The following is an 83148-nucleotide window of genomic DNA, read 5'->3' as shown; positions in this document are numbered from 1 at the left end:
CAGAAAGCCGGGATCGCGTCTTTCTGCCCCTACAACATTGGTCCCGGAAAATGTTTCCCGTCTACGTTCTATAAGCGCATCAATGCTGGCGACCGTAAAGGGGCCTGTGATGCTATTCGCTGGTGGATTAAAGACGGCGGGCGCGATTGTCGCCTGACCAAAGGCCAGAAAAATGGCTGCTATGGGCAGGTAGAGCGACGGGACCAGGAAAGTGCGCTGGCATGCTGGGGGATAGACCAGTGAACCTGCGCTATCAGTTTATTGCCATTTCGCTGCTGGTGGCCGTTGCATTCATCGCGGGTAGTGTATGGAGCAGCCGCGGTTGGGAAAAGAAGTGGGCTGACCGTAATAGCATGGAATCTTCACAGGAAGCGAACGCGCAGACTGCCGCACGCTGGATTGAACAAGGGCGCATAATTGCCCGTGATGAGGCTGTAAAAGATGCACAAGCACAAGCCGCTAAATCTGCTGCCACTGCTGCTGGCTTGTCTGCCACTGTTAGCCAGCTGCGCACCGAAGCAACAAAACTCGCTACCCGCCTGGACGCCGCAAAGCACACCGCAGATCTTGCCGCTGCCGTCAGAAGCAAAACAGCCGGAGCCGACGCCGCAGTGCTCGCCGACATGCTCGGACGCCTTGCAGAAGAAGCTCGATATTATGCTGGACGAGCTGACGAAAGCTACCGCGCTGGAATGACGTGTGAGCGGATTCATGACTCGGTGAGAGAGTCAAATAGCCAACAATGAGCTTCGCAATCAGCAGTCGCCAGATGAAAGAGAATAAGCATGTACTGGCTGTTGAGCATGAGTACATTATGCATCCACATTTGCTAGTTGGATGACAGAAATTGGTTAATAATTGAACGGAATGCGGTATGATAAACCACATTCATTAAAAGGTCAGCCATCATGTCATTCTTCGATTACGCAATGCAGCGTGTTGGGCTTGTAGCCAATATGACTGTCACGTGTCCGATATGTGGACATAAATCTACTCAGTCGACCACGAAAGTACGTCAGCAACAGGTATTACTTTGCCCAAAGTGTAAATCGCTTTTTATCATTCACAGGTAGTCGGTCGCGATACAAATAACCCTAGGCCTCGCAATAGCGGGGCTTTTTAACAACTGAGGTATGCGCATGACAGTAGTTCTTACAGCTACGCAGATTGAAGACCTGGCAGCATTCGCGAAAGAAGATGGCCAGCCACAATACACTATCACTACCGGGACAATCCCTGAGTTCGAAGCTGATGATGGTGAGGTTATCCCCGAATATAAAGGACTACTCGCTTACTCAGATTCACTGGATCACGGTGTATTGCAGCTTGACGACTAACGGCATTACAGCAGGCATTCCATGAGTGTCTGCGATAATGACAAACAGGCAGGTGATCAGATATGGCAAAACCGGACTGGGGAGCACTGCAACACCAGTTCCTCGCCGAGCATGCTAAATCCGGTATTTCCCCCAAAGACTGGTGTGAAGCGCAGGGACTGAATTACACATCTGCGCGGCGCTATATCAAAAAGCCAACTGCGCAAAAAACTGCGCAGAAGAAAGTGCGCAATGCGCAGACTGAACAAGCCCCTACCACTGCGCAGTATGAGCAATCCTCAACTGATGCGCAGACCGATATACAGGAAAGTGCGCAACCCTTCAACCTGCGCAATTACGGCCTTAACGATATGCAGATCAGGTTTGTCGAAGAGTATCTTCTCGATCTGAACAGGACCGCTGCATACAAGCGGGCTGGCTACAAAGGCGAAGGCAATACGGCTTACGTTAACGCCTCTCGATTGCTAAGAAATGCTAAGGTCAGCCAGGCAATCCGCGACGCGCTGGATGAACGTTCGCGAAGAGTGAAGGTAACGCAGGACGAAGTGTTGAAATGGTGGTGGGACATTGCGACGGCAGACGCTACGCAACTGACTGAACATCACCGCGGCTGTTGCCGTTACTGCTGGGGGCTCGGTTTTAACTACCAGTGGCGCGATGCAGTTGAGTTTGAGGAAGCGGAAGAAAAGGTTAAGGGGAAGGAAGGTGCCATACAGCCTAAGGATACGGGCGGCTACGGCTACGACGGCACACTGGACCCGAACCCGGATTGCCCCCGCTGCAATGGCGTTGGTCTGAGCCGTTCTGTTTTCCACGATACGCGAGATTTGAAGGGTGCAGAACGCCGACTTTTTGCCGGGATTAAAGAGGGCAAATTTGGTCTTGAAATGATCACCCGCAATCAGGATGAGGCTATGAAGATGGTCGCGCAGCACCTCGGCATGCTGAAAACCAAAACTGAGTTAAGTGGCCCGAATGGTGAGCCCATACAGCATAATCACACAGTAAGCGCGGAGGATCTGACTGATGAGCAGCTCGCCGCAATTATCGCTAGTAAGTAAGCAGGAAGCAGCGGCAGAGTTACTCAAACGACGTAATGCCCGGGCCAGCCTTCACGACTTTATTCAGTACATCAACCCCGAATATATAACCAGCAAGTTCTCGCAAACGGTTTGCGACGCTCTGGATCAGTTCCTGCTGGATATGATGAATGGAGTGCGCCCGATACTGATTCTCGGTGCGCCGCCGCAGCATGGTAAATCGGATATCGTTTCGCGTTACCTGCCAGCGTATTTCTTCGGAAAATATCCTGAAATGCGCGTAGGTGCGCTGTCGTATTCTGCTGACCTGGCTGGAGACATGAACGCTGATGTTCAGCGGATTATGTCTACACCTGAATACCGCAACATATTCCCTGGAGCATGGCTGGGCAATAAGCCCGCTGATGGCGTGGCGGTGAAGCGCAACACCGACGAATTCGGAATTGCCAACCATAAAGGGACGTATGTCTGTGCGGGCGTCGGTGGCCCGTTAACGGGTAAGAAAATCGATCTCGGTATCATCGATGACCCGATAAAAAACGCCAAAGAAGCACTTAGCCCGACAACTAAGAAATCTATCTGGAACTGGTACGTTTCCACGTTTAAAACGCGTCTGTCGAAAAACAGCGGCGAAATCATCATGGCGACCCGCTGGGCGACAGATGACTTATCCGGGCGTGTAGTGGAAATCACGCCGCGCGCTAAGGTGCTGGCGTTCCCTGCAATCAACGAGCAGGGCGAAGCGCTGGTGCCGGAGTTGCACCCGAAAGAGAAGTTGCTCGAAACCAAAGTCATTCTCGGGGATTACTTCTGGTCGGCGATGTATCAGCAGTCGCCAAAACAGGCTGGTGGCTCAATCTTCAAAGATGAGTGGATCAAGTATTACCTCCCGAAAGACTTGCCGACCAACTTCGATATTGTCGTCCATAGCTGGGATATGACCTTCAAAGACAGCGAGGGCACCGACTACGTTGTCGGGCAGGTATGGGGTAAAAAAGGCGCCAATGCTTATCTGCTTCACCAGGTGCGCGCGCGCATGAGCTTTACCGCAACGCTGAAAGCCGTTAAACGCATGGCCGACGAATACCCCAAAGGCCTGCGGAAGCTGGTGGAGGACAAAGCCAACGGACCGGCGGTTATTGATTCGCTGAAAAGCACCGTTGCGGGGCTTGTTCCTGTTGAACCGGACGGCAGCAAAGTTGCCCGTGCGCATGCGATCACCGCTGTATGGGAAGCGGGTAACGTTTTCCTTCCCCATAAAGACATCGCACCGTGGATCACCGAGACGGTCGAGGAAATTACCACGTTCCCTGTCGGCGCGAACGATGACGTTGTCGATGCAATGACGCAGGGGCTACGCGATTTGTATCAGAGAAAAACACTCAGCCCACTGGACATCATGTAATGACGAAAAAAAATATCGTTGGTCGTCTGAATGATGGCCTGGTTAGCTTAATGACTTCACTCGGCGAGAAGATCGGCGCGGTGCGGTATAGCAGCAGTAAGCCCGATGTGCCGGATAAAGAACTGCTCGCGATGTATAAAAAATCGTGGGTGGTGAAAAAGTACATCAACAAAACCGCCGACGACATGCTGAAGTTGCCCCGTAAATTTTCTGGCGATGTCGATAGCTCCATAACCAAGCGCATCGCAGACGCTGAAAAAGAACTGAAATTAAACGCAGTCTTTCACTGCGCGCTGGGATGGGCCTCTCTGTTGGGCGACTCGCTAATCGTGGCTATCACTGATTGTGCCGATGACCAGATCGCCTTGCCGCTCAATTTGCAGAGCGAAGATATCGTTAAATTTCTGGTGTTCCGTAAAGGTGAGTACACGCCGGACAGCAATGTCATTACCGACATACGTTCGGACTGTTTCGGTGAGCCGCTGACGTATCAACTTGATGTCGGGACAAAGCAACTCAGGTTTCACCACTCCCGCTGCTGCCGGACAAAACTGGGTAATCACAGCATTAAGGATCGGGCGAAGTTTGGCACGTCAGACCTTCAGGCGCCCTACGAGCATATCAAAACGTTCGATACCGCAATCCTCAGCACCGGTGACACCATCCAGGAGGCAAACGTCGATGTGCTGTTTATCCCCGGCATGAATAACCAGATCGCAGCGGGTCAGGAAGGGCAGGTGCGCGAATACGCCAGGGTGATGAAGGAAACTAAATCCTCGACCGGGCTGCTGCTAATTGACGCTGGTGATACAACAGCTCAAGGGCGTTACGAGCAGAAGAACGCGCAATTCACCGGACTGTCTGACGTGATCAGCAAAATGGCGATTGTACTGGCCGGGGCGCTGGACAGGCCCATAACGGTTCTGTTTGGTGAGTCTGCCAGCGGGTTCAGCAGCGGCGAGGAAGACAATAAATCCTATTACGAGACGATTAACGGTCTGCAGGAGTCCCGGCTTCGCCCTATGCAGGATTTCGCCGACCAGTTCACGCTGGATAAACTCGCCATTACGGAAAGCCTTACTTACGAATACCCGACAATCGACAGCATTAACGAGGCTGACGAAGCTAACCGGTTTAGCCAGTATGCCACCGGATTTAATACGCTGGTAACGGGTTCAATCCTGACGGAAGAGGTCGCCATCAGGGAGATGGTAAACCGGGGCGTACTGAAGACAGTCACCGAAGCAGAAATTAAGGCGATTGTCGCAGGGAGTGGCACATGGACCTGAAACAGCTGCTGGAGCGCAAACAGGGGCATCTTAAACCACGACGCCGACGGATGCGGCCACCAACCGCCAGCAAGCGCGCAGAGGTCTGGTATCGAGACAGGCTGATTGAGTTTGTCGATAGCATGCTTCAGACACTCCTGGATGAGCTGGACAAGCCCACACTCACCGATGCACCCGATACTACTCCTTTGTCGATTACAGCGCGCCTTGCGGCAGTCATGCAGCGATTAGCGAGCATTTCAATTCAGGAGGTCGCCGCCCGACTCTCTGCCGGGTTCGTTGCGCGGGCAAACCTGCAGAACAAAGAGCAGACGCAGCGCACTTTCTCTCAGGCTTTTGGGATTGACCTGACCGGGATGCTCGGCGATGGCGCGATAAAGCCAGAAATGGAAAAGGCACTAAGTGACAACGTTGACCTGATCACCTCCATCCATACCGACTTTATCCACGATATCGGCGCGGCGGTTTTCGAGAACATGAAAGACGGTGGTCGCCATGAAAACCTCATTGACCTGATTAAGGAGCGTGGGGAGGTCACCCGCAATCGTGCAAGGTTCATCGCTCGCGACCAGACCTCAAAACTGAACGCAGACCTGACTGAAGCGCGCAATGTGGCTCTTGGCCTTGACCTGTATGAGTGGGGCGGCACTGGCGACGAACGGGAGCGCGACAGTCATTCCGCGTTAAACGGCATGCTCTGTAAATACTCCGATCCGACGGTCTACTCAGACGACGGCGGAAAAACGTGGAAGAAACGCTCAACCATCGGGGCATTCATCGGTAAACCCGGCGAGGATTACCAATGCCGATGCCTGGCCCTCCCTTACGTCTCATGGGATTAATCAATGAAGTGGAAACGAACACCGCAGGGGTATGTGATTACCACTGCGACGATCACCCGCGCAGGGCCGATTGAATATTACGGTCACGAACTGGGATTAACTGGCAGCGATGCCAACAAAAAAATCACCGTTGTCCGCACCCTCGACGAATTATCAAAACCTGAAACACTCGCTTCATTCAATGGCCTCCCGTTCACCATAACGCACCCCGACGACGGGGAAGTCACCGCAGCAGACCACAAAGACAAAGCATCCGGTCATATCGCCAATACCCGTATCGAGGGTGGTGAGGTGGTCTGCGACGTTTTTCTGACGGATGCCGTTGCAATTAAGACGCTGGAAGAAACGGGGATTCGTGAAGTATCCGTTGGATATGAGCCTGCTGAACTCGAGGAAAGGGGCGGTAAGTATTACCACATCAACATTCGCGGCAATCATGTCGCGGGCGTGGCAGAGGGGCGCTACGGGCCTCAGTGTAAGTTAAACGACAAAAAAGGTAAGCCGATGTTCAAAACATTAACTGACGCCCTGAGTTTCCTGAAGGGCAAAAAACTGAAGGATGCGGACGGTGCAGCGCTAACTCCTGACGAACTGGTCGGCATGATCGCCGCGCTGGAAAAAGCACTGGCAGAACTCCAGGGGCAAGGGACTGACGAGGCGACGGCAAAGGCTCAGGAAGTGCTGGCGCAACTCGCTGACCTTAAAACTCAACTGGAAGGCATGACGGGGGCACCATCGCCGAACGATGAAGATCCTGCCGCTGGTGGTGACGACAAGGACGCGAAAATCACTGCGCTGGAAACCGAAAACGCCGATCTGAAAGCGAAGGTTAAAGCGCTGGAAGAAGAACTGGAGCAGCTGAAATCCGGCAACGAAACCAGCACCACACTGGCAGACGCGAAAGCCCGCTTCCCTAAAGTCAGCTTCAATGATGCCAAATCAGCGCGTGACGTGCGTGCCGCCGTACTGGTGAGCACTAAAGCATTTAACGATGCTGAGGTCAAAGCAATGACTGACAGCGAAGTCCGCGCGGCATATGCGGCTATTCAAGCCACCTCGAAGCCACGCAGTGAAATCGGTGCTCATCTGTTTAACGACTCCGCGAACAAAAGCACTAAAACCGCAACTCAACGCCTTGGGGGTAAATAACTATGGCTTTCGGATTTACTGACTGGGATGGTGCCGACGGCACTATTAAACCAGGTTCAATCAAACGCGCCTCCAGCTCTAACGATAAAGTCTGGGGGGAAGAGAACCTGACCGAAACGAAATTGCCCTACGGCACGTTCGTAGCTGTCAACCCGGACGGCGGCGTGATGCCTCTCGCAGCTGGCAAACGCATTCACGGGATTGTGGTGCGCGACATTTACGGTGATGGTGCACCGCACAATAAGCAGGTCAACGTAGGGCATTTTTCCCACGGCGATTGTGTTGGCGCGCTGACAGTCGATGACGCTGATTTTACTCGTGGCGCGGCGGCTTACATCGTGGCGACGGGTGCCGATGCCGGAAAGGTGACGACAGAAGCAGCCGGAAATATTGATTTGGGTTACTGGGTGGAAGATGTGAGCGCGGGTAATAACTGCGTGGCTATCACCCTGGGCTACGTACAACAGGCAGTTCAGCAGACGGAAGGAGCATAACCAATGCCTATGGAATCAGCAGATTTCGAAGAAGTGCTGCAGGAAGCGCTAACTGAGCGTGATATGCAGTTGCAAGAAAAAGAACTTCCAGAGATCAACATCGGTGAAGCCCTCCCGGTTAAAGACGGCCTGGATTTTTCTCTGGAATATGTGGATTTCGGCGTGTCAGAAGTGGTCGGGTCGGTTAAAGACGGCATCATTGGTAACAAAACCAACAGCCTGAAAACCATTGATAGTGAAATCGAATGGCTGAAAGCGCCTGTTGGCCAGTGGGCTAAAGCTGCAACCTGGACTCAGCAGGAACTGGAGAAGATCGCACGTCTGAACATCAACCTGCAGACCAAAAAGCAGGATGATCTGTATGCCAACGCCCTCGCTACCATTCAGTATGCCGGTTACGTCGGCCATCGCGGCGTTAAAGGTCAGGAAGGGTTGCTGACAGGGACGAAAGTACAGCTTATCACCGACACGTCAGGCAAAACCATTGCCGAAATGACCTCTGATGGGTTCGTGAAACTGGTGCTGGATGCTTATAACGCGGCATGGCGCAAATCCGGCTATCGTATCCAGCCAACGCATATCGCCATGGACGCCAGCGACTTTATGCTCGCCATGCAGAAATTCGACCCGAATCCGATTGTTGTGGGTACTGACCTGCTCCCGATTGCGGCGATGGATCGCATTATGGCGGCGCTGCGTAAGGCTTCTGGTAATGAGTCTTTCAACATTACTTTCGTGAAAGTCCCGAGCAATTACGCGGTAGGTATCAAATCGGGTAAAACCCGCCTGGCAATCTACACCTACGAAGCCGATTACATCGAAATGGAAGTGCATATGCCAGAACTGCTGGCAGCACGACAGCGTGATCTGCTGACCTATGAGTGTGGTTATCGCTCTGCCTTCGGTGGCGCGATGTGGAAACAGCCGCAGTCCGGGGTGTATGTGGATTACAAATCCTCTCCGGCAGAGTAATCACAGGGGGTAGCATGGAATTCACCGTTCGTTACCCCGAGTTCGCCAGTGTTGCCCCTGCACGCATAGAGGGGGCGCTACAGGATGCAGCTAACCAGATGAGCCGCAAGGTGTGGAACAAGCTCTACGAGCAAGGGCTTCATGCTTTAGCGGCGCATCTGCTGTATGCGGCTGGCGCGCTCACTCCCTCCGGAAGTAGTAACGGGAAACCCCTACAGACAATCACCAGCCGATCCGTTGCAGGTGTGTCTCTGGGCTACTCTGCGCCCGATGCCGGGTTTGGGGCCAGCCATGATGGATACGGCTCAAGCTCATTCGGTCAGGAGTACCTGAGGCTTCGTAAGCTGGTAGGTGTGCATGTACTGGCAATACGGTAGTTATCAGGGAGTGGTTTTTTATGACTCCGGAAGAAACGCTAAAGCTTACCACCGAATACCTGAAGAACCTGCAGGCGATGAAAACGCATTACGTTGCAGTAGGTTTGCCAGCGGGCAAGGTGGGAAATAAAACCCACGATGACGGAACATCGATAATTGAGATCGGGGCGGTTCACGAGTTCGGTGCTGAAATCGATCACCCTGGCGGGACGGGGTATATGGCAACCGGTGGAAAAGCTACGTTTACCCGCAATACCTTCATGGGTCCGGTTAGCGGATTTACAGCGGCTCACAAGATAACGATTCCTGAACGATCCTTTCTTCGCGCTCCTTTCACCCTCAAAAAGTCGGAAATTAACCGGGCAATCGAAAAGGCCTGTGAAGCCGTAGGCTCCGGGCGTATGGATGCTGACACCGCATTAAATTTGATAGGCGCGACGGCGCGAAATATCAGCGTGAAGGCCTTTGAGACTGCTGGGTATGGCACGTGGCCAGATATCACTGCTGCAACTAAAAAGGCTAAAGGATCGTCTGCGCCGTTAATTGATACAGGCGCCCTGCGTGGTGCCATAACGTGGGAGGTTCGTAAGTGAGCGACTTATCAGACCTTGATATGAGCGACGCGTTAATCGGCTGGGAACAGCCTGTAAAACTCAAAACCCGTACTGAAACCACCATCGATTTTGAACCGTCCGTGACTGTTAGCAGCCAGGACATTCTGGCGGTGGTGCAAAGTGCGAACAAAGAGAATCTGACGCTGGATAGCCTGGACTGGTCGAAAGAATATCTGCTGATTCATGCACGGCTGAAAATTGAAACCGGTCAGTTTATTGAGAAGGGAGGCAAGGATTACAAAGTCGTGTCCCAGGCCGATTTTATTGATTACGGATTCTGCGCTGTCATCGCCGAGGAAACCCGGCTCCCGCTACTGGTGCCAACGCCATGACACAACCCCACCTGAAAGCGGTCGCGCGTTTCGTGCGTGACCTTCTGGGCTACGACGAGCAGCTGATCAAGTTCGACCGTCGGAACGTACAGGCGTCCGACTTTTCCACAAGTTATGTCGTGGTAAATGGCTCACTACCGCAATCAGTGCTGGCCCGGGGCCAGGGCTTTAATGGTGACGCTGAAGTGATGACTTTTAGCGCCTCAGTGAGCCATGCGATTGTCCTGGAGTTTTACGGGGATAAGGCTTACGTCAACGCTGAAAGCTTCCTGATGCTGAGTGAAAGCCAGCACGCGAACGAACTGCGCCGCACGCATTCACTTACCATCATGGCCGTCTCAAACATCATCGATGTGGGGCAACTTCTGGGACAGTCCCACGGCAACCGTGTTCACCTGAGTTTCAATGTTCAGTATGCCCCTGCGCGGGACGTGCAGACACTGCGCATCGATACGCCGCAGTTTCAATTTTTAGAGGACAAGTAAATGTCGGCATCAATTAATAACGTCATTAATGTGACGCTTCTCGAAGAGGGACGGGCGGCGGCGCGAGATAACATCAACGTTTGCGCAATTCTGACCAGCCAGACGGGGGTATTGAGCACTGCTGAACGCTGGCGTTCATACAAAAGCGCATCTGCTGTCGAACAGGACTGGGGGGCTTCTTCAGTCACCGCAGCTTTTGCGAATGTGTTTTTCGGGACCAGTCCTAACCCGGTATCCGCGGGCGGCACGCTGATCGTCGGTTACTGGAACGCTGCCGGGGAAACGCTGCCTGCGACCAGCGGTGTACTGCGTGGCGGTGAGATTTCTCAGGCAGTCGTACTGCCAGCGTTACGCGAGAAGTCTGACTGGTCATTCAGTATTGAGATTGACGGCACTAAGCACGATGTGACTGAAATTAATGGCATGACGGCGACGACACTGGCAGATGTCATCGCCCAAATCCAGGCGAAAATTACGCCAGATGTTGCATCGGTTGTTTTTGATGGCAGCCGTATAGCGATTACCAGCAAATCGACAGGGACTAACTCTGTTGTTGGTTATCCGACAGTGCTGGATGGTGGCTCTTTTATTGGCGATCTGCTGGCGGTTGCGGAGGGTTCCGGCGCTTCGCTGGTAAACGGTAGCGCATCAACTGAGATTTCACCGGAAACACAACTGGAATCTCTCAGCAAACTCAAAGCGCAGGTCAACGTAAAAGGCGCGGCCTTCATCAACAAAATTCTCGATGCGCAGGTGCCGTTGATCGCTTCATGGGCTAAAGCGAACGCGGTAATCGTGTATGAGACATTTACCGGTTCGGCAGCTCTGGAAGTTGATCCGACTAACCCGGCATGGGCAGTAACACTCGCCAGCCAGAGTAATTTCCGCATGCTCTACAGCAAAGCAGGCAACCGGAAATTTGGTGTTAGCTATATGGCGCGCACGCATACCGTTAATTTCAACGGAGAACGCACTGCAATCACTTTGCACCTCAAAACGATGAACGTGCCGGCCGAAAGTTATGAGCAGACGGAGATCGACAAAGCGAAGCGTGTAGGTCTCGACATCTACACCACGATTAAAGACGTTCCCTGCGTGCTGTCGAGCGGTGCTAATGATTTTGTCGACAACGTCTATAACCTGATGGCCTACGTTGACGCAGTGCAGACGGATTCCTTCAACCTCCTTAAAACCACGCCGACTAAAGTCCCACAAACCTATTATGGCGTTGATCAGTTAGAGGACTGTGTAGAGAAAACCACGCATGGGTTTGTGAAGGCTGGGGTGTTCAATCCGGGTACCTGGACGCTGCCTGACTTCTTCGGGGATCGGGATATGTTTCTGCGAAATATCGAGCAAAACGGGTATTACGTGCTGGCCGGTGACCTGAAAGAGCAGTCAACCGCAGACAGGCAGGAACGCAAATCCCCGGTTGTTCAGGTAGCAGTGAAGAATGCTGGTGCTGTTCACAGTGCCGATATCATCATCAATTTCAATAAATAAGGAGCGGTAAATGTCTCAGATTGTTATCAGTGCAGATACCGCGACCATCGTTCTGAATGGGCGAATCATCACGGATATCGCTGCGGGGGACTACGTCACGCTGACGCCATCTAATCCGCTTACAAGCCGCGCCAATAGTGCGAATAACGGCGTCACAATCTCCGGGCGTGTTGATGCCGGGGTGCATGTGATGGTGATACGTGTCCAGAAATTTTCTAACGATGATATCTGGCTTAACCAGCAGCGTAACGCCGCGATCCCCGTTGTCTTTAACGGCTCAGTTAAAGAGTCGTTCGTGCGCGACGGCGCGGCACTGAAGGAAACCTACGATCTACAGGCCGGTTCTATCACTACACAACCGACGCAAACCAAAAACAACCAGGACGTTAACGCACTAATGGAATACACCATTGAGTACCGCAATGTCGTGCGTAACGTATAAGGCCAGATATGTCTAAAGAACAGCAGAAAAAAGCACTCGAGATGATCAAGGCGGTCTACGATGACGGTTTTGCTGAGATTAACGGCAACCGCTACGACTTTGCAGCGATGACGCACAAAAAACGCCGCAAGGTTTTTGCCTTCTTCACAGGCATTGCCTCTGAGTTATCGCGGCAGTCTCTTGAGTTTCTGGACTCAGAGCGATTCGAGGAAATTGAACGCCTGATGTTCGATTACGTTCTGTTTGACGGTGTGCAACTGTCCAAACAGCCGGAACACTTCGGATCCTACCCTGGTGATTACGTCATGCTAATCACAACAGCGCTTCAGGTTATCAGCCTGCCTTTTATGGGCGGGAGCAATATGAACTCACGTTCAGAAGCTCCAGACGTTCAGAAATTTACGTTAAATCCTCGAACATAAGCGACGACATGAGCATGTATCTGGCGCTATCAAAGGCCGGATACGGCCCCTATCACGAACTTGTTAAATTAGACACACCAGAGCTGTTTGACATGCTTGAGTTCGAGAATATCAGCGCAGACATTCAACACTACGAGATGGAGAAGGCGCGGAATGGCGATAGTTAACGAGCTTATTACCAAATTCGGTTTTATCGGTAATCTGGCGCCGCAGGAAACCTTCAATGCGAATCTGAAAGCGTCTATTGGTTTGCTTGCCGGGCTTGGGACCGCGATTCAGGGATCTGCTGGGACGATGGCTGCATGGTTTACTTCTATCATTGACGGCCTCGATCCCCTTGTCCAGTTCCACCGCGAGACCGGGCTTTCTGTGGAAGGGCTGCAAGAGCTTGGACGCGTGGCAGAGCTTAACGGCTCCAGCATGGAGGCAGTGACCGATTCCATCGGCGAAATGACCATGAGGATTGGCGAGTTTGTTTCAACTGGCGAAGGTGAAATGGCTGATATTAGCAAGCGGCTGGGTCTTCAGTTCAAGGATGCCAAAGGCAATGTTAAAGACGCCACGCAAACATTCACCGAGTTATCAGACAAAATGCGCGGCATGAGCCAGGCGGAGAAGTTTTCCGTACTGGATAAAATGGGCATCGACCGTTCGATGGTGCAGATGCTGTCACTTAGCCGCGAGGAACTGGATAAATCACTTCAACAGGCGCATGACTGGGGTGTTGTAACAACAGAACAGGCCGATGCCGCCGCCGAGTTTAATAAATCCCTTAAAGATCTTCGGATGGGCTACAGCTCTGTATCGACGCAGGTAGCCCTAAGTTTTCTTCCCATGCTGAAAGATATTATTGACGGTATGAGGGAGTGGCTTCACGCAAACGCCGACCTTATTAAAAATGGCCTGCATCATTTAGGTGAAATCATTTTTTCAGTAGCGGGCATGATACGGCGCTTATTGCCTCTCATTGGATTGGCAACAGCCGGGTTTGTGATATGGAAAATCGCGGCTATCGGGCTGCGAACGGTGCTCTCCACTATTTTCTCTCCCGTGCTCCTTATCACTGCAGCAATCGTTGGAGTCTTGCTGGTTATCGACGACCTGGTGGTGGCAATGCAGGGAGGCCAGAGCGTTATCGCAGACTTCTTCAGGGATAACTGGGGGATCGACATTGTTCCAGCGTTAAAGGCTGCAAAAGATGCGCTGATGGGGTTCATTAGTTACGCAATAGATATTTTTAAGCCGCTGGCGAATGCAATCGTCTCCATGTTTAAGTTCGTATGGCATCTCATCACAGGTGCGTTTACGGGTGATTTTCAGGATGCGATGACCGATGCGCAGAATTTCTTCGATTCTCTCATAGCGTTTATCACTGGTGCATTTGGTGTCGTTGGTGATGCGATTAAATACGTGTTTGGCGATGCCGGCGCGTTTGTCGTTGATGTGTTCACTACTGCAATCGAAAACACGAAGCTGATGTTCTCAGCACTATGGAAGTTAGTCACGGGCGATTTTGAAGGTGCATGGGGGGATGTGGTTAAAATCTTCGATAATGGCGTTGAACTGATGAAAAAACCGTTCACGGCCTTTATTGACTGGGCGAAAAACATCTTTGCTGGGCTGGGGGAATACATCAGCAATATTATCAGCAACGCTGCTTCAAATGCCTGGAATGCGACAAAGTCATTCTTCGGGTTCGGTGAGGATGAACCGCAGCAGGGTGTAACTGGCGGCGGTAGCGGCGGCATGAGTCCTGGTGGTATTCCTTACGGCATGAATGCTGCGGTGGGGATCGCTGGTGGTGGCGTGACAAGCAATTCAAGCGTCAGCCAGCAGAACACGATTCACATCAACACATCCGATCCGGTTGTCGCCGGGAATACTGCGGCAGATAGCCTGCAACAAAACATGAAGGATGCCAACCGGTTGAGTGGCAGAGGAGGTCGGTAATGGGGATTCTAGACGGCCTCATGCAGGCGCAATCTTCTGGCAAAGATACTGTTAAAAAGGTAGGGATCGGCGGGTTCTCAATGTTTGCCCGAGTGAGCGATGCTACTGAATACCCGTCTCAGGTTCCTGTAGACGTGCTGGAGGATGGCAGTAACGCGTCTGACGATATCATCAACGGCCCTCTGACGATAAAAATCAGCGGTGTTGTTGCCGATATCTATGTCGATGCGAAACCAAACTCTTCTTTTAGCCTGATGCCAGATTATTCGAAGTATGGCGAGGTGCTGGAGTACATCCCCACAAAGACGCAGCAGCAGTTGCAGAAAATGAATGAGATTGCCGATCGCGCAGAGCAGGCCATCTTAAAGGCAAAACGCCTGGCTGATAAAGGAGCCGACCTGTTTGGGCTGGTGGGCAACCCGTCTACTGGTGGCGCTAAAGGTATACGTGAGCAATTTCTCGACTTCATTGAGGGGGTGTACTACGGCAAGCAGCTTATTTCCGTGGAGGTGGATTATCGCACTCATGAAAATATGGCATTAAGCGGCCTTATCATCAGTACCGACAATCAAACGATGGAAACTAAGTTTGAAGCCAGTTTTACAAAAATCACCTTCACGCAACTGACTACCACCGCGATTGAGCAGCATTTCAAATCCCCCTCGGCAGCTGCTAAATCAAAAACGGCAGGCGTTGCTAATAAGGGGGCGCAGACGCCCGCTGATAATTCTAAAAAAAGTAACGGGACCAGCCAGTCAAAATCAGTCATGACCTCGTTAAAAGGGGCGGCGAAATCTTTATTCTAATGAGATCAACGTATGGATCCGATAACTAACATCACTGACGAACCTATCCAGCGGCATGTTCTGATTTTTGACCGTGGTGAGGCTGTGGTCACTATTCGATATCTGCCCACAGTAGAAATGTGGAAAATGCGCGTGGAGTACAACGGTGATTACATCGACGGCGTGAAACTGTCGTTGGCAACGCTGCATTTTCGTCACAAAAACTGGCCTTTCGATATTATGACCAAGGCGACGGACGGCAGCGGCATTGACCCGTATCGGGCTGATGACTTCGCCAGTGGGCGCATCGAATTGTATCTGGTCACGCCGGAAGAGATGATTGATATTCGCGGGGGAGACGTGCCGTGATGGATACTTTTTACCGTGACTATCGGCTGACGGTGGGGATCGGCAATCAAGCAGTGGTTATCGAGCCACCGATCACCGTGTCATTCAAGGCGCTGGAAACCGTGGACAAGAAGTCACTCGGCAAGCTGAGTGTGTCCATCAACGGGCTAAAGCCCTCCACGCGTCTGCAATTGCTCAAGTCCGAAGATGAAGAGAAGTATATCCCCGTTCGCCTCGAGGTTGGTTACGACGGCAAGCTGCGCCAGGTGTTTCAGGGTTCGGTTAAAAGCGGAGCAGTAAAGCGAGAGGGCGCTACCCATATAGTCAGCCTTGAATGCGAAGATGGCGGTCACGACTATATCAACGCCTTCACATCGCGCACGGTACGCGGGAAAGATCAGGTCGTCGATTCTGTCTTGCAGGATATGCCAAACACGAAAAAAGGCTCTGTGACGAAGCAACAAGCACTCATCAGGCCGAAGGTTCTGGTAGGTAGTTCCAGTAAAATTCTTACCGATACCCTTGCACCTGACGAGTCATTTTTCATCAAAGATGAGCGCGTCCACATCCTCAAGGCTAATGAGGTTACATCGGGTAACATTCCGGTCGTGAATGCGCGAAGCGGTCTGCTAAATACGCCTCAGTCAACCAAAATCAGCGCACAGGATGACGGCGGGAAGAAGGGGGAAACGCCAACCAATGAACCTGATACCGATCCGGCAGGCAAAAAAGACACCGACTCGAGCACCTTACCCAAATCATCGAAAGGGCAAATAGTATTCGACACGAAACTGAATCCTACACTGGTGATCGGTGGGCTTTGCGCTGTTGAAAGCGTGACGAACCCTGCGTTAAACGGGGTTTATAAGATATACCAGATTGAAACCAGCGGGCAGAACAACGGGGCAGCCTGGTATCAGAAGGTGGTGTGTCAGCCAGCGGGGAGTTACAAAGTGGTTTCTTGATAGGCGTCAAATATCTTTCTTTTTGTAAGTTAATGTATGTAATGGGTTTCTTTGATAGTGCTAACATCGATCTACTTTTGCAAAGGAGTGGTTAGATGAATAAAAAAATACTAATGGGATTTGTGGCGGCTTCAGTAGCACTGGCGTTGAGTGGTTGCAAAATTGATATGGGAGCATCAATACCCCTGTCAGGATTGCTGGGGAGTGAACTTAAAACAGGATCTGCGGACCTATATGTTGAAGTTCCCGCTTGCAATAGCTACGAGGATTCTCGCCAACCATCTAAAGGATTAGTTGATGCCAAGAATGAAATAGCACAAATTATTCCTGAAAGTGAGTTTAAAGAGTGTTTTCAGAAGAAATTCAATAGTTTTGCATCATTCTCAGTCCCTATTGCTTACGGGCCTGCCAACAAGGTAACTGATACAACAAGCCAAATCAGGGTTTTGCGTGACACTGAGAAAAATTTTGCTTATGTCGCATTTGGTCAAAAATTAAAGCAAAAGCTTGATCAGGCGAGGAAAAAACCAAGCATTGCAGGAGGCTTTTCTCCTTCAGATGTATCTTTATCTCTTAACTTAACGAATGACACCGATAAAACAATTACAGCGAGTTTTGTTGGGGTCTATATAGGGCAAGACCCTGTAATTGTCGCAAACGATATAGAAATTGGCGCGGGGAAAGTGGTTCCTTTGACGCTATCTAATGTCACAACATCAATGCTTTTTTCCGACATTAAAAATCGCTCTGCATGGTTTATGGATGGCATGAAGTAATTATGTACGAAGCCCACTTCGGTGGGCTTTCTGTTACATCTCATCAGCTTCACGAGAAATGTCGAACAGAACATTGATTGCTAGCAGGTAGGCATTATCAACTACGCCATAGGTGTCTCTTGTAATAACGTTCGAGTAACGGCTAAGGGCATTTTCCATGTATGCAATTAGTTCTTTATTACAGTGCTCACTTCGGTGATCTAGCAGGTGGAGGCCAAGGATAAAATGTCCATATTTTTCAAACATAGTGTTGATAAATTTCTCGTCCTCGGAGAGGTCAAAGAATTCATCAATCGAAAGAGGTCGGTTAAGTTGTTCGAGTCGAGTCAGTTCTCTTGATAGCCACTGACATCCATCGCGTAATTGCTCTGCGGTCAATTTCATAGAACGCCCTTATTAGTTAGTCAATAGTCCTTCAGTACATCGTCAATTGCTTTGTCTATAGCGTATCTTAACTTGTCTCCTAGGGGATCGTCTGGCGAATGCTTCCCATATAGAGCATCTTCAAGGATTTGGACTATTTCCGAGTTCATGGATCTGCCATTACGTTTTGCTCGTTCGGCGATGGCGTCACGCATTCCATTGGGCAGTCGAACATTAAATCTATCCATTTCTTGGCTAGGGAATTTACTCACCACGGACTCCTCATGATACAAATTGATATCATCATAGCACCTACTTGACATCATCTTAAATGGTGTTAAATTGGTGGTGGTTCCAATTTGGTGTCATTAAAAAGAGGTCGCAATGCACAACATGATTTACACGGGCCGAAAAAGTGAGAGCTTTCAGTTACGCTTGCCAGAGCAGATGAAGGAAGAAATTCGCCGTATGGCAGAAATGGACGGCATCTCGATCAACTCTGCAATAGTGCAGAGGCTGGCTAAAAGCCTTCGCGAGGAACGTGCCAATGCACGGTAAAAACAGCGAAGCCCGGAAGTGCGCTAACACTAACCGGGCCTCTATCGAAAATAACCGCACAGGAAATATCGACATGACTAATTTAGCAATAAACCCAACAGTTTGCACTATCAACGTACCATTCCACGGATCTGAGTTGTATGTTGTTAACCACAACGGCGAGCCATACACACCAATGCGCCCCATTATCGATGGCATGGGCATGGACTGGGCATCGCAATTCACAAAACTGAAATCACGCTTTGCTAAAGGGGTTGTGGAAATCACAATACCCACAGCTGGAGGCGTGCAAAAGATGATCTGCCTTGCTCTCCGCAAGCTGGCAGCCTGGCTTAACACCATCAGCCCTAACAAAGTTCGCCCGGAGATTCGCGAGCGCGTTATTCGTTACCAAGAGGAGTGCGACGATGTTCTGTACGAATACTGGACGAAGGGGCAGGTGACGAACCCGCGCAGCATGGAACCAGCAATCGACATGATGAATATTGATCTCCATCTCCGTATTCGCGATGGGCAGGTTGAGAGTATCGAGCGCATCGGGTCAGACATGTTTGTCGGTAAAGTTGAGCAGATACTAAGCGGTCTGCGTAAAAGCGGCTGGATAGTTATTAAGCGAGACCTTCTGGCAGAGAAATTGGCTACATGGTGATGTAGGTCGTTCACCAGTTACAGATAACCAACCCAGCTTCGGCTGGGTTTTTTTATGGGCGCTATTCATGATCGAAGAACTTCACGACACTATCGGCCTGGGTGTTGAATTTGCTCTGGCCGATGTTCACACCATTGTTGTCGCAAAAATAACGTCTGTAAATGACAAAACAATCAGTTGCGTCCCCGTTATCAATCGGGTTGTGAAAGGGAGCAGCAAGCAACTCCCAGAGTTCATTGAAGTCCCCCCGGTAATTTTGCAAGGCGGTGATAGTTATATCGCCGAACCAATTGCGGCTGGTGACTATTGCCTCGTCCTTATCTCTGAGCGTTGTTATGACGCCTGGTATGCGGGTAGCGACTTTGTTTCACCACTTGAAATGCGCATGCACGATTATTCAGATGGCTTTGCTCTGTGTGGGGTTAATCCACAGGCCACCGCTATCGCTATTCCTAAGAAGAACCGGATGATGAAGGGGGATACTGACCATGATGGAGATTTAAACCTCACAGGGAATATTACCCAGGAAGAGGGCAAGACGACTCTGGAAGAATGCGATGTTCTGAATGTACTTCAATATACCCAGGTAAAGACAGGCGGCAAATCAGGTGTGTCTGGTTCATTTCGAAGCGATGACGGGAAAACAATCACAGTTACCAACGGTATCGTCACGGAGATCTCATGATTGTTTCAGCACTTGATAAAAATGACGACTGGGGATTTGGGCGTGGGAAGGCAAACTATCTAACCGGCGGTGCTGCTATCGCGCAGAAAGCCAAATGCCGGATCCGCTCGTTCAAAAACGATAATCCTCTCAACATGGATGACAACATCGACTGGCTTTACCTGTTATCAGAGAAAAACACCGAGCAGGAGATTCTGCGGGAGATAGAGCGCGTGACGCTGGCGACGGATGGGGTTATGCGCATTACCGCTCTGGCGATGGAGGTCAATAAGGCCACCCGGTCACAAAAAATCGAACTCAGCATTGAGACCGTCTATGACCAGCAGACGATCACCTTCCCGGTCAACGGAGCGTTGAAGAATGGCACTACAGTTTAGCGACAACGGCCTTGAGACAAACACTCTCCGGGAGTTATTTCAGGAACTGAGCGACGGATATAAGGGAATTTATGGTCAGGATATCGATTTAGAGCAGGAATCTCCCGACGGTCAACGCGTGGCAATCGAAGCTCAGGCTCGGGCAGATATTGAAGCCGCGCTGCAATGGCTTTATTCTCAAATGGACCCCGATTTTAATACTGGTGATATGCAGCAGATTATCGCCAAACTTCACGGGCTTTTCCTTCGTCCTGGATCCCGTTCTCAGCGCGACCTTAAAGTCACAACAGACAGGCCGGTGCTTCTCTATAGCGGGTACAAGATACGGGACCAGGCAAATCAGGTCTGGGCTATCCGACAGGACGTGACTGTTCCGGCGGGCGTCACAACAGCTACCTTTTTTGCTCAAAACTTTGGGAAAGTTACTGGGCTTGTGAACGATACCTTCACTCAACTCACACCAGAACCAGGGATTGTGAGCATTATCTCTGATTCCGCGGTTGTGGTCGGTCGGGATGAGGAAACGCCTGAAGAATTCAGGCAACGCCGGAACCGGTCACTTGAGAACCCTGCAACAGGTAGCACTGGTGCGGTTTTCGCTAAAGTTGCCCAACTGCCAGGCGTAATTGATCTAAATATCGGTGAGAACGACACGAAAATTGATAATCCGACGACGGGGATCCCGGCCAATTCAATATGGCTGGTCGTTGAAGGTGGTGCGATCTCAGAAATAGTGGAGGTCATGGTCAAACAAAAAGGCGGTGGTACGGGAACGAAAGGCAGCATAACCGGGCGCTACACCGAAACCCTGATTCGGCCTGACGGTACTTCATTTCTTATAGCCCATGAACTTCAGCTTGATCGGCCTATCTACAAGCCGCTTCATATCAGACTAACTGCCCGCCGGAAAATACAAAACGAACCTATAGATATCGATACTCTCAAAAAATCGCTTGTATCACGCACGATGCATATCGGTGAGTCTGTGGATGCCAACGAATTTTATGAGAATGGCTATGGTGTCGGACGGGTGAATTTCGTGCTGACTAATTTGCAAATTAGCAGCAATGGAGTCGATTACACCGATGCTGAATTATCACCTGGCTTTCAGGGCAAGTTCACATTGAGTGTGGAAAATATAGACGTTAATGAGGTGCTCCAGTGAATGACGACATCATTAACCGCTATACGCTAATGCTGATTAAGCAGTACTGGGAAAAGAAAAAGGCAAGGTCAGAGATACAGGCCATGCTCCGGCACTGGCAAATCATCGCCGATTTTATTCGTAACCCAGATAACTTTGATCTCGACCGGGTTACCGGATACAGGCTCGATGTGATTGGCCGGATAGTTGGGCTTCCCCGTAGCGTGCCTGCTGTTATTGCCCGTGTATTTTTCGGGTTTGACGGACATCTGGATACCGCAGGCTTCGATAGTAAATCTAATGCGGCGTATGTCGGCGCACCTTTCTACAGCAAGTTTTCGCCGGCATATGGCGACTATCAACTGGCTGACAATGAGTATCGCAGGTTCCTCCGGGTCAAAATTGCGCGAAACGCCGCAGGTGCAACGATAGCGTCAGACGATCGGGTCAGCCTGCAGGATGTTATACAGACGGCATTCAACGGCGAAGCTTACGTGACCGACAGAAAAGACATGACGCTTGCGCTGAACGTTTCGCCGCGGGTATCAGTTGAAGAGTTACGCCTGATTGTGAAGCTTGGTCTGCTGCCGAAACCTGCGGGCGTTCGATACGATTATTTTTATCAGGTGACTCCTGGTCTGACATTCGGTTTCTCGCGAAACCCTTCGGCCAGAGGATTCGCCAGCAAGTTTAATACTGCCTACCAGGGCGGTTTTTTTTCGAGGAAAATCCATGTCTAAGATTGCACGATATCAGGGAAATGTTCGGGCTTTTGCCTCTGATGCACAGGGAATGGAAAGAACCGTTTTTGGTGGAACAAATCAGGCAGATGACCTGACCTCGCAGATCACGGCATCTTTCCTTCGCGGATGGGGAATTGTTGGCGCTTCCGAACACCCCTCGCTTGAGGACTTCAATGCGGCAATGTATGCAATGAGTCAGTTCATTGCGTATCAGCACCAAATGGGGGTTCCAGAGTGGCATGCAGAACAGGAATATCATATCGGTTCGATCTGCACACATAACGGTGAATCTTATCAGTCCTTACAAAATGCAAATATTGGTAGCCAGCCGCCATCAGCAAAATGGACTCCTGTATTAACATCAAAAAACGGTCTCGCAAACCTTGGTATTGATGACGTGATTCACGGTGACTGGGCCAATATTGCTGGGTTTTTATCAGGAGATAAAACCAAACCGTATTTCCGCCACGCCGGGATTAAATCAGATATACCGCTGCAATTGCAGAATTCTGTGCTGGATGAGCTTTCTGGAAAAACTCAGGCGCAACTACGAACGTACCTTGAGTTGCAGTCAGCAGCCCAACGCAGTGTTGGTACAGGCGCTGATCAGATCCCCGATATGAGTTCTTTTACAAAAACATTGAATAACACGGGATATCAGAAGCTACCCGGAGGACTAATCATACAATGGGGACGAGAGACCATCCCCGCCGGTGGGATATTTGTGAATTTTCCCATTTCTTTTCCAAACGCTGTTTTTTCTGTTGCTCTGGGTGCTGCTGGTGACACCAGCGCTATCATCACTGCGAATGATTATCAGAATAATGGGTTTAGTTTTTCCTCAAACAAACCAACTGTCGTCCCACAGACATACATTGCGGTAGGTTACTGATATGAACAAATATAAATATGATGGAAAAACAAATTCATTTTATCCCTACAGCCTGAAATCAGAATATGAGCTAGCGGGAACATGGCCAGAATCAGGGCAGGATGTCGATGATGCAGTTTTTAAAGAGTTTTCCACATCGCCACCAGGAAAAACCAGAATTGCTGGCGATAACGGCCTTCCGGCATGGGCAGACATCCCCCCCCCAACAAAAGATGAGTTGGTAGCAGAAGCGGCAGTAAAAAAATCCCTGTTGATTGCCGAAGCATCGAATGTCATCGCGCCACTGAAAGACGCCTCTGATGGTGGGTATATTGATGATGCCGACAAGCCAAGGCTGGCTGCGTGGCAAAAATACCGCTATGCGCTGACGAAAGTTGACCCGGCCAACCCGGTATGGCCCGAAAAGCCAGCGGAGTAGGAAAGGAACCTTTGATGGAATGGGGCGCGTGCAGTCATATTGGTTGCATTGGTTCTGCCACCTGATTTTTTCACATTACAGATGGCATGCGTAACAGCGTGCCATAGAAATTTCTGTTCTGGAGTTTTGATCCCGAAAATTTCCCGACGACCTCACGAAATCAATGGCAACTGATTGATCTTGAATGATTGCAATAGTAAGTATCAGAAGGTGTTATTTAGTGGATTTTTGGTGTTAACTTACTGAAGTATATAGATTATTACGGTTTGAGTTGTAAACAGGAATCGTATTCGGTCTCTTTTTATGTGGCGAATGCGATGCCATCCAGGGCGAAACACGGCGTATTGCATGCTGCATTCTCCATAAACCATACCATACTCCTGCCCACGATCGTCCAGGCTTTTTTACCATCATTGCTAAAATTATAATCAGGTACCCTTGTAATCTGGAGGCGACATGGGACGACCTGGCAATATCTATCAACGAATCGACGGTACGCAGTGGCGTCACGTCTGGGTGGTTGGGGATATCCACGGATGCTTCTCGATGCTGATGGCTAAACTGCGCCAGTACCGTTTTGATCCCTGGCAGGATCTGCTGGTTTCTGTGGGGGATGTTATCGACCGTGGACCAGACAGTTTGCGTTGTCTGAAACTACTGCGTAAACGCTGGATTGTCGCGGTCAGGGGGAACCATGAACAGATGGCGCTGGACGCGCTGGCGACGGGGGATCAATTCATGTGGTTTATGAATGGTGGCTCGTGGTTCGAGCAGGCGGAGCAACCGGCAGCGAAATTTGCTCTTGAAGGGTGTTGGCAGTTACCCTGGATTCTGGAGCTGCATTGTCAGAACGGTATACACGTTATTGCTCATGCCGATTACCCGGATGATGATTATCAGTGGCTAAAAGAGATCGATTTACAGCGCGTGCTGTGGGACCGCTCGAGACTGATGAACAGTGGTTGTGCGATTCGCGGCGCGGATCACTTCTGGTTTGGCCACACGCCGTTGCGCCATCGGCTGGATCGCGAGAATCTACACTATATTGATACCGGCGCTGTATTCGGCGGCGAGTTAACGCTGGTACAACTGCAATAATCAAAAATCGCTGTATTCCTGGGCCGGATGCCAGAAACTGTCGATGTAGTCGTCCGCAGGTAAACATCCGCCGTTACGAATACGTTGATCGTCCATCGATATCAGGCACTGCTGCTCAGTTTTGTAGACATCAACCACGATATCTTCACAACCGCCATCCAGATAGCACACAAAAAGAACCAGCGTGAACATTCCATCCTCAAATGGTAAAGCCATACCTGTAGTGTAGAAGATGTTGATAGATGAGGGAAATTAACCAAGAAATAACCCGTCTGGCGACGGGTTCTTTTTGAATCAGGCAAGGCGCATGATCCAGGCATCTGACTTACGATCGTAGTGTTCGCGAAATAGTACTGAATGTTCTCCGTTCAACAGGGCCGGGACGCTGGTGTCGGCATCCCAGGCATCCAGTTGCATACATAAATCTGGATCGGATTTACATGGAATGGTTAACGTTCGGTCCCCCGGCGATTCGCCATGTAACTCGGCGTCGTCGATTTCAAAAGCGCCAATGCGCACACTGGTTTTCATCATCGTGCTCTCCGTTAATTTGCTGGTTGTGGTACGACCAGTTAGGCCGTCCATTTTTCAGCGTAGTCAACGTTAGCAAAAGCGCCAGTAAAAACGTGCGTTATCCCATAAAGAGTTTGCCATCCCGGACAAGATCGCGCGGATAGCTATTCTTCAGTCGCGATCCAATGCGTTTTGCCAGACCGATCGGCTGATGCTGGAACGTAACCAGTACGTCGTCACTCGTCGGTGCGGTTTGCGGGTAAACATCTCTACCGCGATACCACTCTTCCGCTTCGGCAAGGGTCAGCTCGAATGCATGGCTGTGGTTCGGATCGGCGAGGGCGATAACGGCCTCATGCTGCCAGCGATACCCTTTATTGTGGGTTTCAGCCAGTTTGATCCCGAGTCGAGAAAAGCGAACCTTGCCAATCAGAGGTTCAATGTCAGTCGGGAACAGCCAGATCTCTTTATCGCGCTGCCACAGGCGTAAATTATCTTCCCACTGCAGTCCACAAGCGCTCGCGGCTTGCGCGACAAGCGCAGACTCGCGTCCCTTCAGCGGGCTAAACGGGAAGTTGCCGACTTTATATGTCGGCGCTGGTAGTGCAGGGATTGCAGCTGTTTTGCGCAAACGCGCCACGAAGAATCCTTCGCAATCGTAGATCTGCGGGAACACATGCAGGAACCCTTCCGGCGTCTGGGCGCGTTCGGCCTGCGGAAATAAATCGCCCAGAGGTAAAAACTCGACGGCATCCGGGTAAGTTTCAATCAACCACTGCATGATATTTTCATTTTCGTCACGATTAAGCGTACAGGTCGAGTAAACCAGTGTGCCACCGGGACGCAGGGCGTGGAAGGCGCTGTCGAGTAGTTCGCGTTGGGTCGCGGCAATTTCCAGATTACTTTCTACAGACCAGTTTTTTAGCGCATCGGGGTCTTTACGCACCACGCCTTCACCGGAACACGGTGCATCGAGCAATATGGCATCAAATGATTCCGGCAACGCGGCACCAAATACGCGTCCGTCAAAATGGGTCAGGGCGACGTTGGCTATCCCGCAACGGCTGATATTGGCATGCAGGACTTTGACGCGACTGGCAGAAAACTCATTCGCCAGAATGGCACCTCGATTATTCATTTTTGCGGCAATTTGCGTGGTTTTGGAGCCGGGGGCGGCCGCAACATCCATTACGCGTTCCGGGGTATTGCCTGCGGCAAACAGCGCAGCGACTGGCAGCATTGAGCTGGCTTCCTGAATATAAAACAGGCCGCTTAAATGTTCTGCTGTGCTGCCGAGCGGCACTGACTCTTCATCATCGCGTTCGATCCAGAAACCTTCCGTACACCAGGGAATCGGAGTGAGAGACCAGTTGTAAGGTGCTGTCAGCGCGAGGAAATCAGCAACGGAGATTTTCAGCGTATTGACGCGAATGCTGCGGCGCAACGGGCGCTGACAGGCAGCGAGAAATTCATCGAATGAGAGCGTGGAAGGCATTGCTTCACGCATTTGAGTCAGAAAGGCGTCGGGAAAATAAGCCACTTGGTACCACCGGCAAAAAAACAGGTGCGCAGTGTAGCATAACTGCTCCGGCGTACGTACTCGCGCCGGAGCAGTGGATACATTAACGTGGCAGGGCGGTGCCCCATTCACGCCACTCTTTCGGTTCGCTTTCCAGCAACAGGAAGTGTTTACCTGCCTGTGCTTTAGGAGCCAGCGGTGTACCTGGTGGAGTCGCGAAGGCGATGCCGCCGCGAATGAACTGGTTGAAGGTACCAGTCTTCACGACACCGCCGGTCAAACCGAAGTCGAGATTGTAGCCGGATGCCAGCCAGAACACGGAGTTGTTGCGCACCAGATGCTGATAGCGCTGGCTAATGCGCATGGCAACCATCACACGATCGGAAAGCGAGCCCAGCGTCAGCCCGGTGACGGTCCCCACTTCAATGCCTCTGAACAGGACCGGCGTACCGATATTCAGCGAACCTGCTTCTGGTGCTTCCACCACAATACTCAGACCATCGAGGTAACGAGAGTCGGTAATGGTAGCTTCCTGCAGTTCAAAATCACGGCGCGGATTACCGCGTCCGGGTTCAACGTTGATATACGGCTGCAGGATTGTATCCAGATGCTCCACGCCCGCTGCCGAAATTTGCGGGGTGATCACGGAGAAGCGGGTACCGCTTCGCGCAAAGGTCTGCACGTATTCCGGGTACAGAACCGCTTTTGCCTGAACTTCGTTACGGGCGGTGATCAGCTCAAGCGTCTGGATCTGGCCGATATCGATTCCCAGGTAGCGAATTGGCATGCCAGCAGCGAGTTTACCGGCATCGAACGCATGCAGCGTTATCTGGCCGCCGACCGCACGCGCGGCGGTTTCCGAAGCATACAGAATACGCTTGTCGCCTTTACGTTGACTGGCGCTGGCACCGCTTAAATTATCGAAGCTAATCGCCCCTTTAAGCGCGCGTGAAAGGGGAGATGCCTGTACGGTTAATCCGCTGCCGTTAAGCTGAACTTTTGCTCCGCCTTCGGCCCAGAACACGCTGTTGCTGGTCAACAGGTTGCGATATTCCGGTTTGATATGCAGATCGATATCAAACGCATCGGCGCGAGGACGAACGCTAATCACTTCACCGACCTCGAATTTGCGGTAAAGCACCACCGAGCCGGCCTGCACATCAGGCAGCGTTTCGGCGCTCAGGCTGACCGTGGTGGTTGGCAGATCGCTCAGACTGTTTTCAATCGCTTTCTCCAGGTTAGCGTAAAGCGGGTAGCTTTTTTTCATTTCACCTTTAGTACCGGGCAAAATACGAATGCCGCCGCTGAGCCACTCACTGGCGCTGGCACCCAGGAACTCCACGCCATCAAGTCCGACTTTGACATCCACGCGGCTGTTCACCACGAACTTACTGTCACCCTGCACCAGGTCACGATGCTGTGGTTCAACAGCAACGGTAAATGAGACGCCTTTGCTGGAAAGCGTACGCTCAATCACCTGACCGACCTGTACGCCGTGAAGAATTAGCGGCTGGCCAGCATCAATACCGTAACTCTCCGGCGCTGTCAGCGTAAACGTCATGACACCTGGGTCGTGTAACAACGACTTCTCAGCGGGGATAACGACAAACTGGTTACGCGGCTCGCCTTCGCCAGGTACCAGCTCGAAAGTTTTACCTGTCAGCAGCGAACTGAGATTCACATCGCTTAACGATAATTTAGGGCTGTGTAACTCAATTCGTGTGTTGTCACGCAGTAGCGTTACGACGCTGGGATCGACCGTCATTTCGCCGGTGACTTTACCGCCTGGGTTTAAATCCAGTTTTGTGAGCTGACCGACTTCTAATCCTTGATACATCAGCGATGTTGAGCCTGCTTTGAGTCCATCTCCGCTGGTTAAATCAAGCTTGACGATTACTCCGCGTTGGCTGTGCGCAAGATCCTGATAGAGACCAAACGTGTCGTCTGCCGCAGCGGGTTTTGAGTCTTCAGGTGAATCAAAAGCAATGGCACCGTTGACCAGCGCCGCCAGACTCTCCAGTTTGATCTTCGCACCGCTAAGGCTGACATCCGCATCCACACCGGAGACGTTCCAGAAGCGGCTACCTTTTTTCACCAGATTAGTAAAACGACGTTCGATCAGCACGTCGATGGTTACACCCTGGTTATTTGGGTTAATGGTGTAGTCATACACCCTGCCCACCGGAATCTTACGGAAATAAACCAGTGAACCGCTATTAAGCGATCCGAGATCAGGGGCGCGCAGGTGCAGCATTAAATCGCCATTATCCAGACGATACTTGGGCTGAGTGTCGAGGGCGACGAAATGATCCTCGGCCTCGCCAGTACCGGGCATCATGCCGATATAGTTGCCGCCAACCAACGCATCCAGACCAGAAACCCCAGCCAGCGACGCCTTTGGCGTGACCAGCCAGAACTGGGTATCTTTACGCAGCGCATCTTTCATGCTCGATTTGATGCTGACGCGGACTTCAATTTTGCGTAGATCTTCGCTGAGGTTGATATCTTGTACCGTGCCCACTTCAACGCCCTGATAGCGAACGGGAGTACGGCCTGGCACAATGCCGTCCGCAGACATAAAGTCAATGGTCACGGTATTGCCACGATCTTCATAGCTTCCCCAGATAAGCCATCCTGCGATCATCAGCGCGATGAACGGCAGCAGCCAGAACGGGGAGATACGGCGTTTTGTTTTAATCTGCGCTTCAGTCTGCGAAGCGGGCGTTTCCTGACTCATGTGCATCCCAAAGTAAGCGGCTGTCCAGCCATTCCACAGCAAGAATAGTCAATATTACCGCTGCGCCGAAATAAAACGCAGCCGGTCCCATAGTAAAAGCAAGTATCTGATCGCGATTTATCAGCGACATGGTTAACGCGATAACAAAGAGATCCAGCATCGACCAGCGGCCAATCCAGGTCACCATACGCAGTAGTTTTATACGGGTGCGCAACCCTTGTTCACAATTAAAGTGGATGCTGAATAGCAACGTAAACATCACAATCACTTTGGTAAATGGCACTAATATACTGGCGATAAACACGATCGCCGCTACGCCGACATTACTGTTTGCCAAAGACATTATGCCTGACAGGATTGTGTCTTCCTGCCGGCCGCCGTTGACATAAATTACCGAGATGGGCAGCAGGTTAGCGGGTAAAAGCAGGACAATCGAGGCCAGCAGAGCCGCCCAACACTTTTGGATACTTTGATTTCTGCGCCAGCGCAACGGAATATGGCAGCGGGGGCAGCGACCGCGGGCGTCCGGATAACCTGTAAAATGGCAGCCAAGGCAGACGCGGAGCTTATCATCGGGCCGACGAGCCGGTCTTTGCGGGTAAAAACGGTCCCAAAGTTGCTCTACGTTAAGATGCGACAGTGTCAAAATACTGAGGATCACCAGCGCAATAAAAGCAAACAACCCCACACCTGGTTGCAAAAAAGCATAGTCCTGAACCTTGATTGATGCGACGCCGATACCTACAAGGTAGATATCGAGCATCACCCACTCTTTGAGCCTTTCCAGCATCAGCAGCACCGGGCGCAGGTTCATCCCGAGAATATTGCCAAACCACAGATAAGCAATTGAGGTCACGAGAATTATCGGCGCGCCGGCGACGCAAAAGAGCACGAAGGAGGCGGTGAGGGGATCGCCTTGTCGGGTCATTTGCCAGATGCCTTGCATCACATTGGCATCGATGCGCACGCCTAATAAATAGATGTGCAGGAGTGGCTCTCCCCAGGCAAAGGGCATCAGCAGCAACATGGTGAAAGCCATTGCCGCCAGTCGCGTTAACGACCAGTCGCGTCCGTCACGAATTTTTGCCTGGCAGCGTGGGCAAAAGGCACTTTGGTGCGAACGCATTTTAGGCAAGCTAAAGATTAGGTCACATTCAGGGCAGCGATGATAATGTGCACGAGGTAGTGCCTCACCGATGGACCTGATGGCTATTTTTTTAGTTGGCGTGATGCGTGGTGTCGTTAAGGCCATGTATCGCGAATCAAATTGTTGAAGTAATGTTATCTTAACTCATGACGGGAATGATCTTGAGCATTAACGCATTTAATGTTTATTTTAGTAGGCTGCAGTTTTAAGTAAGACAACTAAGTGATTATATAATGAACAAAATAGAGCTATACACGGATCTGAACCGTGATTTTCAGGCATTGATGGCAGGTGAAACCAGTTTTCTGGCAACGCTGGCGAATACCAGTGCATTGTTGTACGAGCGTCTTGCAGAAGTGAATTGGGCCGGTTTTTACCTGCTTGAGGACGATACGCTGGTGCTTGGTCCCTTCCAGGGCAAAATTGCCTGCGTGCGGATCCCGGTAGGGCGCGGTGTGTGCGGTACCGCAGTGGCGCAGAACCAGGTTCAGCGTATTGAGGACGTACATGCTTTTGATGGGCACATCGCCTGTGATGCCGCCAGCAATGCTGAAATCGTCCTGCCGATCGCTGTCGACAATCAGATAATAGGCGTGCTGGATATTGATAGCACGGCATTTGGCCGCTTTACTGAAGAAGATGAACAAGGTCTGCGTACGCTTGTGGCACAGCTTGAAACCGTGCTTGCAACGACGGATTACAAAAAATTCTTTGCGCGCGTCGCAGGATAATCAACGGATAACGTAGCAATTACTGATGACGTCATTATAATGTCGCCTGTTCATGCCTGCGCTTGTTGGCTACGTCCGTTGTAATCAGGAAATTTCATGGAAAATCAACCTAAGTTGAATAGCAGTAAAGAAGTCATCGCGTTTCTGGCCGAACGCTTCCCGCAGTGTTTTAGTGCGGAAGGCGAAGCGCGCCCACTGAAAATTGGCATTTTTCAGGATCTGGTAGAGCGTGTTGAGGGTGAAATGAACCTCAGCAAGACTCAGCTCCGTTCTGCCTTACGTCTCTATACTTCAAGCTGGCGCTATCTGTATGGCGTTAAATTGGGCGCAACGCGTGTTGATCTCGACGGCAACCCTTGTGGTGAGCTGGATGAACAACATGTTGAACATGCTCGCAAACAGCTGGAAGAAGCTAAAGCCCGTGTTCAGGCGCAACGCGCAGAGCAACAGGCGAAAAAACGCGAAGCGGCCGCTGCCGCCGGTGAAAAAGAAGACGCACCGCGTCGCGAGCGTAAGCCGCGTCCTGCACCGCGTCGTAAAGAAGGTGCTGAGCGTAAACCTCGCGCTGAAAAACCAGCAGCAAAAGCACCGCGTGCTCCTCGCGAAGAACAGCATACCCCGGTATCTGATATTTCAGTACTGACGGTAGGGCAGTCTCTGAAGGTGAAAGCAGGAAATAATGCGATGGATGCCACCGTATTAGAAATCACCAAAGATGGCGTCCGTGTACAGCTGAATTCGGGTATGTCTTTGATTGTACGCGCAGAACACCTGGTGTTCTGAAACGGAGGCCAGGCCTGGCATGAACACTTTTTTTAGGCTTACTGCGTTAGCTGGTCTGCTTGCATTAGCAGGCCAGGCACTTGCTGTGGAAGACATCACGCGTGCCGATCAAATCCCCGTTTTAAAGGAAGAAACCCAGCATGCGACGGTAAGCGAACGTGTGACGTCGCGTTTTACGCGATCACACTATCGCCAGTTCGATCTGGATCAGGCGTTTTCGGCAAAAATTTTTGACCGCTATTTGAATTTGCTCGACTACAGCCACAACGTGCTGTTGGCGAGCGATATCGAACAGTATGCAAAAAAGAAAACGGTCCTCGGCGATGAACTGCGCACCGGCAAGCTGGATGTCTTTTACGATCTCTATAATCTGGCGCAAAAACGCCGATTTGAACGTTATCAGTACGCATTAAGCGTACTGGCACGTCCAATGGATTTCACCGGTAACGACACCTTTAACCTCGACCGAAGCAAAGCGCCGTGGCCGAAGAGCGAAGCAGAGCTTAATGCGCTGTGGGACGGCAAGGTTAAATTTGACGAACTCAGCCTGAAGCTGACCGGTAAAACCGATGCGGAAATCCGCGAAACGCTGACGCGCCGCTACAAATTTGCGATTCGCCGTCTGGCACAGACCAACAGCGAAGATGTGTTCTCACTGGCGATGACAGCGTTCGCCCGTGAAATCGATCCGCATACTAACTATCTCTCTCCGCGCAATACCGAGCAGTTCAATACTGAAATGAGCTTGTCTTTGGAAGGTATTGGCGCGGTTCTGCAGATGGATGATGACTACACCGTCATTAACTCCATGGTGGCAGGTGGTCCGGCAGCCAAGAGCAAAGCGATCAGCGTTGGCGATCGTATTGTCGGCGTCGGACAGACGGGCAAGGGCATGGTCGATGTGATTGGCTGGCGTCTGGATGATGTCGTGGCACTGATCAAAGGGCCTAAAGGCAGCAAGGTACGCCTTGAAATTCTGCCTGCCGGTAAAGGTACCAAGACGCGCACCGTGACGCTAACGCGTGAACGTATCCGTCTCGAAGACCGCGCCGTTAAAATGTCCGTGAAAACCGTCGGCAAAGAAAAAGTTGGCGTACTGGATATTCCTGGCTTCTATGTAGGCCTGACTGATGATGTCAAAGTCCAGTTGCAGAAACTGGAAAAACAGAACGTCAGCAGTATCATCATAGATCTGCGTACCAACGGCGGTGGAGCGCTGACCGAAGCGGTTTCGCTTTCCGGTCTGTTCATTCCTTCCGGCCCGGTGGTTCAGGTTCGTGACAATAACGGTAAAGTGCGTGAAGACAGTGATACCGACGGCGTTGTGTACTACAAAGGCCCGCTGGTGGTATTGGTCGATCGCTTCAGCGCCTCAGCTTCAGAGATTTTCGCTGCGGCAATGCAGGATTATGGCCGAGCGCTGATCGTTGGTGAACCCACCTTCGGTAAAGGCACCGTTCAGCAGTATCGCTCCCTGAACCGTATTTACGATCAGATGCTGCGTCCGGAATGGCCTGCGCTGGGTTCTGTTCAGTACACGATCCAGAAATTCTACCGCGTAAACGGTGGCAGCACGCAGCGTAAGGGTGTTACGCCGGATATCATCATGCCGACAGGTAATGAAGAAACTGAAACTGGCGAGAAGTTTGAAGATAACGCGCTGCCGTGGGACAGCATTGATGCGGCGACCTACACCAAGTCAGATAATCTGACGCCGTTCGGACCTGAATTGCTGAAAGAGCACAATGCACGTATTGCGAACGATCCTGAGTTCCAGTACATCATGAAGGACATTGCGCGTTTCAATGCGATGAAGGATAAGCGCAACATCGCTTCTCTGAATTACGCTCAGCGTGAAAAAGAGAATAACGAAGATGACGCAATGCGTCTGGCGCGTATTAACGATCGGTTCAAGCGTGAAGGCAAACCGCTGCTGAAGAAACTGGACGATCTACCGAAGGATTACCAGGAGCCGGATCCATACCTGGATGAAACGGTAAAAATCGCGCTCGACCTGGCGCATCTTGAAAAAGAAAAGCCAGCGGAACAGCCCGCAACCAGTCAATAACCTCGAACAGGCACAAGAAATTGTGCCTGTTTTTTTAACAAGTGCATGAAGACGTCAGTCTGATACGATAAAATGTAAAGTTGTGTCTTTCTGGTGACTTAGCACCTATGGATGCTTGAAAATAGTCATAAGACCCATACGATATGGGTAATCGCATAGTGCGTTTTGTTAAATTGAGGTTAAAAGAGAATTATGATGCGAATCGCGCTCTTCCTGCTGACGAACCTGGCTGTGATGGTCGTTTTCGGGCTGGTATTGAGCCTGACAGGGATTCAGTCAAGCAGCGTTCAAGGCTTGTTGATCATGGCACTGCTGTTTGGTTTTGGTGGTTCCTTCATTTCGTTGCTGATGTCCAAATGGATGGCGTTAAAGTCCGTTGGCGGGGAAGTGATCGAACAGCCTCGCAATGAAAGAGAACGCTGGCTGATGAATACAGTTGCGAACCAGGCCCGCCAGGCCGGGATCGCTATGCCGCAGGTTGCAATCTACCATGCGCCAGATATTAACGCGTTTGCTACCGGTGCGCGCCGGGATGCCTCGCTGGTGGCTGTAAGTACTGGCCTGTTGCAAAACATGAGTCCGGATGAAGCCGAAGCGGTTATCGCGCATGAGATCAGCCACATTGCTAATGGCGATATGGTTACCATGACGCTAATTCAGGGTGTGGTGAACACCTTCGTTATCTTTATCTCACGTATTCTGGCGCAGATTGCCGCTGGGTTTATGGGCGGTAACCGCGATGAGGGAGAGGGTAGCAACGGTAACCCGTTAATCTACTTTGCGGTAGCGACGGTACTGGAGCTGGTATTTGGTATTCTGGCGAGCATTATTACGATGTGGTTCTCACGTCATCGTGAATTCCATGCGGATGCAGGCTCAGCGAAACTGGTGGGTCGTGAAAAAATGATCGCCGCGCTACAGCGCCTGAAAACCAGCTATGAGCCGCAGGAAGCGACCAGCATGATGGCGTTCTGCATCAACGGTAAATCCAAATCGTTGAGTGAGCTGTTTATGACTCACCCGCCGTTGGACAAACGTATTGAAGCGCTGCGCAGCGGTGAATACCTGAAATAATTGGCAGCAGACTAAAAATAAAAAGCGCGTCGACAGACGCGCTTTTTTTATGCCTGAACTCGCGGTTGTGTGATACGTAAGCCACTCACGATTGCGGCCAGCGAAGCCAGAATACCCGCTGTTATCAGCGAGACGTGTGTTCCGCTGTCACCAAACTGATTTAGCATCAGCGCAACCAGTGCGGCCCCGGTACTCTGGCCCAGTAAACGCGCCGTTCCGAGCATACCGCTCGCGCCTCCGCTACGATCACGCGGCGCGGAGGTGATGATGGTGTGATTATTCGGTGACTGGAACAAGCCAAAACCCGCACCGCACAAAATCATTGGCCAGATGATATTAAAATCAGAAGGTGATGCGGGCAGCAACACCAGCGAAAACAGCCCACACGCCATTACTGCCATGCCCAGCGCGCCCAGCAGACCCGCATGAACACGTTCAATCAGATATCCCGCCAGTGGGGCCATCACCATGGTTGCCAGCGGCCACGGCGTCAGTAGCAGGCCCGTTTCAACCTCGCTGCGCCCGAGAACCGTTTGCATGAAAAAGGGGAGAGAAACCATTGCCAGCATTTGTGCGCTGAATGAACAGATTGAGGTGCAAATAGAGAGTGAAAACAGCGGAATGCGTAGCAGATCAACCGGCAATAACGGTACTGGCAATGCGAGTTGGCGGCGGATAAAGAAAAACCCTACCACCAGAAGCCCCACCAGTTCAGCACCAATCAATTTTAGCGACTGTCCCTGTGCAAACCCGCTGAGTGCCGTGATTAACAAACCGAATGTTAAGGCGTTCATTACTGCGCTGGGCAGATCAAAGCGCGGTTTATTGCCACGTGAAGAATTGGGGGGCAAAAAACGCATAGCCAGTAGCAGGGCGATGATCCCCAGCGGGACGTTAATCAGAAATAGCCATTTCCACGAGGCAATAGAGAGAATTGCCGCCGCAATAGTCGGACCCGCTGCCGAGGAGACTGCCACAATAAAGGAGTTAATACCCATTCCGCGGCCAAGCTGGCGCTGAGGATAAATGAGTCGGATCAATGCCGTATTAACGCTCATCAACGCCGCGCCCCCAAACCCCTGAGCCACGCGCGCTAACGTCAGCATATGTAGCGAGTCTGACAAGGCACAAAACAGCGACGCCAACAGAAACACGACCAGACCACACTTATAAATGCGTCGGTAGCCAAACATATCACCTAAAAAAGAGAGTGATAACAGCGAAACAACGATCGCAATTTGGTAGGCGTTCACAATCCAGATTGAGCTGGCGGGTGAGGCCTGAAGATCGGTGGCGATAGTGGGGAGGGCAACGTTCGCTATTGCGCCGTCGAGTACTGCCATAGAGATGCCAATAACAATGGTTAAAATTGCGCCATATCGCTGGGGCAATGGCAGACCATCGGTCTGAGTTTTTTCCATAGGAAGTCAATATTGTCGGAATTTATGATGAGAATAATAATTTTAGCATTGATATTCAGGCGTTAGGTCGCAGATTTGTAACTAAGTAAGCAAAGAGCGATTGCGAGGGCTGATACGTGAAATTATAATAAAAACCGGTTCTGATTTTTATAAAACACTCGAAAGGGGTGATAAATGGCAATCGCAGATCTGGATAAACAACCCGATTCTGTATCTTCCGTGCTGAAGGTTTTTGGCATCCTGCAGGCGCTGGGTGAAGAGCGCGAAATTGGTATTACCGAGTTGTCGCAACGCGTCATGATGTCAAAAAGCACCGTTTATCGCTTTTTGCAGACCATGAAAACGCTGGGTTATGTGGCACAAGAAGGGGAATCTGAGAAATACTCACTGACCCTGAAATTATTCGAGCTGGGTGCTCGCGCGTTGCAAAACGTCGATCTTATCCGTAGCGCTGATATTCAGATGCGCGAACTTTCGCGCCTGACCAAAGAGACAGTACACCTTGGCGCACTGGATGAAGACAGCATCGTCTACATTCATAAAATCGACTCCATGTACAATCTGCGCATGTATTCTCGCGTAGGTCGCCGTAATCCACTGTACAGCACGGCTATCGGTAAAGTTCTGCTGGCATGGCGTGACCGCGATGAAGTGAAGCAAATTCTGGACGGTATTGAGTACAAACGCAGCACCGACCGTACTATTACCAATACTGATGAACTGCTGGTACTGCTGGATAAAGTCCGTGAGCAGGGCTACGGTGAAGACAACGAAGAACAGGAAGAAGGTCTGCGCTGCATCGGTGTGCCGGTGTTTGACCGTTTCGGTGTGGTGATTGCAGGCTTGAGTATTTCATTTCCGACGCTGCGTTTCTCTGAGGAACGTTTGCACGAGTATGTGGCGATGCTGCATACGGCTGCGCGTAAAATTTCAGAACAAATGGGTTATAACGACTATCCGTTCTAATCTGGCGTAATAGCGTCAACGTAAAAACCCCAGGTATTTTTGTATCTGGGGTTTTTTATGAACAGTCATAAAGTTAGTTGGTGCAAATAACGTAGCGTATGTATTGTTGCTATATTAACCGTTATCAATAATGACCGTACTTTTTCTTAACAAAGGGCAATCCGACAGGCCAATGATACCGCTGTTTGTGTGGACGTATTGTGCGGTGCTGGTTCCGCGGGCGGTCAGATATTGGCATTGCAAGCCCAGACCCGCTGCATTCTCCTTACTTCCAATCAAAATTCCATAGCCGCTCAGTAATAAACCGATCCAAACCAGAGCTAACAACACAATAGCGCGGATTATCAGACGCATTACAACCTCTTATCTTTTCTCGTTATTATTAGATTAGCCTGTACATGGGATGAAACAAGTGAATCATTCCTAAAAAGATTGAATGCCGATACAGTTAACGCTGGGTTTAGGTAACGCATGATAATTTATAGACATAAGATGTAGATTCGAAGAGTGGAGCTGGAGTGAAAAAAATTCGCTGGGTAGTGCTGATAGTTGTCGTGCTGGTATGCATACTGATGTGGGCGCAAGTGTTCAACATCATGTGCGATCAGGATGTACAATTTTTCAGCGGTATTTGTGCCATTAATAAATTTATTCCCTGGTAAGCGCATTTTTGCCACAGTTGATTACCTTCTTGTGTGGCAGTGGTAAACTACGCTGTCTACATTGAGGTGGTAAAATGAACGAAGTTTTGAATTCTGGCGCGTTGAGTTTGGCGTCTTTGGCTGTATCGGTGGTGATTCTGGTTGTCGGGCTTGTACTGTGGTTTTTCGTCAATCGGGCAAGTTCGCGTACTAATGAGCAGATTGAGCTGCTCGAAGCATTGTTAGATCAGCAAAAAAGACAGAACGCATTGCTCCGTCGCCTTTGCGAAGCGAACGAACCTGAAAAAGCGGCAGAGCCTGCTGCGGTCACAGCGAAGGATGAAGATGATGACATCATCCGCCTGGTAGCTGAGCGGTAAAAACGGTATGACAGGATGAGGATCTGTTGCTTTTGTTCTCAGATGTTTCATCCTGTCGCCAACGTGCCAGATTATTTTCTTCTGTACATGTCGTGTAATTAGCACTCTGATACGCGTGTAAACTCAGTATTTTCAGATGCTCCAACCAATTAATATCTTATCCCCGGTCTGATATAAATATAATTTCCCATACGATAAAAATATGATTATGTCATTTTTGTGATAGCGATCGTTTTATTAACAGCGAAACGTTTCTCTTACTTTTTTTGTGCATTGTCATCATTCTTTCATTATTTTGGTGCAAAAGCAGAAGGCGGATCTCATTTTTACGCTTGTGACATTTTATGCATTACTAAGCATAAAAAATGATATCCGGCACACCCTGTAACAGCTAATCTGGAATAACCGAAGCTATTGAGCTATGGTAGAAATGTCCCGGCAATGGTGCAAGCCAGGCGGGGGATGGGGCGAGCGGCGGGAATATAACACTACTCGGTGTGGCGCATAACTGTGCAGTTGCTGTTTGATGAACGACGGGATTTGTGCGACCGATCGAGACACGTTTAAAAATGGCTTGCCATTATTAACGTTGTATGTGATAACACGTTTTGGGTTAAACGAGGTACAGTTCTGTTTATGTGTGGCATTTTCAGTAAAGAAGTCCTGAGTAAACACGTTGACGTTGAATACCGCTTCTCTGCCGAACCTTATATTAGTGCCTCAAGCAGTAATGTCTCAGTTTTATCTATGTTATGCCTGCGGGCGAAGAAAATACTCTAAGGAATTTTGCAAATGGCAAAGATTAAAGGTCAAGTTAAGTGGTTCAACGAGTCTAAAGGTTTTGGTTTCATTACTCCGGCTGATGGCAGCAAAGACGTGTTCGTACACTTCTCCGCTATCCAGGGTAACGGCTTCAAAACTCTGGCTGAAGGCCAGAACGTTGAGTTCGAAATTCAGGACGGCCAGAAAGGTCCGGCTGCTGTTAACGTAACAGCTATCTGATCGACACCACTGATTTGAAGCGCATATGCGCAACCATCTCAGATATAAAGCCTCGCCTATGCGGGGCTTTTTAATTCAAAATACGTCTAAATATTTCTAAATGCCCTTCCATTAGCGCTTTGTTGCAAAGGCGTGATGTTCGTAGCATAGTTTTCCCCGCTTTCTTACGACATTTCTCGTTAAATCAGACACCTGAAAAACTATCTTGCTGGAGACCGGGTGAAAAAGAAAAACGACGGCGACGCGCGCAATTTTACTCCCGTACGTTTTGCCCTGCTTTGTGTGGCAATATTATTGAGTCTGGGATTGCTGCTGGGTCGGGTTGCGTGGCTGCAAATTGTCACGCCGACGAGTCTGGTGAAACAGGAAGACATGCGTTCGTTACGTGAGGTAACTATTGCCTCGCCGCGCGGGATGATTACCGATAGAGAAGGGCGACCGCTGGCGGTAAGTGTTCCGGTTAACGCCGTATGGGCCGATCCTAAGACCATCATCAGCAAGGGAGGCGTGGGTTACAACGAACGCTGGCAGGCTCTGGCAAGGACTCTGCATTTGTCACTTAGTACGCTGGCGGAACGCGTTAACAGTAATCCTGGCGGACGTTTTATTTATCTGGCACGACAAATTTCCCCTCAGCAGGCTGAGTGGGTCGATGATCTTAATCTCCCGGGCATCAACCTGCGCGAGGAATCCCGCCGGTTCTATCCCGCAGGCCACGTAGCGGCGAATCTCATTGGTTTTACCAACATTGATGGACAAGGCATTGAAGGGCTGGAAAAGAGCTTTAATAACCAGCTGATGGGTAAACCTGGCTCCCGTCTGGTACGTAAAGACAAATTTGGCCATGTCATCGAAAATATCACCGAAGTTACGCCTGTACCTGCACACGAATTACAGCTCAGCATCGACGAGCGTCTGCAGACGGTCACCGAAGATGCGTTGGACAATGCCGTTACGTGGAATAAAGCGGAATCAGGAGCCGCAGTGCTGGTCAACATTGCTACCGGTGAAATACTGTCCATGGCGAGCTTTCCTGACTTCAACCCCAATAATCGTGATGGCGCGGTACTGGATGATTTTCGTAACCGTGCAATTAGCGATACGTTTGAACCCGGTTCAACCGTTAAACCGCTGGTGATCATGACTGCACTCCAGCAGGGGATAGTACAACCCGACAGCGTGATTGATACCCATCCTTTTTACCTTGATGGACATCGCATTCGCGACGTCGGATTTTACCCGGAACTGTCGCTGACCGGGATTTTACAGAAATCGAGCGATACCGGCGTGTCGCACCTTTCATTGGCTATGCCTGTCCAAAAATTGCTGGATACCTATAAAAGCTTTGGTTTTGGCGACCCAACCGGACTGGGATTAACCGGTGAAAGTAGCGGTTTAATGCCTCAACGCCGCTACTGGAGCGATTTGGATCGCGCGACCTTTGCATTTGGTTATGGATTAATGGTAACGCCGCTGCAGTTGGCGCACGTATATGCAACCATTGGTAGTTTTGGTATCTATCGGCCCCTTTCGATTACCCGTATTGACCCGCCGGTAATCGGTACCCGAGTGATGCCGGAGGCGCTGGTTCACCAGGTTGAACATATGATGGAAAGCGTTGCGTTACCCGGTGGTGGGGGAACTAAAGCCGCGGTCAGAGATTATCGCGTGGCGGTTAAAACAGGAACGGCAAAGAAAATTGGTGATGACGGTAAGTATGTCGATAAATACGTGGCCTACACGGCAGGTGTTGCGCCAGCGAGCGACCCGAAATTCGCATTGGTTGTCGTCATCAATAATCCGCAAAACGGTGCTTATTATGGTGGGGCTGTCTCTGCGCCTGTCTTCAGCCAGATAATGGGTGATGTCCTGCGTCTGGAGAACGTTAAACCGGATGGCATGCCTGCTGACTCCGATCATCTGCTGGTGATGCACGGCAGCAACGTATCCTCGCCGTCGCTGTAAGTTATTTTCCCAGGGCGCAATTCGCGTTACACTTGCGCCCTTAAGTCACCTGCCGGAGTTGTCATGTCGTTTTCCTGTCCTCTTTGCCACCAGCCTCTTACTCAAGCGAATAACAGTTTTGTCTGCCCCGGGCGGCACCAGTTTGACGTGGCGAAAGAAGGGTATGTCAACTTACTGCCGGTTCAGCATAAACGATCGCGCGATCCGGGTGACAGCGCTGAGATGATGCAAGCCAGACGGGCATTTCTTGATGCTGGGCACTATCAACCGTTGCGTGATGCGATCGTGAATGTGCTTAAAGAGAAGTCGAATTCAGAAGATGCGGCGATCCTGGATATTGGCTGTGGGGAAGGGTATTACACCCATGCGTTTGCCGACGCGCTGGCGGGCTGTACAACCTTTGGTCTTGACGTCTCCAAAGTGGCAATTAAAGCCGCAGCCAGACGCTATCCGCAGGTGACCTTTTGCGTTGCCTCCAGCCATCGTCTGCCGTTCGCAGACGAGTCAATGGATGCCATCATCAGGATCTACGCGCCCTGTAAAGCGCAAGAGCTGGCTCGCGTGGTTAAACCGGGGGGATGGGTTATCACCGCCACGCCGGGACCGCGTCATTTAATGGAACTGAAAGGGCTAATTTATGATGAGGTGCGTTTGCATGCGCCCCATACTGAGCAACTGGACGGTTTTGTTCTGCAACAGAGTATTGCGCTGGGGTATCAGATGCAGCTTCAGGGCAGCGAGGCCGTTGCCTTACTGCAAATGACGCCGTTCGCCTGGCGGGCAAAGCCGGAAGTGTGGGAAACGTTAGCGGGGAAAACGACGTTTGACTGCCAGACCGACTTTAGTATTCATGTCTGGCAGCGCCTGAATTAACCGTGGAAGTGTGCCCAGAGGATCTGGGCACCGATACCAATCAGCACCACCCCACCCAAAATTTCTGCTCGTTTGCCCAGCATCGGGCCAATGAAACGACCGATCATCATGCCGAGCGTGGACATTATCAATGTGGCGCAGCCGATAGCCAGCGCGGTGGCAATAATGTTGACCTGCAGGAAAGCCAGACCCACCCCGACGGCCATTGCGTCAAGACTGGTCGCAATGGCGGTGGTAACCAGCAGCCAGAAACCGTGACGGCGCTGCGGCTCTTCATCTTCATCACCGTTGTCGCGAAAACCTTCGATTATCATTCGCCCGCCTAAAAAAATCAGCAGAATGAAGGCGATCCAGTGGTTCCACTCCAGCACGAATTTGCTGGCCAACATCCCCATGCCCCAGCCAATCAGCGGCGTAAGCGTTTCAACTGCGCCGAATATCAGACCTGTGCGCAATGCTTCAGAAAATTTGGGTTTATGCAGTGTGGCGCCTTTGCCAATTGATGCAGCGAAAGCATCCATCGACATGCCGAAAGCGAGAAGAACGGTAGCGGTGAGATTCATAACAGCGTCCTGACCGGGGTATCCATAAAACACATCACTGCCCCCAGTAACCATGCATACAGGCCGGAATCACTGTAAATACAGCGCCATTCAGATATGCATTGCAGTTGATGTGCCTATGGTCTCGCCTGACTGAACCTGTAAGTTCAGTCCGTACGCGCCACGTTTTTCAACGAGTATGTTGACACGTACATTTCCGGAGTCTGGAAATCGGCTACTCCCCAACGACGGGCGCAACCTTAACATATTTTGAGAATATAAAACAAGAAACGCAGAAATAATATTTGACTTCTAATTGAAAACGATTTTCATTTAGATTTAATTATAAATAAAACGTTAAAATAAATAACATTGCGGACAGTGAAATATAGCCTTGGCTATGTTTATTTTTATGCTGATATATAAAAAACATAGTTCAGGCTATATTTATAACTTATTGATTTGAAATTAGAAGTTTATATATTCTCTCAAGATCGTCTATATTTCGTACGCGAATCAACAATCTTCGATGTTCTAATTGCATCACCAATACACCGTCTTCAGATAAATTCATCTCTTTAATGCGGTTATATTCAATCCAGACATTGGCGAAGAAAAAACCTTTCTGCTTGAAGATGATTTTTGGCGTACGGATCCAGAACAGATACAACCCCATCAATACCAGTGCACATAATAACCATGTGGTAAATTGCGCGCCGTGGCTGGTGATGTTGTTGTAGATAAGAATAGCTACCAAGCCAAGGAAGATAACACTGTCGACTCTGCTACGGGGAAGCAGGGCGACAGTAAGCAGAGTAGGGCCATTACGGCGGGGCATGATGAACTGATCGTAAATGGCATACGCCAGCAGCGAAAAGATAAATAGAACCAGCACCAGGTCCGTGATAGTCATGAATCCTCAACCCTCTAAATAGAAAAACCGGGGGCAAGCCCCCGGTGGTGTACAACAGTCTTACAGGCCGAGCAGTCCGACAGCGTAGCCCGCGATACCGATGACGAAGAAGCCAACGATGATCCACAGCGGGTTCACTTTCTTACGCAGCAGCCACATACAGGCGAATGTCAGCAGCAGAGGAACCAGACCCGGCATTAGCTGGTCAAGGATAGTCTGCACGGTGGTAACACGAGTCTGACCATCCTGACCGGTGATAGTAGAAACCACCAGTGGGATGTTTACGTGCGTCCACTTGTTAACCAATGCTCCCATGACAAACAGGCCGAGGATTGACGCCCCCTCAGTCAGTTTCTGCAGGAAGCCGCCGCCCATATCTTTAACGATATCGACACCTTTACGGTAGCCATATGCCACACCGTAATAACGGGTTGCCAGACGAACCAGGTTAAACAGGATGAAGAACAGCAGTGGCCCCAACAGGCTGCCGCTCATCGCGATACCTGCGCCGAGTGCGGCGAAGACCGGACGTACGGTACCCCAGAAGATCGGGTCACCGACGCCTGCCAGCGGACCCATCAGACCAACTTTGATACCGTTGATGGCACCATCGTCAATCTCTGCGCCGTTTGCACGCTGTTCTTCCATTGCCAGCGTAACGCCCAGTACTGGAGCCGCTACGTACGGATGGGTGTTAAAGAATTCCAGGTGACGCTTAATCGCTTGCTTACGTGCATCGTTGTTTTCCGGGTACAAGCGGCGGATAGCCGGTACCATGGAGAAACAGAAACCCAGCGCCTGCATACGTTCGAAGTTCCATGAACCCTGAAACAGGTTAGAACGAATGAACACGCCACGAATGTCACTCGGAGTGAGTTTTTTCTCGGTGGTAGTTTTAGTCATATCAACCATTTCGCTCACCTGCTAGTCCAGTTCGTTATCGAGATCGTTATTGCCAGCCGCCGCAGCAGGTGCACCGGCTACGCGGTTATATTTCGGGCTCAGCTGAATGTAGAGGATGGCCATGACTGCGCCAATCACACCCAGAGCAACCAGGTTGAAGTTAGTAAATGCCGCGGTGACGAAGCCGAGGTAGAAGAATGGCATCAGATAGCCTGCGCGCATCATATTGATGACCATCGCATAACCAACCACTACGATCATACCGCCTGCGATGTTCAGACCACCGGTTACGACTTCCGGAATGGCGTTAAGCATGCTCTGAACTTCACTGGTACCAACAGAAATCGCTACGATTACCGCCGGGATAGCGATACGCATAGCCTGCAGGAACAGAGAGGATACGTGCAGCCAGGAGAGCGCCGTCAGGTTACCGTTTTCGGCCGCCTTATCCGCTGCGTGCTGGAATGCTACGGTGATAGTACGAACGATAATGGTCAGTACCTGGCCTGCTGCTGCCAGTGGGATAGCCAGCGCGATACCGGCACCAATGCTTTGGTGACCCGCGATAACCAGAACGGTAGAGATAATTGAGGCCAGCGCGGCATCTGGTGCAACCGCAGCACCGATGTTCATCCAGCCCAGGGCGATCATTTCCAGGGTACCACCGATGATGATACCGGTTTTCATATCCCCGAGAACGGCACCAATCAGCGTACAGGCCACCAACGGACGGTGGAACTGAAATTCATCGAGTACCGACTCCATACCCGCGATACATGCGACGATGAACACCAGCACAATCTGAAGAGTGGTAATCTCCATTGTACTTCTCCTATTGCTATACAGACTTAAGTGTGAAAACTAAGTAAATGCCAGGGAATTATTTCACCTTGGCAATCAAATCCATCATTTTCAGTTTCTGATCGGTAGAAACCTTACGGGCCTCAAGCTCAATACCGCGTTCGTTGAGTTTCTTGAAGGCTTCGATGTCTTTGTCATCGACAGAAATTGCGTTGTTTACCTGCGTTTTACCCTGACGGAAAGCCATACCGCCAATGTTTACGGAGGTAATTTTCACACCACCTTCAACGATACGTTCTACGTCGGTTGGGTTGGTGAACAACAGCATCACACGCTCACCTGCATATTTCGGGTTGTTGTAGACGCGGATCATTTTCGCGACATCAACCACATGCGCCGTCACACCCGGAGGTGCTACCTGAGTCAGCAGCGTTTTACGCACGGTATCGGCGGCAACTTCATCACTGACGACGATAATGCGCGTTACGTTGGTTTCTTTGGTCCAACGGGTCGCAACCTGGCCGTGAATCAGACGGTCATCGATACGCGCCAGACCGATCTGCATATAATCGTTCGGTCCCATCGGTTTCGCGGGGGTTGCTGCTTTCGGTGCCGCGACGGGGGCAGGAGCGGCTTTTTCCACCGGTTTTGCTTTCAGCGCTTTCACACCTTCGCTACCGGTTTCAACGGCCAGTGCCACTAATTCATCAAAGCTTGGGTTGTCATCACGCGCCATGAAGGTCTCAACCAGCATGGGAATGTTCACACCGGCGATTACTTCGTAATGCTCTTTATCGACGACAATGCGGCTCGCAGCGTTAAACGGGCTGCCTCCCCATGTGTCAACGAGAAACAGCACGCCTTTACTGGTATCGAGTTTTGCCAACTGAGCGTTGTACTTTTCGATCAGCGTTTCAGCATTTTCGCCTGGAACGAAATCGATCCAGCCGACGTTTTCCTGCTCGCCTAACAGCATCTCTGCCGTCTTAAGTAACTGCTCTGCAGCCCAACCATGTGTGCCTATTACAATAGCAATGGTCACTTGCTACCTCCTTTATTATCGTTAACACATCAACGTGAAGATGTATTTGAATCGTCGTCCGCAATCGAATCGATTCAGATAAGGGTTACAAAGAAAAACCTATGATTTTCGTGAATTATTTTAGATATCGAAAAAAATATTTTATGTGATGAAGATCCGTAATTTAACTTCCGATAAAAAGAAATTTCGAAGGGTAAAATATCTCCGAAACAACTTATTGCAAAGGAAGGTAAATCTTTGCTAAAAACAGCTTCTCTCTGTTATGTTTAGCATCTGTTTAATTACTCAGGAGTATAGGGCAGTAGCCCACCATATGGATCGTCACCGACGTCATTTCACCTTCAGGCCGTATCAAGCCTGTCAGATTGGCACTTTTTGCCACAAATTTTCTCTGCATATCGCTTTAACGCCTGAGATCCTCAGCGCGCAGTTTGGTCATTCCTTAAGCAGGAGCTTGTCATGGAATTATTAATGGACCCGCAGATTTGGGTGGGTTTGCTCACGCTTGTCGTTCTCGAAATTGTTCTGGGTATTGATAACCTGGTCTTCATTGCGATCCTGGCTGATAAGCTGCCGCCGAAACAGCGTGATAAAGCGCGTTTAATCGGTTTGTCACTGGCACTGATTATGCGTCTGGGCTTGTTGTCCGTGATTTCGTGGATGGTGACGCTGACAAAGCCGCTGTTCACGGTAATGGACTATGCGTTCTCGGGGCGCGATCTGATTATGCTGCTGGGGGGGATCTTCCTCTTGTTCAAGGCTACGACAGAGCTGCATGAGCGGCTGGAAAACCGTGAACATGATACCGGGCAGACGAAAGGGTATGCGAGCTTTTGGGTTGTCGTAACGCAGATTGTCATCCTCGATGCGGTGTTCTCGCTGGATGCCGTGATTACGGCGGTCGGCATGGTCAACCATCTGCCAGTGATGATGGCGGCAGTAGTGATTGCCATGGCCGTGATGCTGCTGGCCTCTAAGCCGCTGACACGATTTGTGAACCAACACCCGACGGTGGTGGTGCTGTGTCTGAGCTTCCTGTTGATGATTGGTCTGAGCCTGGTTGCCGAAGGGTTTGGCTTCCATATTCCGAAAGGTTATCTGTATGCGGCGATTGGTTTCTCGATCATCATCGAGCTGTTTAACCAGATTGCCCGTCGTAATTTTATTCGCCACCAGTCGACGCTGCCGCTGCGTGCACGTACTGCCGATGCAATCCTGCGTCTGATGGGCGGTAAACGTCAGGCCAGCGTGCAGATGGAATCCGATAACCCGGTGCCGGTTCCTGTCCCGGAAGGCGCGTTTGTGGAAGAAGAACGCTATATGATCAACGGCGTCCTCTCCCTGGCGTCGCGTTCGTTACGCGGCATTATGACGCCACGTGGTGAAATCAGCTGGGTTGATGCCGACCTGAGCGTGGCGGAAATTCGCGAGCAGTTGCTCTCTTCACCTCACAGCCTGTTCCCGGTGTGTCGTGGCGAACTGGATGAGATCATCGGTATCGTGCGTGCTAAAGAGCTGCTGGTGGCGCTGGAAGACGGTGTGGATGTGGCGGCGATTGCCTCTGCTTCTCCGGCTATTGTTGTTCCGGAGACGCTGGACCCGATCAATCTGTTAGGCGTACTGCGTCGTGCCCGCGGTAGCTTCGTTATCGTCACTAACGAGTTTGGCGTAGTGCAGGGTCTGGTCACGCCGCTGGACGTATTAGAAGCCATTGCCGGTGAATTCCCTGATGCCGATGAAACACCTGAAATTATTGCTGATGCAGGTGGTTGGTTGGTCAAAGGCGGTACCGATCTGCATGCGTTGCAACAGGCGCTGGACGTGGATACGTTAGTGAATGAAGACGAAGACATCGCCACGGTGGCAGGTTTAGTCATTGCGGCTAACGGCCATATTCCACGTGTAGGTGATGTTATCGAAGTCGCACCGCTGAGCATTACGATTGTCGAAGCGAATGACTATCGTGTGGATTTAGTTCGCATTGTTAAAGAACAACCCGCTCACGACGAAGACGAGTAACCGGGTTTAGCGAAACGGCATGACGGGCATACTGTGTCGCCCGTTATGTCGGGTGGGCGGCGGCGTGCTGCCCGCCAGCCATTTTGGGAAATCACGCAGCGGCATTGGCTTTGCGTACAAAAAACCTTGCAACAAATGTACGCCGTGTCGGCGCAAATGCTGAGCCTGCGCTTGGGTTTCAACGCCTTCCGCCACCAGTTCTATATTCAATTTTTTCCCCAAAGCGATAATGATGTCTGTGACGGTTGAGTTCACGGCGTCTGTTCCTATGGCCGAAGTAAATGATTTATCGATCTTCAGCACATCCGGGCGTAGTTTTTCCAGCCAGGAGAGCGAGCTGTTACCGGTACCGAAATCATCAATCGCCAGTTTTACGCCAAGCCGATTTAATTCGCGTACGACCCGATAATCCACATCCAGTAACGCATCGCGTTCGGTCAGTTCGATAACCAACTGCTGGATTGGGTGCTGGCTGAACCAGTACTGATTAAGATCTTTTAGCAGCGTGCCGTTACGAAAATGGCTGGCGGCGACATTAATCCCAATATGAAACTGACTGCTCATCGGGAAAACGTGTCTTTGCTGAATGGTTTCTGCGATGACATGACGGGTTAGCGGCACAATCAGGTTGTGCTCCTCAGCGATGGGAATAAACACTTCCGGAGAGATCCAACCCTGGCGTGGGTTATTCCAGCGTAGAAGAATCTCCACGCCCATGCATTGCTGGGTTTGCGCATTAAGCAGCGGCTGGCAAAATAGCTCGAATTCCCGAGCAGCAAGGGCCAGATTAATCTCCCAGGAAAAACTCATTCTGCTGGCGGTCGCCAGCCATGCCAGGTAACCCACTAATAAACTTAGGATCACCGCCAGCGGCAGCTGTGTTGGCAGATGTTTAATCGCCAGTTCACTGGGACCGGGGCCGGTGACGCTAATGGTAAACGGGAAATGTTGAGATGACAGCTGGTAGCGTTTTTCATCATTTAGCTTAGGCAGAGTATCGACCACACCTTGATCATACAGTAGATGCCGATTACCAACGGTTAAGCTGGCATCGGTGATCTGCGGCGGCTGGGGTTCAAGCAACATAGACGACAATAAATCAATATTGACGATTTCCAGCACGCCATCTTCACCATCAGCAGAGGACGGGTACCACTGCGTCAAAATCGGACTCCCTTTAATCAGCGAATGGTCAGTAGACAGCAGCAGTTGCGGTTCCCGGCTGGGTAATTCGGGCTGTAGTTGACGAATGGGGACATTGCGATACCCAAAAATGCTGGAGCAATAGAGGATCCCGCTTTGAATCAGATTAATAGAACGCACCGTTTGCAGTCTTGCGGCATGTTTGCTTAAGGGTAAACGCGCCACTGAGCAGGGGAGGCCAATTAACGGCAGCAATACATCACGTCCGGTCTGCAAGGGTAAAAGCACGTCATCCAGTTCTTCTACAGCATGGTTGGCAAAGGTGACGATATTTCGGTGATTTAAATTACGCTCCGAAATAAATCGGACAGTTAATGTGAGGATGAGCGTCAGTAGTGCACATACTGTGCAGACGATTAAGCGATTCCGGCGATAATTTTTAATGATCCGTTGTGCTGTTTGCATGCGGGCCGCCCGATAAGCCGTTGGTCACAGAAGCCAACAGCAACAGAGCAAGTGTAGTGGGGAAAATTACAGTAGACGAGGGAGAGGGGGCAAATTCGCCCATCCGTCGCAGATGGGCGAAAATTAAGTATTAGTCACATTGAACTTTGATTGCCAGGCCACCGCGTGACGTTTCGCGGTATTTGGCGTTCATGTCTTTACCTGTTTCGTACATGGTCTCAATGACTTTATCCAGCGAGACGCGCGGCGCGCTGGTACGGCGCATTGCCATACGCGCAGCGTTGATCGCCTTCACTGAAGCAATGGCGTTACGCTCAATGCACGGAACCTGTACCTGACCGGCAACCGGATCGCAGGTTAAGCCGAGGTTATGTTCCATGCCGATTTCGGCAGCAACACACACCTGCTCAGGGCTCGCGCCCAACAGTTCAGCCAGACCCGCGGCAGCCATGGAGCAGGCTACGCCCACTTCACCCTGACAACCTACTTCTGCACCAGAGATTGAGGCGTTCATTTTGTACAACGCGCCAATTGCACCGGCCGCCAGGAAATAGCGGGTATAGATATCCGGGCTGACGGACTCGATGAAATGATCGTAATAGGCCAGTACCGCAGGCACGATACCGCAGGCACCGTTGGTTGGCGCTGTCACTACGCGACCGCCTGCGGCGTTTTCTTCGTTAACGGCCAGCGCGAACATGTTAACCCAGTCGATCACGTTCATCGGATCGTTGGACAGCTTATCGCTGGAAACCAGCATACGGCGCAGAGCTGAAGCACGACGAGGAACGCGCAGCGGACCCGGCAACACACCTTCGGTGTTCATGCCACGATCGATACAGGCCTGCATGGTTTGCCAGACGTGGCCAAAGTACTCTTCAATCTCTTTTTTGCTGTGCAGAGCAAGTTCGTTCTGCATCGCCATGCCAGAGAGAGACAGGCCGGTGCTGTTGCAGTACTCCAGCATTTCAGTCGCGGATTTGAACGGATAAGGCACGCTGACCTCGCCCGCGGCATCCTGACCAAAATGTTCTTCATCAACGATGAATCCACCGCCGATGGAGTAGTAGGTTTTGCTATAAATGACGGTTTCGCCATTGTACGCATGGATCTGCATTCCGTTTTCATGCAGCGGCAGGTTGCCGTTGTGAAAACGCATCCCGTCATTCTGCGGGAAATCCACTTCGTGCTGACCCTGCGCAAGCAGCAGGCGTCCACGCGTTTCTACGTCGCGGATAAATCCGGGGATGCTATCAATATCCACGGTAGCAGGCTCATTGCCTGCCAGACCCATAATAATGGCGATATCGGTGTGGTGACCTTTACCCGTGAGCGACAGTGAACCATACACGTCGACGGCGACACGAGTAACGCTGTCCAGTAATCCTTTTTCGACCAGGTCATCGACGAACTGTTTACCCGCCTTCATAGGCCCTACGGTATGGGAAGATGAGGGACCAATCCCCACCTTAAACATGTCGAATAGACTAATCACGATAATACTCCTACAGGGCGACTGGGCTTTCCAGTAACGATGTTATAACTGCGCATAGTGTAAGAGGGAACGCGGCGATCGGCTTAACTATTCACATGAATTAAACTAATAGATAACCGCGGTTTTACTAATGTTGTGACCTGAGTTTCAAGTTGTCTATGGCGCGCGTAAAGATAAGTATAGTCAGGGCTTGACGCCAATTTGCAGCGCCAGCTCACGAATTATTCCGGCAGTCATTCCCCAGACGAAATATTGCTCATACCAGGAAAGCCATACGCGATGTGAATCGCCACGACGGTAAATATCCAACGGGTGGTAACGACCTAAATGCAGGGCCTGGGCCAGCGGCATTTCGAACACTGCTGAAACTTCATCTTCACTGGCGCGATAAGGCAGATTAGGCGGGATAATGCCTACCACTGGGGTGACCTGGAAACCGGTCACGCTGTCGACCGGCGGCAGAACGCCGATCACTTCTACGCATGAAGGTGGGATCGCCACCTCCTCCTGTGCCTCGCGAAGGGCGGCGGCAATTAACGAGGCATCACTGCTATCCACCGCCCCACCGGGGAAGGCGACCTGTCCGGCGTGCTTGCGTAGGTGAACGGAACGCTGGGTTAACAACAACCCCGGCTGTGGACGACGCACGACGGGGATCAGTACGGCGGCCTGGCGCTGGTTTAACGCGGCATGATTGACCTGCGGGCGCAGGAGTTGAAAGCGCGATAAGAAATCATCAAGCGTCAGGCTGCTGTATTCCACGTCTCAGTTCTCCAGTTGGTGCAAAATACGATTCACTTTATCAAATGTTTCCTGATATTCAGCGTCTTCCTGACTGTCCGCCACTATGCCGCCGCCAGCGGAACAATAAATTTGCCCGTTTGTGGCTGTCAGCGTGCGAATGGTGATGCTGGTATCCATATTGCCGCAAAAACTCAGATAACCGATGCTGCCACACCAGGCATTACGTCTTTGTGGCTCCAGTTCGTCAATAATTTCCATCGCCCGCACTTTCGGCGCACCGGTAATAGAGCCGCCGGGGAAGGCTGCGCGTAGCAGATCGGTGGCGTGTAATGACTCTGGCAGACGTGCGGTAATGGTGCTGACCAAATGATGAACGGCAGGGAACGGTTCTACGACAAACAGCTCCGGAACCTGTACCGAACCCGGTACGGCAACGCGGCCAATATCATTACGCATCAAATCGACGATCATCAGGTTCTCCGCACGATCCTTCGGCGAATTCGCCAGCCGCCGGGCCTGCTCACGATCGGCATCGGCATCTTCAAGCCTGGGCAACGTACCTTTAATAGGACGCGTCTGGATATGCTGATTCTCCAGCAGAATAAAACGTTCCGGCGAAAGACTGAGGATAACGCCTTCCTCAAGACGAATAAACGCGCTGAACGGGGCGCGGTTAGCGTGATTGAGTTTGACGAATGCCTGCCACTCATCTCCCTCGTAATGCGCTTGAAAACGCTGCGCGAGGTTGACCTGGTAACAATCGCCGCTGTGCAGATAGCCCTGTACCTGGCGGAATTTTTCGCCGTACCGGGCGCGGCTCATATTGGACTGCCACGCCGAGGTCAATGTAAACGGCTCACGCGTTGGCGGTTGTTGCGCGTCGAGCCATTTCAGGCGAGCCTCGACATCGGTATGGCTGAGCAGGGATACGGTCTGCAACTGGTGGTCAACAATCAGCGCCCAGTCGTAAATGCCAACGGCCATATCCGGTAGCGTAATATCGCGCTCAGCAATAGTCGGCAGAGATTCAAAGCGTCGGCCAAGGTCGTAGCCAAACAGACCTAACGCGCCGCCCTGAAACGGCAGATCCGGGTGATACTCGGGGTGAATCTTGTGTGCAGCTAGCGCGGAATGTAATACCGTCATTGGATCATCAAGCGAGCGCGTGATTGCGTGCCCGTTCTGCACTACGGTCTCTTCAGCACGTGTAACCAACGTGGTGACGGGGTCAGCCACCAGAATATCAAAGCGGTTATGCGGATGGTCGGCTTGACCTGAATGCAACAGCATCGCCCAAGGCAGATGGCTTAATGTCGAAAAATAGCGTTCAGCGGCGTCCTGACGCCAGGGTAATGTGATTACTGCGGGAGATAACGTCTTCATCAGTCCTGACTCGTTGCTACTCTACTGGCTAACTGCCCGGTAGCATGAAATAATTAGCGCAGACAATTTAGCAGGAGTTAACAATGTTTGCAGGTTTACCTTCACTCAGTCATGAGCAGCAGCAAAAAGCGGTAGAGCGTATTCAGGAGCTGATGTCACAGGGGATGAGCAGCGGACAAGCCATTGCTCTGGTTGCTGAAGAGTTACGCGCCAGTCATACCGGTGAGCGGATCGTGGCGCGTTTTGAAGATGAAGACGAATAACGCCGCTTAAACTGCAGCGATTATCTTAATCTCAACTTTGTATTTCGGGTTCATCAATCCGGCCTGAACGGTACAACGTACCGGCGCGTGGCCAGCAACGACCCACGCGTCCCAGGCTTTGTTCATGGCGGCAAAATCGTTTTTGTCTGCCAAAAACAGGGTGGCATCAAGAATACGTGACTTGTTGCTGCCTTGTTTTTCCAGCACCGCGTCAATTTGCGCCAGCGTATTTGCCGTCTGCTCAAAGGCGTCTGCATCCAGATTTTCCGGCACGCCGGTGTAATACAGCGTGTTGTTGTGGATTACCACGTCGGACCAACGCGCTTCGGCATCAATGCGCACAATCGTCATAAATCATTCCTCGTTTACGTTTTTTCATAATAGCTTTGGGTTGCGCCAAGACTGCCATAATGTTGTGCCCACGTCACCTCTTCAACTGGCGAAAGACCCGCTGGCCTGACATAATCCCTGTTCAAATGAACAGGGGGCAGTGTGACGGACGATTTTGCAGCAGACGGTCAGTTGGCTAAAGCGATACCGGGTTTTAAACCGCGAGAACCACAGCGGCAGATGGCCATCGCCGTCAGTCATGCCATCGAAAAATCACAACCGCTGGTGGTAGAAGCCGGAACCGGAACGGGTAAAACCTACGCTTATCTTGCCCCAGCGCTGCGTGCCGGAAAGAAGGTCATTGTCTCCACGGGCTCGAAGGCGTTGCAGGATCAGCTATACAGCCGCGACCTCCCGACCGTCGCTAAAGCACTGAAGTTCACCGGTAAACTGGCGCTGCTGAAAGGGCGTTCAAACTATCTGTGCCTTGAGCGTCTTGAACAGCAGGCGCTGGCGGGTGGCGACTTGCCGGTACAAACGTTAAGCGACGTCATTCTGCTGCGCTCCTGGTCAAATCAAACCCTTGATGGGGACATCAGCACCTGCGTCAGCGTGGCGGAAGACTCGCAGGCCTGGCCGCTGGTGACCAGCACTAATGACAACTGTCTGGGCAGCGACTGCCCGCTGTATAAAGAGTGTTTTGTCGTTAAAGCGCGTAAAAAAGCGATGGATGCGGATGTCGTCGTGGTTAACCATCATCTGTTTCTCGCCGATATGGTGGTAAAAGAGAGCGGGTTTGGCGAACTGATCCCGGAAGCTGATGTGATGATCTTCGATGAAGCGCATCAGTTACCGGATATCGCCAGCCAGTACTTTGGTCAATCGCTCTCCAGTCGCCAGCTGTTAGACCTGGCGAAAGACATCACCATTGCCTATCGCACCGAGCTGAAAGACACTCAGCAGCTGCAAAAGTGCGCCGATCGCCTTGCACAAAGCGCTCAGGACTTCCGCTTGCAGCTTGGTGAGCCGGGCTATCGCGGAAACCTGCGGGAACTGCTGGCCGACCAGCGCGTACAGCGCGCGTTTTTGCTGCTCGATGACACGCTGGAGCTGTGTTATGACGTGGCGAAGCTGTCTCTTGGGCGTTCGGCATTGCTGGATGCCGCGTTTGAGCGCGCCACGCTTTATCGTGCGCGTCTGAAGCGCCTGAAAGAGATCAACCAGCCAGGCTTCAGCTACTGGTATGAATGCACCTCCCGCCATTTCACCCTCGCGCTGACGCCGCTTACGGTGGCGGATAAATTCAAAGAAGTGATGGAACAAAAGCCGGGCTGCTGGATTTTTACTTCCGCGACGCTGTCGGTAAACGATGACCTTCATCATTTCACTGCACGACTGGGTATTGAAGATGCCGAGTCGATGCTGCTGCCGAGCCCTTTTGATTACACGCGCCAGGCGCTGCTGTGCGTACCGCGTAATCTCCCGCAAACCAACCAGCCGGGGGCTGCGCGTCAGCTGGCATCCATGCTGCGACCTATTATCGAAGCGAACAACGGTCGCTGTTTTATGCTGTGCACTTCGCACGCGATGATGCGCGATCTGGCGGAACAATTCCGCGCTACTATGACGCTTCCCGTACTGCTGCAGGGCGAAACCAGCAAAGGACAACTGCTACAGCAGTTTGTCAGCGCAGGTAATGCGCTACTGGTTGCCACCAGCAGCTTCTGGGAAGGCGTGGACGTGCGCGGCGATACCCTGTCGCTGGTGATAATCGATAAACTGCCGTTTACCTCGCCGGACGACCCGCTGTTAAAAGCCCGAATGGAGGATTGTCGACTGCGCGGCGGCGATCCGTTTGAAGACGTCCAGTTGCCGGATGCGGTAATCACCCTGAAGCAGGGGGTAGGGCGTCTGATACGTGATGCTGACGATCGCGGCGTGCTGGTGATTTGCGACAATCGTCTGGTTATGCGGCCATACGGCGCCACCTTCCTGGCGAGTCTGCCACCTGCTCCACGGACGCGTGACATTGCTCGCGCGGTTCGCTTTCTTGCCATACCAACGGCTGAGTAATTTGTTACGGAGTGTGGTAAGATGCGCGCCAAATTTATTGATCTGATCACAAACACCCATGCGAATTCTGGCTATCGATACCGCCACAGAGGCGTGCTCTGTTGCCCTGTGGAATGACGGTACTATCAAGGCTCACTTTGAGCTTTGCCCACGAGAACACACCCAACGAATTTTACCGATGGTTCAGGAAATCCTGGCCGCTGGCGATCTCACGTTAACCGATATCGACGCCCTGGCGTTTGGTCGCGGTCCCGGCAGTTTCACCGGCGTGCGTATCGGTATTGGCATTGCTCAGGGGCTGGCGTTAGGCGCAAACTTACCGATGATCGGCGTCTCCACCCTGGCGACCATGGCGCAGGGCGCCTGGCGTAAGTCGGGCGCGACTCGCGTACTGGCGGCGATTGACGCGCGAATGGGCGAAGTCTACTGGGCCGAATATCAGCGTGATGACAACGGTAACTGGCACGGTGAAGAAACCGAAGCGGTGTTAACCCCCGAGCAGGTACATGAGCGTTTACTGCAGCTGTCTGGAGAGTGGGTAACTGTCGGGACGGGGTGGCCGGCCTGGCCTGAGCTTGGTAAAGACAGCGGTCTGACGCTCAGCGATGGTGACGTGCTGCTTCCTGCGGCTGAAGATATGCTGCCTGTCGCCACGCAAATGCTGGCTGCGGGTAAGACCGTAGCGGTCGAACACGCTGAACCGGTTTATTTACGTAACACCGTGGCGTGGAAGAAACTTCCCGGTAAAGAATGAATCTTAGTAGTAGAACCCCGGCTAAGACCTACAGTCGTCAGTGAACAGCATTGTGAACAGGCCGGGCAGAAGCTAAGAAAAGGGAGTCACAATATGGCGGTGCAAAAGCAGTTAATAAAGGGTGTGTTGGCGGGGGCCTTAGCGTTAATGCTTAGCGGCTGCGTCACCATTCCGGATGCGATTAAAGGTTCGAGCCCGACGCCGCAGCAGGATCTGGTGCGGGTGATGAATGCGCCGCAGCTGTATGTCGGACAGGAGGCGCGTTTCGGCGGCAAAGTGGTGGATATTCAGAACCAGCAGGGAAAATCCCGTCTGGAAATTGCCACCGTTCCGCTCGATAGTGGTGCGCGTCCAGTGCTGGGTGAAGCCTCTCGCGGGCGGATATATGCTGATGTAAATGGCTTCCTCGACCCGGTGGATTTTCGCGGGCAACTGGTCACCGTCGTCGGTCCGATTAGCGGTACGGTGGACGGAAAAATCGGTAATACGCCGTATAAATTCATGCTGATGCAGGTAACCGGTTATAAACGCTGGCATATTACTCAGCAGATTATCATGCCGCCTCAGCCTATCGACCCCTGGTTCTACGGTGCGCGTGGCTGGCCTTACGGTGGCTACGGCGGATGGGGCTGGTACAATCCCGGCCCGGCACAGGTTCAGACCATAGTAACAGAGTAACTCTTTGTTTTATTGGTAAAAGAAACAGCGGCTCGTCCGCTGTTTCTGCATTAACGTGGATATAAGAAAAATAAATAGTGACGTGCTTCGCAACCTTGTCGTTGTGTAATAAACAAACTGGTACGCTGAGTTAATATTATGTTAACAGTTTGTTTATTGCCTGGGGTTGTGATGACGACGAATACGCATTTTAGAGGTGATGTATTGAAAAAGGTTTGGCTTAACCGTTATCCCGCTGGTGTTCCTGCGGAGATCAATCCTGACCGTTATCAATCCCTGGTGGAACTCTTTGAACACTCAGTAAGACGGTATGCCGATCAGCCCGCGTTTGTAAACATGGGGGAGGTGATGACCTTCCGCAAGCTTGAAGAGCGGAGCCGGGCATTTGCGGCCTATTTACAACAAGGCCTGGGGCTGAAAAAGGGCGATCGCGTCGCGCTGATGATGCCGAACCTGCTGCAATATCCGGTCGCACTGTTTGGGATTTTACGTGCCGGCATGATCGTCGTGAACGTTAACCCGCTTTACACGCCTCGCGAGCTGGAACATCAGCTCAACGATAGCGGCGCGTCGGCGATTGTCATCGTATCTAACTTTGCTCATACGCTGGAAAAGGTGGTCGACAAAACGTCTGTGCAACACGTGATCCTGACGCGTATGGGCGATCAGCTGTCGACCGCCAAAGGAACGCTGGTTAACTTTGTCGTCAAGTATATCAAACGGCTGGTGCCGAAATATAACCTGCCGGATGCCATCTCGTTTCGCAGTGCGCTGCAAAACGGTTACCGCATGCAGTATGTGAAACCCGAAGTGGTGTCGGAAGATCTGGCGTTCCTGCAATATACCGGCGGGACAACCGGCGTGGCGAAAGGCGCGATGCTCACGCACCGCAACATGCTGGCTAACCTTGAGCAGGTTCATGCTACCTACGGTCCGTTGCTGCATCCGGGTAAAGAATTGGTGGTGACGGCGTTACCGCTGTATCACATTTTTGCGCTAACGATGAACTGTCTGCTGTTTATTGAGCTAGGCGGTCAAAACCTGCTGATTACTAACCCGCGTGATATTCCGGGGTTGGTAAAAGAGCTGGCGAAGTATCCGTTTACCGCGATGACCGGCGTCAATACGCTGTTTAACGCGCTGCTGAATAACAAAGAGTTCCAGCAACTGGACTTCTCGTCACTGCATCTCTCGGCAGGTGGCGGAATGCCGGTTCAACAAGCGGTAGCTGAACGCTGGGTGAAGCTGACGGGGCAGTATCTTCTGGAAGGTTATGGCCTGACGGAGTGCGCCCCGCTGGTGAGTGTTAACCCTCACGATATTGACTACCACAGCGGAAGTATCGGTTTACCGGTTCCCTCCACTGAGGTCAAGCTGGTGGACGACAACGACAACGAAGTGCCACCGGGAGAACCGGGTGAGCTGTGTGTGAAAGGTCCACAGGTGATGCTGGGCTACTGGCAGCGACCAGACGCCACTGACGAAATCATCAAAGACGGCTGGTTGCACACTGGCGATATTGCGGTGATGGATGACGAAGGCTTTCTGCGTATTGTCGATCGTAAGAAAGATATGATCCTGGTGTCCGGCTTTAACGTCTACCCTAATGAAATTGAAGACGTGGTTATGCAACACCCTGGCGTGCAGGAAGTGGCTGCGGTTGGGGTTCCGTCCGGCAGCAGCGGTGAAGCGGTGAAAATTTTCGTGGTGAAGAAAGATGCCTCGTTAACCGATGAAGCGCTGGTCACTTTCTGTCGTCGTCACCTGACGGGCTATAAAGTACCGAAGCTGGTGGAGTTTCGCGATGAGTTGCCGAAATCTAACGTTGGTAAAATTTTGCGACGAGAATTACGTGACGAAGCGCGTGCCAAAGTGGACAATAAAGGCTGAGCGTTAAGTCAGCCAGTAGAAAACGCCGGGTAATCCGGCGTTTTTTTTGGCGCAAACCTAAGAGAGCACGATTTGAATTATCAAATGATCACCACGGACGACGCGTTGGCCACGCTGTGCGAAGCCGTCCGTGAATTTCCGGCGATAGCCCTGGATACAGAATTTGTTCGCACGCGTACCTATTATCCGCAGTTGGGGCTGATCCAGCTGTTTGATGGCAAACACGTTGCTCTGATTGATCCGCAGGGGATCACCGACTGGTCGCCGCTGCGCGATATTCTGCGTGATACTGCCATCACCAAATTCCTGCATGCGGGTAGCGAAGATCTGGAAGTGTTTCTCAACGCTTTTGGCGAACTGCCGCAGCCGTTGATTGATACACAAATTCTGGCTGCTTTTTGCGGTCGTCCGCTGTCGTGGGGGTTTGCCGCGATGGTGGAAGAGTTTACGGGGGTGGCGCTGGACAAAAGCGAATCCCGCACCGACTGGCTGGCCAGACCGCTGACCGAGCGTCAGTGTGAGTACGCGGCGGCTGATGTCTGGTATCTATTACCGATCACTACAAAACTGATGGTTGAAACTGAAGCCAGCGGCTGGCTGCCAGCCGCACTGGACGAATGCCGCTTAATGCAGCAGCGTCGCCAGGAGGTTCTGGCGCCTGAAGACGCATGGCGCGATATCACTAACGCCTGGCAGCTGCGTACCCGGCAGTTGGCCTGCTTGCAACTGCTTGCCGACTGGCGACTGCGTAAAGCACGTGAGCGCGATCTGGCAGTGAACTTTGTGGTGCGTGAAGAACACCTGTGGTCGGTCGCTCGTTATATGCCGGGGAGTCTGGGTGAACTGGACAGCCTAGGCCTTTCCGGTAGTGAAATTCGCTTCCATGGCAAAACGCTGATTTCTCTGGTAGAAAAAGCGCAGGCTTTACCGGAAGAATCACTGCCACAGCCGCTGCTGAATTTGATGGATATGCCAGGATACCGCAAAGCGTTCAAAGCCATCAAGGCGCTGGTTGCCGAGGTGAGTACTGAGCATAATCTTAGCGTCGAACTGCTGGCTTCACGCCGTCAAATCAACCAGCTACTCAACTGGCACTGGAAATTAAAGCCGCAGCAGACCCTGCCGGAGTTGGTTTCCGGTTGGCGTGGCGAACTGATGTCCGATCGTCTCAACGCGCTGCTGCAGGAATATCCGCAGTAAGTCACCAGGCTCGCCGGGTTGCGCCATTGCTAACCCGGCCTGCGCAACGCTACAAATCAAGCACCAGGCGCTTACCTTTGGCGCGAGAGCAGCAAATGAGCATGCTCTGCTGGCTGGCTTTTTCGTCGTCGCTGAAATACTGATCGCGGTGATCCGCTTCCCCTTCAAGAATCGTTGTTTCGCAGGTGCCGCACACGCCTTCCCGGCACAGGCACTCAACGCGCGCGGCTTTGTTATTTTCGATAACCTGCAAAATGGTCATCTCTTCCGGGACCACAAACTCGCGTCCTGAACGCGCCAGCACCAGGGTAAAGGCATCACCGCTTTTATCTTCCAGCGCAAATTGTTCGAAATGTAGCGTATTGCTGTCCAGTCTATGGAGGGAAGCCGCTTCTCTGACGGCATCGTTGAGCACTGCTGGCCCGCAGGTGTAAATATGTGTGCCGGGTTCGACATCGGCCAGCAGGCGAGATAAATCAAGGCGGGTTCCTGCGCTTGACAGATGCAGATGAATACGATCGACGCTGGGGTGCTGCAGGAGTTCGTCATAAAACGCGCAGTTGTCCTGACTGGGAGAGCAATAATGTAGCTGCCATTCTGCCTGAGAGTGTTCCAGCTCCGGGATCTGCGATAAAAACGGTGTGATGCCGATACCTCCGGCAATCAACAGATGTTGTTGTGCCTGAGGGGCGAGGGCGAACAGATTGTTAGGCGTAGAAATCGTGAGCGTGTCGCCGGGTTTCACCTTTTGATGCAGATAACGTGAGCCGCCTTTGGACGCCTCTTCCAGTCGTACGGCGATTTGCCAGGCGCTGGTATCGAAGGGTGAACTCATCAGCGAGTACGCATTGCTGTATAGATTCTCGCCATCGCGAATCTGCACGATGATATGGCTGCCACCCTGAAACGCAGGCAACGGCTGGCCTGAGGTCGCCATTAGGGTGAAGCGTTTTACCTGCGCGGTAATGGTCTCAATCCGACTGACCCGGACTTCTTGCATTTGATAATCAGACATTGCGGCACTCCCTAAAAAATCTGTCCGGCGCGGCTTAACGATGCGCCGGAACCTGTCGTTACAGCCTCTGGTTATTCCTGAAACACCTGCGCGACCAGATTATGGAAATGGGCAATGCCATGTTCGGAGATACCGCTGCCGCTGGTGTCGGCCATAATGCGGCCCTGACCGCGATACCCGCGCGATTTCAGCCCCTTTTGCACGCTTTCTACCAGACGTAAATCTTCAGGACGAAAGACGTTGCGATACCATTCGATCAGTTGTTTCTGCTCTTCGGTCAGCTCTTCGTTGGTGAAGTAAATGTCATAGTTTTGCAGCGTAGTTTCTGCATCCACTGGAAATTCATAGATAACGGTCATCATGCCTTTGATTGGCGTAACGTTGAGCATGGTGCACGGCCACAGCCAGAAACCGTGGAAGGCGGCATCAACACCTTCTTCGAACTTAAATGACTGCTCTGACGGTTTGGCGAAACCGTATTGTAGCGTCCAGTTGCCGTGCATAGTATGCCAGTAACGATCAACCTGAACCGAGTCGGAAAAACCAGGGTGAGCCGGGCCGCAGTGGTAGCACTCCAGATAGTTATCGACAATATTCTTCCAGTTGGCTGGAGTTCGGGTCGTAAAGCGCGCCGCCAGCTTCAGGTCATGCACATCAGGGCAGGCTTCGATAACTTTGTCTGCAAGACCTGGGAGTTGTTCTTCCACGCTGCCCGCGTTCGGATCCATGTTGATAAACACGAATCCGGCATACTCTTCCAGACGTACAGGAGTAAGGTGCGCTTTTTCGCTGTCGAAGTTGGCGACATTTTCGCAGTTACGCGCATGCGCCAGATTGCCGTCAAGTTTGAACGCCCATGCGTGGTAAGGGCAGGTAATTACATTTTTCGCTTTCCCTTCGCCGCTCAACAGCTGATGACCACGATGCGGGCAAACGTTGTAGAACGCGCGCAGCACGTTATCGCGACCCCGTACCAGCACGATGTTCTCGCCAATCACTTCCCGGGTAACATAATCATTGGGCTTTGCCAGCTCGCTACTGTGGGCGACGCAAATCCAGCTTTTAGCAAACACTTTCTCTTGTTCGTGCTCGAAGGCCTGATGGTCAGTATAGAACCGGGCAGGGATAGTCCAGGCGTCCTGCGGGTTGGCACAGAAATTTTGCGGCAGAATAAACTCAGGGCTCAGATTGCTCATTGGAATACCTTTAATTTGTGAGTAAGAGGATTTTTTACTGGCGCTTAATTGTCGCCTTTGAGTAATGTCCCGGCCGGTGGCGCAACGGGGGCGTTAACTGGCGTTTCGGGAAGATGACTTTCAATTTGATGCGCAGGAACGTGGGCATAGTCCTGCCGTACCCAACGAAGAAAACCGCCAACCTTCACCAACAGAATGGCGAGGAAGGGAAGTGCGGTCAGAACCACCGTGGTCTTCATGGTTTCCAGGGACGCGCCGGTGAATAAAATCGATAAGGGGATCAGGGTGATGACTACGCACCAGAACAGACGTAAGCTACGCTGCGGATCTTCCCCTTCCTGCAGGTTACGCGTGCTGGTGGCCGCCATGGTGTAGGCGACGGCATCCATATGCGAGGCGAGAAAAATAATCATGATCGCCAGATACGCCACCAGGAACAGTTTCCCGGCAGGCAACGACATCAACACTTGCTGTACGGCTGTTTCGCCGCCTAGCGTGGCCATAACCTGCGGTACGTCGATCACACCGTTCACAAACTGGTGAATGGAGTAGCTTTCCATCACGCCAAAGAAGAACCAGCAGCCAACGGTACTACCTAAGATTAATGCCCAGATAACCTCTTTGATTTTGCGACCACGGGATACGCGAGTGACAAACATTGCCACGCCAGGGGTGTAGGAGATCCACCACAGCCAGTAGAACACCGTCCAGTTGCGGGTGAACTCACCGTTGCCAAGTGGATCGGTGAACAGGCTCATCTGCAAAAAGTTTTGTGTCGTCAGACCAATGGCGTTGATGATGTTATTGGTGATGAATTCGGTCGGGCCGACGATAAGCACCAGCAGCGGCAGTAAAAACGCCCCCCAACCGACCATTTTACTCAGGCGCTGCAAACCGTTATTGATGCCAATCCAGGAGCTAAGGCAGAAAATACCGCCAGAGAATAGGATCACAAACGCCTGAACGGTGAAGTTATCCGGTAAACCCGTGAGGGCAGACAAACCGCGGGTAAAAGTGGCGGCGGTGACAACCAGAGAGATGGTTAACGCACCAACTGTGGCGATTAGGAACATCAAATCAACCAGGCGGCCCCAGACGCCCTGCGGATGCACACCGGTGATAGCTGCGATAATTCCGGACAGGCTCAGCCCTTTGTTTTTCCGCACATGAAAGTGGTAGGCCATGGTTAATGAAGCAAGAGTGTAGGTTGCCCAGGCGCTGATCCCCCAATGGAAAAAGGAGTAGGGTAAGCTGTATTCCAGCGCTTTTTGCGAGTGCGGTGCAATATTCAGACCCGGGGTCTGGTAATAATAGGCCCACTCAGCAACGCCCCAGTAGAGCGTGGAGGAGCCTAGTCCGGCACAAATAAACATAAACAGCCAGGACAGCGTGCTGTATTCCGCTTTTCCTTCTCCCAGACGAATGTTGCCGTATTTGCTGGTGGCCAGCCAGACGACCAGACCCATCGCCATCAGAACGAGGATCTGCACGGCGGAACCCAGCATCCGGGTAACGCCGTTAAAAAGGGTATTTGCGACTTGTGCAGACTGCTGAGGGAAGAGACTAAGTGTGGCGGCGATGAAAAGAATAGCCACCAGACTGATGGCTATCAGCGGCATGTCTTTTTTCTTTACGTTGCTCAACATGGGATCTCCTGGGCACAGTTGCCCGCGTATGGCATTAGCCTGTCGTTGTTATCATGCTGTAGGGAATTAGTGATTTTGTATTTAACAATTTTATTATTTGTTCTTTACATGAATTAAACAATTGCCCGATACGTGAAGCAATAAAACACGGAACGGAAATAATAAAAGGTGAATTGGCGCAGGTTTTTGGCGACATAAAACGCATAAAAAAGCCGCGTCAGTGACGCGGCTCATATTTCGTGGTTTGACCTCTAACGCAGTGCCTGAGCGATGGCTTCACCTACCTGTTGGGTGGTGGCGTTGCCTTTCATATCTGGCGTTTTCGGGCCGCTGGCAATAACCTGTTCAATTGCTGCCAGAATACCGTCGTGGGCGGCTTTATAGTTGGCATCACCGTTGCCAAGGAAGTCGAGCATCATGGCGCCAGCCCAGATAGTCGCTATAGGGTTGGCGATGTTCTTGCCGTAGATATCGGGGGCCGAACCGTGTACTGGCTCGAACAGGGACGGGAAGGTGCGTTCCGGGTTTAAGTTGGCTGAAGGCGCAATGCCAATCGTTCCGGTACAGGCTGGACCCAGATCGGAAAGGATGTCGCCAAACAGGTTGGAGGCAACCACCACGTCAAAACGCTCCGGCTGCATCACAAAGCGGGCGCAGAGTATATCAATATGCTGTTTATCCCAACGGATCTCGGGATAGTTAGCCGCCATTGCTTCCACGCGCTCGTCCCAGTACGGCATGCTGATGGCCAGTCCATTGGATTTAGTCGCCGAGGTCAGGGTTTTGCGCGGGCGGTTTTGCGCCAGCTCGAAAGCGTAACGCAATATACGATCCACGCCGCGACGGGTGAAGACCGACTCCTGGATAACCACTTCGTGTTCTGTACCTTCGCTTACGCGTCCGCCGAGTGAAGAGTATTCTCCCTCGGTGTTCTCGCGCACCACATAGAAATCAATGTCGCCAGGCTGCTTGCCTGCCAGCGGGCAAGGTACGCCTGGAAACAGGCGTACCGGGCGCAGGTTGACATACTGGTCGAATTCGCGGCGAAACTTAAGCAGTGAACCCCATAATGAGATGTGGTCCGGTACGGTTTCCGGCCAGCCAACGGCACCAAAATAGATAGCATCGAAGGATTGTAACTGCTCATGCCAGTCATCCGGCATCATCTTCCCGTGATGGGCGTAGTACTCGCAGCTGGCCCATTCCATTTGCTCAAAGCTGAGTGACAACCCCCAACGCTCGGCGGCTGCCTGCAACACCTGAATGCCTTCAGGCAGGACTTCTTTACCAATGCCATCTCCGGGGATAGCGGCAATACGACAGGTTTTCTTCATAGCAGCTCTCACTTGTACGCCATCAAAATTGACTTTCCCCGTATCCTATAATTGACTGATTAATAGTTAATCCCCCTAACTGGTGAAACATAAAACACAGATCATGAATAATCTGCCGCTGTTAAATGATTTACGCGTCTTTATGCTGGTTGCCCGTCGTGCGGGATTTGCCGCCGTTGCCGAAGAGCTGGGCGTATCTCCGGCTTTTATCAGTAAGCGCGTTGCCCTGTTGGAACAAACGCTGAACGTGGTGCTGTTGCACCGAACAACGCGGCGCGTAACCATCACGGAAGAGGGGGAGCGGATCTACGAATGGGCACAGCGGATCCTGCAGGATGTCGATCAGATGATGGACGAGCTGTCCGATGCCAGGCAGATCCCGCAGGGGATGCTACGAATTATCAGTAGCTTTGGTTTTGGCCGCCGGGTGGTCGCTCCGGCGCTGTCTGCGCTGGCAAAAGAGTACCCGCAGTTAGAACTGAGGTTCGATGTTGAAGACCGTCTGGTAGATATGGTCAATGAGGGCGTCGATCTTGATATTCGTATCGGGGATGATATCGCGCCGAACCTGATTGCCCGCAAGCTGGCGACTAACTACCGTATTCTGTGCGCCTCGCCGGAATTTGTGGCGCAGCATGGAGTGCCGAAACAACTGAACGATCTTTCTACATTTCCCTGCCTGGTTATTAAAGAACGCGACCATCCGTTTGGTATCTGGCAAATGCGTAATAAAGAGGGCGCACACTCAATAAAGGTTACGGGGCCGCTGTCGTCTAACCATGGCGAAGTGGTACATCAATGGTGTCTGGATGGGCAGGGAATTGCTTTGCGTTCGTGGTGGGACGTTTGCGACAACATTGCCAGCGGACATCTGGTGCATATATTGCCTGAGTATTATCAACCCGCCAATATATGGGCGGTTTATGTCTCCCGGCTGGCGACGTCGGCAAAAATCCGTATTACGGTTGAGTATTTGCGCCGCTATTTTGCCGAAAACTACCCAAAGTTTACTTTGGAATAAATGCTCGATAGGTTAGTCAGAGATAGAAAATAAAAAAGGCAGAATAATCTGCCTTTTTCGTAACCATGATTTAGTGACAAAAGAGCTTATTTAGACTCTTCCGCTTCAGGTAATGTCACGTTAAGTTCGAGGATCGAAATATCGCCGTCTTTTTGTTCAAGTTGTACCGTGACCATTTCGGGATCAATTTGTACATACTTGCAGATAACGTCGAGAATATCCTTGCGCAGCTGCGGTAAATAATGTGGCTCGGCGTCACTACGACGACGTTCCGCAACAATAATCTGCAGTCGCTCTTTAGCGATGTTCGCTGTGCTCTTTTTCCGCGAGAGAAAAAAATCCAGTAATGCCATAACTTATCCTCCGAACAGGCGTTTGAGGAAACCTTTCTTCTCTTCTTCAATGAAGCGGAAAGGACGTTCTTCTCCCAACAGACGGTCTACGGTATCAGCATAGGCTTTACCGGCATCAGCATTGATGTCGAGAATAACCGGCTCACCCTGGTTAGACGCGCGCAGGACTGACTGATCTTCAGGAATCACGCCAACCAGCTTGATTCGCAGAATTTCCAGTACGTCTTCCATGCTCAGCATGTCACCTTTATTTACGCGGCCAGGGTTGTAGCGCGTAAGCAGCAGATGCTCTTTAATTGGATCTTCACCGTTTTCCGCGCGACGAGATTTCGACGCCAGAATACCCAGAATACGGTCAGAGTCACGTACAGAGGAGACTTCCGGGTTGGTGGTAATAATCGCTTCATCGGCAAAATAGAGGGCCATCAGCGCACCGGTTTCAATACCCGCCGGAGAGTCGCAGACGATGAAGTCGAATTCCATCGTTTTCAGATCGTCCAGAACTTTCGCGACGCCTTCACGCGTCAACGCGTCTTTATCGCGAGTTTGTGAGGCCGGAAGAATAAAGAGATTTTCGGTACGCTTATCTTTGATTAGCGCCTGATTTAACGACGCATCGCCCTGAATAACGTTGACGAAGTCGTAAACGACGCGGCGTTCACAACCCATAATCAGATCAAGATTACGCAGGCCGATATCAAAATCAATAACGACAGTTTTCTTTCCCTTCTGGGCCAAACCTGTAGCGATGGCCGCGCTGGAGGTGGTTTTGCCAACGCCCCCTTTACCCGAAGTAACAACAATAATGCGTGCCATAGAAATTCCTTGTTAAAAAGGGATCAATTCAACGGTTGAACTGTCAAAGCGTTTTCTGCTAATTGCAGACGTGCCGCTTTGCCATAAAATTCTGCTGGGATTTTATCACTCAGCCAATAAACACCTGCGATAGACACCAGTTCTGCCGTCAGATGGGTACAAAAAATTTGCGCTTCCCGGTCACCGCTTGCGCCTGCCAACGCACGGCCTCTCATCATTCCATAAACATGAATATTGCCATCAGCGATAAGCTCTGCGCCTGCGCTGACGTGGCTTGTAACAATCAGATCACATTGTGGTGCATAAATGCGCTGACCGGAACGAACCGGCACATTTATTAATCGTGTTTTTGTGATGGGAGTAACGTTTTGTGGCGGAGCGACGGGAGCCGGGGCCTCAACGGGCGCAGGACGAATAGCTTTTTCTTTACCTTCAGTCAGTAAAGGAAGACCCATTTCGTCGATTTCAGCCTTGAGTCTGGCGTCTTTGCATCCGCTAACGCCGATAATGCGCAATCCGGTAGACGCGACAACCTTCTGCAGCGCTGACCAGTTTACCGGGCTTTCAAGACCACTCACGTTAACCACTACGGGAGCATGTTTTAAAAAAGCAGGTGCCTGCGCGATTTTGTCTTCCAACGCCTGACGAATAACCTCGGGTTCTGCTTCATGTAAATGAACCACTGATAAGGTGAAGCTACTGCCTTTAAGCTCGATTGGCGTGTTTGACATCCTGGCCTTACTCAATTTGCTATTTATCATCCCCAGCGCGGGGTGATATTCCGAAGACTATAAGGCATGTTATAGTCAGTATTATATTGAGGCAAGCCACCATTCCGTGAATTCAGAGTAAAAGATATGTTTTGTGTGATCTACCGAAGCAGTAAACGTGACCAGACCTATTTATATGTCGAAAAAAAAGACGATTTCTCGCGAGTTCCTGAAGAACTGATGAAAGGATTTGGTCAGCCGACGCTGGCAATGATGTTGCCGCTTGATGGCCGTAAAAAGCTGGTTAATGCCGATCTGGAAAAAGTAAAACAGGCACTCACCGAGCAGGGCTATTATTTACAAATACCACCGCCGCCAGAAGATTTACTTAAACAGCATCTGGCCGCGACGAAACAAAATACACCAGACGATAAACGTTAAACTGCATCCGGCAGCAGCACGCCCCATCGATGCAGTACCTGAAATTGATAACTACGTTAGGGGAAAGTAATGTATCAACATCATAACTGGTATGGTGCTCTGCTGGATTATCCGGTGAGTAAGGTGGTTTGCGTAGGGAGTAACTATGCCAACCATATTAAAGAGATGGGTGGAACGCCTCCGGAAGAGCCGGTGCTGTTTATTAAACCGGAAACCGCGCTGTGCGATTTGCGTCAGCCGCTGGTTATCCCATCTGATATGGGTTCGGTTCACCATGAAGTTGAGCTGGCTGTTTTGATTGGCGCGACCTTACGTCAGGCGACGGAAGAACATGTGCGCAAAGCCATCGCGGGCTATGGCGTCGCGTTGGATCTGACCCTGCGTGATATTCAGGGCAAAATGAAGAAGGCGGGGCAGCCATGGGAAAAAGCGAAGGGTTTTGATAACTCTTGCCCGCTGTCAGGGTTTATTCCGGTGGCGGAGTTTAACGGCGATCCACAGGATACGATGCTCGGATTAACGGTCAACGGTGAACAGCGTCAGCACGGCACCACGGCGGATATGATCCATCAAATCGTTCCTTTGATTGCCTACATGAGTCGTTTCTTTACCCTCAAAGCGGGCGATGTTGTGTTGACGGGGACGCCAGCGGGCGTTGGGCCGTTAAACAGCGGTGATGAACTGGCTATCAGTTTTCATGGTCAAACGCTGACGACACGCGTGCTGTAATCTCTTCTTGCCGCCTTTTCGGGCGGCAAAACTTGCATCAGCGTGCCAGACTGGTTATAAGGTGCAGCTTTATTGCAATAGCGGATACCCTGATGAGCGACATACCTTTCTGGCAAAGTAAAACCCTGGATGAAATGACCGATGCCGAGTGGGAGTCATTATGTGACGGGTGTGGTCAATGCTGCCTGCATAAGCTGATGGATGAAGACACCGACGAAATCTATTTTACTAACGTCGCGTGTAAGCAGCTCAATATCAAAACCTGTCAGTGCCGTAATTACGAACGTCGATTCGAGTACGAGCCTGACTGTATCAAACTGACGCGCGATAATCTGCCTACCTTTGAATGGCTGCCGATGACCTGTGCGTATCGTCTGCTAGCGGAAGGTAAAGGGCTGCCGGAGTGGCATCCACTGCTGACGGGATCAAAAGCGGCGATGCACGGTGAACGTATTTCAGTACGTCATATTGCGGTGAAAGAATCGGAAGTGCGTGACTGGCAGGATCATATTCTGAACAAACCTTCATGGGCGGACTAAGCCGCCCATCGATTAGCAGGCGTTAAGGCTTAAGACTTTTTCGCCTGATACATCTCATCTCCATGGTTGTCATCTTCAACCCAGAAATTGATGTTGAATTGAGCGTCGTCGCTTAATTCAACGCGATGCCAATACTGCGGTGGACTGGTCGCAAACTGACCGGCATTAATCACCACTTTTACTTCAGGCTCTTTTGCGTCTTCATTGGCAAAGCCGTAATACGTTACCGTACCTTCCATCACACAAAGCTGGCCAAAAACGCCTGCTGCAGTGTTATGGTGAGAAAGCAGTGCTGCAGGGACGTTGTCTTTGGTAAAGAAGGGAGTAGAGCGTTTAACTTTCCAGTTTGCCGGGATGCGTAAATGGGACATAAGACATCTCCTTGGTGTGGCATCTATAAGATGTATTTAATATACATCTTATAGATGCCAGCAGGCAATGAATTTAAGGCAAAAAAAACGCTCCCGAAGGAGCGTCTCTATTAGCGACCGAAGAGGTCACGTTTTTTCGGCTTGAACGGCTGTGCTATCACCACCAGCACGGCGACCACCAGGTAGGCGGCGAAGATCCCCAACAGCCACTGCGGCATTTCCAGGGTTAAAAAAGACCACTGGCGCTCAGCACAGTCACCGGACGCTAAAAACACCTGCGGCAGCCATTTGTCCAGTGGCAGCCAGCTTGGGAAGCGTGCGGCAAAATCACAGGTCATAAACGGTGATGGGTGCAGCTGAATCATGGTGTGCTCATACGCTAACTGAAGTCCGCGCCAGGCACTGTAAATCCAGATTATCATCGCCACATAGCGCAGCGGTGTTTTTGGCGCGATAGCACCAACCAGCCCTGCACCCATCACGCCGAATAATGCGCTACGTTCGTAAATACACAACACGCAAGGTTTTAGCAGCATGACGTGCTGGAACCACAGCGCGACGAGCTCCAGCGCAAAGGCGGTTAACGCCAACAATAACCATGCTCCACGACCTCGGGAGCACTGGTTTAAAAATCGCAACATAATCATTTCCCTGCAACATGCGTAGAGACCGCAGTTTAAACCAATTCACTTTATGCGCCACTAGCGGGAATTGAAAATTTGCGTAATCGGATATTTATCATGCAAAAAGTCAAACCGGGCAGTGATTTGCCCGGTTAATTGTTATGAAAGTGTAGCTAACCAGCCCGATTGGGTCATCCACTCGGTCACCGGGACAAGCGAGAACTCGACGCAAAGCAGACCGACAAGCGTCAGGACTAGAGTATAAGGCAGAGCCATCCACACCATGCGACCATAAGAGAGGCGAATTAATGGCGCCAGTGCAGAGGTCAGCAGGAACAGGAATGCGGCCTGGCCGTTTGGTGTGGCCACGGAAGGCAGGTTGGTCCCGGTATTGATTGCCACCGCCAACAGCTCATACTGGTTGAGACTGATAGTCCCTTGTTCCAGTGCGGCTTTGGCTTCGTTAATGTAAATAGTGCCGACAAAAACGTTATCAGAGATCGAAGACAGCAGGCCGTTGAAGAGATAAAACAGCGTCAGTTGAGCATGCTCAGAAGACTGCAAAACAAACTGAATTATCGGCGAAAAGAGCTGTTGATCGATAATCACCGCGACAATAGAGAAGAACACGGTCAGCAGCGCGGTGAAGGGTAGCGACTCGGTAAAGGCTTTACCTATCGCATGTTCGTCGGTGACGCCGGTCAACGAGGTTGCCAGAATGATGACCGACAAACCGATCAATCCGACTTCTGCCAGGTGCAGGGCCAAAGCAACGACCAGCCAGACGCCAATAATCGCCTGGACAATCAGTTTGATTTTGTCCTGACGGGTACGTTGTTGGCGGCTCTGATCGTCAAACTGTTGCAGGACATCACGGACGGTCTCCGGCAGCGTTTCGCCATAGCCAAACCAGCGTAATTTTTCGACCAGCACACAGGTTAACAGGCCGCAAATCAGTACCGGGACGGTGACAGGCGACATGCGCAGGAAGAAGTCACCAAAATGCCAGCCAGCTGCTTTGGCGATAATCAGGTTTTGTGGTTCGCCCACCATGGTCATCACGCCGCCTAACGCCGTACCGACACCCGCGTGCATCATCAGGCTACGCAGAAAACCGCGGAACTGCTCAAGTACGACTTTATTGTGCTGATCGATATGGCTGTCATCGAGCATGTTGTTGTCTTCCGCGCGAGAAGAAGCAACGCGATGGTAGATACCATAAAAACCGACCGCAACGCTGATCACCACGGCCACGACGGTCAACGCATCGAGGAACGCCGAGAGGAAAGCGGCTGCAACACAAAAAGACAGCGACAGCAGCGTCTTGGAGCGAATAGTGAGCAGCAGACGCGTGAAAATAAACAGTAATAACTGCTTCATAAAGTAGATGCCTGCCACCATAAACATCAGCAGCAATAACACCTCAAGGTTTGCGGCAACCTCTTCACGCACATGCGTGGCGCTGGTCATGCCAATAATGACAGCTTCGATAGCCAACAGCCCGCCTGGCAGCAGTGGATAGCATTTTAACGCCATCGCCAGCGTGAAAATGAACTCGGCCACCAGCAACCAGCCGGCGATAAAAGGGTTGATGAAAAAAATAATCGGGTTGACGACTAAGAAGACAAGCAGTGCAAGTTTGTACCAGTCTGGTGATTGACCTAAAAAATTGCGCCACATCGCGCGGCCCCATGATAGCTCCATGGTGATTTCCCTACCTTTAAAAATGAAATCATGTTTTTATGTTTGACCGCAAAGCTTAGCGGGAGGAGGGAGTACAGGCAAGCTATTCACGAGACTGACAAGGTTGGCTGTACTGTAGCGTTATTTGGAAAATGAAGCCTTGATCCACTTTTTCTTCATTGCGTCAGCTATCAGCTAAGATACCCATCTGGTATGATGTGTGTAACTATGTTTTGCTGTGTAATGGAATTTTTACTATGGTCATTAAGGCGCAAAGCCCGGCTGGGTTCGCGGAAGAGTACATCATTGAAAGTATCTGGAATAACCGCTTCCCACCTGGCACTATTTTGCCCGCTGAACGTGAACTCTCCGAACTTATTGGGGTGACACGTACCACGCTACGCGAAGTATTGCAGCGGTTGGCGCGAGATGGCTGGTTGACCATTCAACACGGCAAACCGACGAAGGTGAATAACTTCTGGGAAACCTCCGGGCTGAATATTCTTGAAACGCTGGCGCGTCTCGATCACGAGAGTGTCCCGCAGTTGATTGATAATCTGCTGTCTGTGCGTACCAATATTTCGACGATCTTTGTTCGTACTGCGTTTCGCCAGCATCCTGATAAAGCACAGGAGGTTCTGGCGACGGCAAATCAGGTGGCCGACCACGCTGACGCATTTGCCGATCTGGATTATAACATTTTTCGCGGTCTGGCATTTGCCTCCGGCAATCCGATTTACGGTTTGATCCTCAACGGTATGAAAGGATTATATACCCGCATTGGTCGTCATTATTTTGCCAATCCGGAAGCGCGCGCGCTGGCGCTGAGCTTCTACCGTAAACTGTCAGAACTCTGCGAGCAGGGCGCTCATGAGCAGGTGTATGAAACGGTGCGCCGCTATGGTCACGACAGTGGCGAAATTTGGCATCGCATGCAAAAGAGCCTGCCGGGCGACTTAGCTATTCAGGGCCGTTAATCGCTCCATGCCGGATGGCGACGCCAAAGCGTCTTATCCGGCCTACAATACGTGCACTTCGTAGGCCGGATATGGTGTTTACACTGCCTCCGGTAATAAGATTTACAGACCGTTCATCCTTGGCGGGCAACGCTCCAACAGCTCCACGCTGCCATCTTCATTCTGTTGCTCCAGCATCACGTCAAAACCCCAAAGCCGGTGTACGTGCTTGAGCACTTCTTTGCGTCCTTTATCCAGCGGCGCGCGGTTATGCGGAATGTAGCGTAAGGTGAGCGAACGGTCGCCACGCAAATCGACATTCCAGATTTGAATATTCGGCTCCAGGTTGCTCAGGTTGTATTGCGACGACAACCTGTTGCGGATCTCACGATATCCTTCCTCGTTATGAATCGCTGAAATTTCCAGATAGTTGTGACGATCGTCATCCAGCACGGTGAACAGACGGAAATCACGCATCACCTTCGGTGACAGGAACTGGCTGATAAAGCTCTCATCTTTGAAGTCGCGCATCGCGAAATGCAGGGTTTCCAGCCAGTCGGAACCCGCTATATCCGGGAACCAGTATTTGTCCTCCTCGGTCGGCGACTGACAAATACGTTTGATATCCTGGAACATGGCAAACCCCAGGGCATAAGGGTTTATCCCGCTATACCACGGGCTGTTGTAGGGCGGCTGAAATACCACATTGGTATGGCTATGCAGAAACTCCAGCATAAACCGTTCGGTGACTTTACCTTCATCATAAAGGTGGTTCAGGATGGTGTAATGCCAGAAAGTGGCCCAGCCCTCGTTCATCACCTGCGTCTGTTTCTGCGGATAAAAATATTGGCTGACCTTGCGTACAATGCGCAACACTTCGCGTTGCCAGGACTCCAGCAGCGGGGCATTCTTCTCCATGAAGTACAGCAGGTTCTCCTGTGGCTCAGAGGGATAACGCCGGGCTTCCGCCACGGTTTTCTCTTCCTCTTTCTTCGGCAGCGTGCGCCACAACATATTCACCTGGCTTTGCAGATACTCTTCACGACTTTTCTGACGGGCTTTCTCTTCCTGTAGGGAGATTTTTTGCGGGCGTTTGTAACGGTCAACGCCATAGTTCATCAGCGCATGGCAGGAGTCGAGCAGCTTTTCGACTTCATCCACGCCGTAACGCTCTTCACACTGGGTTATATAGTTTCGCGCGAAGATCAGGTAATCGACAATGGAACTGGCATCCGTCCAGCTTCGGAACAGGTAGTTGTTTTTGAAGAAGGAGTTGTGTCCGTAGCAGGCATGCGCCATCACCAGCGCCTGCATGGTGATGGTGTTCTCCTCCATCAGATACGCGATACACGGATTGGAGTTGATAACGATCTCATAGGCCAGCCCCTGCTGACCATGTTTATACAAGCGCTCGGTTTCAATAAACTTTTTACCAAACGACCAGTGAGGATAGTTGATCGGCATCCCGACGCTGGAGTAAGCGTCCATCATCTGTTCGGAGGTGATCACCTCGATTTGGTGCGGGTAGGTGTCCAGTCTGTAGAGTTTCGCCACGCGGTCTATCTCTGCCAGATAGACATCCAGCAGATCAAACGTCCAGTCGGGTCCATCGCTTAACCGTGTGCTGTCCTTGTTCATGGAATCAATCGTAGCCATTCGCGCACCCTCATTGTTGGCGGCACTCTCTGTCTGGAGTACCTCATGTCAAGCATAGATCATGGTGTTAAAAAACGTGCTGCGGCAGAAATTTTTTCTTTGCGATTTCACGTTAGCGAGGCGTCGAAAAATGGCATGGCCGCAAAATTTTATGCTGGATAAAAATAACGCACAGCAGGAGATGCCAAAGCGGAGAGTCCCCAGCCATCACCGCTATATGTGAGGTAAGTCACCATAAAAAAGCCATATGTTGAATAATATTTTCAACTGAGTTATCAAGATGTAATTAGATGATTGTTCTTTTACTGTTAACGGAGTGGCTATGCGAGTTGTCATACTGGGAAGTGGTGTCGTTGGCGTGACCAGCGCCTGGTACTTAAGTCAGGCTGGACACGATGTCACCGTCATTGATCGTGAGCCCGGTCCGGCACTGGAAACCAGTGCGGCGAACGCGGGGCAAATCTCTCCAGGTTATGCAGCACCATGGGCGGCACCAGGCGTACCGCTAAAAGCAATTAAGTGGATGTTTCAGCGCCACGCTCCGCTGGCCGTCCGTCTTGACGGAACCCAGTTCCAGTTGAAATGGATGTGGCAGATGCTGCGCAACTGCGACACCAGCCACTATATGGAAAATAAAGGACGCATGGTGCGGCTGGCGGAATACAGCCGTGATTGCCTGAAAGCGCTGCGCGCCTCTACCGGTATCGAGTACGAAGGACGTCAGGGCGGAACCCTGCAACTTTTCCGTACTGCCCAACAGTATGAGAACGCCACTCGCGACATCGCCGTGCTCGAAGACGCTGGCGTGCCATATCAACTGCTGGAAGCAAACCGTCTGGCGGAAGTCGAACCCGCACTGGCAGAAGTGGCGCACAAACTGACCGGTGGTCTGCGCTTACCGAATGATGAAACCGGCGACTGCCAGCTGTTTACCCAGCGTCTGGCGCAGATGGCGGAGCAGGCAGGCGTTAAGTTTCGCTTTAATACCCCGGTCGATAAGCTGCTGAGCGATGGTGAGCAGATTTATGGCGTCCAGTGCGGCGAAGAGATAGTTAAAGCCGATGCCTATGTGATGGCGTTTGGTTCGTACTCCACGGCAATGCTGAAAGGGATCGTTGATATCCCGGTCTATCCGCTCAAAGGCTATTCGTTGACCATTCCGGTGGCGCAAGACGACGGTGCGCCGGTTTCTACTATCCTTGATGAAACCTACAAAATCGCTATTACCCGCTTTGACAATCGTATTCGCGTAGGCGGTATGGCGGAGATTGTCGGCTTTAATACAGAACTGCTACAACCTCGTCGTGAAACGCTGGAAATGGTCGTACGCGATCTCTTCCCGCGCGGCGGTCATGTGGAACAGGCAACCTTCTGGACCGGACTGCGTCCGATGACGCCGGACGGAACGCCGGTGGTGGGGCGCACCCGCTTTAAGAATCTGCTGCTCAATACCGGCCACGGCACGCTGGGTTGGACCATGGCCTGCGGCTCCGGTCAGCTGCTGAGCGATATCCTTTCTGGCCGCACGCCAGCCATACCTTATGACGATCTGAGCGTGGCGCGTTACAGTCCGGGGTTTACCCCCTCTCGTCCACGGCATTTACATGGCGCACATAACTGATAAGGACGTGAGATGACCCGCCCGATACTGGCCAGCATTGACCTGCAGGCGTTGAAACAAAATCTGACCATTACCCGCCAGGCCGCGCCGGACGCCCGCGTCTGGTCGGTGGTAAAAGCCAATGCGTATGGACACGGTATTGAACGCGTCTGGAATGCGTTGGGCACAACCGATGGTTTTGCCATGCTCAATCTTGAAGAGGCGATAACCCTACGCGAGCGTGGATGGAAAGGCCCGATACTCATGCTGGAGGGGTTTTTCCACGCTGAAGACCTGACTGTATATGACAATTATCGACTAACCACCTGTGTACACAGTAACTGGCAGCTAAAAGCATTGCAGAATGCGCGTCTGAAGGCACCGCTCGATGTTTACCTGAAGGTGAACAGTGGTATGAACCGGCTTGGGTTTTTACCGGAAAGAGTTCCCACGGTCTGGCAACAGCTGCGGGCGATGCCCAACGTCGGTGAAATGACGCTGATGTCGCATTTTGCCGATGCAGAGCACCCGGAAGGTATTCAGGAAGCTATGGCGCGTATTGCGCAGGCAACTGAAGGGCTGGAGTGCAGACGATCGCTGTCGAATTCGGCGCCACGCTGTGGCACCCTGAAGCGCATTATGACTGGGTTCGTCCGGGCATTATTTTGTATGGCGCATCGCCTTCGGGACAATGGCGAGACATCGCTAACACCGGCCTGAAGCCAGTGATGACTTTGAGCAGCGAGATAATCGGCATACAAACGCTGAAAGCTGGCGATCGGGTGGGCTACGGTGGACGTTACACTGCCAGCGGCGAGCAGCGCATTGGCATTGTAGCGACCGGCTATGCAGACGGTTATCCACGCCATGCGCCAAGCGGAACGCCTGTGCTGGTGGATGGTGTACGTACCGGGACGGTGGGGACAGTCTCAATGGATATGTTGGCGGTAGATCTGACACCGTGCCCGCAGGCAGGGATCGGGACGCCGGTAGAGCTGTGGGGCAAAGAGATTAAAATTGACGATGTGGCCACCGCCGCAGGTACGGTAGGCTACGAGTTAATGTGTTCTCTGGCGCTGCGCGTGCCAGTTGTGACGGTGTAACTTTATTTAGTGCATTTTGTAGGCCGGGTAAGGCGCAGCCGCCACCCGGCAAAAACATCCGCTTTACTCATCCTCATCTTCAGCAACGCGAACACCAACCTTCAGCACTGCATTATCTTCCTTCTCGGCCACCGTCCAGATCATACCAGCGAATTCCACCTGGTCACCGACGACCGGCGCGGCACCAAGCAGATGCTGGACAATTTCACCCAGCGTTTGCTGCTTATCACGATACTCGGTGCCATCATCCAGGCCATAAATCAGTGCCACATCGGCATATTTTGCGCTGGCTTCAAGAATAAAATCACCGAAGAAGCGCTGGTCTAACGACACAGGTGGCGACTGGCTGAACAGCTTGCCAAGAGCCGGGAGATCGCGCTCGCGGCCAATAACACACAATACATCGCCTTCGCGAAGACGCGTACTGCCGGAGGGGTGAAACAGCACGTTGTCACGAAACAGGGCGGCTATTCGCGTTTCTTCCGGCATATGCAGGTCGCGCAGTGCGGCGCCCACACACCACTTATCCGCGCTGAGCTGATAAACAAACTGCTCCCACGGGTTATCCGGATGAATATCCAGACCAATGCGCGACACGGGCTAGCCGACGGGAGGGACCACCACTTTGGCTTTTTTAGCAGCCCATGAAAGCGACGTTCCCTGAAACAGCAACGAGATAAGTACCACGAAGAAGGCGACGTTAAAGAACAGGCGCGCGTTCTCCAGACCCGCCATCATTGGGAAGACGGCGAGGATGATGGGTACCGCACCGCGCAGACCCACCCAACTGATGAAAATGCGCTCGCGCAGATTAAAGCCACGAAACGGCATCAGTCCCGCGAAGACCGAAAGCGGGCGGGCAATGAATATCATCCACGCAGACAAAATCAGTGCCGGGATTGCGATAGGCAGCAGGTCGGATGGCGTAACCAGCAGTCCGAGCACCAGGAACATGGCGATTTGCGCCAGCCATGCCAGACCGTCGAAGTTTTGCAGAATGCCAAACCGGTTGCGAATAGGGCGATTACCCAGCAGGAAACCACACAGATAAACCGCCAGAATACCGCTGCCTTCCAGCGCAGTGGTCAGGGCAAAAATCAGGATCCCACCGCTTAACGCCAATAGCGGATACAGTCCGGCAGGCAGAGAAATGCGGTTAATCATCTGCTGGAGCATATATCCACCGCCCAGACCGATAACGATGCCTAAGCCAAACTGCTGGATAATGTGCACCGCGAACATCCAGCTTAAACCGGTCTCGTGGTTTTGGATCATGGCGATGAGCGTGATGGTCAAAAACACGGCCATCGGGTCATTACTGCCGGATTCAATTTCCAGCGTAGAGCCAACGCGTTCGTTAAGCCCCTTACCGCCAAGCAGGGAAAAGACCGCCGCGGCGTCGGTTGAACCAACAATCGCGCCAATCAGGAGTCCTTCGATAAGATCCAGATGAAACAGCCACGCGGCCATCATGCCGGTGAGTCCGGAAGTAATCAGCACACCGACCGTCGCCAACGATAGCGCCGGGCCTAACGCAACGCGAAAAGAGCTGGCCTGGGTGCGCATCCCGCCGTCGAGCAGGATAACCGCCAGTGCCAGGTTACTCACCATGTAGGCGAATGGATAGTTATCGAAAGGTATGCCGCCTATACCATCCACGCCCGCTAACATACCGATAGCGAGAAATATCACCAGAATTGGGATACCGAGACGTGATGAGAATGAACTGAGTAAGATACTGCAGGTGACGAGAACGGAACCCAAAATAAAAAGGCTAATAATTGCTGCGGCATCCAACGTTCGGTTACTCCTGAATTACGCTGTTTCGTATTAATAAACCCTACCATAATAACGACAGAAACAGCGTTTTACTTAGCCCTATTAGCCGCTTTTTTTACGATTTTAGTACCGGATGCCCACTTAAGGTGAGCTGAGTGCCGTTTTTATCATTTTTCAGCACCGCATTGGCTCCCAAAGGCAAGGTGACAGTGCGTTGTTCATGGCCAAAATCGAGGCCGCAGATCAACGGTACTGACAATCTGGCGCGCAGAAAATCACAAACTGAATCAAGATTGTAACCGGCATCGTAATCATTGGGTGCGCTACCGCTAAAACTGCCAAGAATAATGGCGTTTTGCTGGGCCAGTATTCCGGTGTGGTACAGCTGCAGCAGCATACGCTCGACACGGAATGGATGCTCGTTAATGTCTTCCAGCACCAAAATGCCGTTTTTGATAGCCGGCATCCACGGTGTACCCATCAGCGAAATGATCATCGCCAGATTTCCGCCCCACAGTGTACCTTCAGTTGCGCACTGCGGACCCTCACCCTGCCATTCGAGGGTAAATTGGGCATTACGCAAAGCCTGCCAGAAATGGTACTCGGTGAATGCGTTCATTTCTTCGGCGCCGAAGTTCGCCGCCAGCATCGGGCCGCTGAAGCTAATCACATTCCCCTGTGCCAGCAGACCACACTGGATCGCCGTAAAATCGCTGTGTCCGCACAGCAGCAACGGATCTTGTTGCTGGCGGGCTGCCAGCCCCTGCCAGTCAATTTCTGCCAGTAAACGGCTCGCGCCATAGCCGCCGCGTACCGCCATCACAATAGTATCGGGGGTTTTCAGATTAACGAGCGAGTTAACATCAGCAAGCCTTTCTGCCTCTGTACCTGCAAAACGCTGGCAGCGGCGCGCAATGACTGCTGAATTGTCGACCTGATGACCGGCCTCAGTAAGACGCGCAAGCCCACGTAAGGCAGCCTGCTGATTGATACAGTAGCCCGACGGGGCAATTAAGTGAAACCGGGACATGGCATTTCCTTGCTACAACTAAAACCAAATGTATATCATGCCGCGTAGGTATGTCGTTGTCACCTCAGCGACAGGTTCCGGCTATAAGGATAGATGACGTGAAATTGAGATGGTTTGCTTTTTTGGTTGTATTACTTGCGGGCTGTAGTTCAAAACATGATTACAAAAACCCGCCGTGGAATGCTGAAGTTCCGGTTAAACGCGCAATGCAATGGATGCCGATCAGTGAAAAAGCCGGTGCGGCCTGGGGTGTCAGTCCACAATTGATTACCGCTATTATTGCCATTGAATCAGGCGGAAATCCGAATGCGGTCAGTAAGTCCAATGCGATTGGTCTGATGCAGTTGAAAGCCTCAACTTCAGGACGCGATGTTTATCGCCGCATGGGTTGGAGCGGAGAGCCGTCGACCAGCGAGTTGAAAAACCCCGAACGCAATATCTCCATGGGGGCCGCATACCTGAGTATTCTCGAAACCGGGCCGCTGGCCGGGATTGAAGATCCGCAGGTGATGCAGTATGCGCTGGTAGTATCGTACGCCAACGGCGCGGGCGCATTGCTGCGAACGTTCTCTTCCGACAGGAAGAAAGCCATCAATAAGATCAACGATCTCAGCCCGGATGAATTTATTGAACATGTTGCGGACAATCATCCGGCGCCGCAGGCCCCGCGCTATATCTGGAAGCTTCAACAAGCGCTGGATGTGATGTAGTTCGTGTGAGTTTACTCTCGCACCTTATTCGATTTTTCCCGGGCCTCACGTTCAAGGGAAAAAATAATCCGCTGTAAGTTCCGCTCCACCGCCGGGCCGACGTTGAGAAAACGAAAGCTCAGGCGGGGAGTGGTAATGGTTTCGTTTTTGCTGTCGATAACTTTGCGCTCGCTAATGGAAATGAGCTGGGCGTCAACGTGATACACCCCCCATTGCTCCATATTCAGTTCAACCTGCGCGAAGCGTATACCTTCTACCAGTCCTTCTGGTTTTGCCGTTTCTAACAGCCCGCCCATACCGCCAAGCGATAAATCGAATAAGCGAAAGCACAGCGTGCTGTTGTCCGGCATTTTTGCCGTGCAGCGATAGGGAGGGTGCAGTGGAGCACCGATGCGGAAATATTCGCGACGCTGCACAAACCACAGAGAAGGCGGCAAGGATGAAATAAACGCCGGCAGTTGCTGATACTCGCCTTTTTTCAGCTGTGGCAGGGTGAATTCTACTTTGGCTCCCTGCGTTTCGGCGATAATCGAGATCTGGCTGGCCCGCTGTACGGCCTGGTTTTCATATTCCTGGCTGCCAAAATCCATGACCAGCTCGTCCGGGCTGACGGCCAGAACTTTGCTGATGAACTGGCCGCCCGACCAGGAGATACGCAGTGGAACCTGCTGCGACTTTAAGTCCCGAAGTACACCTAACACCGCTAAGGAAGGTGCGAACAAGTTCCTGATATGAGATCATCATATTCATCCGGAGCGCATCCCAGAGGGACATCATGAGCCATCAACTCACCTTCGCCGATAGTGAATTCAGCACTAAGCGCCGTCAGACCCGAAAAGAGATTTTCCTCTCCCGCATGGAGCAGATTCTGCCATGGCAGAATATGACCGCTGTCATCGAGCCGTTTTATCCCAAGGCGGGCAAT

At 51.5% G+C, this 83148-nt stretch carries 90 protein-coding genes and 6 pseudogenes; 62 read left to right on the top strand and 34 right to left on the bottom strand.

Annotation, left to right across the window (positions count from 1 at the left end; genetic code table 11):
* The 24 genes from OGY18_RS13100 to OGY18_RS12985 all read left to right on the top strand — a co-directional run.
* The coding region (locus tag OGY18_RS13100; RefSeq protein WP_286553282.1) for a glycoside hydrolase family protein at nt 1-243 on the top strand (243 nt) is incomplete at its 5' end.
* A complete protein-coding gene (locus OGY18_RS13095) occupies nt 222-746 on the top strand; it encodes a DUF2514 domain-containing protein (protein ID WP_286553280.1) in 525 nt (174 codons plus the stop codon). The genes OGY18_RS13100 and OGY18_RS13095, both read left to right, overlap by 22 nt.
* 162 nt (nt 747-908) lie before the next feature.
* On the top strand, nt 909-1073 hold the full coding sequence (locus OGY18_RS13090) for a YnfU family zinc-binding protein (protein ID WP_215532526.1): 165 nt from the start codon (nt 909-911) through the stop codon (nt 1071-1073).
* Nucleotides 1074-1139: 66 nt separating this feature from the next.
* Nucleotides 1140-1337: a hypothetical protein gene (locus tag OGY18_RS13085; protein WP_072667363.1), complete on the top strand. Its 198-nt coding sequence runs from the start codon at nt 1140-1142 to the stop codon at nt 1335-1337.
* 62 nt (nt 1338-1399) lie between these two features.
* The gene (locus OGY18_RS13080) at nt 1400-2398 is read left to right on the top strand and encodes a terminase small subunit (RefSeq protein ID WP_286553277.1); all 999 of its coding nucleotides are present in this window, start codon (nt 1400-1402) and stop codon (nt 2396-2398) included.
* Nucleotides 2364-3782 (top strand): phage terminase large subunit, encoded by a 1419-nt coding sequence (gene terL, locus OGY18_RS13075; protein WP_181549051.1) that lies wholly within the window; start codon nt 2364-2366, stop codon nt 3780-3782. Before OGY18_RS13080 ends, terL begins: the two co-directional genes overlap by 35 nt.
* Nucleotides 3782-5071, top strand: coding sequence for a phage portal protein (locus OGY18_RS13070; RefSeq protein ID WP_286553275.1), 1290 nt, complete (start codon nt 3782-3784; stop codon nt 5069-5071). Before terL ends, OGY18_RS13070 begins: the two co-directional genes overlap by 1 nt.
* Nucleotides 5062-5913, top strand: a complete 852-nt coding sequence (locus OGY18_RS13065; RefSeq protein WP_286553273.1) for a phage head morphogenesis protein — start codon at nt 5062-5064, stop codon at nt 5911-5913. The genes OGY18_RS13070 and OGY18_RS13065 overlap by 10 nt, the downstream gene beginning before the upstream one ends.
* A 3-nt stretch (nt 5914-5916) precedes the next feature.
* Nucleotides 5917-7062, top strand: a complete 1146-nt coding sequence (locus tag OGY18_RS13060; protein ID WP_024167002.1) for a DUF2213 domain-containing protein — start codon at nt 5917-5919, stop codon at nt 7060-7062.
* 2 nt (nt 7063-7064) lie between these two features.
* Entirely contained in the window at nt 7065-7556 is a 492-nt protein-coding gene (locus tag OGY18_RS13055; protein ID WP_143425718.1) for a structural cement protein Gp24, read from the top strand.
* A 3-nt stretch (nt 7557-7559) separates the two neighbouring features.
* Nucleotides 7560-8528: a major capsid family protein gene (locus tag OGY18_RS13050; protein ID WP_001767245.1), complete on the top strand. Its 969-nt coding sequence runs from the start codon at nt 7560-7562 to the stop codon at nt 8526-8528.
* A gap of 14 nt (nt 8529-8542) precedes the next feature.
* The gene (locus OGY18_RS13045; RefSeq protein WP_019076905.1) at nt 8543-8905 is read left to right on the top strand and encodes a DUF4054 domain-containing protein; all 363 of its coding nucleotides are present in this window, start codon (nt 8543-8545) and stop codon (nt 8903-8905) included.
* A gap of 20 nt (nt 8906-8925) precedes the next feature.
* Nucleotides 8926-9498, top strand: a complete 573-nt coding sequence (locus OGY18_RS13040) for a phage virion morphogenesis protein (protein WP_286553268.1) — start codon at nt 8926-8928, stop codon at nt 9496-9498.
* Entirely contained in the window at nt 9495-9851 is a 357-nt protein-coding gene (locus tag OGY18_RS13035) for a hypothetical protein (RefSeq protein WP_286553267.1), read from the top strand. Before OGY18_RS13040 ends, OGY18_RS13035 begins: the two co-directional genes overlap by 4 nt.
* The gene (locus OGY18_RS13030; protein WP_286553266.1) at nt 9848-10336 is read left to right on the top strand and encodes a phage neck terminator protein; all 489 of its coding nucleotides are present in this window, start codon (nt 9848-9850) and stop codon (nt 10334-10336) included. Before OGY18_RS13035 ends, OGY18_RS13030 begins: the two co-directional genes overlap by 4 nt.
* A complete protein-coding gene (locus OGY18_RS13025) occupies nt 10337-11839 on the top strand; it encodes a DUF3383 family protein (RefSeq protein ID WP_286553264.1) in 1503 nt (500 codons plus the stop codon).
* A gap of 10 nt (nt 11840-11849) precedes the next feature.
* Entirely contained in the window at nt 11850-12281 is a 432-nt protein-coding gene (locus tag OGY18_RS13020; protein ID WP_019076901.1) for a hypothetical protein, read from the top strand.
* A gap of 8 nt (nt 12282-12289) precedes the next feature.
* On the top strand, nt 12290-12703 hold the full coding sequence (locus tag OGY18_RS13015) for a hypothetical protein (protein WP_286553263.1): 414 nt from the start codon (nt 12290-12292) through the stop codon (nt 12701-12703).
* An 8-nt stretch (nt 12704-12711) separates the two neighbouring features.
* A complete protein-coding gene (locus tag OGY18_RS13010; protein ID WP_019076900.1) occupies nt 12712-12870 on the top strand; it encodes a hypothetical protein in 159 nt (52 codons plus the stop codon).
* Nucleotides 12857-14653, top strand: coding sequence for a phage tail tape measure protein (locus OGY18_RS13005; protein WP_163449130.1), 1797 nt, complete (start codon nt 12857-12859; stop codon nt 14651-14653). Before OGY18_RS13010 ends, OGY18_RS13005 begins: the two co-directional genes overlap by 14 nt.
* On the top strand, nt 14653-15459 hold the full coding sequence (locus OGY18_RS13000) for a phage baseplate protein (protein ID WP_163449129.1): 807 nt from the start codon (nt 14653-14655) through the stop codon (nt 15457-15459). The genes OGY18_RS13005 and OGY18_RS13000 overlap by 1 nt, the downstream gene beginning before the upstream one ends.
* A gap of 12 nt (nt 15460-15471) precedes the next feature.
* A complete protein-coding gene (locus OGY18_RS12995) occupies nt 15472-15807 on the top strand; it encodes a hypothetical protein (protein WP_137398724.1) in 336 nt (111 codons plus the stop codon).
* Entirely contained in the window at nt 15807-16751 is a 945-nt protein-coding gene (locus OGY18_RS12990; protein WP_286553286.1) for a hypothetical protein, read from the top strand. The genes OGY18_RS12995 and OGY18_RS12990 overlap by 1 nt, the downstream gene beginning before the upstream one ends.
* 95 nt (nt 16752-16846) lie before the next feature.
* Nucleotides 16847-17527 (top strand): DUF7424 family protein, encoded by a 681-nt coding sequence (locus OGY18_RS12985; protein WP_286553258.1) that lies wholly within the window; start codon nt 16847-16849, stop codon nt 17525-17527.
* A 33-nt stretch (nt 17528-17560) separates the two neighbouring features.
* Here the strand turns inward: OGY18_RS12985 and OGY18_RS12980 are convergent, their stop codons facing one another.
* Both OGY18_RS12980 and OGY18_RS12975 read right to left on the bottom strand, forming a co-directional pair.
* The gene (locus tag OGY18_RS12980; protein WP_070802476.1) at nt 17561-17911 is read right to left on the bottom strand and encodes a hypothetical protein; all 351 of its coding nucleotides are present in this window, start codon (nt 17909-17911) and stop codon (nt 17561-17563) included.
* Between the two features lie 110 nt (nt 17912-18021).
* Nucleotides 18022-18162: pseudogene (locus OGY18_RS12975) on the bottom strand (Arc family DNA-binding protein); the annotation flags it as partial.
* Between the two features lie 112 nt (nt 18163-18274).
* Between OGY18_RS12975 and OGY18_RS12970 the strand changes: the two are divergent.
* The 9 genes and pseudogenes from OGY18_RS12970 (at nt 18275) to pphA (ending at nt 24454) form a co-directional block, all read left to right on the top strand.
* Nucleotides 18275-18448, top strand: a complete 174-nt coding sequence (locus tag OGY18_RS12970) for an Arc family DNA-binding protein (protein WP_286553253.1) — start codon at nt 18275-18277, stop codon at nt 18446-18448.
* A gap of 73 nt (nt 18449-18521) precedes the next feature.
* Nucleotides 18522-18920 (top strand): annotated as a pseudogene (locus OGY18_RS12965) (phage antirepressor N-terminal domain-containing protein); the annotation flags it as partial.
* A 244-nt stretch (nt 18921-19164) separates the two neighbouring features.
* Nucleotides 19165-19782 (top strand): Gp138 family membrane-puncturing spike protein, encoded by a 618-nt coding sequence (locus OGY18_RS12960; protein ID WP_286553252.1) that lies wholly within the window; start codon nt 19165-19167, stop codon nt 19780-19782.
* A complete protein-coding gene (locus tag OGY18_RS12955) occupies nt 19779-20159 on the top strand; it encodes a contractile injection system sheath initiator (RefSeq protein ID WP_085348089.1) in 381 nt (126 codons plus the stop codon). Before OGY18_RS12960 ends, OGY18_RS12955 begins: the two co-directional genes overlap by 4 nt.
* Nucleotides 20143-21324 carry a baseplate J/gp47 family protein gene (locus tag OGY18_RS12950; protein ID WP_286553250.1) on the top strand — a complete coding sequence of 394 codons (1182 nt, stop codon included), beginning with the start codon at nt 20143-20145 and terminating at the stop codon, nt 21322-21324. Before OGY18_RS12955 ends, OGY18_RS12950 begins: the two co-directional genes overlap by 17 nt.
* Nucleotides 21321-22043: a baseplate wedge 1 family protein gene (locus OGY18_RS12945; protein ID WP_103285362.1), complete on the top strand. Its 723-nt coding sequence runs from the start codon at nt 21321-21323 to the stop codon at nt 22041-22043. The genes OGY18_RS12950 and OGY18_RS12945 overlap by 4 nt, the downstream gene beginning before the upstream one ends.
* The gene (locus OGY18_RS12940; RefSeq protein ID WP_286553248.1) at nt 22036-22938 is read left to right on the top strand and encodes a gp53-like domain-containing protein; all 903 of its coding nucleotides are present in this window, start codon (nt 22036-22038) and stop codon (nt 22936-22938) included. The genes OGY18_RS12945 and OGY18_RS12940 overlap by 8 nt, the downstream gene beginning before the upstream one ends.
* Before the next feature lies 1 nt (nt 22939).
* Complete coding sequence (locus OGY18_RS12935; protein ID WP_286553246.1) at nt 22940-23356, top strand: tail fiber assembly protein; 417 nt, start codon at nt 22940-22942, stop codon at nt 23354-23356.
* Nucleotides 23357-23812: 456 nt separating this feature from the next.
* Nucleotides 23813-24454 (top strand): protein-serine/threonine phosphatase, encoded by a 642-nt coding sequence (gene pphA, locus OGY18_RS12930; RefSeq protein ID WP_003833791.1) that lies wholly within the window; start codon nt 23813-23815, stop codon nt 24452-24454.
* Here the strand turns inward: pphA and OGY18_RS12925 are convergent, their stop codons facing one another.
* The 5 genes from OGY18_RS12925 to yebS form a co-directional block, all read right to left on the bottom strand.
* Nucleotides 24455-24646 carry a YdfD/YebW family protein gene (locus OGY18_RS12925; RefSeq protein WP_003034941.1) on the bottom strand — a complete coding sequence of 64 codons (192 nt, stop codon included), beginning with the start codon at nt 24644-24646 and terminating at the stop codon, nt 24455-24457.
* A 102-nt stretch (nt 24647-24748) separates the two neighbouring features.
* Nucleotides 24749-24985 carry a YebV family protein gene (locus tag OGY18_RS12920; protein WP_029139506.1) on the bottom strand — a complete coding sequence of 79 codons (237 nt, stop codon included), beginning with the start codon at nt 24983-24985 and terminating at the stop codon, nt 24749-24751.
* Nucleotides 24986-25085: 100 nt separating this feature from the next.
* Nucleotides 25086-26507: a 16S rRNA (cytosine(1407)-C(5))-methyltransferase RsmF gene (gene rsmF, locus OGY18_RS12915; RefSeq protein ID WP_286553244.1), complete on the bottom strand. Its 1422-nt coding sequence runs from the start codon at nt 26505-26507 to the stop codon at nt 25086-25088.
* 82 nt (nt 26508-26589) lie between these two features.
* Complete coding sequence (locus tag OGY18_RS12910) at nt 26590-29223, bottom strand: PqiB family protein (RefSeq protein ID WP_286553242.1); 2634 nt, start codon at nt 29221-29223, stop codon at nt 26590-26592.
* The gene (yebS, locus tag OGY18_RS12905; RefSeq protein WP_286553240.1) at nt 29192-30475 is read right to left on the bottom strand and encodes a membrane integrity lipid transport subunit YebS; all 1284 of its coding nucleotides are present in this window, start codon (nt 30473-30475) and stop codon (nt 29192-29194) included. The genes OGY18_RS12910 and yebS overlap by 32 nt, the downstream gene beginning before the upstream one ends.
* Nucleotides 30476-30603: 128 nt before the next feature.
* Here yebS and msrC point away from each other — a divergent pair, with 128 nt between their 5' ends.
* From msrC to htpX, 4 genes are all read left to right on the top strand, one after another.
* The gene (gene msrC / locus OGY18_RS12900) at nt 30604-31101 is read left to right on the top strand and encodes a free L-methionine (R)-S-oxide reductase MsrC (protein WP_003833782.1); all 498 of its coding nucleotides are present in this window, start codon (nt 30604-30606) and stop codon (nt 31099-31101) included.
* A gap of 96 nt (nt 31102-31197) precedes the next feature.
* A complete protein-coding gene (gene proQ, locus OGY18_RS12895; protein WP_003833781.1) occupies nt 31198-31884 on the top strand; it encodes an RNA chaperone ProQ in 687 nt (228 codons plus the stop codon).
* Nucleotides 31885-31903: 19 nt separating this feature from the next.
* Nucleotides 31904-33952: a carboxy terminal-processing peptidase gene (gene prc / locus OGY18_RS12890; RefSeq protein WP_048235216.1), complete on the top strand. Its 2049-nt coding sequence runs from the start codon at nt 31904-31906 to the stop codon at nt 33950-33952.
* A gap of 192 nt (nt 33953-34144) precedes the next feature.
* Nucleotides 34145-35026 (top strand): protease HtpX, encoded by an 882-nt coding sequence (gene htpX, locus OGY18_RS12885; protein WP_003034964.1) that lies wholly within the window; start codon nt 34145-34147, stop codon nt 35024-35026.
* A 47-nt stretch (nt 35027-35073) separates the two neighbouring features.
* On the opposite strand, the gene OGY18_RS12880 is transcribed toward htpX, so the two are convergent.
* Nucleotides 35074-36447, bottom strand: a complete 1374-nt coding sequence (locus OGY18_RS12880; protein WP_148361872.1) for an MFS transporter — start codon at nt 36445-36447, stop codon at nt 35074-35076.
* A 174-nt stretch (nt 36448-36621) separates the two neighbouring features.
* On the opposite strand from OGY18_RS12880, the gene kdgR reads away from it, so the two are divergent.
* Complete coding sequence (gene kdgR / locus OGY18_RS12875; protein WP_003833778.1) at nt 36622-37413, top strand: DNA-binding transcriptional regulator KdgR; 792 nt, start codon at nt 36622-36624, stop codon at nt 37411-37413.
* Nucleotides 37414-37527: 114 nt separating this feature from the next.
* Here kdgR and OGY18_RS12870 read toward each other — a convergent pair whose 3' ends face one another.
* Nucleotides 37528-37767 carry a YobH family protein gene (locus OGY18_RS12870; protein WP_003034975.1) on the bottom strand — a complete coding sequence of 80 codons (240 nt, stop codon included), beginning with the start codon at nt 37765-37767 and terminating at the stop codon, nt 37528-37530.
* Nucleotides 37768-37931: 164 nt separating this feature from the next.
* Between OGY18_RS12870 and mgrB the strand changes: the two genes are divergently transcribed.
* The 6 genes from mgrB (at nt 37932) to rlmA (ending at nt 42274) form a co-directional block, all read left to right on the top strand.
* Nucleotides 37932-38075 (top strand): PhoP/PhoQ regulatory lipoprotein MgrB, encoded by a 144-nt coding sequence (gene mgrB, locus OGY18_RS12865; protein WP_003034977.1) that lies wholly within the window; start codon nt 37932-37934, stop codon nt 38073-38075.
* Between the two features lie 74 nt (nt 38076-38149).
* On the top strand, nt 38150-38434 hold the full coding sequence (locus OGY18_RS12860; protein ID WP_003833774.1) for a YebO family protein: 285 nt from the start codon (nt 38150-38152) through the stop codon (nt 38432-38434).
* Nucleotides 38435-39070: 636 nt separating this feature from the next.
* The gene (locus OGY18_RS12855; RefSeq protein WP_003034983.1) at nt 39071-39214 is read left to right on the top strand and encodes a DUF2627 domain-containing protein; all 144 of its coding nucleotides are present in this window, start codon (nt 39071-39073) and stop codon (nt 39212-39214) included.
* A 12-nt stretch (nt 39215-39226) separates the two neighbouring features.
* Nucleotides 39227-39436: a transcription antiterminator/RNA stability regulator CspE gene (cspE, locus tag OGY18_RS12850; RefSeq protein WP_001062678.1), complete on the top strand. Its 210-nt coding sequence runs from the start codon at nt 39227-39229 to the stop codon at nt 39434-39436.
* Nucleotides 39437-39655: 219 nt separating this feature from the next.
* Nucleotides 39656-41401, top strand: coding sequence for a peptidoglycan DD-transpeptidase FtsI2/PBP3(PARA) (ftsI2, locus tag OGY18_RS12845; protein WP_003833773.1), 1746 nt, complete (start codon nt 39656-39658; stop codon nt 41399-41401).
* 63 nt (nt 41402-41464) lie between these two features.
* Nucleotides 41465-42274 (top strand): 23S rRNA (guanine(745)-N(1))-methyltransferase, encoded by an 810-nt coding sequence (rlmA, locus tag OGY18_RS12840; protein ID WP_054528455.1) that lies wholly within the window; start codon nt 41465-41467, stop codon nt 42272-42274.
* Here the strand turns inward: rlmA and mntP are convergent.
* The 5 genes from mntP to manX all read right to left on the bottom strand — a co-directional run bounded on the left by mntP (nt 42271) and on the right by manX (nt 46475).
* A complete protein-coding gene (gene mntP / locus OGY18_RS12835; protein WP_020996621.1) occupies nt 42271-42837 on the bottom strand; it encodes a manganese efflux pump MntP in 567 nt (188 codons plus the stop codon). The genes rlmA and mntP overlap by 4 nt on opposite strands.
* A gap of 433 nt (nt 42838-43270) precedes the next feature.
* Complete coding sequence (locus OGY18_RS12830) at nt 43271-43729, bottom strand: DUF986 family protein (protein ID WP_003021010.1); 459 nt, start codon at nt 43727-43729, stop codon at nt 43271-43273.
* 60 nt (nt 43730-43789) lie between these two features.
* The gene (locus tag OGY18_RS12825) at nt 43790-44641 is read right to left on the bottom strand and encodes a PTS mannose transporter subunit IID (RefSeq protein ID WP_003833769.1); all 852 of its coding nucleotides are present in this window, start codon (nt 44639-44641) and stop codon (nt 43790-43792) included.
* A 12-nt stretch (nt 44642-44653) separates the two neighbouring features.
* Nucleotides 44654-45454, bottom strand: coding sequence for a PTS mannose/fructose/sorbose transporter subunit IIC (locus OGY18_RS12820; protein ID WP_003021004.1), 801 nt, complete (start codon nt 45452-45454; stop codon nt 44654-44656).
* Nucleotides 45455-45512: 58 nt separating this feature from the next.
* Nucleotides 45513-46475 (bottom strand): PTS mannose transporter subunit IIAB, encoded by a 963-nt coding sequence (manX, locus tag OGY18_RS12815; protein ID WP_003833768.1) that lies wholly within the window; start codon nt 46473-46475, stop codon nt 45513-45515.
* Nucleotides 46476-46737: 262 nt separating this feature from the next.
* On the opposite strand from manX, the gene OGY18_RS27545 reads away from it, so the two are divergent.
* Both OGY18_RS27545 and yoaE read left to right on the top strand, forming a co-directional pair.
* A complete protein-coding gene (locus tag OGY18_RS27545) occupies nt 46738-46947 on the top strand; it encodes a protein YoaL (RefSeq protein WP_008785027.1) in 210 nt (69 codons plus the stop codon).
* Nucleotides 46935-48494, top strand: coding sequence for a CNNM family cation transport protein YoaE (gene yoaE, locus OGY18_RS12810; RefSeq protein WP_008785026.1), 1560 nt, complete (start codon nt 46935-46937; stop codon nt 48492-48494). Before OGY18_RS27545 ends, yoaE begins: the two co-directional genes overlap by 13 nt.
* A 6-nt stretch (nt 48495-48500) precedes the next feature.
* Here yoaE and pdeD read toward each other — a convergent pair whose 3' ends face one another.
* From pdeD to pabB, 4 genes are all read right to left on the bottom strand, one after another.
* The gene (gene pdeD, locus OGY18_RS12805) at nt 48501-50102 is read right to left on the bottom strand and encodes a cyclic di-3',5'-guanosine monophosphate phosphodiesterase PdeD (RefSeq protein ID WP_008785025.1); all 1602 of its coding nucleotides are present in this window, start codon (nt 50100-50102) and stop codon (nt 48501-48503) included.
* Nucleotides 50103-50232: 130 nt separating this feature from the next.
* The gene (gene sdaA / locus OGY18_RS12800) at nt 50233-51597 is read right to left on the bottom strand and encodes an L-serine ammonia-lyase (protein WP_003833765.1); all 1365 of its coding nucleotides are present in this window, start codon (nt 51595-51597) and stop codon (nt 50233-50235) included.
* Between the two features lie 183 nt (nt 51598-51780).
* Nucleotides 51781-52359, bottom strand: coding sequence for a CoA pyrophosphatase (locus tag OGY18_RS12795; protein WP_003020991.1), 579 nt, complete (start codon nt 52357-52359; stop codon nt 51781-51783).
* Nucleotides 52360-52362: 3 nt separating this feature from the next.
* Nucleotides 52363-53724, bottom strand: coding sequence for an aminodeoxychorismate synthase component 1 (pabB, locus tag OGY18_RS12790; protein ID WP_003833764.1), 1362 nt, complete (start codon nt 53722-53724; stop codon nt 52363-52365).
* Between the two features lie 83 nt (nt 53725-53807).
* On the opposite strand from pabB, the gene OGY18_RS12785 reads away from it, so the two are divergent.
* Complete coding sequence (locus OGY18_RS12785; protein ID WP_003020986.1) at nt 53808-53987, top strand: YoaH family protein; 180 nt, start codon at nt 53808-53810, stop codon at nt 53985-53987.
* A 6-nt stretch (nt 53988-53993) separates the two neighbouring features.
* On the opposite strand, the gene OGY18_RS12780 is transcribed toward OGY18_RS12785, so the two are convergent.
* Nucleotides 53994-54338, bottom strand: a complete 345-nt coding sequence (locus tag OGY18_RS12780; protein WP_003020984.1) for a RidA family protein — start codon at nt 54336-54338, stop codon at nt 53994-53996.
* A gap of 141 nt (nt 54339-54479) precedes the next feature.
* On the opposite strand from OGY18_RS12780, the gene yoaA reads away from it, so the two are divergent.
* From yoaA to rnd, 5 genes are all read left to right on the top strand, one after another.
* Nucleotides 54480-56390, top strand: coding sequence for a DNA repair helicase YoaA (yoaA, locus tag OGY18_RS12775; RefSeq protein WP_003833760.1), 1911 nt, complete (start codon nt 54480-54482; stop codon nt 56388-56390).
* A 58-nt stretch (nt 56391-56448) separates the two neighbouring features.
* The gene (gene tsaB / locus OGY18_RS12770) at nt 56449-57144 is read left to right on the top strand and encodes a tRNA (adenosine(37)-N6)-threonylcarbamoyltransferase complex dimerization subunit type 1 TsaB (RefSeq protein WP_032949466.1); all 696 of its coding nucleotides are present in this window, start codon (nt 56449-56451) and stop codon (nt 57142-57144) included.
* A gap of 93 nt (nt 57145-57237) precedes the next feature.
* On the top strand, nt 57238-57822 hold the full coding sequence (locus OGY18_RS12765; protein WP_149281068.1) for a Slp family lipoprotein: 585 nt from the start codon (nt 57238-57240) through the stop codon (nt 57820-57822).
* A gap of 204 nt (nt 57823-58026) precedes the next feature.
* On the top strand, nt 58027-59712 hold the full coding sequence (gene fadD, locus OGY18_RS12760; RefSeq protein ID WP_126317858.1) for a long-chain-fatty-acid--CoA ligase FadD: 1686 nt from the start codon (nt 58027-58029) through the stop codon (nt 59710-59712).
* 84 nt (nt 59713-59796) lie between these two features.
* A complete protein-coding gene (rnd, locus tag OGY18_RS12755; protein WP_003833751.1) occupies nt 59797-60912 on the top strand; it encodes a ribonuclease D in 1116 nt (371 codons plus the stop codon).
* A 49-nt stretch (nt 60913-60961) separates the two neighbouring features.
* Here rnd and OGY18_RS12750 read toward each other — a convergent pair whose 3' ends face one another.
* From OGY18_RS12750 to OGY18_RS12735, 4 genes are all read right to left on the bottom strand, one after another.
* The gene (locus OGY18_RS12750; RefSeq protein ID WP_003833748.1) at nt 60962-61927 is read right to left on the bottom strand and encodes a PDR/VanB family oxidoreductase; all 966 of its coding nucleotides are present in this window, start codon (nt 61925-61927) and stop codon (nt 60962-60964) included.
* A gap of 71 nt (nt 61928-61998) precedes the next feature.
* On the bottom strand, nt 61999-63123 hold the full coding sequence (gene yeaW, locus OGY18_RS12745) for a carnitine monooxygenase, oxygenase subunit YeaW (protein WP_003833746.1): 1125 nt from the start codon (nt 63121-63123) through the stop codon (nt 61999-62001).
* A 44-nt stretch (nt 63124-63167) separates the two neighbouring features.
* Nucleotides 63168-64769, bottom strand: coding sequence for a BCCT family transporter (locus OGY18_RS12740; RefSeq protein ID WP_003833745.1), 1602 nt, complete (start codon nt 64767-64769; stop codon nt 63168-63170).
* 251 nt (nt 64770-65020) lie between these two features.
* Nucleotides 65021-66103, bottom strand: a complete 1083-nt coding sequence (locus OGY18_RS12735) for a tartrate dehydrogenase (protein WP_126317861.1) — start codon at nt 66101-66103, stop codon at nt 65021-65023.
* 103 nt (nt 66104-66206) lie between these two features.
* Here OGY18_RS12735 and OGY18_RS12730 point away from each other — a divergent pair, with 103 nt between their 5' ends.
* A complete protein-coding gene (locus OGY18_RS12730) occupies nt 66207-67124 on the top strand; it encodes a LysR family transcriptional regulator (RefSeq protein ID WP_003833741.1) in 918 nt (305 codons plus the stop codon).
* A gap of 86 nt (nt 67125-67210) precedes the next feature.
* Here OGY18_RS12730 and minE read toward each other — a convergent pair whose 3' ends face one another.
* The 3 genes from minE to minC are packed head-to-tail and all read right to left on the bottom strand — an operon-like array spanning nt 67211 to nt 69024.
* Nucleotides 67211-67477 (bottom strand): cell division topological specificity factor MinE, encoded by a 267-nt coding sequence (minE, locus tag OGY18_RS12725; RefSeq protein ID WP_003833739.1) that lies wholly within the window; start codon nt 67475-67477, stop codon nt 67211-67213.
* Between the two features lie 3 nt (nt 67478-67480).
* On the bottom strand, nt 67481-68293 hold the full coding sequence (gene minD, locus OGY18_RS12720) for a septum site-determining protein MinD (RefSeq protein WP_003020956.1): 813 nt from the start codon (nt 68291-68293) through the stop codon (nt 67481-67483).
* A gap of 23 nt (nt 68294-68316) precedes the next feature.
* The gene (gene minC, locus OGY18_RS12715; protein WP_003833736.1) at nt 68317-69024 is read right to left on the bottom strand and encodes a septum site-determining protein MinC; all 708 of its coding nucleotides are present in this window, start codon (nt 69022-69024) and stop codon (nt 68317-68319) included.
* A 126-nt stretch (nt 69025-69150) separates the two neighbouring features.
* Here minC and OGY18_RS12710 point away from each other — a divergent pair, with 126 nt between their 5' ends.
* From OGY18_RS12710 to ycgN, 3 genes are all read left to right on the top strand, one after another.
* Nucleotides 69151-69444, top strand: coding sequence for a YcgL domain-containing protein (locus tag OGY18_RS12710; RefSeq protein ID WP_003833735.1), 294 nt, complete (start codon nt 69151-69153; stop codon nt 69442-69444).
* A gap of 69 nt (nt 69445-69513) precedes the next feature.
* Nucleotides 69514-70173 carry a fumarylacetoacetate hydrolase family protein gene (locus OGY18_RS12705; protein WP_286553233.1) on the top strand — a complete coding sequence of 220 codons (660 nt, stop codon included), beginning with the start codon at nt 69514-69516 and terminating at the stop codon, nt 70171-70173.
* Nucleotides 70174-70265: 92 nt separating this feature from the next.
* On the top strand, nt 70266-70712 hold the full coding sequence (ycgN, locus tag OGY18_RS12700) for a cysteine cluster protein YcgN (RefSeq protein ID WP_003020944.1): 447 nt from the start codon (nt 70266-70268) through the stop codon (nt 70710-70712).
* A 29-nt stretch (nt 70713-70741) separates the two neighbouring features.
* Here the strand turns inward: ycgN and OGY18_RS12695 are convergent, their stop codons facing one another.
* The 3 genes from OGY18_RS12695 to nhaB all read right to left on the bottom strand — a co-directional run bounded on the left by OGY18_RS12695 (nt 70742) and on the right by nhaB (nt 73410).
* Nucleotides 70742-71083 carry a TehB family protein gene (locus OGY18_RS12695; RefSeq protein WP_003020940.1) on the bottom strand — a complete coding sequence of 114 codons (342 nt, stop codon included), beginning with the start codon at nt 71081-71083 and terminating at the stop codon, nt 70742-70744.
* Between the two features lie 110 nt (nt 71084-71193).
* Nucleotides 71194-71724 carry a disulfide bond formation protein DsbB gene (gene dsbB, locus OGY18_RS12690; protein ID WP_003844060.1) on the bottom strand — a complete coding sequence of 177 codons (531 nt, stop codon included), beginning with the start codon at nt 71722-71724 and terminating at the stop codon, nt 71194-71196.
* A gap of 141 nt (nt 71725-71865) precedes the next feature.
* Nucleotides 71866-73410: a Na(+)/H(+) antiporter NhaB gene (gene nhaB, locus OGY18_RS12685; RefSeq protein WP_148361880.1), complete on the bottom strand. Its 1545-nt coding sequence runs from the start codon at nt 73408-73410 to the stop codon at nt 71866-71868.
* Nucleotides 73411-73646: 236 nt separating this feature from the next.
* On the opposite strand from nhaB, the gene fadR reads away from it, so the two are divergent.
* A complete protein-coding gene (gene fadR / locus OGY18_RS12680) occupies nt 73647-74366 on the top strand; it encodes a fatty acid metabolism transcriptional regulator FadR (protein ID WP_003833559.1) in 720 nt (239 codons plus the stop codon).
* Between the two features lie 102 nt (nt 74367-74468).
* Here the strand turns inward: fadR and OGY18_RS12675 are convergent, their stop codons facing one another.
* Complete coding sequence (locus OGY18_RS12675; RefSeq protein WP_003833557.1) at nt 74469-76001, bottom strand: SpoVR family protein; 1533 nt, start codon at nt 75999-76001, stop codon at nt 74469-74471.
* Between the two features lie 322 nt (nt 76002-76323).
* Between OGY18_RS12675 and OGY18_RS12670 the strand changes: the two genes are divergently transcribed.
* The 3 genes and pseudogenes from OGY18_RS12670 to OGY18_RS27540 all read left to right on the top strand — a co-directional run.
* Nucleotides 76324-77622, top strand: coding sequence for a D-amino acid dehydrogenase (locus tag OGY18_RS12670; protein WP_003833553.1), 1299 nt, complete (start codon nt 76324-76326; stop codon nt 77620-77622).
* A gap of 12 nt (nt 77623-77634) precedes the next feature.
* Nucleotides 77635-78704: pseudogene (gene dadX, locus OGY18_RS12665) on the top strand (catabolic alanine racemase DadX).
* A 9-nt stretch (nt 78705-78713) separates the two neighbouring features.
* Nucleotides 78714-78827, top strand: a pseudogene (locus OGY18_RS27540) (hypothetical protein); the annotation flags it as partial.
* On the opposite strand, the pseudogene OGY18_RS27535 reads toward OGY18_RS27540, so the two are convergent.
* The 3 genes and pseudogenes from OGY18_RS27535 to ldcA form a co-directional block, all read right to left on the bottom strand.
* Nucleotides 78801-79301 (bottom strand): annotated as a pseudogene (locus OGY18_RS27535) (TrkA C-terminal domain-containing protein); the annotation flags it as partial. The pseudogenes OGY18_RS27540 and OGY18_RS27535 overlap by 27 nt on opposite strands.
* A 3-nt stretch (nt 79302-79304) precedes the next feature.
* Complete coding sequence (locus tag OGY18_RS12660; RefSeq protein ID WP_502873480.1) at nt 79305-80501, bottom strand: potassium/proton antiporter; 1197 nt, start codon at nt 80499-80501, stop codon at nt 79305-79307.
* A 97-nt stretch (nt 80502-80598) separates the two neighbouring features.
* Complete coding sequence (ldcA, locus tag OGY18_RS12655) at nt 80599-81513, bottom strand: muramoyltetrapeptide carboxypeptidase (RefSeq protein ID WP_286553231.1); 915 nt, start codon at nt 81511-81513, stop codon at nt 80599-80601.
* A gap of 98 nt (nt 81514-81611) precedes the next feature.
* On the opposite strand from ldcA, the gene emtA reads away from it, so the two are divergent.
* Nucleotides 81612-82223, top strand: coding sequence for a membrane-bound lytic murein transglycosylase EmtA (gene emtA, locus OGY18_RS12650; RefSeq protein WP_003020914.1), 612 nt, complete (start codon nt 81612-81614; stop codon nt 82221-82223).
* An 11-nt stretch (nt 82224-82234) separates the two neighbouring features.
* Here emtA and ycgR read toward each other — a convergent pair whose 3' ends face one another.
* Nucleotides 82235-82945: a flagellar brake protein YcgR gene (ycgR, locus tag OGY18_RS12645; RefSeq protein WP_286553229.1), complete on the bottom strand. Its 711-nt coding sequence runs from the start codon at nt 82943-82945 to the stop codon at nt 82235-82237.
* Between the two features lie 53 nt (nt 82946-82998).
* Here ycgR and OGY18_RS12640 point away from each other — a divergent pair.
* Nucleotides 82999-83148 (top strand): annotated as a pseudogene (locus tag OGY18_RS12640) (IS5/IS1182 family transposase); the annotation flags it as partial.

Source organism: Citrobacter sp. Cpo142, assembly GCF_030332425.1.
GTDB lineage: Bacteria > Pseudomonadota > Gammaproteobacteria > Enterobacterales > Enterobacteriaceae > Citrobacter > Citrobacter portucalensis.
This window is presented reverse-complemented; position numbering and strand designations above follow the sequence as displayed.

Excerpts from the sequence above, each read along its gene's own strand:
- OGY18_RS13095 (WP_286553280.1), top strand. The coding sequence starts at position 222 with ATGCTGGGGGATAGACCAGTGAACCTGCGCTATCAGTTTATTGCCATT.
- OGY18_RS13090 (WP_215532526.1), top strand. The coding sequence starts at position 909 with ATGTCATTCTTCGATTACGCAATGCAGCGTGTTGGGCTTGTAGCCAAT.
- OGY18_RS13085 (WP_072667363.1), top strand. The coding sequence starts at position 1,140 with ATGACAGTAGTTCTTACAGCTACGCAGATTGAAGACCTGGCAGCATTC.
- OGY18_RS13080 (WP_286553277.1), top strand. The coding sequence starts at position 1,400 with ATGGCAAAACCGGACTGGGGAGCACTGCAACACCAGTTCCTCGCCGAG.
- terL (WP_181549051.1), top strand. The coding sequence starts at position 2,364 with ATGAGCAGCTCGCCGCAATTATCGCTAGTAAGTAAGCAGGAAGCAGCG.
- OGY18_RS13070 (WP_286553275.1), top strand. The coding sequence starts at position 3,782 with ATGACGAAAAAAAATATCGTTGGTCGTCTGAATGATGGCCTGGTTAGC.
- OGY18_RS13065 (WP_286553273.1), top strand. The coding sequence starts at position 5,062 with ATGGACCTGAAACAGCTGCTGGAGCGCAAACAGGGGCATCTTAAACCA.
- OGY18_RS13060 (WP_024167002.1), top strand. The coding sequence starts at position 5,917 with ATGAAGTGGAAACGAACACCGCAGGGGTATGTGATTACCACTGCGACG.
- OGY18_RS13055 (WP_143425718.1), top strand. The coding sequence starts at position 7,065 with ATGGCTTTCGGATTTACTGACTGGGATGGTGCCGACGGCACTATTAAA.
- OGY18_RS13050 (WP_001767245.1), top strand. The coding sequence starts at position 7,560 with ATGCCTATGGAATCAGCAGATTTCGAAGAAGTGCTGCAGGAAGCGCTA.
- OGY18_RS13045 (WP_019076905.1), top strand. The coding sequence starts at position 8,543 with ATGGAATTCACCGTTCGTTACCCCGAGTTCGCCAGTGTTGCCCCTGCA.
- OGY18_RS13040 (WP_286553268.1), top strand. The coding sequence starts at position 8,926 with ATGACTCCGGAAGAAACGCTAAAGCTTACCACCGAATACCTGAAGAAC.
- OGY18_RS13030 (WP_286553266.1), top strand. The coding sequence starts at position 9,848 with ATGACACAACCCCACCTGAAAGCGGTCGCGCGTTTCGTGCGTGACCTT.
- OGY18_RS13025 (WP_286553264.1), top strand. The coding sequence starts at position 10,337 with ATGTCGGCATCAATTAATAACGTCATTAATGTGACGCTTCTCGAAGAG.
- OGY18_RS13020 (WP_019076901.1), top strand. The coding sequence starts at position 11,850 with ATGTCTCAGATTGTTATCAGTGCAGATACCGCGACCATCGTTCTGAAT.
- OGY18_RS13015 (WP_286553263.1), top strand. The coding sequence starts at position 12,290 with ATGTCTAAAGAACAGCAGAAAAAAGCACTCGAGATGATCAAGGCGGTC.
- OGY18_RS13010 (WP_019076900.1), top strand. The coding sequence starts at position 12,712 with ATGAGCATGTATCTGGCGCTATCAAAGGCCGGATACGGCCCCTATCAC.
- OGY18_RS13005 (WP_163449130.1), top strand. The coding sequence starts at position 12,857 with ATGGCGATAGTTAACGAGCTTATTACCAAATTCGGTTTTATCGGTAAT.
- OGY18_RS13000 (WP_163449129.1), top strand. The coding sequence starts at position 14,653 with ATGGGGATTCTAGACGGCCTCATGCAGGCGCAATCTTCTGGCAAAGAT.
- OGY18_RS12995 (WP_137398724.1), top strand. The coding sequence starts at position 15,472 with ATGGATCCGATAACTAACATCACTGACGAACCTATCCAGCGGCATGTT.
- OGY18_RS12990 (WP_286553286.1), top strand. The coding sequence starts at position 15,807 with ATGGATACTTTTTACCGTGACTATCGGCTGACGGTGGGGATCGGCAAT.
- OGY18_RS12985 (WP_286553258.1), top strand. The coding sequence starts at position 16,847 with ATGAATAAAAAAATACTAATGGGATTTGTGGCGGCTTCAGTAGCACTG.
- OGY18_RS12980 (WP_070802476.1), bottom strand. The coding sequence starts at position 17,911 with ATGAAATTGACCGCAGAGCAATTACGCGATGGATGTCAGTGGCTATCA.
- OGY18_RS12970 (WP_286553253.1), top strand. The coding sequence starts at position 18,275 with ATGCACAACATGATTTACACGGGCCGAAAAAGTGAGAGCTTTCAGTTA.
- OGY18_RS12960 (WP_286553252.1), top strand. The coding sequence starts at position 19,165 with ATGATCGAAGAACTTCACGACACTATCGGCCTGGGTGTTGAATTTGCT.
- OGY18_RS12955 (WP_085348089.1), top strand. The coding sequence starts at position 19,779 with ATGATTGTTTCAGCACTTGATAAAAATGACGACTGGGGATTTGGGCGT.
- OGY18_RS12950 (WP_286553250.1), top strand. The coding sequence starts at position 20,143 with ATGGCACTACAGTTTAGCGACAACGGCCTTGAGACAAACACTCTCCGG.
- OGY18_RS12940 (WP_286553248.1), top strand. The coding sequence starts at position 22,036 with ATGTCTAAGATTGCACGATATCAGGGAAATGTTCGGGCTTTTGCCTCT.
- OGY18_RS12935 (WP_286553246.1), top strand. The coding sequence starts at position 22,940 with ATGAACAAATATAAATATGATGGAAAAACAAATTCATTTTATCCCTAC.
- pphA (WP_003833791.1), top strand. The coding sequence starts at position 23,813 with ATGGGACGACCTGGCAATATCTATCAACGAATCGACGGTACGCAGTGG.
- OGY18_RS12925 (WP_003034941.1), bottom strand. The coding sequence starts at position 24,646 with ATGTTCACGCTGGTTCTTTTTGTGTGCTATCTGGATGGCGGTTGTGAA.
- OGY18_RS12920 (WP_029139506.1), bottom strand. The coding sequence starts at position 24,985 with ATGAAAACCAGTGTGCGCATTGGCGCTTTTGAAATCGACGACGCCGAG.
- OGY18_RS12910 (WP_286553242.1), bottom strand. The coding sequence starts at position 29,223 with ATGAGTCAGGAAACGCCCGCTTCGCAGACTGAAGCGCAGATTAAAACA.
- yebS (WP_286553240.1), bottom strand. The coding sequence starts at position 30,475 with ATGGCCTTAACGACACCACGCATCACGCCAACTAAAAAAATAGCCATC.
- msrC (WP_003833782.1), top strand. The coding sequence starts at position 30,604 with ATGAACAAAATAGAGCTATACACGGATCTGAACCGTGATTTTCAGGCA.
- proQ (WP_003833781.1), top strand. The coding sequence starts at position 31,198 with ATGGAAAATCAACCTAAGTTGAATAGCAGTAAAGAAGTCATCGCGTTT.
- prc (WP_048235216.1), top strand. The coding sequence starts at position 31,904 with ATGAACACTTTTTTTAGGCTTACTGCGTTAGCTGGTCTGCTTGCATTA.
- htpX (WP_003034964.1), top strand. The coding sequence starts at position 34,145 with ATGATGCGAATCGCGCTCTTCCTGCTGACGAACCTGGCTGTGATGGTC.
- OGY18_RS12880 (WP_148361872.1), bottom strand. The coding sequence starts at position 36,447 with ATGGAAAAAACTCAGACCGATGGTCTGCCATTGCCCCAGCGATATGGC.
- kdgR (WP_003833778.1), top strand. The coding sequence starts at position 36,622 with ATGGCAATCGCAGATCTGGATAAACAACCCGATTCTGTATCTTCCGTG.
- OGY18_RS12870 (WP_003034975.1), bottom strand. The coding sequence starts at position 37,767 with ATGCGTCTGATAATCCGCGCTATTGTGTTGTTAGCTCTGGTTTGGATC.
- OGY18_RS12860 (WP_003833774.1), top strand. The coding sequence starts at position 38,150 with ATGAACGAAGTTTTGAATTCTGGCGCGTTGAGTTTGGCGTCTTTGGCT.
- OGY18_RS12855 (WP_003034983.1), top strand. The coding sequence starts at position 39,071 with ATGTGTGGCATTTTCAGTAAAGAAGTCCTGAGTAAACACGTTGACGTT.
- cspE (WP_001062678.1), top strand. The coding sequence starts at position 39,227 with ATGGCAAAGATTAAAGGTCAAGTTAAGTGGTTCAACGAGTCTAAAGGT.
- rlmA (WP_054528455.1), top strand. The coding sequence starts at position 41,465 with ATGTCGTTTTCCTGTCCTCTTTGCCACCAGCCTCTTACTCAAGCGAAT.
- mntP (WP_020996621.1), bottom strand. The coding sequence starts at position 42,837 with ATGAATCTCACCGCTACCGTTCTTCTCGCTTTCGGCATGTCGATGGAT.
- OGY18_RS12830 (WP_003021010.1), bottom strand. The coding sequence starts at position 43,729 with ATGACTATCACGGACCTGGTGCTGGTTCTATTTATCTTTTCGCTGCTG.
- OGY18_RS12825 (WP_003833769.1), bottom strand. The coding sequence starts at position 44,641 with ATGGTTGATATGACTAAAACTACCACCGAGAAAAAACTCACTCCGAGT.
- OGY18_RS12820 (WP_003021004.1), bottom strand. The coding sequence starts at position 45,454 with ATGGAGATTACCACTCTTCAGATTGTGCTGGTGTTCATCGTCGCATGT.
- OGY18_RS27545 (WP_008785027.1), top strand. The coding sequence starts at position 46,738 with ATGTTTAGCATCTGTTTAATTACTCAGGAGTATAGGGCAGTAGCCCAC.
- yoaE (WP_008785026.1), top strand. The coding sequence starts at position 46,935 with ATGGAATTATTAATGGACCCGCAGATTTGGGTGGGTTTGCTCACGCTT.
- pdeD (WP_008785025.1), bottom strand. The coding sequence starts at position 50,102 with ATGCAAACAGCACAACGGATCATTAAAAATTATCGCCGGAATCGCTTA.
- pabB (WP_003833764.1), bottom strand. The coding sequence starts at position 53,724 with ATGAAGACGTTATCTCCCGCAGTAATCACATTACCCTGGCGTCAGGAC.
- OGY18_RS12785 (WP_003020986.1), top strand. The coding sequence starts at position 53,808 with ATGTTTGCAGGTTTACCTTCACTCAGTCATGAGCAGCAGCAAAAAGCG.
- OGY18_RS12780 (WP_003020984.1), bottom strand. The coding sequence starts at position 54,338 with ATGACGATTGTGCGCATTGATGCCGAAGCGCGTTGGTCCGACGTGGTA.
- tsaB (WP_032949466.1), top strand. The coding sequence starts at position 56,449 with ATGCGAATTCTGGCTATCGATACCGCCACAGAGGCGTGCTCTGTTGCC.
- OGY18_RS12765 (WP_149281068.1), top strand. The coding sequence starts at position 57,238 with ATGGCGGTGCAAAAGCAGTTAATAAAGGGTGTGTTGGCGGGGGCCTTA.
- rnd (WP_003833751.1), top strand. The coding sequence starts at position 59,797 with ATGATCACCACGGACGACGCGTTGGCCACGCTGTGCGAAGCCGTCCGT.
- OGY18_RS12750 (WP_003833748.1), bottom strand. The coding sequence starts at position 61,927 with ATGTCTGATTATCAAATGCAAGAAGTCCGGGTCAGTCGGATTGAGACC.
- yeaW (WP_003833746.1), bottom strand. The coding sequence starts at position 63,123 with ATGAGCAATCTGAGCCCTGAGTTTATTCTGCCGCAAAATTTCTGTGCC.
- OGY18_RS12740 (WP_003833745.1), bottom strand. The coding sequence starts at position 64,769 with ATGTTGAGCAACGTAAAGAAAAAAGACATGCCGCTGATAGCCATCAGT.
- OGY18_RS12735 (WP_126317861.1), bottom strand. The coding sequence starts at position 66,103 with ATGAAGAAAACCTGTCGTATTGCCGCTATCCCCGGAGATGGCATTGGT.
- OGY18_RS12730 (WP_003833741.1), top strand. The coding sequence starts at position 66,207 with ATGAATAATCTGCCGCTGTTAAATGATTTACGCGTCTTTATGCTGGTT.
- minE (WP_003833739.1), bottom strand. The coding sequence starts at position 67,477 with ATGGCATTACTGGATTTTTTTCTCTCGCGGAAAAAGAGCACAGCGAAC.
- minD (WP_003020956.1), bottom strand. The coding sequence starts at position 68,293 with ATGGCACGCATTATTGTTGTTACTTCGGGTAAAGGGGGCGTTGGCAAA.
- minC (WP_003833736.1), bottom strand. The coding sequence starts at position 69,024 with ATGTCAAACACGCCAATCGAGCTTAAAGGCAGTAGCTTCACCTTATCA.
- OGY18_RS12710 (WP_003833735.1), top strand. The coding sequence starts at position 69,151 with ATGTTTTGTGTGATCTACCGAAGCAGTAAACGTGACCAGACCTATTTA.
- OGY18_RS12705 (WP_286553233.1), top strand. The coding sequence starts at position 69,514 with ATGTATCAACATCATAACTGGTATGGTGCTCTGCTGGATTATCCGGTG.
- ycgN (WP_003020944.1), top strand. The coding sequence starts at position 70,266 with ATGAGCGACATACCTTTCTGGCAAAGTAAAACCCTGGATGAAATGACC.
- OGY18_RS12695 (WP_003020940.1), bottom strand. The coding sequence starts at position 71,083 with ATGTCCCATTTACGCATCCCGGCAAACTGGAAAGTTAAACGCTCTACT.
- dsbB (WP_003844060.1), bottom strand. The coding sequence starts at position 71,724 with ATGTTGCGATTTTTAAACCAGTGCTCCCGAGGTCGTGGAGCATGGTTA.
- nhaB (WP_148361880.1), bottom strand. The coding sequence starts at position 73,410 with ATGGAGCTATCATGGGGCCGCGCGATGTGGCGCAATTTTTTAGGTCAA.
- fadR (WP_003833559.1), top strand. The coding sequence starts at position 73,647 with ATGGTCATTAAGGCGCAAAGCCCGGCTGGGTTCGCGGAAGAGTACATC.
- OGY18_RS12675 (WP_003833557.1), bottom strand. The coding sequence starts at position 76,001 with ATGGCTACGATTGATTCCATGAACAAGGACAGCACACGGTTAAGCGAT.
- OGY18_RS12670 (WP_003833553.1), top strand. The coding sequence starts at position 76,324 with ATGCGAGTTGTCATACTGGGAAGTGGTGTCGTTGGCGTGACCAGCGCC.
- ldcA (WP_286553231.1), bottom strand. The coding sequence starts at position 81,513 with ATGTCCCGGTTTCACTTAATTGCCCCGTCGGGCTACTGTATCAATCAG.